This window comes from Streptomyces longwoodensis, from assembly GCF_001514125.1.
Taxonomy (GTDB): domain Bacteria; phylum Actinomycetota; class Actinomycetes; order Streptomycetales; family Streptomycetaceae; genus Streptomyces; species Streptomyces longwoodensis.
On sequence record NZ_KQ948561.1, the window covers coordinates 1 to 112716 of the forward strand.

Below are 112716 nucleotides of genomic sequence, written 5' to 3' on the forward strand. Positions count from 1 at the left end.
CACCCACCCACCACCACCTCGCCGCCGTGTAGCGAAACCGTGACAATCGCCCCCCACCTGCGGGGCCGCACCCCCCGCCACCACCTCTGCACGCGGCGTATACACCTCGCGTATACACCGCGTGTACAGTCATCGGCATGTCCATCGGTCACACCCTCCTAGGGCTCCTGGAGTCCGGGCCCCGCCACGGCTACGACCTCAAGCGGGCCTTCGACGAGAAGTTCGGTCACGACCGGCCGCTGCACTACGGCCAGGTCTACTCCACGATGTCCCGCCTGCTGAAGCACGGCTTCGTCGAGGTCGACGGCATCGAGGCGGGCGGCGGTCCCGAGCGCAAGCGGTACGCCATCACCGACGCCGGGATCACCGACGTCGAGCAGTGGCTCGCGACGCCGGAGAAGCCCGAGCCCTACCTCCAGTCGACGCTCTACACCAAGGTCGTCCTGGCGCTGCTCACCCACCGCGACGCGGCCGACGTCCTCGACACCCAGCGTGCCGAGCACCTGCGCAGCATGCGGATCCTCACCGACCGCAAGCGCAAGGGCGACCTCGCCGACCAGCTGATCTGCGACCACGCGCTGTTCCACCTGGAGGCCGACCTGCGCTGGCTGGAACTGACCGCCGCCCGGCTGGAGAAGCTGCGCGAGGCGGTGGTGGCCCCGTGATCGCCCCCGCCGGTTCCCTGCTGGCCGCCCACGACCTGCGCAAGGCCTACGGGCCGACCGTCGCGCTGGACGGCGCCGAGTTCTCCATCCACCCGGGCGAGGTCGTCGCCGTCATGGGGCCCTCCGGCTCCGGCAAGTCGACGCTGCTGCACTGCCTCGCCGGCATCGTGCCGCCCGACTCGGGCTCCATCACCTACGACGGACGGGAGATGGCGACGATGAGCGACGCCCAGCGCAGCGCGCTGCGGCGCAGCGAGTTCGGTTTCGTCTTCCAGTTCGGCCAGCTGGTGCCCGAGTTGACGTGCGTGGAGAACGTGGCGCTGCCGCTGCGGCTGAACGGCACCTCCCGCAAGGAGGCCGAGCGGGCCGCGCTCGACTGGATGCAGCGGCTGGAGGTCGACGACCTGCGCGGCAAGCGGCCCGGCGAGGTCTCCGGCGGCCAGGGGCAGCGGGTCGCGGTCGCGCGGGCGCTGGTCACCGGGCCCCGGGTGCTGTTCGCCGACGAGCCGACCGGCGCGCTCGACTCGCTCAACGGCGAGCGCGTGATGGAGCTGCTGACCGACGCCGCCCGCTCCACGAACGCGGCCGTCGTGCTGGTCACGCACGAGGCGCGGGTCGCCGCCTACTCGGATCGCGAGATCGTCGTGCGTGACGGCAGGTCACGGGACATGGAGCGGGCCGTATGAGCCCCGCCGGGTGGGGCCGCGACCTGCGGCTGGGTCTGCGGTTCGCCTTCTCCGGGGGGCGCGAGGGGTGGCTGCGGGTCACGCTGACGGCCGTCGGCGTGGGGCTCGGGGTGGCGCTGCTGCTGCTCTCGACCGCCCTGCCGAACGCCCTCTCGGTCCGCGACCACCGCGAGAGGGACCGCTCCGACTACACGTACTCCCAGACGCCCCCGCCCCGGGGTGACGACACGTTCGTGATCGCGGACACCAATACCACGTTCCACGACAAGGACGTGCGCGGACGGCTCGTGGAGCCGGAAGGGCCGAAGGCGCCGCCGCCGCCCGGCGTGGACACGTACCCGGCGCGCGGCGAGATGGTGGTCTCGCCGGCACTGGAGGAACTGCTCCGCTCCGACGACGCGGCCCTGCTGCGCCAGCGACTGCCGTACAAGGTGGTCGGGACCATCCACGAGAGCGGGCTGATCGGCTCGCACGAACTCGCCTACTACGCGGGGGCATCGGGGCTGGCGGACCGGATCGACGGCTCGCAGGTGGCGCGGCTGAAGGAGTACGGCAGCCCCAACCCGGTCGCCGAGCGGGCCGATCCGGTGCTGGTGCTGCTCAACCTGGTCGTGATCGTCGTGCTGTTGATGCCGGTCGCGGTGTTCATCGCTGCGGCGGTGCGCGTCGGCGGCGAGCGGCGCGACCGGCGGCTCGCGGCGCTGCGGCTGGTCGGTTCCGACAGCGCGATGACCCGGCGCATCGCGGCGGGCGAGGCGCTCGCCGGGGCGCTGCTCGGACTGGTGCTGGGAGCCGGGTTCTTCTGGGTCGGCCGGGAGGTGGCCGGCTCGGTGGAGGTCATGGGAGTGAGCGTGTTCCCCAGCTACCTCAACCCCTCCCCGCTGCTGGCCGCGCTGGTCGCGGTCGCCGTCCCGGCGGCCGCCGTGCTGGTCACGCTGCTCGCGCTGCGCGGGGTGGTCATCGAGCCGCTCGGCGTGGTCCGTACGGCGAAGCCCGCGCGGCGCCGGCTGTGGTGGCGGCTGCTGCTGCCGGTGGCGGGCCTCGGGATGCTCGCACCGATGATCGGCAAGGGCCGTGGCGACGGGGAGTTCAACCAGTACCTGGTGACCGCCGGCGTGCTGCTGCTCCTGGTGGGCGTGACCGCGCTGCTGCCGTGGCTGGTGGAGACGGTCGTCGCCCGGCTGGGCTCCGGCGGAGTGGCCTGGCAACTCGCCGTGCGCCGACTCCAGTTGAGCAGCGGTACGGCGGCCCGGATGGTCAACGGCATCGCGGTTGCGGTGGCCGGGGCGATCGCCCTGCAGATGCTGTTCGCGGGCGTCGACGCCGACTACACCAAGAGCACCGGCAAGGACGTCCAACGGGCGCAGATGCAGCTGTCCGTGCCGGACGGCCGGTCCCTGGCCACGGAGAGCGCGCGGTTCACCGCGACCAAGGGCGTACGGCGCGTGATCGCACTGTCCGAGGGCTCCCTCGGGGACGCCGCGTGGGGGACGGACAGCGGACCGGCGAAGTCCACCCAGGTCACCGTGGGCAGTTGCGCGGCCCTGCGCGAGGTGGCGGCCCTACCGACGTGCCGCGACGGCGACGCGTTCGCCCTGCACGGCGCCGAGTACGACACGGACACCGCGACACTGGCCACGCCCGGCCGCGTCCTGCACTTCTCGCCCCGCGGGGACGAGGGCCCGGACGTCACCTGGACGGTCCCGGCGGGCGTGCGGCGGGCGGAGACCGTGGTCGACCCGACGGGCATGCGGCGCGGCGGTTTCCTGCTGACCCCGTCCGCGCTGCCCGCGAAGGCCGCCGCGCAGGTCTCGGGTCAGCTGTACCTGTCGCTCGACCCGACGGTGCCGGAGGCGGCCGAGTACGTGCGCAACGTCGCGGTGTCGATGGACCCGCTGCAGAACCCGTCGGTGTGGTCGGCGACCGAGCGCTCCCGCGGCTACGACTCGATCCGCACCGGGCTGCTGGTCGGCGCGGTCTGCGTGCTGGCGCTGATCGGGGCCAGCCTGCTGGTGTCCCAGCTGGAGCAGTTGCGCGAGCGGCGCAAGCTGCTGTCGTCGCTGGTCGCCTTCGGCACCCGGCGGCGCACGCTGAGCCTGTCGGTGCTGTGGCAGACGGCGATCCCGGTCACGCTGGGGCTGCTGCTGTCGCTGGCGGTCGGGCTGGCGCTGGGCGCGGTGCTGCTGCGGATGACGGGCACCGGCGTCACGGTGGACTGGACGAGCGTGCTGTCGATGTCCGGGGCCGGCGCCGGGGTGGTCCTCGCGGTGACCCTGCTGAGCCTGCCCCCGCTGCTGCGCCTGATGCGGCCGGACGGCCTCCGCACGGAGTGACCGCCCACAGCGAAGGCCCCACCCCTCGACCGGGGGTGGGGCCCGCTGTGCGTGGCGGCCCGGCCGTGCGTGCTCCGGCCGGAGGGGACGGCGCGCGGTGGGGGCCCGGGCGCGGCCTCAGGCCTCCGCGGACAGCACCCGCACCGGCAGGGGGCGCAGGGCCCCGCGCAGGGCAGTGGCGAGTTCCTCGTACTCCGCGGAGCGGGCCGCGCCGGTGCGCATGGCGAGGGCGACCCGGCGGCTCGGGGCGGGGTCGGCGAAGGACGCGGTGAGCAGCCGGCTGGACCGGCCGGCCTCCAGGGCGAGCGCGGTGCGCGGCAGCAGCGTGCAGCCCAGGCCCCCGGCGACCAGCTGGACCAGGGTGGACAGCCCGGCGGCGGTGGTGGTGACCGGGGCGTCCTCGCGCCCGGCCTCGCGGCAGATGTCCAGGGCCTGGTCGCGCAGGCAGTGCCCCTCGTCCAGGAGCAGCAGGGTGAGCTCCTTCAACGCCTCGCGCGGGATGCCCTCCCGGCCGCCGAGCCGGTGCCCGGGCGGGGTGACGAGCACGAAGTCCTCGTCGTAGAGCGGGAGTTCCACGACGCCCGGGACGCCGAGCGGGACGGCGAGCAGCAGCAGGTCGAGGCGGCCGCTGTGCAGGCCGTCGACGAGCGTGGCGGTCTGCTCCTCGTGCACCTGGAGGTCGAGGTGCGGGTAGCGGTCGTGGACGAGGTGGAGGACGGTCGGCAGCAGGTACGGCGCGACGGTCGGGATCACCCCGAGGCGCAGCACCCCGGTGAACGGCGCCCGCACCGCCTCCGCCTCCTCCAGCAGCGCCCCGACCTCGTCGAGGACCGCCTTGGCCCGCACGGCCAGCCGCTCACCGGCGGGCGAGAGCAGCACCTTGCGCGTCGTACGCTCCAGGAGGGTCACCCCGAGCACCTCCTCCAGCGCGGAGACGGACCCGGACAGCGCGGGCTGGCTCATGCCGATGGCCGCGGCCGCGTCCCGGAAGTGGAGGTGCTCGGCGACGGCCGCGAACGCCCGCAGCTGGGCGAGACTGGGCTGCCGCCTCCGGGCACCCGCATTACCCACGGTCACTGATAGCTACCTCCGATCAACCCGCCCCAGTGTAGCTATTTCCCGAATCAATGCACCGTGTGCCACGATCGGGCACGTCCAACCCCTGGGACACGCCCGCGATCCGGGTGTCTCCCCGCTGCAAGGAGAGTTAGTGCTCACTGTCGGTGACAAGTTTCCCGAGTTCGAACTGACCGCCTGCGTCTCGCTCGAGAAGGGCAAGGAGTTCGAGGAGATCCACCACAAGTCCTACGAGGGCAAGTGGCTCGTGGTCTTCGCGTGGCCGAAGGACTTCACCTTCGTGTGCCCGACCGAGATCGCCGCGTTCGGGAAGCTGAACGACGAGTTCGCCGACCGCGACGCCCAGATCCTCGGCTTCTCCGGCGACTCCGAGTTCGTCCACCACGCCTGGCGCAAGGACCACCCGGACCTGACCGACCTGCCGTTCCCGATGATGGCGGACTCCAAGCACGAGCTGATGCGCGCCCTCGGCATCGAGGGTGAGGACGGCTTCGCCCAGCGCGCCGTCTTCGTCGTCGACCCGAACCGCGAGATCCAGTTCACGATGGTCACCGCGGGCTCCGTCGGCCGCAACCCCAAGGAGGTCCTGCGGGTCCTCGACGCCCTGCAGACCGACGAGCTCTGCCCCTGCAACTGGAGCAAGGGCGACGAGACCCTCGACCCGGTCGCGCTGCTGGCGGGTGAGTGAGGCATGTCCCTCGACTCCCTCAAGGCCCGGGTCCCGGACCACGCCAAGGACCTGAAGCTCAACCTGGGCTCGGTCATCGGCAACTCCGACCTGCCCGCGCAGCAGTTGTGGGGCACCGTGCTGGCGACCGCGATCGCCGCGCGCTCCCCCCTCGTCCTGCGTGAGCTGGCGCCGGAGGCGAAGGCCAACCTCTCGCCGGAGGCGTACACCGCGGCCAAGGCCGCCGCCGCCGTCATGTCGATGAACAACGTCTTCTACCGCACCCGGCACCTGCTGTCGGACCACGAGTACGGCACCCTGCGGGCCGGCCTGCGGATGAACGTCATCGGCAACCCGGGCGTCGACAAGGTCGACTTTGAGCTGTGGTCGTTCGCCGTGTCCGCGATCAACGGCTGCGGGATGTGCCTCGACTCGCACGAGCAGGTGCTGCGCAAGGCGGGCCTGGAGCGCGACGTGATCCAGGAAGCGTTCAAGATCGCCTCCGTGGTGCAGGCCGTCGCCGTCACGCTGGAGGCGGAGGCCGTCCTGGCCGACGTCGAGTAGACGCCGGCCCGCCGAGGACCACCCCCGGGACCCCGCTCACGCCTCGTGGGCGGGGTCCTTCGCGTCCGGGAGGTCCTTCACGTCCACCGCCGAGCCGCCGTCCCCGGCCGGGGTGGCGCCGGGCACCTCGCCGACCGGGACGACCGGCTCGGCCGGCTGGTGCGGCACCGGGGGCTCCTGCCCGCCGCCGGGGACCGCGCCGGGACCGCCGGCCACGGCCGGGACCGCCTCGGCCCCCACGTCCTGCGCGTCGTCCACCTCACCGCGCGCGTAGGCGTGCAGGTAGCTCACGACCGTGTTCGTCACCGCCACCAGCGGTACGGCCACCACGGCACCGCCGATGCCGGCGATCATGCCGCCCGCCGCCACCGTGAGCACCACCGCCAGCGGGTGCACCCGCACCGCGCGGCCGAGGATGAAGGGCTGCAGGATGTGGCCCTCGATCTGCTGGACCGCCAGGACGACCGCGAGGGTCATCACCGCGGTGAACACGCCCTGCGTCACCAGGGCCACGACCACGGCGAGCGCGCCGGAGGCGACCGCGCCGACGAGCGGGATGAACGAGAACAGGAAGATGAACACCGCGAGCGGCACGGCCATCGGCACGTCGAGGAAGTAGATGCCGATCCCGATGAAGATCGCGTCGATCAGGGCCACCAGGACCGTGCCCCGCACGTACGCGGTGAGCGTGGTCCAGGCCCGCGGGCCGGCGCCGGCCACGCCCGGACGGGCCGCGGCGGGGACCAGCTTGAGGGTCCACTCCCAGATGCGCTTGCCGTCGTAGAGCAGGAAGAGCGTCGAGAAGAAGGCCAGCAGTATGCCGGTCAGCGCCTCGACGACGACGGTGACGCCCTCCAGGCCGGCCGACGTTATCTCGTCGGTGTTGGCGCCGATCGCGTCGCGCAGGTTCTTGGCGATGCCGTTGATCTGCTTGTCGGTGACGTGGAACGGGCTGTTGAGCAGCCAGCGGCGCAGGTCGTCGATGCCGTCCTGGACCTGGTCGGAGAGGTTGTCGATGTTCTCCATGACCTGCCAGGTCACGAACCAGCCCATCAGCCCGATGACCACGAAGCCGAGTATGGCGGTGAGCGCGGTGGCCAGCCCCCGGGGCACGCCCTTGCGCCTCAGCCGGGCCACGGTCGGTTCGAGGAGCGCGGTCAGCAGCAGCGCCACCACGAAGGCCAGCACCACCAGTTGGACGGCGCTGATGACCCGCATGAGGATCCAGACGGTGCCGGCGAGCACCAGCAGCCGCCAGCCGGCCTCGGCGGCGACCCGTACGCCCCAGGGCACGGCCTGCGCCGGGTCGGGGCGGACGGCGGGCGGTGCGGGCGCGGCGGGCCTGCGGGCGGCCGCAGGGGGCGCCGCCGCGGGTTCGGGCTCGTCCCCGCTCTCGCGGCGGACCTCGGCGCGGCGCTCGTCGAGCCGCTCACCCATTTCGCTCAGACCCGCTCCCAGGCGGCCGAGCCACCCTGGTACTCGTGACATGATCCGTCCTCTTCCCCCGAGTCCCCGGGTCCAGTCCACCACTCCCCCCAGGAGTCGTTCCGGTGTACGACCGTACAGGGCGACAGCCCCTCCCCCTAGGACGGGGAGGGGCTGTCGGAGGTTGAGAACGGACCACCGGGTCGCGGGCGACCGACGGGCCGGGGGCCGGCGGGCCTAGTACCAGTGGTTGGCCTGCCAGAAGTTCCAGGCGTCGCACGGGCTGCCGTAGCGGCTGTCCATGTAGTTCAGGCCCCACTTGATCTGGGTGGCCGGGTTGGTCTGCCAGTCGGCGCCGACCGAGGACATCTTGGAGCCGGGCAGGGCCTGGAAGAGGCCGTAGGCGCCGGAGGAGGCGTTGACCGCGCGGTAGTTCCAGCTCGACTCGTGGTCCACGATGTTGCTGAAGCACTGGAACTGGCCGCTGGGCACCATCTGACGGGCCATGGCCTGGATCTGGGAGACCGAGTAGGAGCTCAGGACCGGGAAGTCACCCGCGCTGCGGCTGGCCTTGACCTTGGCCTCCGCGCGCTCCTTGGCGGCCTTCTCGGCCTGCTCGGCGGCTTCCTTCTTCGCGATGGCGGTCTCGGCGGCGGCCTTGCGGGCCGCTTCCTCGGCGTCCTTCTTGGCGGTCTCGTCGGCAGCGATGGCCTGGAAGGTGGCCTGCTGCGTCAGGGACGCGGTCTGCACCTGGGCCTGCTGGCCCGCGGGGATGTCCGCGAGCAGCGTCGCATCGCTTGCCGTCGCCTCTGCGTCGTTGGGCTGCGCGGTGCTGCCCGAGGCAACGCCGACGACGCTTCCGACGGCGGTGACCGCCGTGGCCGAGGCCACTGCGAATCCCCGGACCGAGATCCGGCTCACACGGTTTCCTTCCAGCATCGCCCGCTTCGGTGACCCTCGCGGACGCAATCGTGCCCCTGACACTGGCCTCCCAACTGCGGGTCACGGAGGCACGGGCCCGGTGGGCGACTCCTCCGGGGGAGCGCCGTGTGGTGCGCGGGCGGCATACGACATCGCTATGCAGTTGGAGGTACTGACGTGGTCCTGTACCGCTGGGGGTACAGCTGTGTCGTATGCGGGGCCTGACAGGAAGGAGACTCTGCCGTACCCCGACGCCGCGAGGCAATTCCGAGTTGCGTGTGAAAGCTCACATCCCGTTTGGCTCCGGGGATTTCACCGAACGCCCGCATGCGGAGGCGCCGCCCCGCTAGGCTTTCGGCCTTTGCGGGACGGCGCCAACACACCGCCCGGGCCCGGCAGTTGCCGGGTTCCTCCCGGATCGGTCAGATGTTCACGTCTTCGAGCATCTCCGTCACGAGCGCGGCGATCTGGGACCTCTCGGACCGGTTCAGGGTGACGTGGGCGAAGAGCGGATGTCCCTTCAGCTTCTCCACCACGGCGACCACGCCGTCGTAACGGCCCACCCGCAGGTTGTCCCGTTGCGCCACGTCATGGGTCAGCACGACCCGCGAATTGGCGCCGATCCGGGACAGAACGGTCAGCAGCACGTTCCGTTCGAGCGACTGCGCCTCGTCGACGATCACGAAGGCGTCGTGCAGGGAACGGCCGCGGATGTGCGTCAGCGGCAGCACCTCCAGCATGCCGCGGGCGGTGACCTCCTCGATGACCTCGCGGCTGGTGACCGCGGACAGCGTGTCGAAGACCGCCTGCGCCCAGGGGCTCATCTTCTCCGCCTCGGTGCCGGGCAGGTAGCCGAGCTCCTGCCCGCCCACCGCGTACAGCGGACGGAAGACCATCACCTTCTGGTGCTGGCGGCGCTCCAGCACCGCCTCCAGGCCGGCGCACAGCGCGAGCGCCGACTTGCCGGTGCCGGCCCGGCCACCCATCGACACGATCCCGACGTCCGGGTCGAGCAGCAGGTCGAGCGCGATGCGCTGCTCGGCGCTGCGGCCCTTGATGCCGAACGCCTCACGGTCGCCGCGGACCAGCCGGACGTTGCCCTCGGGGGTCACCCGGCCGAGTGCCTTGCCCCGCTCCGACTGGATGGTCAGACCGGTGTGCACGGGGAGTTCGGCGGCCTCCGGGGCGTAGACGTGCCCCTCCTCGAACAGGACGTCCACCTGCTCGCCGGGCAGCGTCAGCTCGGACATGCCGGTCCAGCCGGAGTTCTCCGTGATGGCGAGCTCGGCGCGGTACTCCTCGGCCAGCAGGCCGACGGAGGACGCCTTGATCCTGAGCGGCAGGTCCTTCGACACGACGGTGACGTCGAACCCCTCCGCCTGCAGGTTGCGGGCGACCGCGAGGATGCGGGAGTCGTTGTCCCCCAGGCGGTAGCCGCTGGGCAGCACGCTGGGGTCCGAGTGGTTGAGCTCGACACGCACGGTCCCGCCCAGCTCCCCGATGGGGATGGGGGCGTCGAGACGGCCGTACTTCACCCGGTAGTCGTCGAGCAGGCGCAGGGCCTGCCGGGCGAAGTACCCGAGTTCGGGATGGTGCCGCTTGGCCTCCAGCTCCGTCACCACGACGATGGGGAGCACGACCTCGTGCTCGTCGAAGCGGGTGAGGGCGTGCGGGTCGGCCAGCAGGACGCTGGTGTCGAGGACGTAGGTGCGCCGGTCTGGCTTGGGGCGCTTTGTGCTGGTCACCACGGAAGGACGTACCCCCTCGGATGAGGTCGGGGAGCGACGAGGTGGAAGCCGGGCCGGGAGGGTGGGGGCATCCAGGCCGGTCGGCGGCCCTCGCACACGGCGGGCCGAGAACCGGCCCTCCGCGGCTGCTTCCGTGCTGTGACCGCACGGTGGGGCTGGTGCAAAGGGCCTCCCGGGCGGACGGCCCCGAGCCGTCCGCTGAGATCCGACACCCGTGGTTCGGGTGTCGACCTGTCTGGGTTATGCCCTCGAACGAGCGCCGCCATGCAACGCCCCGGGGCGGCGCACCGGTGAACTCCTCGTGAAGGGAGCGGCACGAGGGGTGGACGGGGGCCTCGTGGGGGCGGTGTGGCGCGGTCGCGGTGGCGGGCGGGATGGCGAGTGCGAACGGGAGCGCCGGGTCCGGGGAGACTCGCCGCACCCGCCGTGGGTGCTTTTTGCGCCGCGCGGGCGGGCCGCTCCCCCGAGTGGTCCGTCAGCCGCCGAAGCGGCGGTGGCGGGCCGCGTAGTCGCGCAGGGCGCGCAGGAAGTCGACCTTGCGGAAGGCCGGCCAGAAGACCTCGCAGAAGTAGTACTCCGAGTGCGCGGTCTGCCACAGCATGAACCCGGACAGCCGCTGCTCGCCGCTGGTGCGGATCACCAGGTCGGGGTCGGGCTGGTCGCCCGTGTAGAGGTGGCGGCCGATCATGTCGATGTCGACGGACTCGGCGAGCCGCTCGATCGGGGTCCCCCGCTCGGCCGCGTCCAGCAGCATCGAGCGCACCGCGTCGGCGATCTCCTGCCGTCCGCCGTAGCCGATGGCGACGTTGACCAGTATCCCGTCGACGTCCGCGGTGGACTCCTCGGCCTCCTTCAGCGTGCGCTGCATGCCGGAGGGGAGCAGGTCGGGCGTGCCGACGTGGTGCACGCGCCAGCGCCCGTCGGCGGCGAGGGTGCGCACGACGTCCTCGATGATGCCGAGGAGGGGGACGAGCTCGTCCTCGGGCCGGTCGAAGTTGTCCGTGGAGAGCAGCCAGAGGGTGACGACCTCGACGTCCGTCTCCGAGCACCAGCCGAGGAACTCCTCGATCTTCTCCGCCCCGGCCCGGTGGCCGTGCATCGTGCTGGAACCGGAGGCCTTCGCCCAGCGGCGGTTGCCGTCCATGATGACGCCGATGTGCTGGGGCACCTGAGCGTGGTCCAGGTGGCCTTCCACCCGGCGTGCGTAGAGCCTGACCAGCAGGCCGCGCAGCTTGTCGCGCAGGTTCACGTGATTGTCTGCCCCTCCGTGCGGAAGTGGTTCCCCGCGGGCCGCAGCCTACCTCTGCCCGGCGGCGGGAGCCGGGAACGGGTCGAGGGGCCTGGCCAGCGGAAAGCCGGTGGTGCGGGAAGCGGAGGCCGCTGTCCCCGGACATGGGTACCGCCGGGGCGGACGAAAAAACGGGCCGGTCCGTGGGGGGGAGACGGACCGGCCCGAGGGGGGGGGTTCCACCATAACCCTTCGTAAGTGATGCTGCGCGCATCGGCGCCCCACAACTACTCTCCGCAGTCGAACGACGACGCGGAGAGGCCCGCGGAAGGGTGAGTTCAGGGGGTTCTGGTGGCCGGAAAAGGGCGGAATCCCAGGGCAATCGGGTGCAAGAGGGCGATTTTCGACAGACACGCCGACCGGCCCCCGGCCGTCCCCCCGACGGGCGACCCCGGCCGCGAACGCCCGCTTGACGGGCGCGCCACCGCGCAGCCCCCTCCACTGCGCGGTGACGCCCGCGCAGCTTTGCTTACGCGAATTGCCTTGGTCCGAACTTACGTGAGCCTGACATGTGACGCGAGGGGTTACTGATAACGATGTGGAAAACGTGTGGAGATGATGGGCGTATATGGGCCGCTTTGCACCGACTTGCCCTGTTCGAAAGGTGCGTTCCGGCCAACTTACGGCGCGGGCCTGCGCGCCTCAACGAGGTGGCGGGTGCTGTGCGCCACGAAGGGCCCCTCGGAGACGATGCGTTCGTGCAGCGCGCGCAGCCGGGGCTCGTACGCCTCCACGGTGAAGCCGGGCACCATCCACACGACCTTGCGCAGGAAGTGCACCACCGCGGCGATGTCGTGGAACTCCATGCGCAGGCGCTCCGCGCGCAGCTCGACGACCTCCAGCCCGGCCGCCTCCGCCTCTGCACGCTCCCGGTCGGGGTGCCGGGCGCCGCGAACCGCGTCCGGCTGCGGCCCGAGGAAGTACTCGACCAGCTCGAAGACGCTGCGCGGGCCGACGTGCTGGGCGAAGTACGTGCCGCCCGGTTCGAGGACGCGGGCGATCTCCGTCCAGCGGGGCCGCACGGGGTGCCGGCTGGAGACGAGGTCGAACGTGCCGTCCGCGAACGGCAGCGGCCGGTCCTCGGCGACGGCGACCACGGCGACGCCGCGCGGGCGCAGCAGGGCGGTGGCCTTCGCCACGTTCGGGGGCCAGCCCTCGGCGGCCACGGTCAGCACGGGACGTCGTACGGCACGCCCCAGGGCGAAGTCCAGGACCTCCCCTCCCCCGGTGTCCAGGTCCAGGGCGGCCCGGGCGCGGGCGAGCCGGCCGGCCAGGGAGACGGCGTACCCCCACGAGGGCCGCGCCTCGGTGGCCCGCCCCTCGAACCAGGAGAAGTCCCAGCCTTCGGTGGGCACGGAGGTGCCTTCGGCGAGGAGGGAGGCGTAGGTGGGGTGGGGGGCGTCGGGGTCGGGGGCGGGGTGGGCACGGGGGCCCTCGGGGGCGGGGTGGGGGTTGGTGGTCATGAGGCCTTCACCAGGGAGCGGACGTCGTTTCCGGCGAAGCGGAGGAACCCCTCGGGGTCGGGTTCGTCGGCCGTGGGCAGCAGGACGACCGTGTCGGCGCCGGCGTCGGCGAAGCGCTGGACGGCGTCGGCGACCTCGGCCGCGTCGCCGGCGGCACCGAGACCGGGGACGGAACCGAGCCCGAGGGAGGTGAGTTCGGCCCGGACCCGGGCCTCGGCACCGGGGCCGGTCGCGGTCATGAGGTAGACGACGACCTTGTGCGCGCCGCTCCGCCCGGCCGCGGCGCGCCCCTCGTCGATGAGCCGGCGGGCCTCGCGGACCCCGTCGGGCGAGGCCGCCTCGTTGAGGACGGTGCCGTCGCCGACCTCACCGGAGAGCCGTACGGTGCGGGGCCCGACGGCGCCGACGAGCACATCGACCGGCTCGGTGGGCGGCCAGTCGAGGGCGACGTCGTCGAGGCGGACGTAGCGGCCCTCGGTGCTGAGCCGTTCCCCGTTCAGCAGGGCGCGCAGCGCGACCGTGTGCTCGCGCAGGAGGGTGAGCGGCGACGCGGCCCGCGCGCCGACCTGCCCCATCCAGTCCTGGACACCGTGGCCGACGCCGACGACGACCCGGCCCGGGAACATCCGGTACAGGGTGGCCGCCTCCATGGCGGTGAGGGCGACGTTGCGCAACGGCACGGGCAGCAGCCCGACCCCCACCCGCACCCGCTCGGTCCAGGCGAGCACGGCGGCGGCGGAGGAGATCCCGCCCTCCCGGAAGCAGTCCTCCCACAGCCACAACTCGTCGAGCCCGCTGTCGTCGGCGATGCGCGCGGCGGCGCGGAACCGCTCGGGAGGCAGCTGGGGACGGAGAATGGCACCGACGTGGGTCATGGTCCCCTTCCTATCCGGGAGTTCGGGGAGGGACAACTCGTTTAGGTCGGGGGAGGGACGGGGTGGGCGTGGCACGGGGACGACGTATGCGGGCGCGGACACGGGCGCGGTGGCGGGACGGGCGGGGGTGGTTGGTGGTGTACGGGGCCGGGGAGCCGGTCAGGGTGCCGGTGGAGATCGCGGCGTCGTACCGGGCGCGGACGCGGGGGCTGCTGGGGCGGGACGGGGTGACGGGGGCGCTGCTGCTCACGCCGGCGAACAGCATCCACACGGTCGGCATGCGCATCCCGATCGATGTGGCTTACCTGGACCGGCACTTGAGGGTCCTGGCGGTCCGCACGATGCGCCCCGGCCGCCTGGGCCTGCCGCGCCTGAGGTCACGGCACGTGCTGGAGGCGGAGGCGGGGGCGATGCGGGGGTGGGGGGTGGAGACGGGAGCCCGGGTGGAGGTGGAGCCGGAGGAGGAGACGGGCCGTCGGGCCGGGGCCCGGTGACCTGATCCCGTTCACGGCCGTGACGGAGCGAAGGGAAATGTCACTGGCTGTGGATAGAGTTCCTGCTGCGGCTGCACGTGTCCGGCTGACTGGTCCGGCCGAACGGGGAGGATTGCTGTGTCGCCCAGCGAAGACGGTGCGGGTTCCGAGGGGTCGTCGTGGGCGTCGGCCGTGTTCGACATGGGCCGGGACGCGCTCGCCGCGCAGGCCGACGTCGCCGCGGAGTACGCGTCGTTCACGGCGTTCCGCAAGCGCGTGGACGACCTGATCCGGGACTTGAAGGGCTCGGCGGCGGGCCCGGACGAGGTGGTCCGGCAGCAGTTGGCCCGGCACGAGTTCGGGGGCGGGGACGGGGCGTGGGCGGAGGCGTCGGGCCTCCACGCGGCGTACGAGACGGTGATCACCGAGCTGGAGGGCCTGTCCAGGCTGCTGTCCGACTCGATGGAGGGCATGAGCATCGCCGTACTGGCTTCGCACAAGGGCTACGAGAACATCGACCTGGGCGTGCGGGACCGCATGGCGGCGATCAGCGCGGAGGCGACGAAGCAGTACGGGGGGACGTACAGGCCGGAGACGCCGGCGCCGGGGCCGGGCGGGGCTGCGGCCGGGGCCGGTGGGGATGCGGGCGGCGACGCGGGAGGCACGATCTGATGCCGGTGCGGGGACCCGGTGGCGGGACGTCCTTCGAGGACATGAGCCACGAGCAGATGCTGGCCTGGCTGGACCGGGCGGACGCGGGCCAGGTGCAGGCGGCGGCCGGGCGCCTGACGGCGGCGGCGAAGGCGATCCGGGAGATCGCGGAGGAACTGAAGGTGCGCCCGCAGTGGGTGGCGTGGAAGGGCGAGGGCGCGAACGCGTTCCGCACGTGGAGCGCGGACCTGGCCAACTCGACGCTGCGGCTGGGCGACTTCAGCGAGGACGCGGCGACGTGGCTGACGGAAGCGTCGGGGGCGATCGCGCGGGCCCAGGCGTCGATCCCGCGCGACGGTGCCCGGCCGTCGACGCCGAGCTCCCCGGACCCGTCCGGCACCTCCCCCGAACTGGCAGCGCAGGCCGCCCACGAGGAACGGGTCCGCCAGGAGGCGGCGGCCCAGATGCGGAAGCTGACGCAGACGTATGCGTGGTCGGCTACGCAGTTGAACGCGTTGGAGAGGCCTAAGCTGCCGCCTCCGCCGGATGCCTTCCTGCCGCCGGATCCCAGACGGGTGGGCGAGTCTGGCAATGTGACGCAACCGGGCGCCTCGCGCGGGGACACCGCTGCTCCTTCGATCGGAGGAGCCACGTCCGTCCACGCGGCGCCGGGAAGCAGTTCAGCTGCCGACGAGTGGACCTCGAAGCGGCCCGCCACAGCGTCGTCGCTCGAGCCGGATGTCTTAAGCATCGTGCGCTCGCCGCACATGGAGATGGACTCCGTGGCCACGTTGCCGTCCAACGTTTCCACGGATCTCGTGGGCGGCACGCCCGTGTCTGAGCTAGCGAGGCACGGAAATCCGCAGCCAGGTACGGTTCCACCCACCGTCGGCTACGCCCCAGGGTCGTCTCCTACGCGGGCGTGGGGTCGGGCGGTGGAGGGCTCCACCGAACAAGTCCGAAGCTTCACGGGGTCAGCACGCCAGAGCACGACCGCGACGGGCGGCACTGGCTCCGCACAGCCCTCGGTCTCCGGGCGGCCACCGGCCTCCGCCGGCCGGGCTGTCCCGGCGGTTTCACAAGGTCGTCCAACGACGGGCACAGGCAACGGCATCGTCGGCGGCCGCCCGGTTCCCCCCAGCCCCGGGCGCACGCCTGGCGCCATCCCCCGCGGGATCGTTGTCGGCGGCGAGAGCCCGCCAGCGCGGGGTGCCACCGGAACAGCGGGCCGAACCACGAACGCGCCGGGCCGCGTAGTCGGACAGTCCGATCAGAAACCTGGTCGTACACCCGCCGCTCCACGCTCCGGGGTACTTGGTGGTCGTCCGATGAAGAACGGCGTCGTCGGCGCCGATCGCCGGCCGGGCCAGACCGGAGAGCGCCCTACAGGCTTTGGGGCCACGGTCACGCCGGGAGCCGTCGGCGCAAGCAGGAACGGGGTCAGCGGCGGGACGCCACCCGCCATCCGCCCGGCCGGTACTCCTGGCATCGCCGCCAAGCGGACTGCTGGGACTACATCACCGCGACCCACTGGAAGCACGGGACTCCAGAGAGGGCCCCGACCGCAACGTGGGGCCAAGCAAGGGGAGGAAGAGCCCGGCCAGGACGACAGCGGTCGCTCGGCGCCGTCGACCGGTCATTGATCTGCGCGAACCAGGACTTCGAGAGAGCGGATTACATGCACAGCAGGACTCCCCACAGGGGCCGGGGCGCAGCGGTGACAGCGGTCCTCGCCCTGATGTTCATGGGCGCTGCTGAAGCACCTGCCCTCGCAGAGACAAGCCGCGAGCAGCAATGGTTCCTCGATGCCATGCATGCGGAAGAGATGTGGAAGGCGACCACCGGCAAAGGCATCACGGTGGCTGTCATCGACACCGGCGTCGACCCGACCAACCCCGATCTGAAGGGCCGCATTCTGCCGGGAAGGGACTTGGCCGAAGACCTGAGCGGAGATGCGCACACAGACTACGACGGCCACGGTACGGGCATGGCCGGTCTCATCGCCGGGACGGGTTCCTATGGGGGCGGCAAGGGCTCCTTCGGGCTCGCACCGGGATCGAAGATCCTCCCCGTTCGGATGCCGAATCCTCTTGAAGCGGGCAACGAAGCCGAGGCGAGCAAGCGGTTCAACGAGACTCTGCCTACGGCGATCAGGTACGCGGTCGACAACGGTGCACGGGTCATCAACATTTCCCTTGCGCAGCGGGAAGGCGACCCGCAGGTGACGGACGCGGTGAAGTACGCCCTCAACAAGGGGTCACTCGTGTTCGCTGGTGTTGGTAACGACGGAGACAAAGGCAACCCGGTCATGTACCCGGCAGCGACCCCCGGAGTCGTCGGCGTGGCGGCCGTGGGCCGGGATCTGCGGCGAACTTCCGAGTCCGAGTTCGGGCCGCAGGTCGACATGGCCGCCCCGGGCCAGGACATGATCCACGCCTGCGGTGGAAAGACAGGTCTCTGCAGGTCAAGCGGCACCAGCGACGCCACCGCCCTCGCCTCGGCCTCCGCCGCCCTCGTCTGGTCCGTCCACCCCGACTGGACCAACAACCAGGTCCTGCGCGTCATGCTCAACACCCTCGGCGCCCCCACGGACGGCGCCAAGCGCAACGACTCCATCGGGTACGGCATCGTCCGCCCTCGCGTCGCCCTGACCGACCCCGGTGACCCCGGTCCGGCGGACGTCTACCCGCTGCCCGACCTCGAGGCGGCGGCGTCCGCGTCGCCGAGCACCGCGCCGTCCGGGGCGGACAAGGGCGCGGACACGGCCCCTGCGGCGGCCCGGGACGAGGGCGGCGACTCGGTGCCGTGGGTCGCCGTGGTCGTCGGGGTAGCCGTGCTGCTGGCCGCGGCCCTCGCCGGCGTCATAGTCGTGGCCCGCCGCCGGAGGCGCGCCGCGGTCCCGCCCACCACGGCAGTTTCCGGCCAACTTCCCCACCCGGCTCCGGGCTACGGTCCTCCCCCGGGCACGTCCGACCCGGTTCACCGGCCGGGAAACGGGCCCGGAGGGTTCTAGGCGTCGAAGGGCGTCGGTCGCGTCGGGGCCTGACCGACGTGGCTTTCCGTCCCACAGGCGGTGAGGACCGCGTCCCGCCGCCGCAGAAGGAGGTCCCGCATGGCGTGGGAGGAGTGGGAGCAGCTGAAGGCCGAGGCCGTGCAGCGGGGCTCCACTCGGATGCAGTTGAACCAGAATCCGGCTGATCAGGGAGGCGACGGGACGCAGGGAGACCTCGTGGCCGGGCACGCCGACCTCGAGTCGGTCGGCAAGGCCGCGCACGACCTGTTCGAGGGCTTCACGGCCTACAGCGGTCATGCCCGCGTGGCCTCCGTCGCCGCCGCGGGCGGGCTCAAGGCCGAGGGATACGCCCTCGGCGCCGCGCTGGAGCACGTGGCCGAGCGCTGGAGCGAGCAGACCAAGACCCTCCTCGACGCCTGCGCCCACATCTCCAACCACCTGCGCTACACGAAGAACCAGCACACCGCCGACGACTCGTACATCGCCGGTACGGTCAGCAGCATCGCCACGTTGGACGAGGGCTTCGACGACCGGAAGGGCCACTGACACCGATGGACCTCGACGCCCTCCGCTTCGGCAACTTCTCCCAGCTCGGTGAGGCCGTCACCGACTGGGAGCAGATGACGCGGAAGCTCGCGGAGCTGATGAAGGCCGCGCAGGACGACCTCAAGGCCAAGGCCGACAAGGCCAGGTGGGCCGGCGTCAACGCCACGGTCAGCCGTGAGTTCGTGGACCGGACCGCCGCGGAGTTCACCGACGCGCACACCCAGGCCGGCTCCATCACGAAGATCCTGAGCGACACCCGCGTTGAACTCCTCGACTACCGCACGCAGGTCAACGACGCCATCGAGCGGGGCGCCAAGCGGAACCTGACGGTGGTCGACACGGGTGCCGGCACCTTCACCGTCAGCGGGAACACCCGCCCCGACTGGGCGTCGGATCCCGGCGGCGGGAGCGGAGCCACGGACCAGCAGGCCGTCGACGACCTGCGCGACGAGATCCAGCGGATCCTGAACAAGGCGGCCGAGAGCGACAACAGTGCCGCGAAGGTGCTCAACCTCCTGGTCGACCAGGCCAAGTACGGCTTCTCGGACGCCTCGTACGCGGACCGCGACTCCGCGGCCCGGGCCGTCGCGGCGGCGGAGAAGCTGGCGAAGGCGGCGAAGGACCCGGCGTCGATGACCCTCGACGACGTCGCCGCCTTCAACCGCACGATGAGCAAGTACCACGGCGACCCGCTGTTCGCGGAGCAGTTTGCGCGGGAGTTGGGGCCCAAGGGCACGCTGCAGTTCTGGACGGAGATGACGTACGCGCACGCCGGTGCGCGTGGCTCAGAGCTCGACACGATGAAGACCCTGCAGAAGAACCTGGGCCTGACCCTGGCCACGGCGTCCTTCTCGGACTCGGACGCGATGCGGGACTGGAAGCGGGACCTGATCGCCGAGCGGAACACGAACTTCCGTGCCGGTGGGGCGTTCAGTCCCATCGGGGCGCTCGGGTCTCAGGTCATCAGCAGCCTCATGCGGGAGGGGCATTACGACACCGAGTTCCTGGACGACTACCGGGAGAAGCTGTTCAAGGCGGACAAGGCGGCGGGGGACGCCGGCACGGACGATCTGTGGACCAAGGGGTACGACGCGCTGGACGTCGTCTTCGGGGACGGCAACGGCCGGGATCCGCTGGAGGGGTTGTTCGACGGGCTCTCCCACAATCCGGAGGCGGCGACGCACGCGTTCACGTCGAAGTCGGACTTGGACCACATGTTGGGGACCACGTCCTACACCCAGCGGGGAGAGCCGCTCGGGCGCGCACTGGAAGCTGCGGTCACCGGTGTCGCCATCGGGGACCATTCGTCCGCGGCGCCGCCGCACAGCTCGGCGCAGGTGCAGATCATGGCCAACGTCATGCGCGCCGTGGCCCAGCCCGGCGGCGGCGCCGGGCTGGTGGGCAACGGGCTGGGAGCGAGCTTCGGGAACATGGCGGCTTCCTACATGCCGGAGATCAGCCGGGCGTTCGGGAGTGCCAATGCGGAAGTGTTCCTCACCAGCAGCGACAACCCTGACGGGTTGGACACGGCGGACGTGACGAGATTCCTCTCCGCCGTGTCCCTCGATCCTGCGGGACGAGCGGGGGTGATCGTCGGAGAAAGCATCTACACGAGCGGACTTCTCGAGGCACACCTCTCGGATCCCGGCTTGTTCGACGGAACCCGGGATCAGGTCCTCCGGAACATCGGAAAGAACGCAGGAACGATCGAAGGAATCGTCGGCCACTCCCTGGCAGACGCGGCAGTCGGCTCCGCGGTCGACAACGAGAACACTTACAACGAAGCCCTGCAGAAAAAGGGCGATTTCGTCAAGACCTGGATCTCCACCGGTCTTGGTTACGGATCCGTCTCCCTCTTTCCCGAGAGCCGTACCGGGTCCGCCGTGGGAGCGGCCTTCGGCGGTTTCGCCGGGGGCGTCATCGGTCTGGCCGTTGACCGCCTCACCGACGGCCAGCAGCTCGAAGGAGCCAAGGACCAGGCCTTGTACGCGAGCGCGAAGGATCTGTACGACATGCGCGACTCAGTCAACCAGCAGACGCAGTGGTCGACGGCAGACGCCCTGGAACGCCATCACGTGGACCTCCCCAAGCAAGGCGCCGGCGATACCGTGCGCCTTGCTGTGAACGAAGGCTGGAACGACGCCAGCCGATTCCTGAGCGACGCCAAGGAGCGCCCCAGTGGCTGAGAGCACTCGCGAAACGGAACGGGCTGCTACCCGGTACGCCGTCAAGTGGATCGTCCTGTCTCTCGTGATACTCAGCCTTCTGGGCGGAGGTGCGTGGTTCGCACTCACCACGGGACTCGAGCGCCTGCCCAAGAAGATGTGCGACGGTGCCGTCGAACGGGATCTCGCCATTCGTGCGCTGCCCCGTACGCGCACGGCGGACGACAGCTACGACCAGCGCAGCGGAGGGACGGAGATCGAGTACGCGTGCCGGGTGTACACCAGCGCGGGTTCCATCCTGACTGGTCGCGCCGAAGTGAATGACGTCTCCCCCGCGACCTGGGTCGAGCACTTCGTCGGCGCGTCCCAGCACGACGCCGTCAAGGTCTCGGTCGGTGGAATCGAGGCGATGGCTCGGCTCGACCAGGAAAGCGGAATCTCGTACGTGTACGTTCCCTGTGTGCCCCGTGATTTTCGGGCCGAGGACGCGAGTGAGGCCTACGCCGTCACCGCCGAGGCGAGTGTGGTCGGGGACGGCAGGGTTTCCGGCGCGGCCCTGCGGCAGGTGGTGACCGACTTCGCTTATCAGGTGGCTGTGCACACCGTGGACCTGGCCCAGTGTCAGGGGCGGCCGTCGCTTCCCGGGAAGTTGCCCCGTTACGCGGCCCCGTGACGCCGGCCTCCGCCTCAGCTCGCCCCCCTCGGGAACGTCACCTCCACCCGGCGGTTCTTCTTGCGGCCCTCCTCCGTCGAGTTGTCGGCGATCGGGTACTGCTCGCCGTAACCGCGGACCTCGAAGACGACGTTCGGGTTGTTGAGGTCGCCGGACAGGGCCGTCTGGACCGCGTTCGCGCGTTGTTTGGACAGGACGTCGCCGTGGGCCGACGAGCCCAGGTTGTCGGTGAAGCCGAAGACGCGGATCCGGGTCGCGTTCTGCTTCTTGATCTCCTCCGCGATGCCCGCGATGCGGGCCTGCGCCTCCGCGCCCAGCTTCGCGCTGTCCTTGCCGAACAGCACCTCGGCCTGCAGCGCGAACGTCACGTCCGCGTTGGTGTCCTCGCGGCGTTCCTCCCCCGCCTCGTCCTCCACCACCTGCTTGATGTCCAGCACCTTCGGCTCCGCCAGGGTCGCGCCCTCCGGCAGCTTCAGGTCCGGGTCGTTGGGGTCCACCTGCACCGGCGCCGTCGCCGTCGGCTCCGTGCCCGGCGGGACGCTCGGGGAGTCGTCGGCGTGCGCCGTCGTACCGCCGAGGAGGTTGGCTGCCGCCAGCATCATGGCCACCGACGTGGCCAGGGTCAGGCGGGTCGGTGTCGTCGTCCGGGTGCGCGTCATCCTGGCCTCACCCAGAAATCTTGATGACCGCGCTGGGGAACAGCGGCAGTTGGAAGGTGACGTCCGCGCTGGTGGTGGGCGGCGACGGGAACTGCAGGAACACGTCGATCGATTCCCCCGCCTTCAGCGTCGAGAACCCCGTCGTCGTGAGCGGCCGGCCCTCCGTGTCCCGGAGGACGTAGTAGCGCTTCTTGCTCTGCGAGTCGACGAGGGTGGCTCCGCCGAGGGACCGCCCGTTGTTCATGATCTCGGTCTCGTTGCCGCTCAGCTCCAGGGGGATGACCGCCACCTGTCCGCTGTCGTTCTTCAGCACGCCGTTCACCGTCACGAAGCCGCCGGAGTCCCGTTGGGCGGAGGTGATCTGGAGCAGGAGGCCGTTCGGTCCCTTCATCTCGGCCAACGGTTCCTCCGACGTGCCCTCTTGAGGACCGGGCTGCGACCCGCTGGTCCTGGAGGCGGAGGACGAACTCTCGGGCTTCTTGTCGTCGCCCCCACCGCCGCCGCCACACGCCGTGGCGCCGAGCCCCAGGCCGACCACCGCTGTCAGTACGACCAACGCCCTGCGGGTTTTCCCCGTGAACCGCACACTCATCGCTCCGCTTCCTTCTCCACTCGTCGTTCGCGCGTCAGTCGTCTGCCAGGTGGACATCGAAGAGGTCCTCGGGCCCCGGTAGGTCGGTGAGGTTGTCCGGGTCCAAGGTCCAGTCGATGTCGTCCTCGCAGGTGAGCGTCGGCAGCGTGGGGTGCTCGGCGTCCCCCGGGTCCCCGGGCTCCGTCGGCTCCCCGGTCGGCTGCCCCGTCGGTTCACCCGAAGGCTCGGGTGTCGGCGTCGGCGAGGGGGGTTTGAAGCTGCACAGCGGATGGATCACCGCTCTGGCCGAGGCATGCGCTCTGGTCGTGCTCGTGACCGGGAGCACCGAGTCGCCCGCCGACTTGTTCGCCCGGACGGTGACCGTGTAGCCCAGGGGGCCGTCCGGGGAGCACTGGACCTCCCCGGCGTCGTTCATCGCCGCCAGCTGGTCCGCACGCCAGCAGGAGTCCGTCGCCCCGGCGCCCTGGAAGATGGCCTCCCACTTGTCGGGGTCGAGGACGTCCAGCACCCACTGGTCCGCCAACTGGTCCCTGGTCTCCTGGGCCGCCGCCAGTGCCGCCGCGTCCGCGGCCGTCTGAGCGCCGTTGCGGTTCACCGCCGCCTGGCCGACCGCGAAGTACGCGAACGCGAGAAAGAGCAGGCCCCCCACCACCGTCAGGTAGATGGGGAAGGCCTGCCCCGCATCACCGTGCCGACGCCGTCGCGTCAGGGAGCCACCTTGGCGATCTGGGCCGTCAGCTTGTTCACGATGGTCGCGCCCAGGTTCGTGTTCGCGATCAACACCACGATCGCCACCACCACCGCGATGATGCCCAGGTACTCCACCGCCGTCTGCCCCTTGTCGCCGCGGCGGCGGGTGGCCTTCGTCGTGGTGTTCTTCCAGCCGTTGACCCGTACCTTGGCCGCGACGGCCGTCTTCAGCAGCAGATCGCTCATGGGGGTCCCCTCCGTGGGTGGCGTGAGCAGGGGGACCGTACGGCGTCGGCGTCGGGTCCGCCGAGGGTCCCTGGGCCCACTTCCGGGCCCAAAGGGCCGTCCCCGAGCGTGCTCGCATCCCCTCAGCCCACCTCTCGGCTCGGCGGCGTCGTACCGGGTGCCGTGCCCAGCCACTTGGCCGTCGCCTCGGCGCGGGTCGTGCAGTGCAGCTTGGCGAAGATGCGGTTGATGTGGTTCTTGACCGTCTTCTCGCTGATGAAGCACGCGGCGGCGATCCGGTGGTTGTTCAGGCCCGTGGCGATGAGGTCCATGATCTCCGCCTCCCTCGCGCTGAGTAGGGACCCCAACTGTCCCACAGGGGATTGCACTTGCGAAAGCCGTTCGCTGGAATTGGCGGAGGCGTAAGCTTCTGGCGATCTTTTGGTGTGTGCTAGTGCACTCTCCCGCAACTCTCCCACCACCGCCGTCGCCGCCGTCGGCGTCAGGTGGGCCCGGCCCGCCACCACGTCACGGACCGCTGTCACCAACTGGTCCGCCGTGAACTCGCCGTGCACCAGGTAGCCGCCCGCCCCCCGCCGCAGCGCCTCGCGCACGACCTCCGACTCGCCGCTGTAGGTCAGCATCAGCACCGGGGCGAGCGGCACCAGGTCGGGCAGGGCCGTCAGGCCGTCCACGCCCGGCATGCGGACGTCGAGCAGGACCAGGTCGGGGCGGTGGCGCCGGGTCATCTCCACCGCCTCGTGGCCGTCGGACGCCTCGGCGACCACCCTGACCTCCTCGCGGCCGTCCAGCAGGGCGGTCAAGCCCGCCCGCACCACCGGGTTGTCGTCGGCCACCACCACCCGCAGCACCGGCAGTTCCGTCCGCTGCTCTCTCACCGGCCCACCGTCCCCTCCGCCGGCAGCGGCAGGTCCAGGCGTACCTCCGTGCCGCCGGGGTGCTCCGCCCGGCCGACGTGGAGGCGGGCGCCCAGCGCCGCCGCCCGTTCCGCCATGCCCAGCAGGCCGAAGTGGCCCGCGCGGCGCAGCTGTTCGAGCTCGTCGTCGGGCGGGAGGCCCCGGCCGTCGTCCCGTACGGTCACGTGCAGGTGGTCGTCGCGTACGGCGGCCCGTACGTCCACCCGGGTCGCGGCGGCATGGCGGTGGGCGTTCTCCATCGCCTCGCCGGTGATCGTGAGGAGGTGGCGGGCCACGGGGGCGGGGACCTGGACCTCCGTGCGGTCGCCCGTCGTGCGGTACGTCGTCGTCAGGCCCGTGCGGCGGCTGAAGTCGGCGGTGAGGGTCCTCAGTTCCTCCAGGGCGTTCCTGTGCTCCGTGCCCGGCGCCTCCGCGCGCAGGTCCGTCAGCAGGTCCCGTGACTCCGCCGCCGCCCGGCGCGCGGCCCGGGCCACCAGGTCGGCCTGTCTGCGGATGCGGTCCGGGTCGGCGGTCGGGGTGCCGGCCGTGTGGGCCAGGGCCTCGGCGGCGAGGGCGACGCCGTGCAGGGTCTTGGCCACCGAGTCGTGCATCTCCCGTGCCAGGCGGGCCCGTTCGGCGTCCGTCGCCTCCGCGGCCGCCAGGCGGGCCTGGGTCGTGGTGAGGGCCTGGGTGGCCTCCCCGAAGCGCAGCATCAGACCGCGCAGGGCCGAGCCCACCGCGCCGGTGATGACGCAGAAGCCGGGGAGCAGCAGCCGTTCGGCCGGGCCCGAGCCGGGGTGTTCCGTCAGGGTCGCGTAGACCAGCAGCAGGATCAGCGACTGGAGCGAGGCGAAGCAGGCGGCGCCGCGCCAGCCATAGACGATGCCCGCGAGCAGCGGGGTGCAGACGCTGACGTAGGCGAGCGTGGTGTCCGGGCCGGCCGAGATCAGCAGCAGGGTGCCGAAGAGGGTGTCCACGGCCAGCAGCGACGGGTGGCGCAGGAGGAGCGGTCCGAAGCGCTCCCAGTCGCGGAAGAGGACGTAGGAGCCCATGAAGGTGACCACGACGGCGGCTCCGACCAGGCGTACGCCCAGCCCGGGGGTGGCGTTGAGCAGCGCGGCGGGCGCGGCCACGGCGATCATCGCCAGGCGGAAGCCGAACACCTGGCGGCACATCGCCTGGAGGGCGTTCACCTCCAGGGCGACCGGTGCCGGCAGCGTCGCCGGGGCATCGGCCGCCGACAGGTGCCCGGGCCGTCGCGGCCGCCCCGGGTCCCGTAAGCGCCCCCCGCGCCACCACCGCCCCGCACGCCCCACAGGCCCCGCACGCCCTGCACGCCCTGCACGCCCTGCACGCCTCACGCCGGTACGTCCCACCCCCGCCAGACCCGTCGTCGCCATCTCCCCGCCCCCTACTTCCCCGTGATCGTGCTGAAGTCCGTGCCGGAGCCGAGCAGCATCCCCGCGCCGAGCAGCAGCATCGTGGCCGGGACCATGAACGTGGTGATCATCAGCGTGGCCTTGGGGACCGCGCGGGCCGCCTTGCGGCGGGCGTTCTGCGCGTCGGTGCGGCGCATGTCCTTGGCGATGGCCACCAGCGTGTCGACGATCGGCGCGCCGAGTTCCTCGCCCTGCTGGAGCGCGGTGACGAACATGGCGACCTGTTCGGAGTCGTTGCGGCGGCGCAGTTCCTCGAACGCCTCGCGGCGGCTGACGCCGAGGTCCATCTGGCGCAGGGTGATGCGGATCTCGTCGGCCCACGGGCCCTGGTAGCGGGTGGCGACCCGGTCGAGGGCCTGGCGGAAGCCGAGGCCGGCGCTCACCACGACCGCGAGGACGTCCAGGAAGTCGGGCAGGGTGCGTTCGATGGCGTCCTTGCGGACCCGGATCGCGGACCAGATGCCGACCTCGGACCAGAACGCCCCGAAAGCGAACAGGAGCAGGGCGAGGAAGAAGCTGCCCTGAAGGAGGGCGACGAGGCCGCCCAGGGCGCCGACGGCGCCGTAGACCGCGCGGCGGGCCGCGTAGCGGTCGAGGGTGAGGCCGCCGGGGTTGCCGGCGAGGTCGATGCGGCGGCGGTAGCGGGCGACCTGCTTGGGGCCCATCAGGCGCAGCACCGCGGGCGCGTAGCGCATGCCGAGGCGGTCGACGAGGGAGCCCACCGCGGTCGTGCGGGTGGAGCCGACCTCCAGGGCCAGGGCGAGGTCGGGGGGCAGCACGGTGTCCGCCCGGTACATGCGCAGGCCGGCGAACACGCCCCCCACGCTCAGGGCCGCCACGAGGGCGAGCAGCAGTCCCACGGTCACCTCCTGCTCAGACGTCGATGCGGGACAGACGGCGGATGAGCAGGAAGCCCACCGCGTACAGGCCGAAGGCGACGATCACGGCCGCCTGGCCGAAGGGCGATCCGGTCATGCGGTCCAGGGCGCCGTCGTTGACGCTGTTGATCAGGAACAACGAGCCGACGCCGAGGACGGGCACGGCGTACGACGTCATGTTGACCTGGGACAGCTGGGTGCGGACCTCGCGGCGGGTCTCCTTGCGTTCCTCCAGCGTCTCGGTGAGGTTGCGCAGCGCCCCGACCACCTGGCCGCCCGCCCGGTTGGACAGGACCAACGTGGTGACGAGGACGACCAGTTCGCGGGAGGGGAGGCGGTCGGCCAGTTCGCCGAGGGCGTCGTCCATGGAGTGGCCGACGGACAACTGGTCGGCGACCTTGCCCAGTTCCTCGCCCGCGGGGGCCTCCAGCTCCTCGGCCGCCATGCCGATCGCGGTGCGCAGGGCGAGGCCGGCGCTGGTGGCGTTGGCGAGGATGCGGGCGAGCTCGGGGAGTTGGTTGATGAAGCGTTCGATGCGTTTCTGGCGCTGCCAGCCGAGGAACTGCCACGCCGCCCAGATGCCGAGCAGGCCGGCGATGGGCCCGAAGAAGGGGGCCAGCGTGGCCTGGCCGACCAGCCACAGGCCCACGACCGCGGCCAGCACGTAGGCGAAGAACTCGCCCGGCGTCACGTCCAGGCCGGTCGCCGCCAGCTTGCGTTCCAGGGTGCGGCCGAGGCGCGTGGGCCGCAGCCGCCGGTCCAGGGCGCGGAAGCGGCGCCCGCGGCCCGGGCCGGGGAGGTTCCCGGTGTACGACAGGCGCTCCACCAGGGCGGCGCGCCGGGCCCGGCCGGCGGCGTAGGAGTGGACGCCGACGACGGCCAGGGTGCAGGCCAGGAGGGTCACTCCGATGGTGAGGGTGATCCGGGTCTGGAGGTCCATGGGTGGTGTGTCCGTCCTGTCTCCGTGCTACCGGGCCACGCGGGTGGCGAGGGCGTTCTCCGTCGGCGCCACCCCGAACGCCTGCGGGATCGGCTGGCTCGCCATGTAGAGGCGGTCGGCCGTGCGGCGCGGGAGGGGGAAGTGGCGGAAGGCGCCGTGGACGCGGCCGTCGGGGGTCATGGGCCGGGCCTCGAAGCGGGCGATGGTGGCCAGCCGGTAGGGCTCGCCGCCGTGGCTGTCGAGGAGGGCGATCTCGGTGACCCGGCGGGCGCCGTCCGCGAAGCGGGTGAGCTGGATGATGACGTCGACCGCGCTGTTGATCTGGTCGTGCAGCGCGATGAACGGGATCTCCACGTCGGACATCGAGGCGAGGGTCTGCAGCCGGGTCAGGGCGTCCTCCGCGCTGTTGGCGTGCACGGTGGCCAGCGAGCCGTCGTGGCCGGTCGACATCGCCTGGAGCATGTCGAGGGACTCGCCGCCGCGGACCTCGCCGACGACGATGCGGTCGGGGCGCATCCGCAGCGAGTTGCGGACCAGGTCGCGGATGGTGATGCGGCCCTTGCCCTCCACGTTCGGGGGGCGGGACTCCAGGCGGATGACGTGCGGCTGCTGGAGCTGGAGTTCGGCGGAGTCCTCGATGGTGATGATGCGCTCGCCCTCGGGAATCAGCCCGGACAGGGCGTTGAGGAGGGTGGTCTTGCCGGTGCCGGTGGCGCCCGAGACGATCACGTTGAACTTCGCCTGCACCAGCCCGGCCAGCAGGAACAGCATGTGTTCGTCGAGCGAGCCGAAGCCGATCAGTTCGTTGAGGGTGTAGGAGCGCGGGAAGCGGCGGATGGTGAGGATGGGGCCGGTCAGGGAGAGCGGCGGGATGATCACGTTGACGCGCTCGCCGGAGGGGAGGCGGGCGTCCACCATCGGGTTGGACTCGTCGACGCGGCGGTTGACCGTGGAGACGATCCGCTCGATGGTCTGCATCAGCTGGTCCACGGAGGCGAAGCGCAGCGGCAACTGCTCGACGCGGCCCGCGCGTTCGACGAAGATCGCGTCGGGTCCGTTCACCATGATCTCGGTGATCGACGCGTCCTCCAGGAGCGGTTCGAGGATGCCGAGGCCGAGGGCCTCGTCGACGACCCGGCGGATCAGCTGGGAGCGCTCCACCGTCGACAGGACCGGGCCCTCGCGGCTGATGATGTGGCCGAGGACGCGTTCCAGGCGGGCCCGGCGGTCGGCCGCCGTCAGCGCGCTCATCTCGGCGAGGTCGATTTCCTCCAGCAGCTTCGCCCGGTACGTGGCGACCAGGTGGCCGTCCTCGCCCCGGCCGCCGCTCTCCTCCGGGGAGGTGATGCGTGCCCGCAGGCTCATCGGTTCACCGCCTTCCTCGTCGTCGCCGACGCCGTCGCCGTCGTCGCGCCTGTCACCGTCGCCGCGCCTGTCACCGTCGTCGTCATGGGTCGCGGCCGCCTCAGTGGTCGACCGGCATGGTCGCCGTCTTGTGGGCCTGTCCGAAGTCCCCGATGCCGGGGATCACGGACGGGATGGTCACGGACGAGGTGACCCGCACCTCGTCGCCCAGGTCGGCGGTGCTGCAGCCGACCGTCCACCGGCTGCTCACCGCGCCCCGGCAGGCCGCCCCCGCGTCCCGGTCCAGGGCCGCCCCGCGCGCCCCGGCCCGGGCCGCGGTGCCGGCCTGCTGGGCGGCGTAGGCGATGAGGCCCAGCTGGACGGCGGCCAGCGCCACCAGGAGCAGGATCGGCAGGAACCCCAGGTACTCCAGGGCCACTTGGCCACGGTCGTCGCGTCGGTCGCGGTACGGCATGTCAGTGGTCCTCCTCCTCCACGGCCCCCGCGTGGCCGTGGACCGTGAAGGGGAAGTTCACCGCGCCGGGGAAGAGGACGGGGACCTCCAGGGAGACGTCCGCCGTCACGTAGTCCCCGGACGTCGCGCAGGACACGTTCGCGCCGGACGCCCACGCCCCGGAGAGCTTGTCCTTGCCGGCCTGGTCGCACACGGCCTGCCGCTCCCCCCGGTGCGCGGCCGTCCCGTGCCGTACGGCCTCGTCGGCAGCATTCCCCGCGAGGGTGAAGGTGTATCCCACGAGCACGCACTGCCACAGCACGACCAGGGTGACGATGATGAGCGGGGTCATGCCGAGGAACTCGACGGTGACCTGGCCCCGGTCGGTGTGGCCGCGTCCGCGGTCCGGTCCCATGGCTCACTCCCTCCGCCGTCGGAAGCCCACCGCGCCCCGGTCGCCGCCCCGGGCCCGCGTCCCCCGGCGCACCACGGCGGTCTCCGGTGCCTTGACCAGGCCCAGTTCGCCCGCGAGGGCCCACAGGGCCTGCCGTACGGTGCCCTTGGGGTCGAGGGCGTGGATCCGGCCGGCGTCGACGGCGGCCTGGAGTTCCTTGAAGTGCGCGGGGACCGTGGTCGCGGCGAGCGCGGTGCCGGTGATCTTCTGGATGAGCGCGGGCTGGATCTCGGTGCCGCGGCTGTGCCGGTTGACGACGAGCGTCGTCTCCTCGGCCTTGCGGATCTGCAGGCGGTCCCACATGCGGACGGCGCGCTTGGCGCCGCGCACGGCGACCACGTCGGGGGTGGTGACCAGCAGCGCGGTGTCGGCCATCTCGACGGCGGCCGCGCCGGCCCCGCCGAGCTGGGCGCCGCAGTCGACGACCACGACCTCGTAGCGGGAGCGCAGGGCGCTGAGGATCTGGCGGGCGGCGCGGTCGGTGACCTCCTCGCCGCGTTCGCCCTCGCCGGGGGCGAGGAGCAGGGCGAGGCCGGTGTCGTGGCGGAAGACGGCGTCGGCGAGGACGCGCGGGGAGATGTCGCTGATGGCGGCGAGGTCGACGACCGAGCGGCGGAACTGGACGTCGAGGTAGGAGGCGACGTCACCGGTCTGCAGGTCCATGTCGACGAGCGCGGTGGGCCGGCCGGACGCCTGGGCGGCCAGGGCGAGCTGGACGGCGGTGAGGGTGGTGCCGACGCCTCCCTTGGCGCCGCACACGGTGACCACGGTGCCGCCCGCGCCGGTGAACACGTCGCCGCCGTGGCCCAGGTGGCGCCGTACGCCCACCGACCACTGCGCCACCGCCTGGACGCGGTGGGCGAGGTCCTCGTAGCCGAGGGGGAGGGTGACCAGGCCGCGGGCGCCGGAGTCCATGGCGGCGGAGAACAGGCCGGGGCTCGCGTCGGTGGTGACGAGGATGACGCCGACGGCCGGGAAGCGCAGGGCGACCTCGCGGACCAGCTCCAGTGCGGGGACCGGGCCGATGCGCTCGTGGACGATCACCACCTCGGGCAGTTCGTCGACGGAGTCGGCGGCCAGCCGGGCGAGGGTGTCGACGAGCTGGGTGGAGTCGCCGAGCGGGGGCAGCGGTTCGGCGTCGGGGAGCTGGCTGAGCAGGGTGATGAGGGAACGGACCGCGTCCGCGTCGCCGACGGCCGGGAGGATCCTCGTGGGCATGACGGCCTCTCACTTGTCCTTGGCGAGCTGGTACGTGCGGTCCTGCTCGGGGACCGTGGTGCCGGTGCCCGGGGCGACCAGCGCGAGGCGTACCCGCTTGGCGAAGGACTCGGCGTACGTGATGCGCTGGGCGTCGAGGGTGGACAGGGCGAAGGTGATGGGCACGGCGTCGGTGGGCCGGCGGTCGCGGTCGCCCGCGTCGGGGTCGAGGGCCTTGATCTCGCCGACGTCCAGGACCCGGGCGCCCGTGACAATGATCTTGGAGACGTCGGGGTCGCTGTCCTTGGCGCCCTCGAAGGTGGCGTAGACGTTGACGGTCGAGCCGGGGGTGATCTTGCCCGCCACCCCGGTCGCGGCGTCGATCATGATGGCGACCTCCTGCTGCCCGGGCCGCAGGGCCGGCTGGTCCACGATCATGTCGCTCTGCAGCAGGGAGCCCTTGCGCAGGGTGGTCACGGCGATCTTGCCGCGGATCCGGTCGAGGTCGGTGACGGCGTTGCGGGAGAGCCAGCGCTCGGGCATCCCTATCTTCTCGAACTGGCCCGCGCTCAAAGCGGTGTAGGGGGCCACGTCGGACCTGACCCGGTACGCCGTGACCTCGGGGCCGACCTTGGACTGCGCGTCGTCCACGACGGACAGGACGCCGGCGAACGCGCCGAGGGCGCACAACACCGACAGGAGCAGGAGGATCACGCCGCGGCGCTGACGGGAGTTCATGGACCGTGCAACCTCGTTGGGGGTGGGAGCGTGGCCGGGGGACGTCTCGCGGGGTTCAGCCGCCGCCCGCGGTGAGTTCGCGGACGGGTCGTGCGGGTGGGACGGCTCGTGCGGGGCCCGCGGGGTGCGCGGGTGGGGCGGTCCCCTCGGGGGGCGGCGGGGTGGCGGAGCAGAAGACGCAGCGGTCGCCGATGACGTCCATCCCGCACCAGTGGCAGGTGCCCTGCCGGACCGAGGTGACCAGTTGGTACAGCACGGACAGGTCGGCCAGGTAGGCGCAGAACTCCACGAGCCGGGGCGTGCCCCACCAGACGGCGGACTCGGCGGGCGCGTCGGTCTCGCGCAGGCCCTGGGCGCGCCAGGAGGGGACGAGGGTGCCGGTGACCCAGTCGGCGGGCAGCTGGCCGCGGCCGACGAGCATCCAGGTGCCGAACTCGGGTCCGGGCAGGGTGACTCCGGGCGCGGCGCGCACGAGCTGCGGCTGCGGGTGGGCGAGGACGGCGAACTGGCTGCCGGGGACCCAGGAGCGGGCGTGCGAGGTGAGGGTGACCGGGACCCGGTCGAGGCGGGCGACGGAACCGAGCAGCGCTCCGGCGTGCAGGTAGTGGGTGAGCAGCCGGGCGGCGGAGGCGAGCACGCCGGGGCCGAGGTCGCAGGAGGCGAGCTGGCGTAATTGGCGGGCGAGGACGGCCACGGCGAGGGGCGGCAGGTCGGGGCGGAACAGGGCGATGCGGTCGCTCTCCAGGAGGGAGCGCACGGTGTGCAGCCGCTGTTCGACGGCGGGCGGCACGGCGGAGGAGTGCACCACGACGACGTGTCCGTGGGCGTCCAGGAGGGCCTGGAAGGCGGCCACGGACTCCTCGAGCGGCTGGCGGTGGAGGTCGGCGAGGACCGTCGCGGGCAGGGTGCGCTCGTCCTGCGGCGGCAGCGCGAGGTCGGCTCCGGTCACGGCAATGGCAGTTGGCACGCGCAGCTCCCCGATTCCCGCGGTCCGGTCCACCGGGGGGACTCCGGTGCACCGGGGTGACTTCATTGCGTGACTACCTCAGCACTGTAACCACGCCCCTGTGGCCGGAGAACAACTTTCGGTGACTGAACGGCATCTCTTCGCGCACAACTCGCTGCAAAACAACGCAAGGTACGCACCGGTGTTCCGCAACGCGACCCCTTGACAACGGAATTGGTCTGGACCAACTTGTACGTCCAGCGGTGGCCACCGTCTTTCGCGCTCCCCACTCCCCCTCCCGGAGGCCCCAGTGGACCCCGTACGCAGACGCCGACGCACGCGCTTGTGGTCGGGAGCGGTCACGGCCGCGCTCGCCCTGTCCCTCACGGCCGTCGGCCAGGCGTCCGCCGCCGACGTCAACAACGCGAAGAACGCCGGCTTCGAGTCCGGCCTGTCCGGCTGGACCTGTTCCGCGAACAGCGGGACGGCCGTCTCCTCCCCGGTGCACGCCGGCGCCGGCGCGCTCAAGGCCACCCCGGCCGGCCAGGACAACGCCCGCTGCTCCCAGACGGTCGCGGTCAAGCCCAACGCGACGTACACGCTGAGCGCCTGGGTCCAGGGCGGCTACGCCTACCTGGGCGCGAGCGGCACCGGCACCACGGACGTGTCCACCTGGACCCCCGACTCCGCGTCCTGGAAGCAGCTGACCACCACCTTCACCACGGGCGCGAGCACCACCTCGGTCAGCGTCTACCTGCACGGCTGGTACGGGCAGGCGGCCTACCTGGCCGACGACGTCTCGGTCTACGGCCCCGACGGCGGCGGGGGCGGCGACCCGGCCCCGACGGTGCCGGCCGCGCCGGGCGGGCTGGCGGTCTCGGGGACGACGTCCTCGTCGGTGTCGCTCGCGTGGAACGCGGTGTCGGGCGCGACCGGCTACAACGTGTACCGCAACGGCAGCAAGGTGACCGCGGTGAGCGGCACGTCGGCCACGGTGACCGGGCTCGCCGCGTCCACGGCGTACTCCTTCCAGGTCACGGCGACCAACGCGGCCGGTGAGTCGGCCAAGTCGGCGACCGTCACCGGCACCACGACGTCGTCCGGGAACCCCGGGGGCGGCGGCACGCTGCCCAAGCACGCGGTGACCGGCTACTGGCAGAACTTCAACAACGGGGCCACGGTCCAGAAGATCTCGGACGTGCCCGCCCAGTACGACATCATCGCGGTGGCCTTCGCCGACGCGACGACCACGCCGGGCGCGGTGAGCTTCACGCTCGACTCGGCCGGGCTCGGCGGCTACACCGTCGACCAGTTCAAGGCGGACGTCAAGGCCAAGCAGGCGGCCGGCAAGAAGGTGATCGTCTCGGTCGGCGGGCAGAACGGCACGGTGTCGGTCAGCGACCCGACGTCCGCGGCGAACTTCGCCAACTCGGTCTACTCCGTGATGCAGACGTACGGCTTCGACGGCGTCGACATCGACCTGGAGAACGGCATCAACCCGACCTACATGACGCAGGCGCTGCGCTCCCTGGCGGCGAAGGCGGGCCCCTCGCTGATCCTCACCATGGCGCCGCAGACGATCGACATGCAGTCGACGTCGGCCGGCTACTTCCAGACGGCCCTGAACGTCAAGGACATCCTCACGGTCGTCAACATGCAGTACTACAACAGCGGTTCGATGCTCGGCTGTGACGGCAAGGTCTACAGCCAGGGCACGGTGGACTTCCTCACCGCGCTCGCCTGCATCCAGCTCGAGGGCGGCCTCGCCCCGTCGCAGGTCGGCCTCGGCCTGCCCGCCTCCACCCGTGGCGCGGGCAGCGGCTACGTCTCGCCCACGGTCGTCAACAACGCCCTGGACTGCCTGACCAAGCTCACCAACTGCGGCTCCTTCAAACCGTCCAGGACCTACCCCGACCTGCGCGGTGCGATGACCTGGTCGACCAACTGGGACGCGACGGCGGGCAACGCCTGGTCCAACGCGGTGGGCCCGCACGTGCACGCGCTGCCGTAACGGCGGACCTCCCGCTTCCGAAGCCGGCCGCGGTGCCGCCCCGTCCCGGGGGCGGCACCGCGGCCGTGCGTCGTCGGTGGCGGGGGCCCGGCTCAGCCCGCCGGGCGGTAGTGGGACAGCACCCAGCCGAGCTGGGCGAACCACTGGCCCAGCCGGCCCTTGGGGCGGGCCTCCACCACGCTCTCGTAGAAGTGGCCGTCCAGGTGGACCACGCCGAGCATCAGCGCCTTGCCGTTCGGGCTCGCCTTGTAGTGGACGCTGCGGATCTCCGGCCAGGGGAAATCGGCCTGCACGCCGTTCAGGTCCAGGGTCACTCCGTCGGCGTCGACCACGATCGCGTTGTTCCGGTCCACGGCGACGAACTCGGGCGCCTGGGGCGCCGGTTGCGGCGGGCCGGGGGCGTACGCCGGAGGCGGCGGGCCGGCGCCGTACGGGGGCGGGGCGGGGAACTGCCCGGGCGGGGGCGGGCCGTACGACGGCGGGGGCGGGCCGAAGCCCGCCGGCGGGGTGCCGGAAGGGGGCGGTGGAGGGGGTGGCTGCTGCGTCATCCGGCGTCCTCGGGGCTCGTCCGTCGTCGCCCCGGGACGTGGTGCCCCGGGGCGTGAAACATTCTCCCCGGCCCACCGCATCAGTGGAGTGAGGACGTCGACCGACAGCCGGCGCACAGTGAGCAGGGGGACGTACATGGGACAGGCCCGCGCGGACGAGTACGCCGAGTTCGCGGCCGCGAGAGCCGGACACCTGTACCGCTCGGCCTGTCTGCTCACCGCCGGGGACACCCACCTCGCCGAGGACCTCGTGCAGGAGACCCTGGGCCGCATCTACGTCAGCTGGCGGCGCGTCGCCCGCGTCGGGAACCCCGCCGGGTACGCGCAGACCGTGCTCACCCGGGCGTTCCTCGCCCACCACCGGCGCCGCAGCAGCACCGAGCGGGTCACCGCCACGCTGCCCGACGTGGCCGCCGCGAGCGGCGACGCCACCCTGCGCGTCACCCTCCTGGACGCGCTCGGGCGGCTGCCCGCCAAGGACCGGGCCGTGGTCGTCCTGCGCTACTGGGAGGACCGCTCGATCCAGGAGACGGCCGACGCGATGAACACCAGCTCGGCGGCGGTGCGCACGCGGTGCGTGCGGGCGCTGGCCCGGCTGCGCGACCTCCTCGGGGAGGACGTCGGCGAGTACGCCCGCCCCTGACCGGGCGCACGCCCCCGGCCCTCCCCCTCACCCCTCCTCCACCGAAACGGTGATGCCCCATGCCCGTCGACCACGGCCCGCACCTGGACACGCCCCCCGACCCCTTCGAGGACCGGCTCTCGCGCGCCCTGCACCACACCGGCGGCGCGTTCGACGCCGACCGCCGCGCACTCGCCGCCGGCGGCGCGGCCCGCGGGCGGCGCAAGCGGCTGCTGCGGCGGACGGCCCTGGCGGGCGGGGCGGCCGGGGTGGCCGCCGCGTGCCTGGGCGGGACGCTGCTGCTGGCACCGGGCGACCGGGACGGCACTCCGCGCCCCGCCCCGGTCGCCGGGAGCCCCACCGCCTCCCCCACGGCCGCACCGGTCACCGCCGACCAAGTGATCGCCACGCTGAAGGGCCTGCTCCCCGAGGGCAAGGTGAGCGGCGCGCAGGGGCGTGGCTCCGACGGGCGGTCGGCCACGCCCTACGCGCAGCTCGTCTTCGACGACGGCAAGGGGGCGGCGGCCCTCTCCGTCGGCCTCGGCCGGGTCGCCCCGGGCGGGGACGACGTCCGCCAGCTCACCGAGTGCCCCGACAAGGTGCTCGCCGCCTACGACGCGTGCACCAGCGAGAGGCAGCCCGACGGGTCCGTGGTGCGCGTGCTGAAGGGCTACGAGTATCCCGACCGGCGCGTGGACACCAAGCTGTGGTCGGCCGACCTGGTGAGCGCGGACGGCGCCCACGTGAGCGTCAGCGAGTGGAACGCCGCCGCGGAGAAGGACGCGCCCGTCACCCGACCCGACCCACCGCTCTCGGCCGCTGAGTTGCGGGACCTCGCGGCCGCCCCGGCCTGGCGGGACGTCGTCGGGTCGCTGCCCGCCGCCGAGGAGGTGACGGCCGCGCCGGCCGCGCCCGGCGGCCGGCGCATCGCCGGGGTGCTCGCCGCGTTGATGCCCGACGGCGTGGAGGTGACCGCCCGGGGCAGCCAGGACGGCGAGTTCGCCTATGTCGTGGCCGACGACGGCAAGGGCGCGAGCTACGTCCAGGTCAACGTGCAGCCCGGCATGTCCGACGTGGCGGGCGAACTCTTCGGCTCGGGCGCCGAGACCCTCCCCGACGGCACGCTGGTCGCCGAGCACCAGGGGCCCGGCGACCGCGGCGACCTGGTCATGTGGACGGTCGACACCCTGCGCCCCGACGGCCGCCGGATCGTCGTGAGCGCCTTCAACGCCGCCTCGCAGACCACCGCCGCGACCCGGGCCACGCCCGCGCTCACGATGGGGCAACTGCGGGCGATCGCCCTGTCGTCGCGGTGGCTCGCGCTCGGCTGAGCGGTACGGGACCGGCCTAGAAGAACTCCGACCACGGCTGGTCCCAGACCTGCTTGACGCACAGGACCAGGAACAGCAGGGCGGCGAGGGCCAGCATGCCGTTGCTCAGCGGGCCGTTGCGCCACGGGCGCGGGGTGCGGTCGGAGTTGAGCAGCCACACCAGGGTCAGCGCCAGGAACGGCAGGAAGGCCGCGCCCAGCACGCCGTAGAGGATGACCAGGCGGAAGGGCTGGCCCTGGAAGAGCAGCACGATCGGCGGGAAGGTCAGCCACAGCAGGTAGGCGCGGAACGGCCACGACCGCTCCCGCTCGCCGGAGGCGACCTCCTCGCCGGTCGCACCCGACGCGGCACGCCGCCGGGCCACGAAGTCGGCGAACATCAGGCTCACCCCGTGCCAGACGCCGATCAGCGAGGTGAACGACGTGGCGAAGAAGCCGATCAGGAAGAACGTGGAGGTGGCGCCGCCGTACTCGGCCTCCAGGATGTCGCCGAGCTGGACGAGTCCCTGGTCGCCGCTCGCGATCGCGACGTGCGCGGAGTGCAGCAGTTCGGCGCCGACGAACAGCATGGCGACGACGAACACGCCGGTCGTGGCGTAGGCGACGCGGTTGTCCAGCCGCATGACCCGCATCCAGCCGGTGTCGGTCCAGCCCTTGGCGTTGACCCAGTAGCCGTAGGCGGCGAGCGTGATCGTGCCGCCGACGCCGCCGATCAGGCCCAGGGTGTTCAGGACGGAGTCCTTCTCGTCGGGCAGGACCGGGAGCAGGCCGGCCAGGGCGTCCGGCAGGTTCGGCGTGACCCGGACCGCCAGGTAGACGGTGACCACGAACATGACGCCCACCAGGACCGTCATGACCTTCTCGAAGACCGCGTACCGGTTGAACCACACGAAGACCAGGCCGACCAGGCCGCAGGCCACGCCCCACCACTGGAGGTCCATCACCTCCGGGAACATCGCCTGCAGGGGCAGGGCGCTCGACGACATCGCCGCCGCGCCGTACACGAAGCCCCAGACGACCGCGTAGACGGCGAAGAACCAGCCCGTCCACCGGCCGAGGCTCGCCCAGCCGTCGAACAGGGTCCGCCCGGTGGCCAGGTGCCACCGTCCGGCGGCCTCCGCCAGTGAGATCTTCACCAGGCAGCCGACGACCGCGGCCCACAGCAGCGTGTACCCGAAGTTGCTGCCGGCGATGAGGGTGGCGACCAGGTCGCCGGCGCCGACACCGGTGGCCGCGACGACGACGCCGGGCCCGATGTGCCGCCAGCTGGGCCTGCGCTGTGGGGGGTGGGGGTCGGAGGAGGCCTGGGTGTCCGTGGGGTGTCCCGTGGTGTCCGCCATGGGCACCAAGGAATCGCACGGCGCCGGGACCGGCAAGGGGGCGTGCACCGACCCGCCGGGGCGCGCCCCGCACGCCCCCGGCCGGTGCCCGGCACCCGCGGGTGCTACGGCTCGCAGCCGTCGCACCCGCAGGTGCCCAGTTCGAACCACACGGTCTTGCCCGGTCCCTCCCGGTGGCAGCCCCAGCGCCGGGCGAGCGCCTCCACCAGGAACATCCCCCGGCCGCCCTCCACGGTCGGCGGGCGCTCCGCACCCATGACCCGGGGGGCGAGGGGCCCGCCGTCGGTGACCTCGCAGCGCAGGACGCCGTGCGCCGCGGACACCGTCAGCCGGAACGGGGTCGCGGAGTGCAGCAGCGCGTTGGTGGCCAGCTCGCTCACCAGGAGTTCGGCCGTCTCCACCAGGTCGCCGCGCACCCCGAGACCCCACTCCTCCAGGCGTCGGCGGACCTCCCGGCGGGCCTGGCGCACGGAGGCGGGCCGGGGCTCGTACGCGGCGCTCGCGTGGCCCGCACCCAGGGGCGGCTGGGGATAGGCGCCGTAGCGGGGGTCGGGGTCCGGGCGGCGGTCCCCGGAGAGTTCCAGCATGCGCCCAGCTTGTCCTCCCCGCGGGCCGCGCACACGGGGAGGACTACCCGATTCGCTCCCCGTGCCGCGCCCCGGGGGGTACGCGGGTACGGCTACGCGTACTGGAGGCGTACGGCCGTTCCCCCGTCGTCGGCCGGACGCAGGTCGACGTAGGCGCACACCTGGCGGGCGTACCAGAGCCCCTGGCCGGGTTCCAGGTCGGTGCCCGCGGGCGGGACGAAGCCGGCCAGCGGGTCGTCGACGCGCTGGGCGAGGGACAGTTCGCACACGCAGCCCGGTGCCTCGCCCCACAGCAGGGCACCGGTGACCCGGCCCAGCGCGGCCGCCTCCCCGACGGCCGTGCCGAACAGCTCCGCGTCGGCCTCCGCCAGCCCCTGCCGCTCGGCCCAGGCGCGGACGGCGGGCACGTCCGGCCGGGCGAGCCGCTCGGCCCCGGGCGGGGGCGGCGGCAGGGGGACGGCGTCCAGTTCGGCGGCGAGGCGGGCCGGCTCGGTGTAGACGCCGGAGCCCGGGTGGGCGCGGCGGGCCGCCTCGACGACGGCGCGGCCCGCGGTGCGGGTGTCGTAGACGCACAGCGCGGTCGTGGACAGGGGGGCGAACAGGACGTTGGCCAGGGCCTCGTAGCGGATCCACTCGGCGCTCTCGCGCGGTGAGCGGCCGGCCCGGCCCTGCCACACGGGTTCCATCAGCAGGTGGAGCCGGCCGCCGGGGCCGGCGTGGGCGGCGAGGTGACCGGCGGCGCGGGCCACCGCGTTGGACGCGGAGCCGGTGTACCAGTCGGTGTGCGGGACCAGGCCGACCCGGGCGGCCGTGCCGCCGAGCGCGTCGCGCAGCAGGTCCAGCTTGTCGGGGGCGGCGATGGCGACGGGCGGGGGCTCGTCGGGGGCGGCGAGGCCCTCCTCCAGGAAGGGCAGGGCCGCGGCCAGGAAGGCCGGGTCGGTGGCGCACTCGGCCATGCGGTGGTCGAAGGTGTCCGGGGATCCCACCGGTCGGGTGGTCATGGGGTTCCTTTCCGGGCCGGGAGGTCACCTGCGGCCGGCGACCCAGGCCGCGATCTGGCTGCGGTTGCTGAAGCCGAGCTTGCCGAGGATGCGTTCCACGTGGCCCTCGGCGGTACGGCGGGCGATCACCAGGTGGTCGGCGATCTGCTGGTTGGCGAGCCCCTGGGCGACGAGTTCGGCGACCTGCGCCTCGCGGCGGGTGAGCCGGACGCCCTCGGGGGCACGCGCGCCGGACGGCCGGCCGGCGGAGGGGCGCGGGCCGGGCGGACGGGGGGTGGGGACGGGGTGCGCGGGGGTGAGCTCTGCCGAGTCGGGTTGCTCGGGGCCGAGTTGTGCCACGCCGGGGTGCACGGGGTCGAGGAGGGCGGGAGCGGTCAGGGCGGGTGCGGGCGCCGCATCGTGGGCGGCGGTGGCCGTCCGGGCGGCCGGGTCCGTCCCGGCGGGGCCGGTGTCCAGTGCCTGCTCGACCGCCGCCGCGAGGGGCAGGGCGGCCCCGCGCGCGTACGCCCGCCGGTACGCGGCCCGGCCCAGTGCCCCGGCCGCGTACCGCTCGCTGTCCCGGCGCGGGCCGGTCAGGTCGGCGGAGCCCCACCGGTCGGGGTCGACGTCCGCCCACACCCGGTCGGCGACGCCCAGCAGGACGGCGGCGCGCTCCGGTTCGGCGCGCCCGGCGGCGACGCGGGCGAGGAGGTCCAGGGTGAGGCCGATGCCGACCACGTCGTGCACGGCGTGCTTCAGGCGCAGTGCCTCGCGCCCGTGCCGCTCGGCCCGGGCCCAGTCCGCGCGGACGGTGTGGGCGAGGGCCAGCATCCGTTCGACGTAGGACAGCACCCACTGCTCGCCGTGCTCGGCGCACGTGCGGCGGGTCTCCTCGCAGACCGCGATGGCCTGGTCGGCCTCGCCGAGGAAGGCCAGCGCGCAGGCGAGTTCGACCCGGTCGAGCCCGGCCATGCTGAGGTGCTGGCCGGGGACGCGGCCGCGGGCCACGCCGGTGCGGAAGTGGTCGAGGGCGCCCCGGACGTCCCCGGCGAACAGCCGGGTGACGCCGACGACGTACTCGGCGTGCGCGGCCTCGGCCTCGTCGCCGAGGGCGCGGGCCAGGTCCCGGGCCTCCTCGGCGCGGCGGCGGCCCCGGGTGAGGTCCTCGGGGCAGCCGGCGAGCAGGCCGGAGGCCCACAGGGCGCGGGCGCGCTCGGGGGTGGGCTCGGGGTTGGCGTCCAGCGCGCGGTCGAGCCAGTAGCGGCCCTCGCGGGGGGCGCCGCAGGCGTGCCAGTGGAACCACAGGGTGCCCGCGAGGCGCAGCGCGGCCGGTTCCTCGCCGGGGGTGCCGAGGCTGTGGTCGAGGGCGGCCCGCAGGTTGTCGCGGTCGGCGCGCAGCCGGGCGACGACGGCGCTCTGGCCGGGTCCGAACCAGGCGCGCTCGCAGGCGTCGGCGCGCCGCTGCATCCAGTCCCGCTGCCGGTCGCGGGCGGCGCGCTCCTCGCCGGGGCGGGCCCGCAGCCGTTCCAGGCCGTAGTCGCGCAGGGTGTCCAGGAGCCGGTAGCGCGCCCCGTCGGGTCCGCCCTCGCGGCACAGCACGGACTTGTCGACGAGTCCGGCGACGGCCTCCAGGACGTCCCCGGGGGGTGCCTCGCCGTCGCCGCCCACCGCTTCGGCGGTCTCCAGGTCGAAGGAACCGGCCAGCACGGACAGCCGGGCCCACACGGTCTGCTCCTGGGGGGTGCACAGGTCGTGGCTCCAGTCGACGGCGGCCCGCAGGGTCCGGTGCCGGGGCAGGACGGCGGGGCTGCCGGCGGACAGCAGCCGGTAGCGGTCGTCGAGGCGGTCCAGGAGCTGCTCGACGCCGAGGACGCGCAGGCGGACGGCGGCCAGTTCGATGGCGAGGGGCAGTCCGTCCAGGCGCCGGCACAGCCGGGCCACGGACGCCCGGTTGGCGGGGGTCAGCCGGAAGCCGGGGACGACGGCGGCCGCGCGGTCGGCGAACAGGGCGAGCGCCGGGTGTCCCGCGGCGTCGCCGAGGTCGCCGTCGGGATCGGGCACGGCCAACGGCCGCACGTCCATGAGGTGTTCCTCGGTCAGCCCGAGCCGGTGCCGGCTGGTGGCGAGGACGCGCACGCCGGTGGTGCCGCGCAGCAGGGCGCCGGCGAGGTCGGCGCAGGCGGCCGGCAGGTGCTCGCAGTTGTCGACGACGAGGAGCAGCCGGCGGTCCCGTACGCGCTCCACCAGGGCGTCCAGCGCGGGCCGTTCGGAGCGGTCGTGCAGACCGAGGGCGTCGGCGGCGGCGAGCGGGACGAGGGCGGGGTCGTGCAGGCCGGAGAGGTGGACGAAGCGCACGCCGTCGGGGAAGGCGCGGGCGACGCGGGCGGCGATCCGACCGGCCAGGCGGGTCTTGCCGACGCCGCCGGGCCCGGTGAGGGTGACCAGCCGGGCCCGGGCCAGCAGCTCGCGGGCCTCGGCGAGTTCGGCCCGCCGGTCGACGAAGCTGGTGGTCTCCACCGGCAGGTGCGCGTCACGACGTGGCGCTGATCCGCCCATGCTCAGCCCGTCCTCGGGGGTGGGGTGGGGGTGGGTGCGGTGTGGGGGGCTTCACCCTCTCCCGGACGGTGCGGGGATGCACGTCCGGCTCACACCCCCGGGTGTTCTTCGGCCGGGAACCGTCCGGGGGTCCCGGGTCCCCGTACACTGCCCCGCCCGGTGCGGCTCCTTCCAGCCGATGACCCACCCGCGCTTGACCTGACCATGACATGGCCGGACGATGAGCGGGACCCGCACGAGGACCCGCACAAGGGACCCGCACACCCCGCACCCCCCTGCACGTCGCACGAACAACCCCACCTCCCACAAGGAGACTTCATGCGACTCCGGCTCCGCGGCAGACGCACTGCCGCCCTCGCGGCGCTCATGTCCCTCGCCCTCGCGGCCCCGGTCTCGGCGACCGTGTCGGCGACGGCGGCCTCGGGACGCGCACCCGCGCCCACCGCCGACGACGTACGGCAGTACGAGATCCACGTCGGCCACAACACCCCCGTCACCCGGACCGCGATCGCCGCGGCCGGGGTGAGCGTCGACGAGGCCGACGAGGAGACCGTGGTGGTCTCCGGACGCGCCGACCAGGCCCGGGCGCTGCGCCGGCTCGGCTACGACGTGACCCCCGTGACACCCGTGGGCTCCGCGCCCGACCGGACGGACGCGGGCGGGACGCGGCTGTACGACTTCCCGTCGGCCGACTCCCGGTACCACAACTACGCCGAGATGACCGCGCAGATCGAGCAGGCGGTCGCCGCCCACCCCGGCATCATGAGCAAGCGCGTGATCGGCCGCTCCTACCAGGGCCGTGACATCGTCGCCGTCAAGATCAGCGACAACGTGGCGACGGACGAGGCCGAGCCCGAGGTGCTGTTCACCCACCACCAGCACGCCCGTGAACACCTGACGGTGGAGATGGCGCTGTACCTGATCCGCGAGTTCGGCACCGGCTACGGCACCGATCCGCGCATCACCGCCATGGTCGACGGCCGCGAGATCTGGATCGTCCCCGACCTCAACCCGGACGGCGGCGAGTACGACATCGCGACCGGCTCCTACCGCTCCTGGCGCAAGAACCGGCAGCCCAACTCGGGCTCCTCGTACGTCGGCACGGACCTCAACCGCAACTGGAACCACCGCTGGGGCTGCTGCGGCGGCTCCTCCGGCTCCACCTCGTCCGAGACCTACCGCGGCGCGTCCGCCGAGTCGGCGCCCGAGGTGAAGGTGGTCGCCGACTTCGTGCGCAGCCGGATCGTCGGGGGCAAGCAGCAGATCACGGCCGGGATCGACTTCCACACCTACAGCGAACTGGTGCTGTGGCCCTTCGGGTACACCTACTCCGACACCACGACCGGGATGACGGCCGACGACAACGCGGCGTTCAAGGCCGTCGGGCAGAAGATGGCCGCGAGCAACGGCTACACCCCGGAGCAGTCGAGCGACCTGTACATCACCGACGGGTCCATCGACGACTACCTCTGGGGCACGCAGAAGATCTTCTCGTACACCTTCGAGATGTACCCGACGTCGAGTTCCGGCGGCGGCTTCTACCCGCCCGACGAGGTGATCGAGCGGGAGACGGCGCGCAACCGGGACGCGGTGCTGCAACTGCTGGAGAACGCCGACTGCATGTACCGGTCCATCGGCAAGGCCCAGCAGTACTGCGGCCGGTAGGGCTCCCGGCCGCGGGCTACTCGGCCTCGAAGTAGGCGTCGAGGACCGCGTCCAGCTGCTCTTCCCACTGCTTGAAGTCCGACCTGGCCTTCGCCTCGATCTCGATCGGGTACCAGCGGCTGTCGGGCGTGTGGACCGTGACGGTGAACCGCTTGCCGAAGCGGGCGGTCTCCGTCTCCACGGCGCCGATCTCGTCCCAGCGGAACTCGCAGCCCTGGTCGTCGAGGGCCAGCCGGACGCCCCGGCGGTCGGCGACGATCCGGGCGCGCCGGTCGGCGGCCTCGAACACCGGGCCGTCGGCGGCGGGTTCGGCATCGTCGTCGGCCACCTCGGCGTCGTCGGCCGCGGCGGTCACGCCGGACTCCGTCCCGTCGGGGCCGCCGGTCGCGACGGCCGCGCCGGTGGCCCCGGACCCGGCCGTCCCCGCGGCGCCCGGGGCCTTCCCGCTCGCCCCGGCGTCGACGGGGGCCGCGGCCGACGCCTCGGCCGTGCCGTCGGGCCCGGCCTCCTCCGGGCGGGCGTCCTCCGGCTGTTCACCGGCCGGGGCGGTGAGCCCGGGGATGAAGGCCGGGTCGAAACCGGCGCCCGTCACGGGCTCGGCCTTCAGGGGCTGGCTGCTCGAACCTCTGCGCTGCTCCACAGCGGGCAGTATGGTCGACATTCCTGTGCCGTACACAGCCAGCCCCGACTTCGTTATCAGACTCCTACACGAAGCGCCCGGTCACACCACGAGGCTGACGGCCGCGGCCACCACGAACCCGGCGACCGACAGCACGCTCTCCAGCACCGTCCAGGTCTTGAGGGTGTCCCGCTCGCTGATGCCGAAGTACTTGGCCACCATCCAGAACCCGCCGTCGTTGACGTGCGAGGCGAAGATGGAGCCCGCGGAGATGGCCATGATGACCAGGGCCGTGAAGGCCTGCGAGTGGTGGCCCTCCGCCAGCAGCGGCGCCACGATGCCGGCCGTGGTGACGATCGCGACCGTCGCCGAGCCCTGGGCGACCCGCAGCACCAGGGAGATCAGGTAGGACAGGACGATCACCGGCAGGCCGACGTCGTGGAAGGTGTCGGACAGGGCCTGCGCCACCCCGCTCGCCTTCAGCACGGCGCCGAAGACGCCGCCCGCGCCGACGACCAGCAGGATGTTGCCGATCGGCTTCAACGACGCCGTGGACACCGTCTCCAGGGACTTGCGGGACCAGCCGCGCCGGATGCCCAGCAGGTAGTAGGCCAGCAGCAGGGCGAGGGTCAGGGCGACGAAGGGGTGCCCGAAGAACTCGATCACCGAGCGGCCCGTGGAGGGGTCGAGCGCGATCGAGGAGAACGTCGCGGCGAGGATGAGCACCAGCGGCGTACCGATGATGGCGAGGACCGTGCCGAGGGGCACCGGCGCCTCGCGGGGCTCCACCCCGGAGGCCCGCTGCTCGTCCAGGACGGCCTGCTTGGCGTCCGCCGCGGCCTCCACCATGTCCTGCGGTACGGCGACGAAGATGCGGCGCCCGATCCAGGCGGACCAGGCCCAGGCGGCCAGCACGGCGGGGATGCCGCAGACGACGCCCATCAGGATGACCCAGCCGAGGTCGACGTGCAGCAGTCCGGCGGCGGCCACGGGGCCGGGGTGCGGGGGCAGGAAGGCGTGGGTCATCGACAGGCCCGCGAGCAGCGGCAGGCAGTACAGCAGGATCGACTTGCCGCCGCGCTTGGCGGCCGCGTAGACGATCGGCGCGAGGACGAAGATGCCGACGTCGAAGAAGACCGGGATGCCGAAGATGAGGCCGGTCAGGCCCATGGCGAGCGGGGCGCGCCGTTCGCCGAACAGGGCGAGCAGCCGGGAGGCCAGCACCTCGGCGCCGCCGCTGACTTCGAGGACCGCGCCGAGCATGGTGCCCAGTCCGATGATGACGGCGACGTGGCCCAGGATGCCGCCCATGCCGGACTCGATGGTGGAGACGGCGTCCGAGCGCTGCACGGTGCCGAAGAGCTCGGTCACCGACAGGCCGGCCAGCAGGCCGACGGCTATGGAGACGGCGAGCAGCGCGACGAACGGCTGGAGCCTGACCTTGATGATCAGGAACAGCAGCAGCGCGATGCCGAGGGCGGCGACGGTGAGCAGTCCGGGGGTGCCGTCGAGGAGCAGGAGCAGGCCACCGGTGTGCGGTGGCGTCGCGGCGGGGGCGGGCGAGGCGAGCGGGAGGGACATACGGGGGTCCTCTGCGTGACTGGGGTAAGTGCATGGAGCTTTCGGGCAGGGGGCATCGCGGCGCGGCGCCCCGGGCGGGGGCACCGCGCCGTCGTACAGCGGGGAAGGGGGGTGGGGAAGGCGGACCGGTGGCTCAGCCGAGGACGGCGAGCGCGTCGATCTCGATGAGGAGGCCGGCGGGCAGACCGACGTAGACGGTCGTGCGGGCGGCGGGCGGCTGGGTGAGGCCCTGCTCCTCGAAGTAGGCGTTGTAGAGCGCGTTCATCTCGGCGAAGTGGTCCACGTCGGTCAGGTAGACGCGGATCATCATCACGTCGTCCCAGCTCGCGCCGCCCTCCTCGAGGATCGCCTTGACGTTGGCGAGGGTCTGGAGGGTCTGCTCGCGCAGGGTGGGGCCGGCCGGGGTCGGGGCCTTGCCCTCCTCGGCCGGCAGGAAGCCGACCTGGCCGGCGACCTGGAGGATGTTGCCCTTGCGCACCCCGTGCGAGAACTTCGCCGGCGGGGTGGTGTGGGTCGCGGGGGTCAGCGCGGTCTTCTCGGTCATGCGGGGTCCTTTACTGGCGTTCTTCCGGAGTACTCGCCGCTGATGGCGTCCGCGGTGCGGCGGACCAGCGGCAGCAGGGCGAGAAGTTCGTCGGAGGTGACGACGACGTTCGGCGCGGAGACCGACATCGCGGCGACCACCCGGCCGTCCGCGCCGCGGACGGGGGCGGCGACGCAGTTGATGGACTCCTCATGGCCGCCGAGGTCGGTGGCCCAGCCCTGTTCGCGCACCTTGGCGAGCTCCCGGAGGAACGCGTCGGCGTTCGGCGTCGAACGGGCCGTGTAGAGGGGGTAGTCGAGCTTCTCGGCGACCGCGCGCCGCTCGGGCTCGGGCAGGTCGGCGAGGAGCAGCTTGGCGACGGCGGCGACCGTGATGGCGACGGGCTTGCCGATCCGGGAGTACATGCGCACCGGGTAGCGGCTGTCGACCTTGTCGATGTAGAGCACCTCGCCCTCCTCGTGCACGGCGAGGTGGACGGTGTGCCCGCAGGTCTCGTTCAGGCGGACCAGGTGCGGGTGGGCGATCTCGCGGATGTCGAGGTTCTCCATCGCCTCCTGGGCGAGGGCGAAGAGACGGGCGCCCAGGCGGTAGCGCTGGTCGGACTGGCGGTAGACGAAGCCGTGTTCGTGCAGGGTGCGCAGCAGGCGCAGCGCCGTGGACTTGTGGACGCCGAGGCGGTCGGCGACCTGTCCGAGGTCGGCGGGGCCCTCGGCGAGCAGCGGCAGGATGCTCAGTGCGCGGTCGACGGTCTGGCTCATGGGGTGGCTCCCTCCTCCTCGGCCTGCTCGGCGTGCGTCCAGCCGGGGCCGAGTCGAAGTGTCCCCCATGCCGCGTCGTCGACGGCGGCGAGCCGGTCGGCGTGGGCGCGGGAGGGCGGCGCGGCGAGGTCGCCGGGGGTGGTGAGGGCGGCGGCGGCCCAGAGGTGGCCGTGGCGCAGGCGGGCGTGCGGGGGCAGGCCCCGCAAGGTCGCGTGCAGGAAGCCGGCGGCGAAGGCGTCGCCGGCGCCGGTGGTGGCCGTGACATCGACGTGGAGGGCCGGGACGCTGGTGGCCGGCGCGGCGTCCGGCAGGACCGTGGCGCCCCGCTCGCCGTGCTTCACCACGAGGGTGGCCGGTTCCGGCAGCAGGGCGCGGATCGCCCGCGGGCCGCCGGTGACGCCCCAGGCCTGCTCGGCCTCGTCCTCGCCCACGAAGACGAGGTCCGCGGCCCGGGCCAGCTCCAGCAGGACGCCTGGCCCCGCGGGCGACCGCCACAGCCCCGGCCGGTGGTTGACGTCGAACGACACCAGCGGCCGCCCCGGTCCGGGCGCCGTCAGCGCGTGCAGCAGCTCCCGGCAGCCGTCGGACAGCGCAGCGGTGATCCCCGACAGGTGCAGGACCCGGCCGGCGCGGGCGGCCGCGAGGTCCACCGTGGCCGGGGACATCGCGGAGGCCGCCGAGCCGGCCCGGTAGTAGGCCACCTCGTGGGCGTCGGTGCCGCGCTCCCCGGCGGTGCGGAAATAGACGCCGGTCGGGCGGTCCGGGTCCCGCTGGACGCGGGTGACGTCGACGCCGTGGGCGCCGATCGTCTCCACCAGGTGGTCGCCGAAGCCGTCGGTGCCGACCCGGCTGACCCAGCGCACGCGGTGCCCGGCGGCGGCCAGCATGCAGGCGACGTTGGACTCGGCACCGCCGATGGCCCGGTCGAAGGAGGGGACGTCGGCGAGGCGGCCGGGCCGGGTGGGCAGGAACGTGACCATGGACTCGCCGAGCGCCACCACGTCGAGGGCGCGGGCGCCGTCGTCGCCGGGTGCGTGACGGGGGGCCGGGGTGGTCACGATGGTCGTGGCTCCTTCGGTGGGCGGCGGCCGGTTCGTTGACCCGGCGTTGGCCGAGATGTTAGACAGCGGTGAGCGACATACGCAATGAACGTTGCACCTTGCGCAACGCAACTGATCAGGGAGGCTCTATGAGCAGCGACGCCGTCGCCCGCCTGGCCGACGAACGGGTCGACCACCGCTTCAAGGGCCTCCCGCCGGACGCCGACGGACTCACCGTGGGCGAGCTGGCGGGCCGGCGCCGCAACCTCTTCACCGACGGCTTCGCCACGCCCGTGCTCGCGCTGTCCGCGGAGCGCCTGGAGCACAACCTCGCGCTGATGGAGACCTACGCGGCCCGGCACGGCCTCGCCTTCGCCCCGCACGGCAAGACCACCATGGCCCCCCAGCTGTTCCGGCGGCAGCTCGAGCGCGGCGCGTGGGGCATCACGCTGGCCGTGCCCCACCAGGTGCGGGTGGCACGGGCGTTCGGCGTCCGCCGGGTGTTCCTCGCCAACGAACTGGTCGACCCGGCGGCCCTGCGCTGGATCGCCGCCGAGCTCGCCGCCGACCCGGACTTCCGGTTCGTCTGCTACGTCGACTCGGTGCGCGGCGTCGCGCTGATGGACGCGGCGCTGACCGGCGCGGCCCGCCCGGTGGACGTCGTGGTGGAGCTGGCCGCCGGCGAGGGCGCTCGCACAGGTGTGCGCACCGAGGCCGAGTGCGTGGCCGTCGCCGACGCGGTGGCCGCCGCGCCGACGCTGCGGCTGGTGGGCGTCGCGGGCTACGAGGGCGAGGTCCCGCGGGCCACGCCGGAGCGGGTGCACGCCTGGCTGCGGCAACTGGTCGGTTTGGCCGTCGACTTCGACGCGGCCGGTCGGTTCGCGGGCCTGGACGAGATCGTCGTCAGCGCGGGCGGCAGCGCCTGGTTCGACGCGGTCGCCGACGTGTTCGCCTCGCTCCCCGGCCTGTCCGCGCCGGTGCTGAAGCTGCTGCGCTCGGGCGCGTACGTCTCGCACGACGACGGCCACTACCGGCGGCTGACCCCGTTCAACCGGGTGCCCGAGGAGGGCGCGCTGGAGCCCGCGTTCCGCCTGTGGGCGCAGGTCGTCTCCCGGCCGTCGCCGGAGCAGGCGTTCCTCAACGCGGGCAAGCGCGACGCCGCGTACGACCTGGACCTGCCGGTCGCCCAGGTGGTGCGCCGGGACGGCACCGAGCGCCCGGCCACCGGCGTCGAGGTCACCGCCCTGTCCGACCAGCACACCTGGCTGCGCACCGGCCCGGAGGCGGACCTGGAGGTCGGCGACTGGGTCGGGCTCGGGCTGTCCCACCCGTGCACGTCGTTCGACAAGTGGCCGCTGATCCCCCTCGCCGAGGCGGACGGCACCGTGGTCGACTACATCCGCACCTTCTTCTGAGGAGCCCGCCATGGAGGACCTGGTCATCCGGGACGCCGACGTCGTCGACGGCACCGGCGCGGACTCCTACCGCGCCGACGTGGTGGTCGACGGCGGCCGGATCGTCGCGATCGTCAAGGAGGCGGCCGCCGCCGGCTGCCAGCGCCCGGACGCGGTGCGCGAGCTGGACGCGGAGGGCCTGGTCCTCTCCCCCGGCTTCATCGACATGCACGCGCACAGCGACCTGGCCCTGCTGCGCGACCCCGACCACAGCGCGAAGGCGGCCCAGGGCGTCACCCTGGAGGTCCTCGGCCAGGACGGACTGTCGTACGCGCCCGTGGACGACCGCACGCTCGCCGGGGTGCGCCGGGCGATCGCCGGCTGGAACGGGCCCGGCGACGACGTCGACTTCGACTGGCGGTCGGTCGGCGAGTACCTCGACCGGCTCGACCGCGGCATCGCGGTGAACGCCGCGTACCTGGTCCCGCAGGGCACCGTGCGCGCGCTCGTCGTCGGCTGGGAGGACCGCGCGGCGACGCCCGCGGAGCTGGACCGGATGCGCGCGCTGGTCGCCCAGGGCCTGGAGGAGGGCGCCGTGGGCCTGTCGTCGGGGCTGACGTACACGCCCGGGATGTACGCCCGCGACGCCGAACTCACCGAGCTGTGCCGGGTGGTGGCGCGCTACGGCGGCTACTACTGCCCGCACCACCGCTCCTACGGGGCGGGCGCCCTGGAGGCGTACGAGGAGATGGTGGCCCTCACCCGGGAGGCGGGGTGCGCGCTGCACCTCGCCCACGCCACGATGAACTTCGGCGTGAACGAGGGCCGGGCGCCCGAGCTGCTCGCCCTGCTCGACCGGGCGCTGGCCGACGGGGCCGACATCAGCCTGGACACCTACCCGTACACCCCGGGCTGCACCACGCTGGCCGCGCTGCTGCCGAGCTGGGCGAGCGAGGGCGGCCCGCAGGAGGTGCTGCGGCGGCTGGCCGACGAGGCGACGGCGGAGCGCATCCGGTACGACCTGGAGGTCGTCGGCTCGGACGGCTGTCACGGCGTGCCGGTCGACTGGGACACCGTGGAGATCTCCGGCGTGACCGACCCGGCCCTCGCGCCGTACGTCGGCCGTACGGTCCTCGGGGCGGCGCGCGAGCGCGGCGAGGAGCCCTGGGTGACGGCGCGGCGGCTGCTGCGGGAGGACCGGCTGGCGCCGACGATCCTGCAGCACGTGGGCCACGAGGAGAACGTCCGCGCGATCATGCGCCACCGGGTGCACACCGGCGGCTCGGACGGCATCCTGCGGGGCGCCAAGCCGCACCCGCGGGCGTACGGCACGTTCCCGCGCTACCTGGGCCACTACGTGCGGGAGCTGGGGGTGCTGTCGCTGGAGGAGTGCGTGGCGCACCTGACCGGGCGTCCGGCGGCCCGGCTGCGCCTGCCGGACCGCGGGCTGGTGCGCGAGGGGTACCGGGCCGACCTGGTGCTGTTCGACCCGGCGACGGTGGCGGCGGGCGCCACCTACGACGATCCCCGGGCGCTGCCCGTGGGCATCCCGCACGTCCTGGTGGACGGGCGCTTCGTGATCGAGGACGGGCGGCGCACGGACGTCCTGGCCGGGCGGGCGGTGCGGCGGACCGCCCACCCCTAGCCGTCGGCGTCCTACGGCTTGGGCAGGGTGCAGCCGCTCGCGCTCAGGTTGAGCCGGTTGCCCGTGGTGAAGCAGGCCGGGATCTGGTAGGTCTCCTCGGCGTAGTTGATGCCCTGACGGACCGTCACCGTGCCGTTCTGGTCGACCTCGCACGGGTTGTTGACCGTGCAGCGCTCGCCGTCCTCGTTGCCGGTGTTGTTGACGGCGACGACCTTGCCGGTGGACTGGTCGATCACCGGCGAGCCGGAGGTGCCGCCGATGGTGTTGCAGGCGGAGGTGTAGCGGACCGAGTCCTTCCAGGTCCAGTCGCCCTCCTTGAGGCGGTAGACGAAGCCGTCGATGTTGCAGTTGTACAGCCGCTTCCAGTAACCGGACGCCACGGTGATCGCGGTGCCGGCGACGGGGTGGGTGTCCTGCACGGTGAGGGCGTTGATGCCGTAGGTGCTGCGGATCGACGCGTACGTGGTGGTGGTCCGGTAGATCGTCACGTCGGTGTCGGTCATGGTCGAGTAGACGACCTGGTTGGCGCGCAGGGTGCCGACCCGGGTGCCGGCGGAGTTCAGCAGCCCGAAGCTGCGGGTGGAGGACTGGCCGGTGATGACCTGGCCGGGCGACGGGAAGCCGGTCTCCAGGCAGTGGCCGTTGGTCAGCACCAGCGCGGGGTCGGTGTCCACGGAGGCGGGGAAGCGGATCACCGAGCCGGAACAGTTGCTGAGCGAGACGGTCCCTGCGAAGTTCACCGCCTGCAGGGTGGGCGACGCGGCCTGGGCGCGCTGGGCACCGGCCGCGTCCGCGGGCGCTCCCGTGGGAGCGGCGACCGCGGGTGCCGCACCCGCCCCGGCGATGGCCAGGGCGAAGAACGCGGCGACGAGAGGCTTTCTCATGTGGGGTCCCCTCTAGCGACGGGGCGACCGGAGGTCGTCGGGCCGCCCACGGAGTTGTCATGCGCATTGTTAGCGCCGACAGGACCCACGACAAGGAGCGCTTTTCGGCCGGGAGAGGTCCCCGGCTACCGCCGCTTCCACCCCTTGCCCCGGGCGCTTCCCCGGCCCGACGTCCAGGACGGGGACGGGGAGTCGGACGTCGGGGCGGACGTCGACGGAGAGGCCGGCGAGGAGGGGGACGCGGTGGCCGGCGGCTGCTCCGGGGCGGAGGTGCCCGGGGACGGTGAGGGCGGGGTGTCGCCCGAGCCGGAGGATCCCGGGTCACTCGATCGGGTGGTCGTCGGGGTGCCGGTCCCGGACGGCGGGCCGGACGGGGTCGCGCCCTCGGACGCCGACAGGGTCCCGGCGGTCGGCCCGCTCCCACTGCCGCCGCCGGACGGGGAGCCCCCCGAGGAGAGGCCCGCCACCAGTGCGGCGACCGACACCGCGCCCACGGCGCCCGCCGCCACGACGCCCCGGCGCGAGCGCCACCCGGTGGCCCGGCGCCGGGCCCGCCGCCGGTCCGCCCGGCCGCCCGCCTCGGGCTCCCGAGCGAGGCGGGGCAGCTCGCGCGTCTCGTCGTAGGCCGAGACCTGCCAGCCGTGGGCCGCCGCCGGATCGGCGTACTCCTCGTACGAGGGGGTCTCGGCGCTGTGCGGGAGGTAGACGTTCGGACCGGTCGGGCCGGAGGGGACGTCGGACGGGCTTGGCATGAACGCGCATTCTAGAGACGGGAGGGGTTCCTGGGACAGTCGCGGGACATACCCGCCCGAACCGCCGCGTCTCACGTGGCGGAAAACACGCCGCGGGACGCGGGGGCGGGCCGTAAGCTCCCAGACATGCAGGTGATCCAGTCCACGAAGCTCGCCAACGTCTGTTACGAGATCCGGGGTCCGGTGCTCGAGGAGGCGATGCGGCTGGAAGCGGCAGGTCACCGCATCCTCAAGCTGAACACCGGCAACCCGGCCGCGTTCGGCTTCGACTGCCCGCCGGAGATCCTGGAGGACATCCTCCGCAACGTCTCCACGGCCCACGGCTACGGCGACGCCAAGGGCCTGCTCGCCGCCCGCCGCGCGGTCGTCATGCACAACCAGACCCTCGGCATAGAGACGGACGTCGAGCACGTCTTCATCGGCAACGGCGTCTCCGAGCTGATCGTGATGGCGATGCAGGGCCTGCTGGACGACGGCGACGAGGTGCTGGTCCCCGCCCCGGACTACCCCCTGTGGACGGCGGCCGTCTCGCTGTCCGGCGGCACGGCGGTGCACTACCGCTGCGACGAGCAGTCCGACTGGATGCCGGACCTCGCGGACGTCGAGCGCAAGGTCACCGACCGCACCAAGGCCATCGTCATCATCAACCCCAACAACCCCACGGGCGCGGTGTACGACGAGGCGGTCGTCAAGGGCCTGACCGACATCGCCCGCCGCCACAACCTGCTGGTCTGCTCCGACGAGATCTACGACAAGATCCTGTACGACGGCGCGCGGCACACGCCCACCGCCGCGGTCGCCCCCGACCTGCTCACCCTCACCTTCAACGGCATGTCGAAGGCGTACCGGGTGGCCGGCTACCGGGTCGGCTGGATGGCGATCTCCGGCCCGCGCGCGCACGCCGACTCCTACATCGAGGGCCTGACCATCCTGGCGAACATGCGGCTGTGCGCGAACATGCCGGGCCAGCACGGGGTGGTCGCCGCGCTCAGCGGACGGCAGACCATCAACGACCTGGTCCTGCCGGGCGGGCGCCTGAAGGAACAGATGGACACGGCCTACGAGCTGCTGACCCAGATCCCCGGGGTGACCTGCGTGCGGCCCAAGGGCGCGCTCTATCTCTTCCCGCGCCTCGACCCCACGGTGTTCAAGATCAAGGACGACCGGCAGATGGTCCTGGACCTGCTGCGCAGCGAGAAGATCATGGTCGTGCAGGGCACCGGGTTCAACTGGCCCGAGCCGGACCACTTCCGGGTGGTGACCCTGCCGACGGCCACGGACCTGCGGGACGCGGTGGGACGCATCGGACGCTTCCTGGACGGTTACGGCCAGACCTGACGTGCGCGGCGCGGTCCGCGTCGAGCGGAGCGGGCGGGACGGTTCCGCTTTTGTGGACAGCTCAACTTTAGACAGAATCCAAGCTAGGATGTCTTCCTGAAGCATTGGGAGGCCATCCATGTACGAACCGATCCGGACCAAGTCGGTGCACAGCACGGTGGCTGGCACGCCCTCCGACTTCCCCCACCGCTCCCGCGAGGAGGAACTGGACATCCAGCTCTCGGGGCACCTCGCCGCGCTGCTCGCCGTCACCGACGAGCTGCGGGCGCTGGCACCGTCGACCGACCTGGACGCCGCCGGTGAGCGGCTCGCCGGGCAGGTGGCACGGTTGCGGGGAGGCCGCCCGCCGGTGCGCGCGACGGGCTCCGGCCGCACGGCCGACGCCCCGTCCCTGCACCGCCGCGCCCACGCGCTGGCGGGGCGCGCCCTGGTCGTCGCCGCGTCCCGGGCGGACACGGCGGCGGCGATCCTGGCGGCGGAGCGGATGGACGCGCACGGCGCTGCGCTGGCCGGGCCGCGGTCGTTGAGTGCGGCCGGCTGATCCTGGGCACCCGGGATCCCCTTGACGGCCCCGGTCCGCGTGCACCCGCAGCGTCGCGCGGACCGGGCGCCATGCACTGCGTGCGCTTGAGCGGGCGGTCCCTCTGTGGTGCCGGTGGAGTTGTCGTGCTGGTGGTCGGTGCTTAAGGGGTGTGCGCCGTGGAGGGTTCTGTCGGGGGGTGGCTTCGGGTTCGTCGTGGCTTGTCGCGCAGTTCCCCGCGCCCCTGAGGGGGTGGTCGTGAGCCTTGTTCACAGGGCGGGCGTTCCGCGGCCCTGAGGGTGGTGCGGTGAGCGTCCGTTTCGTCGTTCCGGTCGCCGTGTCGTAACGGGACCGGTGTGTCACCCCCCGTTCATCCCGCGCCGTGGGGAATGTTGGGTTCCGCGTGGAGTGTGCGGGGTGTGAGACGTATCGCAGGGATCGTCCTCGCGGTTCTGCTGGTCGGTGGCGTGGTGGCCGCCGTCGTCGCGGGCCGCAGCGATGGGGACACGGGCACGGCAACGAAGACCGTGCGCATGGTGATCGGGTCCGAGAAGGCCGAGTACTTCGCGGACCCCGACGTGGTGGAGGCCCTCGCCGCCAAGGGCTACACCGTCAAGGCCGAGACCTCCGGGTCGTGGGCCATGGAGGGGCTGGACCTGAAGGGGTACGACCTCGCGTTCCCCTCCAGCCAGGCACCCGCCGCCGAACTCGCCGGGCGCCACGGGGTGCGCGGGACGCTCCCCCGGCCCTTCTACTCGCCGCTCGTCGTCGTGGCCCACCGCGACGCCGCCCAGGTGCTGGCCGCGAACGGCCTCGCCACGCTCGCCACCGGGCACCGCGGCACCCTCAGGATGGCCGCCTACCTCGACGCGGCCCGCCACGACCGCACCTGGCAGCAGCTCAAGGGAGCGGCGAAGTACGGGGAGTTGAGCGGCACGCTGTTCGTGTCCTCCACCGACCCGGAGTCGTCCAACTCGGGGGCCCTCTACCTCGCCGCCGCCTCCTACGTCGACAACGGCGGCCGGGTGGTCGCCGACGCCGCCGGACTCGCCCGCACCGCGCCCCTGATGAAGAAGCTCGTCACCGTCCAGGGCGCCCAGCAGAGCAGTTCCGACGCGGTCTTCCGGGACTTCGTCAGCAGCGCGGGCAACCCGCTCGTCCTGGTCTACGAGTCCCAGGTCGCCTCCCTGCTCGCCGGCGGACAGCAGCCCGGCGACCTGGTCGTGCTCTACCCGGACACCACGGTCAACAGCGACCACACCGTCGTACCGCTCACCGACGACGGCCGGACGTTCGCCGAACTCCTGGGCATCGACCCCGCGTTGCGCCGGCTGGCGGTGCGGCACGGCTTCCGCCCGCAGGGCACCGCCACCGGGTTCGCCCCGGCCGGCACCTATCTCCAGCAGGAACTGACCGGCGTCAAGCAGGCCCCCGTGCCCACCTCCGCGGTGCTGCACGAGATGGCCCGCCGGGCGCGCGGATGACGGGGGACCAGCACACATGACAGACATGGCAGACATGACAGGTACGGCCGGCGGGGCGGGCGCCGCCGGACTCGACGGAGGGTTCACGCTCACCCCGCCCGAGCCCGTGGCGTCCGTGCCGCGGGAGAAGGCCGGCGGGCTGGTCCCGGTCGCCGACGGGGTGCGCACCGAGATGGCCCGCAAGGCCGCCGAGTACGTCGAGGGCCTCGCCGCCCTCGACGCCCGCTCCCCCGAGTTCGCCGGCCGCGTCGGCGAGATCACCGCGCTCGGCGCGGGTGAGATGCGGGCCGCCGCCGCCCAGTCCAACCGCATGCTGGAGCGCGCCGTGCGCTCCCTGCCCGACCAGGGCGGCGACGCCCAGGCCAAGGTGGCCGGCTCGCTCGTCGAACTGCGCCGGGTGGTGGAGGACCTGGACCCGCGGGACGTGCCCGCGGGCCGGGGCCGCCGGCTGCTGTCCCGGCTGCCCGGCGGCAACAGGCTGCGCGACCACGTCGCCAAGTACGCCTCCGCACAGGACACGTTGAACCGGATCGTCGGCGCGCTGCGCGGCGGCCAGGACGAACTGCGCCGGGACAACGCCGCGTTGCAGACCGAGCGGACCCGCCTGTGGGAGACCATGGGCAAGCTCCAGGAGTACGTCGTCCTCACCGAGGCCCTCGACTCCGCCGTCGAGCGGCACATCGACGGCGTGGCGGCGGCCGACCCGGAGCAGGCCGACGGCCTGCGGGCCGACGTGCTGTTCCCGGTCCGTCAGAAGCACCAGGACCTGCTCACCCAGCTCGCCGTGTGCGCCCAGGGCTACCTCGCCATGGACGTCGTGCGCCGCACCAACGAGGAGCTGGTCAAGGGCGTCGACCGGGCGGCCACCACCACCGTCTCCGCCCTGCGCATCTCGGTGATGCTGGCCTCCGCCCTGGACCACCAGAAGAAGGTGGTCCAGCAGGTCGACGCGTTGCGCGGCACCACCGAGGACCTCATCCGGGGCAACGCCGAGATGCTGGCGGGCCAGAGCGGGGACGTCCAGCGCATCGCCGCCGACCCGGCGGTCGGCGCGGAGACCCTGCGCACGGCGTTCCAGCAGATCTGCTCCACGCTCGACGCGATCGACACCTACAAGGTGCGGGCGACCGAGGCGATGGCGACGACCGTGGAGAACCTCACCGCCGAGCTCCAGGCGGCGAGCGGCCGCCTGGAGCGCAGCCGCTCCCAGGGCGCACTGGAGGGCGGGCTGTGACGACACGACCGGCACGCCTCCTCGCGGCCGCGCTCGCCGCGGCGGCCCTCCTCACCGGCTGCACCGCTTCCGGGGAGCAGGCGGACACCGATCCGGACGCCGCCCGGCCCGGCACCCTGCGCGTGCTCGCCTCCAGCGAGCTCAGCGACATGACCACGGTCCTCGCCCAGGTCGCCCGCAGCACCGGTGTCACCGTGCGCCCCACCTACCTGGGCACCCTCGACGCCGTCGACCTGCTCGCCCGGGGCCGGGCCGACGGCCGGTACGACGCCCTGTGGCTGTCCTCCGACGACTACCTGCGGCTGCACCCGGACGCGGCGCGCAAGGTCGTCTCCGAGACGCCGGTGATGTCCAGCCCGGTCGCCGTCGGCGTCCGCCCGGCCACCGTGCGGGCCCTCGGCTGGAACCCCGCGGACGTCACCTGGAGCGACGTCGAAGAGGCCGTACGGGCCGGGCGGCTGACGTACGGCATGACGGACCCGGCGCGCTCCAACTCGGGTTTCTCCACGCTCGTGTCGGTGGCCTCGGCGCTGTCCGGGGCGCAGTCCGCGCTCACCGACGCCGACGTGCGCGAGGCCACCCCACGGCTGAAGGAGTTCTTCCGGGGCCAGAAGCTCACGTCGGGTTCCTCGGGCTGGCTGGCGAGCGCCTACCGGCGGCGCGGCGACGTGGACGCGCTGCTCAACTACGAGTCGGTCCTCAAGGGCGTCCCGGGCCTGACCGTGATCCGCCCGGCCGACGGCGTGGTCACCGCCGACTACCCGCTGGCCTCGCTCGCCTCCACCAGCGCCGCGACCCGCGAGGACGTCCGCCGGGTCACCGAGGCGCTGCGCTCGGCTCCGCTGCAGAAGCTCATCACCGACACCACGCACCGCCGCCCGGTCGTCCCCTCGGTGCCGCCGGGCGCCGGACTGGACACCGCCCGGCGCCGCGAACTGCCCTTCCCGGGCACCCGGTCGGTCGCCGACGGGCTGCTGGACGCCTACGAGAACGACCTGCGCCGCCCCTCGCGGACGGTGTACGTCCTGGACACCTCCGGCTCGATGGAGGGCGGCCGCCTGGCCCGGCTGAAGACGGCGCTGACCGGCCTCACCGGCGACTTCCGCGACCGGGAGGAGGTCACGCTGATGCCGTTCGGGTCGGACGTGAAGGACGTGCGCACCCACGTCGTCGACCCGGCCGATCCGGGCCGGGGCCTGAAGGCGATCCGCGCGGACACCGACGCCCTCAGCGCGGACGGCAAGACCGCGCTGTACACGTCTCTGGAGAAGGCGTACGACCACCTCGGCGCGGACCGGGACGCGTTCACCTCGATCGTGCTGATGACCGACGGCGAGAACACGACCGGCGCCAAGGCGGGCGACTTCGACGCCTTCTACCGGGGACTGACCGCGGACCGCCGGCGCATCCCCGTCTTCACCGTCCTGTTCGGCGACTCCGACCGCGAGGAGCTGGAGCACATCGCCGACCTGACCGGCGGCCGCCTGTTCGACGCCCGCGACGGCTCGCTGGACGGCGCCTTCGAGGAGATCCGTGGCTACCAGTGACCGCGTCCTCGGCTACCTTGAGTCCCGCAAGAACCTCACCGGTGGCGCCTGCGGACTGCTGGGCCTGGTCCTGACGTTCACCGGGGTGGCCGGCCCCTACTGGCCCGTGGTGGTGGCCGGGCTCTACGGCGCGGGCGCGCTGGTCGCCCCGCCGGAGCGGCCCCCGGTGCCGGACTTCCCGACCCCGTCGGACCGGCTGGAGGAGCTGCGCGCCGACTTCGCCCGCCTGGACGGCTACCTGGGCGAGGTGGGCCTGCCCGCGTCGGCGTCGCCCCGGGTCACCGAACTGACCGGGGTGCTGGGGGCGTTGCTGGAGCGCGGCTGGGGTGCCGACGCGCTGGCCCAGGACCCCGAGGGCCTGCACACCGTGGCGCGGATCGTGCGCCAGGACCTGCCCGAGGCGGTCGACAGCTTCGTACGGGCCCGCTGGTGGAGCCGTCTCGCACCGGGTCAGGAGTCGCCTGAGCGGCACCTGGAGCGCCAACTGGCGCTGCTGGCGCGGGAGGCGGTCGATCTGGCGGCGGTGCTGAAGGAGGCGGACGCACGGCGTCAGGAGACCCACACCCGCTACCTGGAGGACCGCTGAGGGTCCCCGGGAACGGGCGGGGGCCCGTCGCCGTGCTCCCGTCGGGGCGGACGGGGGCGCGGCGGCGGGCCCATGGCCCCGCACGCCGTTGTGCGGGACCTCGCCGGTCTGCACCGCGGCCGGCCCGTGACGATGTTGCTGGTCAGGGCACACTCGGAAGACCGGCCGCGGAGTTCTGGGAGGAGCGGCGGCTCAGCCGAGGCGCTCCACCAGTGCGTGGTACTGGTCCCACAGCTCCTTCGGGGTGTGGTCGCCGAAGGTGTTGAGGTGCTCGGGCACCAGCGCGGCCTCCTCGCGCCACACGTCCTTGTCGACGGTGAGCAGGAAGTCGAGGTCGGACTCGGACAGGTCCAGGCCCTCGGTGTCGAGGGCGCCCTTGGCCGGCAGGACGCCGATCGGCGTCTCGACGCCCTCGGCCCGGCCGTCCAGGCGCTCCACGATCCACTTCAGGACGCGGGAGTTCTCGCCGAAGCCGGGCCAGACGAACCGGCCCGCGTCGTCCTTGCGGAACCAGTTGACGTAGTAGATCTTCGGCAGCTCGGACTGGTCCTTGCCCTTGGCGACGTCGATCCAGTGGGCCATGTAGTCGCCCATGTTGTAGCCGCAGAACGGCAGCATCGCGAACGGGTCGCGGCGCAGCTCGCCGACCTTGCCCTCGGCGGCGGCGGTCTTCTCGGAGGCCACGTTGGCGCCGAGGAACACGCCGTGATTCCAGTCGAAGGACTCCGTGACCAGCGGTACGGCGCTGGCGCGGCGGCCGCCGAAGAGGATCGCGGAGATCGGCACGCCCTTGGGGTCCTCCCACTCGGGCGCGATGATCGGGCACTGCGCGGCCGGCACGGTGAAGCGGGCGTTGGGGTGCGCGGCCGGGGTCCCCGACTCCGGGGTCCAGTCGTTGCCCTTCCAGTCCGTGAGGTGGGCCGGGAGCTCCTCGGTCATGCCCTCCCACCACACGTCGTTGTCGTCGGTGAGGGCGACGTTGGTGAAGACGGCGTTGCCCCACAGGGTCTTCATCGCGTTGGCGTTGGTGTGCTCACCGGTGCCGGGCGCGACGCCGAAGAAACCCGCCTCGGGGTTGATGGCGTACAGGCGGCCGTCCTCGCCGAAGCGCATCCACGCGATGTCGTCGCCGATGGTCTCCACCGTCCAGCCGGAGACGGTGGGCTCCAGCATGGCGAGGTTGGTCTTGCCGCAGGCGCTGGGGAAGGCGGCGGCCACGTACTTCGACTCGCCCTGCGGCGGGGTGAGCTTGAGGATCAGCATGTGCTCGGCGAGCCAGCCCTCGTCGCGGGCCATGACGGAGGCGATGCGCAGGGCGTAGCACTTCTTGCCCAGCAGGGCGTTGCCGCCGTAGCCGGAGCCGTAGGACCAGATCTCGCGGGACTCGGGGAAGTGCGAGATGTACTTGGTGGAGTTGCAGGGCCACGGCACGTCCTCCTGGCCCTCCTCCAGCGGGGCGCCCAGGGTGTGCACGGCCTTGACGAAGAAGCCCTCGGAGCCGAGCTCGTCCAGGACGGGCTGTCCCATGCGGGTCATCGTGCGCATGGACACGGCGACGTAGGCGGAGTCGGTGATCTCTACGCCGATCGCGGACAGCGGGGAGCCGAGCGGGCCCATGCAGAAGGGCACGACGTACATGGTGCGGCCGCGCATGGAGCCGCGGAACAGGCCCTGCTCACCGGTGAAGACCTCCCGCATCTCGGCGGGGTCCTTCCAGTGGTTGGTGGGGCCGGCGTCCTGCTCCTTCTCGGAGCAGATGAAGGTCCGGTCCTCGACGCGCGCGACGTCGGTCGGGTCGGAGGCGGCGTAGTAGGAGTTCGGGCGCTTGATCGGGTCCAGCTTGCGGAAGGTGCCCTTGGCCACGAGCTCGTCGCACAGCCGGTCGTACTCGGCCTCGGACCCGTCGCACCAGACCACGGCGTCCGGCTGGGTGAGTTCCGCGATCTCGTCGACCCACGAGATCAGTTCCTGGTGAGTGGTCGGGGTGACGGGGGGAGCCGCGATGTCGCGCGCCACGATCGCTCCTAGGTGAGGGATTTTGTCCTTGTCTGCCCCGTGGGGGCCGCGACCCGGATGCCGCGCCGCCTCCCTGGCTGCGCTCATCCGGTGCCGACCGCACTCATTTGATCCTCCGACGACCGGGCCCATCTGTCCAGAGGACGTCACAGATGAGCGGAGTGAGGCTCGCCACGTGCACGGCGCCCCTTTGCGTCCACTTGGCGTTCAGGGGGGTGTTCTTTGGGCGAACCACGGGTTTCACCAAAGAAAGGAGGGTGAACGGCCCCCGTAGGAGCACGAGGTGACGGCCGTTCGCCGCAGTCGGCGCGGGGCTGATTCATGACTTACGGCTCCGTAAGTAAAATTCGGCGTATGACTGCGCCCGTCCCCGACGTGCCCTCGGACTCGCCGGCCGCCGGCCGCCGTTCCGGCGCGCGCTCCTCCTCCGCCACGCCCTCGACGGCCCACCAGTTCGCCCAGCAGGTCAAGCAGCAGGTGACCGAGCACCTCACCGAGCCGATCAAGCCGAAGCTGCGCGGCTGGCTGCACCTCGGCATGTTCCCGGCCGCGCTGATCGCCGGCCTGGTGCTCACCGCACTGGCGGACTCCACCCGCGGCCGCATCGCCTGCGGGATCTACGCCCTGACGGCCTGCCTGCTGTTCGGCGTGAGCGCCCTGTACCACCGGGGCGACTGGAGCCCGCGCATGGACGGCGTCCTGCGCCGGCTGGACCACGCCAACATCTTCCTGATCATCGCCGGCACCTACACGCCGCTGACCCTGCTGCTCCTGCCGGGCGTCAAAGGCCGCTGGTTGCTGTGGGGCATCTGGGCCGCCGCGGGCGCCGGCATCGTGTTCCGGGTGTTCTGGGTCGGCGCCCCGCGCTGGCTCTACACGCCCTGCTACATCGCCATGGGCTGGGCGGCCGTGTTCTTCCTGCCCGACTTCCTGCACACCGGCGGCCCAGCCGTGCTGGTCCTGGTGATCGTCGGCGGCCTGCTCTACAGCGCGGGCGGCATCGTCTACGGCATCAAGCGCCCGAACCCCTCACCGCGCTGGTTCGGCTTCCACGAGGTGTTCCATTCCCTGACACTGGCCGCGTTCGCGGTGCACTACGTCGGCATCTCCCTGGTGGCCTACCAGCACGCGTAACGCGCGCGGTGCGGCGCACCGCACCGGACCGAAAGGGCCACGGCTCCCCGCCGTGGCCCTTTTTGCATGGCCGAACGCGACTGACCGACCCTTCCGATTGACAGAGCATATCTTTTGACAGCTACTCTCACTTCATGGACACCTTCACTCCGGACCCCCGTCGCTGGTGGGCCCTCGCCGCCCTGGTCGCCAGCATGCTGACCCTGGGCTTCGACACGACGATCCTCAACGTGGCCCTGCCGACCATGGCCGCCGACCTCGGCGCCACCACCGGCGAGCAGCAGTGGATGGCCGACGCCTACGTGGTCGTCTTCGCCGCGCTGATGCTCCCGGCCGGTCTCCTCGGCGACCGCTTCGGACGGCGCCTGATGCTCGTCGTCGGACTCGGGATCTTCCTGGCCGGCTCCCTGGTCGGCGCGCTGGCCGACGGGGTGGGGGCGGTGATCGCCGCCCGCGCCGTGATGGGCGTCGGCGCGGCCCTGGTCACCCCGCTCGCGCTCTCCGTGCTGCCGTCGCTCTTCGCCCCCGAGGAGCGGGCCAAGGCCGTCGGCATCACCTCCGCCGCCTCCGCGCTGGGCCTGCCGCTCGGCCCGATCGTGGGCGGCTGGCTGCTGAACCACTTCTGGTGGGGCTCGGTGTTCCTGGTCAACGTGCCCATGGCCGCCCTCGGCATCGCCGCCTGCGTCCTCCTGCTCCCGGAGACCCGGGACCCCGCCTCCCCCACCGTCGACGTGGTGTCCACCGCGCTCACCGCTACCGGCCTCGGCGCCCTCGTCTACGGGATCATCGAGGCGCCCGGCCGCGGCTGGGGCGACCCGCTGGTGCTGGGCGCCCTCACGGGGGCCGTCGTCCTGCTCACCGCGCTCGTCCTGCGCGAACGCCGCGTCGAACGGCCCATGCTCGACATGACCCTGCTCGCCCACCGCGGCTTCCTGCTCAACACGGTCGCCGCGACCCTGGTGATGTTCGTCCTGTCCGGCCTGCTGTTCGTGCTGCCGCCCTATCTCCAGGCCGTGCTCGGCCACGACGCACTGGGCACCGGGCTGCGGCTGCTGCCGATGATGGGCGGCCTGCTCGTCGCCTCGCGCACCGCCCCGCAGCTCACCGCGCGCTTCGGCGCCCGCGCCGCGGTGACCGCCGGCCTGGTGGTCCTGGCGTTCGCCGCGTTCCTCGGCAGCCGGACGACGACGGACTCCGGCTACGGCTTCACCGCGCTGTGGCTGTCCGTCACCGGGCTCGGCTTCGGCTTCGCGCTCATCCCCGCCATGAACAGCGCCCTGGACGCCCTGCCCCGCGACCGGGCCGGCAGTGGCTCCGGCCTGCTGATGACCCTGCGCCAGGTGGGCGGCGCCATCGGCATTGCCCTGCTCGGCAGCCTGCTCGCCGGCACCTTCCGCGACCGCCTCCACACCGGCGGGCTGCCCCCGCGGGCCGCCGACACCGCCGGGGACTCCGTGGTCGCCGCGCACCTCGTCGCCGAGCGGGTGGGCTCCGCCGACCTGGCCGCCTCCGCCAACAGTGCCTACGTCCACGGCATGGGCGTCGTGCTCCTGGTGTGCGGCGTCGCCGCCCTGGTCTCGGCGCTGCCCGCGGCGGCCTTCCTGCCGGGCGCGGCCCGGCCGGACCGGGCGCCCGCCGCCCCCGTCATGGCTGACGGGGAGGCCGATGCCCGACAATGACGCCATGACGCCCGTACACACCTCCCCCGCGCCGGACGGTCCCCGGCCGGGCCTCCGGGAACGGAAGAAGATCAAGACCAGGACGGCGATCCGCGAGGCGACCTATGCGCTGATCGCGGAGCAGGGGTACGAGGCCACCACGATCGAGCAGATCGCGGAGCGGGCCGAGGTGTCGCCGTCCACGGTGTTCCGGTACTTCCCGACCAAGGAGGACATCGTCCTCACGGACGAGTACGACCCGCTGATGCTGGAGGAGCTGCGCTCGCGTCCCGCCGACGAGCCGTGGACGGACTCCGTCCGGTACGTCGTGGGCCGGGCCGTCCAGCTGTCCGACCAGGACCTCGCGATCACCCGGCTGCGGGCCCGCCTGATGACGCAGGTGCCGGCGGTGCGCGCCCGGATGCTGGAGACCATGTCCGTCACCGGCCGGATGCTCGCCCAGGCCGTCGCCGAGCGCGCCGGCCTCGGCACGGACGACCTGGAGGTACGGGTCTACACGATGTCCCTGATCGGGGGCCTCGCGGAGGTGTACCAGTGGTGGGCGGAGAACGACATGCGGGAGGACCTGTACGGCCTCCTCGACCGCGCCCTGACCGTGCTGGAGCAGGGGTTCCCCGGGAAGAAGCCCTGAGGCCGGCCCACCCCCGCGTGTCATCCTGACCCCGTGACCCCACCCGAGATCCACGTCGACGTCGCCCCCGAGCTGGCCCTGTTCGTCCCGCACGCCCGACGCCGGGGCAGCACGGCGCTCGCCGTCGACGGCGTCTCCACGCTGGGCCACGTCGTCGAGTCGCTCGGCGTCCCGCTCACCGAGGTCGGCGCGCTGGTCGTCGACGGCCGCCGGGTGCCGGTCGGGCACGTCCCGGCGGACGGCGAGTCGGTGAGCGTCCGGCCCGTCACGCGCCCCCAGCGGGTGCCCGGGGCGCCCCTGCGCTTCCTGCTCGACGTGCACCTGGGCACCCTGGCCCGCCGGCTGCGGCTGCTGGGCGTGGACACGGCGTACGAGTCGACCGACATCGGCGACCCGGCGCTGGCCGCACGGTCGGCCGCCGAGCAGCGGGTGCTGCTCAGCCGCGACCGGGGCCTGCTGCGCCGGCGCGAGCTGTGGGCGGGCGCGTTCGTCTACAGCACCCGCCCCGACGACCAGCTCGACGACGTCCTCGACCGCTTCCGCCCCGAGCTGCGCCCCTGGACCCGCTGCACCGCCTGCAACGGCCTGCTGCACGAGGCCACCAAGGACGAGGTCGCCGACCAGCTCGCCCAGGGCACGCACCGCACATACGACGTGTTCGCCCGGTGCGACTCCTGCGGCCGCGCGTACTGGAAGGGCGCCCACCACGACCAACTGGAGGCCATCGTGGAACGCGCGGTGACGGAGCACGGGGGGCGGGACACCCCCTAGATGTGCTGTCCGGGACGGGCCCCGGGTGGCGTCAGCCGCGCAGGGTCCTGCTCAGGTGCTCCGGGTCCGTCGTCGGGGCGTCGCAGGTGAAGTTGCGGCAGACGTAGGCCGTTGCCGTGCCGCCGGCCAGGGGGCGGTCGGCGAGGAGCGGGAACTCGTCGCTGTCCGGGGTGCCCCAGGCCAGGACCGCGCCCGGTGCGGTGCCGAGCAGGGCCGTGCGCTGCAGGAGCCGGGTGGCGGGGTCGTCCAGGGCGGGGCCCACCACCGCGACCTCCTTCGGCCCGTCGAGCAGCGCCTCCGCCACCGCGAGCCCCCAGCCGATGAACCGCGGCACGCGCGGCCCGAGCGCCTTGACGACCCCGAGGGCCCGCTCGGCGGCGGTCCGGTGCGGCTCGGAACCGGTGTGCGCGGCGTACGACAGCAGCGCGCCGGCGGCGGCCGTCCAGCCGGAGGGCGCGGCGTTGTCCGTCGGGTCCTGCGGGCGCCGGATCAGCCGCTCGGCGTCCGCGGCCGTGTCGAAGAGGGTGCCGTCCTCGCCGAGGAACCGGGTCAGGACGTGGTCGAGCAGCAGCCCGGCGAAGTCCAGCCAGACACCTTCCCCGGTCACCGACGCCAGCGCGAGGAAGCCCTCGGCGACGTCGGCGTAGTCCTCCAGCACCCCGGCGTTCGCGCCGGCCCGGCCGTCCTTGCTGGTGCGGGCGAGCCGCCCGTGCTCGTCCAGGTGCACCCGGACCAGCAGGTCGGCGGCGGCGAGGGCGGCCTCGACCAGGTCGGGCCGCTCGAAGCAGGCGCCGGTCTCGGCGAGCGCGGCGACGGCCAGCCCGTTCCAGGCGGCGACGACCTTGTCGTCCCGGCCGGGCGCCGGGCGCGTGGCCCGCGCGGCGAGCAGCCGCACCCGTGCCGACTCCACCCGCGCCGCGTCGAACACGCTGTCCTGCTGCGGGAGTTGCAGCACGGAGGCGCCCTCCTCGAAGGTGCCCTCCTCGGTCACGCCGAAGTACTGGGCGGCGAGTTCGGCGTCGTCGTGCAGCACCTCGCGCAACTGCTCCGGCGTCCACACGTAGTAGGCGCCTTCGACGTGCCGGCCGGTCCCGTCGTCGCTGTCGGCGTCCAGCGCGGAGGCGAACCCGCCCTGCTCGGTACGGAGTTCGCGCACCATGAAGTCGGCGGTCTCCAGGGCCACCCGGCGGGCGAGCTCCGACCCGGTGCTGCGCCACAGGTGCGTGTACACCCGGCACAGCAGCGCGTTGTCGTAGAGCATCTTCTCGAAGTGCGGGACCACCCAGTCCCGGTCGACGGAGTAGCGGGCGAAGCCCCCGCCGAGCTGGTCGTAGATGCCGCCGCGCGCCATGCGCTCACAGGTGTCCCGCGCCATCTGCAGCGCGCCCTCGGCGCCGGTGCGGGCGTGGTGGCGCAGCAGGAACTCGACCACCATGGACGGCGGGAACTTGGGCGCCGCGCCGAACCCACCGCGCTGCGCGTCGTACTCCCGGGTGAGCGCCAGCAGCGCCTGCGCGAGCTCCTGCTCGCCGGGGGCGTCGGTGCCGCCGAAGGCGATCTCCCGCTGGGTGAGGTCCCGGACGATCTTCCCGGCGACCTCGGTGACCTCGTCGTGCCGCTCGTTCCACGCCTGGGTCACACCGGCGAGGACCTGCCGGAAGGACGGCATGCCGTGCCGGGGCACGGGCGGGAAGTAGGTGCCGAAGTAGAACGGCTCGGCGTCGGGCGTGAGGAACACGGTCATCGGCCAGCCCCCGTGCCCGGTGGCGGCCTGCACGGCCTCCATGTAGACGGCGTCCACGTCGGGCCGTTCCTCGCGGTCGACCTTGACGTTGACGAAGTGCTCGTTGAGGTAGTCGGCGGTCGTCCGGTCCTCGAACGACTCGTGCGCCATCACGTGGCACCAGTGGCAACTGCTGTACCCGACGCTCAGCAGCACCGGCAGGTTGCGCCTGCGGGCCTCGTCGAACGCCTCGTCCGACCAGGGCCACCAGTCGACCGGGTTGTCGGCGTGCTGGAGCAGGTACGGGGACGTCTCTAGGGCCAGTCGGTTCGCCATGTCTCCCATCCTGCCGCAGTACCCCGCACGACACCGCTCAGGCACCCCGCACGGCACCGGCCCCGGTCCGGCCCCGTCACGCACCCTCGCCCCGGCGCGCCCGCGGCACCACACTTGACCGTGGGACACCGTCGGCGCGGAGGGGGACGCGGGACATGCGGGACGCTCATCGGAGCGAGGTGGAACGGCTGTTGGAGCGGGCCGTGCGGGAGGAGGTACGGCGCGCGGGCGGGCGTACGGACGGCGCGGCGCTGCTCGCCCGGGGGCGCGCGGCGCTGGACGAGCTCGCGCGGCCGGCCGCCGAGGAGTACGAGGCGTACGTGCGGGCGCTGGACGAGGCGGAGGCCGGCCGGGTCGGCTTCGCGCAGCGGTACGCCGCGCAGGGCGGCCGGACCCCTCTGGTCGTCGCGTCGGTCGCCGCGGTCACCGCGGTCGTCGCCGACCTGGTGCTGGGCACCGGGCCGGGCACCGCGCTCGGCACGGGTGCGACCGTGGGCGTCGTCGGCGCGGCGGCGACCGTGGTGAAGGCCGCCGGGGCCCACCTGCCCGCCGCGCACCACCGGGCGGGCGCGGCGGGCCGGCCGGGCGGCCCCGAGCAGCTGCGCCTGCAGTGGCTGAGCGCGCTGGAGGTACGCGGGATCCGCCCGTTCCTGGACCAGCAGCGGGTGCTGGGCGCCACCACCGGTCCGCGGCGGACGGGACCGCGGCTGCGCGGCGCCGACAAGAGCGCGGCGGCCCGCGGCCGGACGCTCCTGGAGCAGTCGTACGGCCAACTCCCCGAGGTGGGCGGTGCGTTCGCGGGGCGGCGCGCGGAGCTGGAGCGGATCCGGCAGTGGGCACGGGCGGGCCGGGCGAGCACCACCACCCGGCCGACGGTCGTGGTGCTGCACGGGGAGCCGGGCAGCGGCCGGACGGCGCTGGCGGTCCGGGCCGCGCACGACCTGCGCGACGAGTTCCGCGGGGCGTGCGTGGTGGACCTGCGCGGCGCCAGCGCCGAGGAACCGCCGCTGCCCACCCGGGACGCCCTGCTGCACCTGCTGAACCGGCTCGGCGCACCGCGCGAGCAACTGCTCTTCCGGGAGCGCTCGTCGCCCGACCAGCAGGTCAAACGGCTCGGTGAGCTGTACCACCAGCACCTGGCCGGGGTGCCCGTCATCGTGGTCCTGGACGACGCCTCGGACGCCGCGCAGGTCCTCGCCCTGGTGCCGGAGCGCTCCGACAGCCTGGTCCTGGTCACCGCGCGCACCCCGCTGGACCTGCCGGACGACGGGCCGGCGCGGGTGCACGAGCTGCCGGTCGCACCGCTGGAGCCGGCCGGCGCGGAGGAACTGCTGGGCGCCGCCGCGCAGGACCGCACCGGCCCGTACGACGCGGAGGCCACCGAGCGGATCGTCGGCCTGTGCGGCGGGCTGCCGCTGGCACTGCGGGTCGCCGGGTCCTCGCTGGGGCCGCGCTCACCGCGCCGGCTGGCCGCGGACCTGGCGGCGTACGGTCCGGTCGGGCCGGTGGAGCGGGCGCTGTGGCTGCGCTACACCGACCAGCCGGAGCCGGCCCGGCGGCTGCTGCGGCGGCTGGCGCTGTCCGGCCGGGCCTCGCTGGGCGTGGCCGCGGCGACCGCGCTGCTCGGCACGGACCGCACCGAGGCGGCCCGGCACCTGACGGACCTCGCCCGGGCCGGTCTGGTCGACACCGTCCGCGGCGACCGGTACCGGCTGCACGACCTGGTGCGGGCCTTCGCGCAGGCCCGGCTGCTGGAGGAGGAGGACCCGGCCGAGCGCGCCGCCGCCCAGCAACGCCTGATCGTCAGCTGCGCCGAGCTCGCCGACTCGGTGCTGCGCCTGGTCGACGGCAACATGTCGACCCGCTCGGACCGCTTCACCCCGCACGGCTTCACCTCCCTGGAGGAGGCGCTGCGCTGGCTGGACGACGAGTCGAGCTTCATCACGGCGACGCTGCGGCACGCGGAGGGCGTGGACCGGGCGGCGGTGCTCAGCCTGCTGGGCGCGCTGTGCGACTACTGCCTGCTGCGCGGCGACCTGTACCGGCTGGGCGAGATCAGCGAGCTGGCCCAGTCCGTCGACGAGGACCTGCTGGTGCGCTCGGTGCAGTGGCGCACCGGCATCGCGGCCCGCCAGCTCGGCGAGCTGGACAAGGCCCGCACGACGCTGGCCTCGGTGGTCGACCTGTACCTGCGGGCCGACCACGACGCCGGAGCGGCCCGCGCCCTGGGCTCGCTGGGCATCACCCTGCACCACCAGGGCCGGCTGACCGAGGCGGCGGCCAAGCTGCGCGAGGCGCTCGACCTGCAGACGGCCCCGGAACTGGCCACCGACCGGGCGTGGACGCTGCACGCGCTGGCCGCCGTGGAACGCGACCGGGCCCGGCCCGCCGAGGCGCTGGACCTGCTGCGCCGGTCCCTGGAGCTGCACCGGGAGGGCGGCTCGGTGCACGGCGAGGCGTGGGCGCACTTCCAGCGGGGCCAGCTGTACCTGCGCCTCGACGACGTCCCGCGGGCCGAGGCCGACCTGCGCACCGCGCTGGAGCTGTACGGCCGTACCCGCGACGCCCGCGGTGAGGCGTGGGCGCTGACCCAGCTGGCCAGGGCCCGGCTGGTCGCGGGCGACGCGGCGCCGGCCGCGGAGGGACTGCGGGGGGCGGCGGCCCGGCACCGGGACAACGAGGACGCGCGCGGCGAGGCGTGGACGGTGCACTACCTGGGGCTGGCGCTGGAGGAGGGCGGCGACCTGGACCAGGCGGTGCGGGAGCTGGAGCGGGCCCGGTCGATGTTCTCGCGGATGCGGGACGTGTACGGCCTGGCGTGCGCCCGCCACCACTCGGCGCGGGTGACCCGCGACCAGCGGGCGGCCCGGACGGGCTCGCTGCGCAACTCCGGCTTCGCCCGCCAGCTGCTGGTGGACGCCCGTGCCGACTTCCAGCGCATCGGCGTCCCGCACGGTGAGGCGTGGACCTGTCTGGAGCTGGCGATCGTGGACGCGGGCAACGCGCGCACCCCGCAGGCGCTGGCGCTGTGCGACGAGGCGGCGGGCCTGTTCGCCTCCTACGGCGACCGCCGCGGCGAGGACTGGGCCCGGTTCCTGCGCTGCACCCTGCTGCCGTACGCCTCCCCCGGCGGTGTGGAGGTCGGCACGGCGGTCGCCGAGGAGGAACTGACCCGCCTCGCGGGGGCCGACCATCCGCTGCGCGACAGCAAGCTCACCGACTGCGTCGAGGCGCACCGGCTCCTGCTGGAGCGCGGGGTGATCCTGGAGAAGGGCTGGCAGGCGTGGCACCTGGGCACGGTGCCGGACCGCCACGCCCGGGAGGTGATGGGGGTGGCGGTGGACCTGGCGGACTGACCGGCGCGGCCGGGCGGGCGGCACCCGCCACCGTCGGCCGGGCCGCCGGCCGGCCGCTCAGCCCCGCTGCGGCCCGGCCTCGGACGAGCCGGTGGTGCGGGCCGCCGTGCCCGCCTCCCGGTCCGCGGTGTCCTCGGCGCCGGGGGGCTCCTTGAAGTCGACCTTGCCCATGTGGCGGTTCATCGACTTCATCAGCGCCCACACCGCCACCGCCATCGCCGCGAAGACGATGAAGCCGAGGACACCGGGGGTGACCTTGTTCTCGTCGACCTCGGCGAGGGGGACGAGGTGTGCCATTGCCACGCTCACGCTTGCGCTCATGTCAGGCATTGTCGCGGATGCCCGCGAAGAGGTCGTCCTCGGGGAGGGAGGTGTCCACGAGCGACTTCGCCAGCTCGTACTCCTCCGTCGGCCAGACCTCCTTCTGCAGGTCCAGCGGCACCCGGAACCAGCCCCCGTCGGGGTCGATCTGCGTGGCGTGGGCGATCAGCGCCTTGTCGCGGATCTCGAAGAACTCCGCGCACGGCACGTGCGTGGTGAGCGTGCGGTCCTTGTGACCGGAGTCGTCCCAGCGCTTGAGCCAGTCCCCGTAGGGCGACTCCAGGCCGCGGTCGAGCATCGCCTGGTGCAGGGCCTCGGTGCGGGGGCGGTTGAAGCCCTGGTTGTAGTAGAGCTTCAGCGGCCGGTACGCCGGGCCGTACTCGGCCTCGGGGTACTTCTCGGTGTCCGCCGCGCCCTCGAACGCCACCATCGAGATCTTGTGGGTCATGATGTGGTCGGGGTGCGGGTAACCGCCGTTCTCGTCGTAGGTGGTGATCACCTGCGGGCGGAACGCGCGGATCTGCTTCACCAGCTCGCCGGCCGCGTGGTCGACGTCCTCCAGCGCGAAGCAGCCCTCGGGCAGCGGCGGCAGCGGGTCGCCCTCGGGCAGCCCGGAGTCGACGAAGCCCAGCCACTCCTGCTTGACGCCCAGGATCTCGCGGGCCTCGTCCATCTCCTTCTTGCGCACCTCGTGGATGTGCTCCTCGATGTACGCGTCGCCCTGGAGCTTGGGGTTGAGGATGGAGCCGCGCTCCCCGCCCGTGCAGGTCACGACCAGCACGTCCACCCCCTCGGACACGTACTTCGCCATGGTGGCCGCGCCCTTGCTCGACTCGTCGTCGGGGTGGGCGTGCACGGCCATCAGTCGCAGCTGGTCAGTCAAGACTCAATCCTCGTAAGTCGGCGCCCCGCGTCTGGGGGTGCGTTCGGCGGCTTCTATAGTGACCGAATCGGGGGTCCAATAATTCCGGGGCCCTGCTCCGGGGACGGTTTTCGGAACACCGCCCGCCACCGACCAGGACCCGGCGAGAGGACGATCATGAGTACGACGCCGAGCACCCGGGTGCCCGAGCGGCGCTACGGGCCTTCCTCGGACCGGAACGCCGACCGCACGCTCAAAATCGTCGGTGCCGTGCTCGGCGCGCTGCTGCTGCTCCTGGTCGGCTACTTCGCCTACCACTACGTCGGGCAGAACAAGATCAGCGCCCAGGTGATCGCCTTCCAGGCTCAGGACGACGCGGTGTCGGTGCACCTGGAGGTCCACAAGGACGCCGGCACCAGCGGCTACTGCACGGTCCGCTCGCAGGCGGCCGACGGCTCCGAGGTGGGGCGTGCGGACTTCCGCTTCACCGGCTCGGCCACCCGCGTCGACAAGGTCGTCACGCTCCGTACGACCGCGCGCGGCACGACCGCCGAGCTGCTCGGCTGCCACGCCGACTGACCTGCGTTGACGACAATCTGGTCGGTTATGTCCTCCCCCTTTCGCCGGTGAATTGTTAGGCTCGTGGTTTCGCCCTCCCCTGGAGGAACATGCTTCTGGGTGGGGCGACGTTTTGTATTCCCAGTACCTACGAGGAGCACCTGTGACCCAGACCAGCGAGAACGTCACCTGGCTGACCCAGGAGGCGTACAACAAGCTCAAGGACGAGCTTGAGTACCTTACTGGTCCTGCGCGCACGGAGATCGCCGCCAAGATCGCCGCCGCGCGCGAGGAGGGCGACCTGCGCGAGAACGGCGGGTACCACGCGGCCAAGGAGGAGCAGGGCAAGCAGGAGCTCCGCGTGCGCCAGCTGACCCAGCTCCTCGAGAACGCCAAGGTCGGCGAGGCCCCGGCGACGACGGACGGCACGGTCGCGCCCGGCATGGTCGTGACGATCGCGTTCGACGGCGACGAGGACGACACGCTGACCTTCCTGCTGGCCTCCCGCGAGTACGCCAGCTCCGACATCGAGACCTACTCGCCGCAGTCGCCGCTGGGCTCCGGCGTCACCGGCCACAAGGTGGGCGAGGACGCGGAGTACGAGCTGCCCAACGGCAAGAAGGCCTCCGTCCGCATCCTCAAGGCCGAGCCCTACAGCGGCTGAGCCGCTCACCCGCACCACCCCGCGGCCCCCGGCGTCCTGACGGTGCCGGGGGCCGCGTCATGCCGCGGCCGGTGGAGGGGTCAGCCGTCCGCCGCCCGGTACTTGCGCACGGCCAGGGTGCGGAAGACCCCGACGATCAGCACGGACCAGATCAGGGAGGCCCACACCGGGTGCTGCATGGGCCAGGCGTCGGACTGGACGACGCCGGGGTTGCCGAACAGCTCGCGGCACGCCTGCACCGTGGCACTGAAGGGGTTCCACTCGGCGATGTGCCGCAGCCAGGGCGTCATCTGGCTGGCGTCGACGAAGGCGTTGGAGATGAACGTCACCGGGAAGAGCCAGATGATCCCGCCCGACGTGGCGGCCTCCGGGGTGCGGACCGAGAGCCCGATCAGGGCACCGATCCAGGTGAAGGCGTAGCCGAGCAGGAGCAGCAGGCCGAAGGCGCCCAGGACGCGGCCCGCGTTGGTGGGTTCGGCCGAGCCGGTGCGCCACCCGACGATCAGGGCCACGATCGCCAGGACGGTCAGCGTGATGCACGTCTGCACGAGGTCCGCGACGGTCCGGCCCGTCAGCACCGCGCCGCGGGCCATCGGCAGGGAGCGGAACCGGTCGACGAGCCCCTTCTGCATGTCGTCCGCGATGCCGGCGGCCGAGCCGGCGGTCGCGAAGGTCACCGTCTGGGCGAAGATGCCGGCCATCAGGAAGTTCTTGTAGACGTCCGGGTCGGTGGAGCCCCCGACGCTCATCGAGCCGCCGAAGACGTAGGTGAACAGCACCACGAACATCACCGGCTGGATGACGCCGAACAGGACCATCTCGGGGATCCGGGTCATCCGGATCAGGTTCCTGCGGGCGATCACCAGCGAGTCGGACACCATGCTCATGCCGCTCATGACGCGGTCTCCTTGTCGCTCTCGTCGTCTGCGGTCTCGGCGGCGTGTCCGGTCAGGGACAGGAAGACGTCGTCGAGGGTGGGCCGGCGCAGCCCGATGTCGTCGATCTCGATGCCGCGGCCGTCCAGTTCCCGGATCACCTCGGCGAGCAGCTTGGCGCCGCCGGTGACCGGGACGGTCAGCTTGCGGGTGTGGTCCTCGACCGTGGTGTCGCCCTTGCCGAAGCCGCGCAGCACCTCGGCGGCGGTCGCCATCGCGTCGCGCTCGTGCACCACGACCTCGACGCGCTCGCCGCCGGTGCGGGCCTTGAGCTGGTCGGAGGTGCCCCGGGCGATCACCCGGCCGTGGTCGACGACGGCGATGTCGTGGGCCAAGTGGTCGGCCTCCTCCAGGTACTGCGTGGTCAGCAGCAGGGTGGTGCCGCCGGAGACGAGCTGCTTGATGACCTCCCACAGCAGCTGGCGGTTGCGGGGGTCGAGCCCGGTGGTCGGCTCGTCCATGAACATCACGGGCGGCGAGACCACCAGCGCGGCGGCCAGGTCGAGGCGGCGGCGCATGCCGCCGGAGTAGGTCTTGGTGGGCCGGTCGGCGGCCTCGGCGAGGTCGAACCGCTCCAGCAGCTCGGCGGCCCGGGCCTTCGCGGGCCCGGCCTTCATCTGGTAGAGCCGGCCGACCATCTGCAGGTTCTCCCGGCCGGTCAGGTACTCGTCGACCGCGGCGAACTGGCCGGACAGGCCGATCGAGCGGCGGACCCGGACCGGGTCCTTGAGCACGTCGATGCCGGCCACCAGGGCACGGCCGCGGTCGGGGCGCAGCAGGGTGGTCAGGCAGCGGACCGTGGTGGTCTTGCCCGCGCCGTTGGGCCCCAGCAGGCCCAGGACCGTGCCCTCGGGGACGTCGAGGTCGACGCCGTCCAGAGCCTTTACGTCACCGAAGGTCTTCACCAGGCCTTCGGCGTAGATGGCGCCCGGCATAACAGTTCTCCACGTCGTCGGGGTCGTCGGGGATCCGTCGATGAGTTCGGATGGCGAGTCAAGTCTCAGTGGGCGTGGGTGCGGCGCGCCCCTGGTTTTCGGGGACGCCCGGACCGTGACCCGGCACACACCATAACGCGATGTATCGCGAGTCACAACGGGTTTCGGGCAGATGACCCGAAGGAGTGAGCGACCGGCCGACGGGGGGACCAGGCGGGAGGACCAGGGGGCCCGAGGGGGCCCCTCCCCGGCTCAGTCGATGACGGTGTACCCCGCCGCCCGCAGCGCGCGGCCGACCTCGGTGCAGTGCTCCGGGCCCATCGTCTCCAGCTGGAGCTCCACCTCCGCCTCGGTCAGACCGAGCCGCGGGTCGGTGCGGATGTGACTGACGTCCAGGACGTTGGCCTCGACCCCCGACAGCACGCCCAGCAGCGTGGCGAGCGCCCCGGGCCGGTCCGTCAGCCGCAGCCGCACGGCCAGGTAGCGGCCCTGCGCCGCCATGCCGTGCCGCAGCACCCGCTGCATCAGCACCGGGTCGACGTTGCCGCCCGACAGCACCGCCACCACCGGCCCCTCGAACGCGCCGGGCCGGCTCAGCAGCGCCGCCACCGGGCTCGCCCCGGCCGGCTCCACGACCAGCTTGGCCCGCTCCAGGCACAGCAGCAGCGCCGCGGACAGCTCGTCCTCCGACACCGTGCGCACCTCGTCGACCAGCGCCCCGACCAGCGCGAACGGCACGTCGCCCGGCCGCCCCACCCTGATCCCGTCGGCCATCGTCGCCGGGTTCTCCAGCGCGACCGGGCGCCCGGCCGCCAGCGACGGCGGGTACGCGGCCGCGCCCGCCGCCTGCACGCCGACGATCCGCACGTCGGGCCGCACCGCCTTCACGGCGACCGCGATGCCCGCCGCGAGACCGCCGCCGCCGATGCCGACGACGACCGTGCGCACCTCCGGGCACTGCTCCAGGATCTCCAGGCCCACCGTGCCCTGACCGGCGATGACGTCCGGGTGGTCGAAGGGGTGGATGAACACCGCGCCCGTGCGGGCCGCGTACTGCTGCGCGGCGGCCAGCGTCTCGTCGACCACCTGCCCGTGCAGGCGCACCTCGGCGCCGTACTCGCGGGTCGCGCTGATCTTCGGCAGCGGGGCGCCCTTCGGCATGAACACCGTCGAGCGCACCCCGAGCAGCGACGACGCCAGCGCGACGCCCTGCGCGTGGTTGCCGGCGCTCGCCGCGACCACCCCGGCGGCCCGTTCCTCGGGCAGCAGGCCGGCGATCCGCACGTAGGCGCCGCGCAGCTTGAACGACCCGGTCCGCTGGAGGTTCTCGCACTTGAGGTGCACCGGCTGCCCCACGAGCCGGGACAGGTACCTGCTGCCCTCCATCGCGGTCGTGCGGGCCACGCCCGACAGCATCTTCTGCGCGCCCCGGACGTCGTCCGCGGTCACGGTCCGCAAGGAGTCAGCCGTGCTGTAGCTCATGACCCCAGCATCGCAGTTCACAGGCGTCGCGACCCGGTGTGACCAACCCGCGGAACGGGATTGCGCAGCGCCGGTACGACCGCCGTCCGGGCCGCGTACCCTGTCCCCCAGCCCAGCACCCTCATGAAGCGAGCCCCCGGCCATGCCCACAACACCTGGAATGTCGATGGACATGACGACCGTCGGTGACACCGGTCTTCTCGACACGCTGCAGCACGAGGTCGCGCTCTTCGCGCGCCGTGCCGAACAGACCCGGCTCGGCGGGGTCGGCCAGGTGCGCAACTCCATGGACCGTGCCGCGTACCTGCTGCTCAACCGCCTCGACAAGGAAGGGCCGATGGGCGTCAAGGCCCTCGCGGCCAGCATGGGCATCGACTCCTCGACGGTCACCCGGCAGGTGGCGCCGCTCGTCGACACCGGCCTGGTCAAGCGGACCTCGCACCCCGAGGACGGGCGCGCGGTGGTGCTGCAGCTGTCCCCGCGCGGCCAGTCGCGGCTGGAGGAGGTGCGCTCCTCGCGGCGTCAGCTGATGGCCGAGCTGACCCACGACTGGGCGCCGGAGGAGCGCGAGACGTTCTGCGCGCTCCTCACGCGCTTCAACGGCGCCCTGTCGGCGCGCATGTCCGCCCCGGGCGTCTCCGGAGCGGACCAGTCCCCGGCCTCCTGACCCGGGCGGCGCCGCGCGGCACGCACCCGCGCGTGCGCGGCTCTTGACCGGAGGGCTCCCCCTGGCCTCAGATGAGACCGGATCCCGAGGATCCACGGATCGGCGTCGGGGGGAGGCGCGGTGCGACGAAGGCGACAGGCCCAGGACACCCTCCGGGCCCGCGAGTTCGAGGCGTTCGTCGCGGGAGCGGCGGGCCGGCTGCTGCACACGGCCGCCCTGCTCACCGGTGAGGCACCCGACGACACCCCCCGCGCGCGGCGGCTGCTGACGCTGGCGCTGGCGCACACGTACGCGTGCTGGGACCGGCTGCGCGGCGACGACCCGTACGACCACGCCCGCCAGCACCTGGCCACCCGGTTCGCGCACGGCGCCTGGTACCGGTACGGCGTCCCGGGCCGGCGGCGCGCCCATCCCGACAACCCCCTCGCCGTCCTGGGCCCGCAGGAGCGGCTGATCCTGGTGCTGCGCCTGTACGAGGGGGTCGCCGAGGAGCAGGTCGCGGCACTGCTGGGGCTGCCCCGCGAGCGGGTGGCCACGGTCTGCGACCGGGCGACGGCCACCGTGCTGCACCCGCCGCGGACGTCCGCCCCGACGGTGGGCCGGCCGAAGGTGGCGCCGTCGTGAACCGGGTGGAGCGGGAGGCCGCCGTACGGCGGATCATGGACCGCGCGACCCCGCGCGTGCCGCCGGACCTGTACGCCGACGCCGTCCGGCGCGGTACGCGCGCGGTGCACCGCCGCCGGCTCGCCCGGCGCCTGATGTGGCTGGCGCTGTGGGCGGCGGCCGTGGCGCTGCTGGTCTGGGCGCTGACCGCCCGGCCGTGGGTGGAGCCGCCGTCGCAGACGACCCCACCGCTGACCGACTGGTGAACCGCGCGGGGGCGGGCCCCGCCGGTGGGCCTACTTGCCCAGGGCCTGCTGCAGGTCCTCCAGCAGGTCGTCGACGTTCTCGATGCCGACGGAGAGGCGGACCAAGTCGGCCGGGACCTCCAGGGCGGACCCGGCGACGGACGCGTGCGTCATGCGGCCCGGGTGCTCGATCAGCGACTCGACACCGCCGAGGGACTCGCCGAGGGTGAACACCTGGGCGCGGTTGCAGACCTCGACGGCCGCCTCCTCGCCGCCCTCCACGCGGAACGACACCATGCCGCCGAAGGCGCGCATCTGCTTGGCGGCGACCTCGTGGCCCGGGTGCTCGGGCAGGCCCGGGTAGAGCACCTGCGTCACGCGCGGGTGGCGGCCGAGCATCTCGGCGACCTTGGTGGCGTTCTCGCTGTGCCGGTCCATGCGCACCGACAGGGTCTTGGTGCCGCGCAGCACCAGCCACGAGTCGAAGGGCCCGGCGACCGCGCCCATCGCGTTCTGGTGGTACGCCAGCTCCTCGCCGAGCGTCTCGTCCGCCGTGATCAGCGCACCGCCGACGACGTCGGAGTGGCCGCCCATGTACTTGGTGAGCGAGTGGACCACGACGTCCGCGCCGAGCGACAGCGGCTGCTGGAGGTAGGGCGTGGCGAAGGTGTTGTCGACGACGAGCCGGGCGCCGGCGTCCCGGGCGACCTGGGCGACGGCGGCGATGTCGGTGATGCCGAGCAGCGGGTTGGAGGGCGTCTCGACCCAGACGGCCTTGGTCTTCGGGGTGATCGCGGCCCGCACGGCGGCCGGGTCGCTGGTGTCCGCCACCGACCACTCGACGCCCCAGCGGGCGACGACCTTCGCGAACAGGCGGAACGTGCCGCCGTACGCGTCGTTGGGGATCACCACGTGGTCACCGGGGCTGAGCAGCGTACGCAACAGGCAGTCCTCGGCCGCCAGTCCGGACGCGAACGCGAGGCCCCGGCGACCGCCCTCCAGGGCGGCGAGGTTCTCCTCCAGGGCCGTCCTCGTCGGGTTGGCGCTGCGGCTGTACTCGTAGCCGCCGCGCAGGCCGCCGACGCCGTCCTGCTTGTAGGTCGAGACCTGGTAGATCGGCGGGACGACCGCGCCGGTCAAGGGATCGGCGGTGTTGCCCGCGTGGATCGCGAGGGTCTCGAAGTGCTGACTGATGTGCCTGTCGCTCATGTGCACCGAGGGTAGTGCGCCCGGGGGGCGGATGCCGATCGGCGGCGGCGTGGCCCCCGGCACAACCTCCCGCGCACCCTCCCCGCGCCGCGCCCCGGCGGCCCGCTCGTCCGGGGTTTTCCACAGGCGGCGGGAGGGGGTTGGCCAATTGTCGGCGCGGTCTGGTTCGCTTGAGGCATGGAGATTCTCTGGGTCCTGATGGCGCTGGTCATGATGGGCGTCGTGCTGAGCCCGTTCCTGCTGCGCAGGCGGGGGCGGATCGAGCAGGTCGCGCCGGGCCACCCGGACGCCGCGGACCCGGCGGACTACGGCTTCGTGCGCGAGGAGGAGCTGGACGTCCGCCTGCCCGGACCCGACCAGGACCTGCTGGACGTCCTCGACGTCGTCCAGCGCGGCCAGGACCACCGCGCGGCCCAGCAGTTGCTCGCGGGCACGGAGACACAGGGCGAGCTGCGCTGGCAGCGCGTGCAGGCCTTCGCCGGCGCGGCGGCGCTGGAGCTCCAGCAGCGGCCGGGCGGCGTCAGCGAGACGCCGGGCGGGCAGTGGCTGCGGGTGTGGCGGCTCCAGGCGCCCGAGGACCCGGGCGGCGCGGCGGTGCACGCCGAGTTCCTGGTGCAGCAGGCGTGGCGCACGGCGGCGCCGGGCACGGACGACTTCCGGATCATCATGGAGGAGGCCCGGGACGCCTGCGGCCAGGCGGCCCTGCTGGCCCCGGGCGACCCCGTGCCGCACATCACGGAGCTGTCGGTGGCCCGCGGCCTGGGCTACTCCCGGCCCGAGTTCGAGCAGCTCTGGCTGAAGGTCCTGGACCGGGCGCCGCACCACATGGGGGCCCACCTGGCGGCGCTGCACTACTGGTGCGAGAAGTGGCACGGCTCGCGGGAGCTGGCGTACCAGTTCGCGGAGGCCGCGGCGGCGCGCGCCCCGCGCGGCTCCCTGCTCGCCGCGATGCCGCTGTTCGCGGTCTTCGAGCACCTGCCGGAGGTCAACCTGGTCGCGAGCTTCTACCAGTCGGAGACGGTGACCAAGGCGATCCACGGCGCGCTGCACGCGGTGCACTCGGCGCGCCCGGACGACCCGATGCTGGCCCACGTCCGCCACCTGCTGGTGTTCTTCCTGGTCCGCGCCGAGCGCTGGTCGGAGGCCATGAACCAGCTGGTGCACGTCGACGGCCACGTCGGCGCGCTGCCCTGGACCCTCTCCCCGGACCCGGCGGCGGAGTTCGCGGTGTACCGCGCGCTGGCGGTGGCGGGCTACGAGGCCAACGGCGGCAGCCCGGCCACGCTGCCGCACTGACCCCGCGCCCGCACCGCCCGCGTCACACCTGGGCGCGGCGCGGCAGGCGCCAGTTCGGACGGGGGAAGTGGCAGGTGTAGCCGTCCGGGTAGCGCTGGAGGTAGTCCTGGTGCTCCGGCTCCGCCTCCCAGAAGGGGCCGACCGGCTCGACCTCGGTGACGACCTTGCCGGGCCACAGCCCGGAGGCGTCCACGTCCGCGATGGTGTCCTCGGCGATCCGCTTCTGCTCGTCGTCCACGTAGTAGATCGCCGAGCGGTAGCTCATGCCGATGTCGTTGCCCTGGCGGTTCTTGGTGCTCGGGTCGTGGATCTGGAAGAAGAACTCCAGCAGGGCCCGGTAGTCGGTCTGCTCCGGGTCGAAGAGGACCTCGATGGCCTCCGCGTGCGTGCCGTGGTTGCGGTACGTCGCGTTCGGCACGTCTCCCCCGGTGTAGCCGACCCGGGTCGCGGTCACGCCCGGGAGCCGGCGGATCAGCTCCTCCATCCCCCAGAAGCATCCGCCCGCCAGCACGGCCCTCTGCGTCTGCGCACCCATTGCGGCCTCCACACTCGTCGACTCGATCACTGGTCACCCGGACGAACCCCGCGCACCGGGCGCGCGTGTCCTGGGCCCGATGTCGTCAACACGGGAGGGTGCCCGGCGATTCCGTAGGGTGGGCTCCTCGATCCCGTACGCCCCGACCCGCCACGCCGGCGGGCGGCTGCGGCGTACGGCCAGGACTGAGGGGGAAGCGACCGTGAGCGGGAGAGGGGGGCGCGTGGGCTGGTCCACGTTCCTGATCGGCGGTGGGTGGGACGGGACGGCTGTCGCCGCCGTGTACGGGCCGTTCGTCCGGGCGGCCGCCGCGCGGGCCGCGGGCCGCGTGCCCCGGATCGGGTGCGTCGTGCTCGACGAGGGCGACGGGCCCGCGCAGTTCGCCCGGTACGAGCCGGTGCTGCGCGCGGCCGGTGACTGCGCGCCGGTACCGGTGCTGGTGCCGCTCGGGGGGCGGTTCGCACCGGCCGCCGTGCTGGACGGGGTGGACGGCGTGGACGGGCTGCTGGTGTGCGGCGGGCTGACGCCCGCCTACCAGGAGGCGTTCGCCGCGGACGCCGCCTCGACGGCCGCGCTGCTGGCGGAGCGGGGCATCCCCTACGCCGGGTTCTCCGCCGGGGCCGCGCTGGCCGCCCGGGACGCCGTGGTCGGCGGGTGGCGGGCGGACGGGGTCGCGGTGTGCCCCGAGGACGCCGGGGAGGACCTCGACGAGGTCGCGGTGCGGCCGGGGCTCGGACTCGTGCCGTTCGCGGTGGACGTGCACGCCGCGCAGTGGGGGACGCTGCCCCGGCTCGCCGCCGCCGTGGCCGCCGGGCGGGTGGAGCGGGGGGTCGCGCTCGACGAGGACACGGCGGTCGAGGTGACCGCCGGCGCGGGTGAGGACGGCGGTGCCGTCGTGCGCGTCGCCGGGCTCGGCCGCGCCCACACCGTGCACCGGGCGGCCGACGGGGCCGGGGTGCTGGTCCGGTCGTACGGGGCCGGCGCGTCGTTCACCGTGAGCGGCTGACGTACGGACCGCGTGCGTGCCGGGACGCGACGGGCCCCGGTGCGCACGTGGCGCACCGGGGCCCGTCATCGGACCGCCGGCCGGCGGACGTCAGCCGTCAGCCGTCAGCCGTCAGCCGTCAGATCGTCGCCGTGTCGATCACGAACCGGTACCGCACGTCGCTGTTCAGCACCCGCTCGTACGCCTCGTTGATCTCCTCCGCGGCGATCAGCTCGATCTCCGCGCCGAAGCCGTGCGCCGCGCAGAAGTCGAGCATCTCCTGGGTCTCGGCGATACCGCCGATCATGGAGCCCGCGAGGGTCTTGCGGTTGTTGATCACCGAGAAGAGGTTGAGCGAGATCGGCTCCTCGGGGGCGCCGACGTTGACCAGCGCGCCGTCGGTCTTCAGCAGCGACAGGAACGCGCCGAAGTCCAGCGGGGCGGAGACGGTCGACAGGATCAGGTCGAAGCTGCCCGCCAGCTCCTCGAAGGTCTTGGGGTCGCTGGTGGCGTAGTAGTGGTCGGCGCCCAGCTTCAGCCCGTCGTCCTTCTTGCGCAGGGACTGGGACAGCACGGTCACCTCGGCGCCCAGCGCGTGCGCGATCTTGACGGCCATGTGGCCGAGGCCGCCCATGCCGAGGACCGCGACCTTCTTGCCGGGGCCGGCGTTCCAGTGCTTGAGCGGGGAGTACGTGGTGATGCCGGCGCACAGCAGCGGGGCGGCCACGTCCAGGGACAGGCCGTCGGGGATGCGCACGACGTAGTTCTCGTCGACGACGATCGCCCGGGCGTAGCCGCCGTAGGTGGGCTCGCCGTTCTTGTCGAGGGCGTTGTACGTGCCGACCATGCCGCCGCCGGTGCAGTACTGCTCCTGCCCGGTCTTGCAGTTGTCGCACTCGCGGCAGGAGTCGACCATGCAGCCGACGCCCACGCGGTCGCCGACGGCGTACTTCGTCACGCCGGGGCCGACCTCGGTGACGACACCGGCGATCTCGTGGCCGGGGACCATCGGGAACATGGCCTCGCCCCAGCCCTCGCGGGCCTGGTGGATGTCCGAGTGGCAGATGCCGGCGAACTTGATGTCGATCAGGACGTCGAACTCGCCGACCGGTCGCCGCTCGATCGTCGTGCGCTCCAGCGGAGCCTTGGGGGCGGGGACGGCGTACGCAGCAACAGTGGTCATGCCGAGGGGTCTCCTAGCAGGGTCGCGTCACGGGGGTTTCCGTACCGCCCGGCCTGCCGTGCGGCGGCCGGGCACGGCTTCCAGCGTGCCCGGGATCCGTGCGTCCACCCAGGTCACGCCTTTGCGTACGTCCGGCGTGCGTACCACTGACGGGGTCAGGCTCCTGGTGGTAGGACCAGGAATACTGGACACATGGACGAACGCCCCGATTCCGCCCCCCGCGCCGCCGGGGCCGGCACCGAAGCCGCCGTCGGCCGCCCGCTGGACCGGCGGGCCGAGCTGAGCGAGTTCCTGCGCACGCGCCGGGCCCGGCTGAAGCCGGAGGACGTGGGGCTGCCCGACTTCGGACGGCACCGCCGGGTGCCGGGGCTGCGGCGCGAGGAGCTGGCGCAGCTGGCCGGGGTGTCGGTGGCGTACTACACGCGGCTGGAGCAGGGCAACGGGCGCAACGTGTCGGCGGAGGTGCTGGACGCCATCGCGCGGGCGCTGCGGCTGAGCGACGCCGAGCACGCGCACCTGACGCACCTGGCCAAGCCCAAGCACAAGAAGAGGCAGGCCGCCCGCCCCCAGCAGGTCAGGGCCTCGCTGCGGCAGCTGCTCGACACGATGGACGCGGTGCCCGCCTACATCGTGGGGCGGCGCTCGGAGATCCTCGCCTGGAACCGGATGGCGGCGGCCCTCTTCGGCGACTGGTCGGAGCTGCCGGCGGCCGAACGCAACTGGGCGCGGATGGTGTTCCTGCGGCCGGAGTACCGGGACCTGTTCGTCGAGTGGGAGCAGAAGGCGATCGACATCGTGTGCGCCCTGCGCATGGACGCCGGCTGCTACCCGGACGACCCGCGGCTGTCGGCCCTGGTGGGCGAACTCTCCGTCAAGAGCGAGGAGTTCCGCCGACTGTGGGCGACCCACGACGTCAAGGAGAAGAACCACGGCGTGAAGCGCCTGAGGCATCCCCTGGTCGGGGAACTGGCCCTGAACTTCGAGGGGTTCCGCCTGGCCGGCGACACCGACCAGTCCCTGGTCGTGTACCACGCGGAACCGGGCACCCCGTCGGCCGAGGCCCTGCGCCTGCTGGCGAGTTGGGGCACGGACGCGTCCCGCGCGGGCGCGCAGGACCGGTCGCCGTCCGTCTGACCGGGGCCGCCGCCCCGCATCCGGCAGCGGGCTGTGCGCCGTGCGGGTGACTGGTTAGAGTCGGGGGGTTACCGCTGGTCGTGGGGACGGCCGGCGCGGCACCGGTGGTGCCGGTGTCCGGGGAGGGGGCCGCGCGGAGATGAGCCGTCGCGCAACGGGTGTGGTCGGTACGTGGGCCGAGATGCAGCGGCAGCAGCAGCGCCTGCTGGAGGCCGAGGCGCGGCGCCGGCGGGCGGAGGCCCGGGAGGCCGCCGCGTACCAGCGCTACGCCGCGCAGGCCCAGCGGGAGCACCGGCAGGCCGAGGCACGTCGGCGCACCCAGGAGCTGGAAGCCCAGGTGGAGGCGCTGCGGGGGCTGTTGGCGAGCGGCACCCGGGCGCCGGCGTTCCGGGCGGACGCGTTGCTGCGGACCGAGGAGGTGGCGCCGTTCGCCCCGGGAGCGCTGGCGCACCCGCTGCCCCTGCCGCACCCCGACGCCTACCCGCCGCGGGCCGCCTGGACCGCGCACCAGCGCGCACAGGCCCAGGCGGAGGCGCGCGCCCGCTTCGAGCAGGACTGGTACGCCGCGCAGGCCGCGGAGACCCGGCGCCAGCAGCAACTGGCCGCGTACCAGCGGGAGTACGAGCGTCAGACGGAGGCCCACCGGGCCGAGGTGCGGCGCCACAACGCCGGCGTCACCGAGGTGACCGACGGGGTGCGCCGCGGCGAGCCCGGCGCGGTGGTCGAGTTCTTCTCGGCCGCCCTGTACGCCGCGACGGCCTGGCCCGAGGGCTTCCCCCGCCAGGTCGGCGCCGCCTACGACCCGGCGGCCCGCCACCTGGTGGTGGACTGGGAGCTGCCCGGCTTCGGCGTCGTGCCCGAGGCGAAGGCGGTGCGGTGGTCCGCCGCGGACGGCGACTTCCGCGAGACGGCCCGTCCGGTGACGCAGCGGCGGGCCCTGTACCGCGAGGTGCTCGCCCAGTCGGTGCTGCTCGTGCTGCACCAGCTGTTCGCGGCCGACCCGTTCGGCGCGCTGGCCTGCGTCACCCTCAACGGCTTCGTGGACGAGCCCGACCCGGCGACCGGGCAGCGCGGCCGGATCGTGCTCGCCACCGTCATGGCGGAGCGGTCCGTCTTCGGCGGCCTGCGCCTGGAGGTGGTCGACCCCGTCAGCTGCGTCACGGACGGGCTGCGCGGGCAGCTGTCGGCCCGCCCCGACCAGCTCACCGCCGTACGGCCCGCCCTGCGCCCCGCGGACCTCGGCGACCGCGTCGTCACGCACGACGACGGGGCCGAGGAGCCCGACCTGTCCGCCATGGACCCGATCGCCTTCGAGGCCCTGGTCGCCGAGCTGTTCCGGGCCATGGGCATGCAGGCGGTCATGACGCAGCGCTCCAACGACGGCGGCGTGGACGTCGACGCGCTCGACCCCGCCCCGATCCGCGGCGGCAAGATCGTCGTCCAGGTCAAGCGTTACCGCAACACCGTGCCGCCCAGCGCCGTCCGCGACCTGTACGGCACCGTCCAGGACCGGGGCGCCAACAAGGGCGTGCTGGTGACGACGTCCGGCTTCGGGCCGAGCTCGTACACGTTCGTCCGGGGCAAGCCGCTGGAGCTGATCACGGGCCCGCAGCTGGTCGACCTGCTGCACCGGCACGGCCTGCGGGGGCGGCTCGGCGACGGCGCGCCCGCGGCGCCCGCGGCCGGTGCCCCCGCCCGGCCCGCCCCGCCGGCCGGCGACCACAACGTCCTCGGCATGTCGTGGTCCGGCGGGGTCGCGCTGGACGTGTGCGCGCTGGTCTGCCGGGGCGACCGGGTCCTCGGCGACGACTGGTTCGTCTTCTACAACAACCCCCGTACGCCCGACGGTTCGGTGCACGCCGTGCCGCCCGCCCCGCCGGACCGGGCGGCGGTCCGGGTGGCGTTCGACGCGCTGCCCGCCGGGGCGGACCGGCTGGTGCTCGTCGCCGCCGTGGACCCCGAGGCCGACCCGGGCGCCGACCTGTCGGGCTTCACCGACGCGCACATCCGGCTGCTGGACCCCGCCCTCGCCGAACTCGGCGTCCTGGGCGTCTCCGACGGCCGCACCGGGGAGACGGCGCTGGTCCTCGGCTCCTTCCGGCGCCGGTCCTCCGGCGACTGGGACTTCGTCCTGGGCGGCAAGGGCTACCGGGGCGGACTGGAGGAACTGCTGGGAGACTTCGGGATCGAGGTCGGCTGACGGACGGCGGGGGGCGGCGGAACCTCGGACGGCGTACGGCGGACGCCGGCGCCGGCGCCCCCTCAGGCGAGCCACGCCCCTCAGGGCGCCGCCTTCTCCGTCAGGGTCAGCCTGCCCTTGCGGATCGTGGCCAGGCGCGGTGCCTTGCGCGCGATCGCGGAGTCGTGGGTGACCATGATGAAGGTCAGGCCGCGCTCCTTCCACAGGGTGTCCAGGACGTCCATGATCTCGTCGCGCATGCCCTCGTCGAGGTTGCCCGTGGGCTCGTCGGCGAGGAGCACCTTGGGCTGCTTGACCAGCGCGCGGGCGATGGCGACGCGCTGCTGCTGGCCGCCGGACATCTCCGAGGGCAGGTGGCCGAGGCGTTCGCCGAGGCCGACCGAGCGCAGGGCCTCCGCGGCCCGCTCGCGGCGCTCCCTCACCTTCACGCCGAGCGGGACGAGCGCCGTCTCGACGTTCTCCTGGGCCGTGAGGGTGGGGATGAGGTTGAAGGACTGGAAGACGAAGCCGATGTTCTCGCTGCGCACCGTGGTCAGCCGGGTCTCCGACAGCCGGGCCAGGTCGGTGCCGTCGAGGACCACCTCGCCGGAGGTGGGGCGGTCCAGGCCGCCCAGCATCTGCAGCAGCGTGGACTTGCCGCCGCCGGTGGGTCCCTGGATGACCAGGCGGTCGCCGTCGGCGATCGTGAGGTCCACGCCGTCCAGCGCGTGGACGGTCTCCTTGCCGCGGGTGTAGCGCTTGGTGACGCCTCTGAGTTCGTACATGGTGGGTGCAACTCCTGGGAGGGGAAGGGGGGTCGGCGCGGGACGGCGCTACTCGACGCGGCGCAGCGCGTCCGCGGGGCGCAGGCGTGAGGCGCGCCAGCCGCCGAACGCCCCCGCGATCAGGCCGCCGGCCACCGCGAGACCGACCGCGACCGCCACCGTGGTGACGCTCACCGGCGCGGTCAGGGCGACGTCCAGGGTCTTGGCCGCCGCCTGCCGGCCGGGGCCGGCGAAGCCGCCGCCCGGACCGCCGCCCGGGCCGCCGTCCCCCCCGCTCCCGCCGCCCAGCTGGGCCTGGAGGGTCGGGCTGACGGCCGTCACCGCGTAGGCGCCGGCGAGGCCGAGGGCGATGCCGAGGGCGCCGCCGAGCAGGCCGTTGACCATGGCCTCGCCGACCACCTGGCGGGTGACCCGGCCGGACTTCCAGCCGAGGGCCTTGAGCGTGCCGAACTCCCGGACGCGGCGGGAGACCGCGGCGGAGGTGAGCAGCCCGGCCACCAGGAACGCGGCGACCAGCACGGCGATGGACAGCCACCTGCCGACACTGGTGGCGAGGGAGGACGCGGTGGACAGCGAGCCGGAGACGGTGTCCGCGAGGTCGGCGGAGGTCGTCACCGTGGTGCCCGAGACGTTCTTCTGGATCGCGGACTTGACGGTGTCGATCTTCTTCGAGTCGGTCGCCTGGACGTAGATCGTGGTGACCTTGTCGGCCGCGTCGGCGAGCGTCTGGGCCTGCTTCAGCGGGAGGTAGAGGTTGGCCGCCGCGTCGCCGCTGTCGGCCGTGGCCACGCCGATGACCGTGTACTTCACGCCTTTGACGGTGACGGTGGACCCGACCTTGAGCTTCTTCTCCTTGGCGTAGGCCGAGTCGGCCACGGCCACCCGGGCGGCGGTCTCGGTCGTCCTGAACGTCCGACCGCTGGTGATCTTCGAGGAGGTCAGCGGGCCGAGGGCCGGCTCGGTGACGTCGGTGCCGTAGACGGAGTAGCTGTTGACGTCGAAGTTCGCGCCGCCGCCCTGCACCTCGCCCTGGGGGGCGCCGCTGCCGCCGTTGCCGCCGGGTCCGCCCTGCTGCCCGCCGGTGCCGTCCTGCTGGAACTGGCCGCGGGTGAACTGGCCGCTGACCTTGAGGACCTGCAGGCTCAGTCCGCCGACCGCGCCCTGGACGCCCTTCTGTGCGCTCACCTTCGCGACGGTGGAGGCGGCCAGGGTCTGGAAGCCCTGGACCATCACGCGGTCGCTGCTCTGCTCGGAGTCGTCGCCGTCCTCCCGCGCGTCGAACTGGAAGCGGGGCCGCTCGGACGAACTGGCCGCGGGCGCGGCGGCCTTGGTCACCGTCATGTCCGTCCCGAGGCCGTAGAGCGACTGGAGGACCTTGTCCTGGGCCTTCCCCATGCCCGAGGACACGGAGGTGACCACGATGACCAGGGCGATGCCCAGCGCGAGGCCGGAGGCGACGACGAGGGCCGCCTTTCTGCGGCGGCGCAGTTCGCGCCTCAGGTAGGTGAAGAACATGCGCCGAAAGCTAGGGACGGCGCGTGATGACTCGATAAGGCCCGCATAAGAGCGGGATGAGAAGGCCGTGCGCGGGCCCCGGACGCAGCGGCGCCGCCCCCTCGGCGAAGGGGGCGGCACCTGGGCGTGTGTGCGTCCGGCCGCGTGGCGGGCGGGCCGTCAGGGCGTCAGACGGCCGAACCGGCCTTCCAGGTCGCCCAGTCGAGGTTCCAGCCGTTGAGGCCGTTGTCCGGGGCGACGGTCTTGTCGCCGGTGTTCTTCACGACGACGACGTCACCGACGATCGAGTGGGTGAAGAACCAGTAGCCCGGCGTGCCGGTGTCATTGGCGCCCTTGGTGTCGGACAGGCCCACGCAGCCGTGGCTGGTGTTGACGCTGCCGAAGATGGACTTGGCGCCCCAGTAGTTGCCGTGCACGAAGGTGCCGGAGTTGGTCAGCCGGATGGCGTGCGGCACGTCCTTGATGTCGTACTCGCCCTTGCCGTCGTCGTCGGTGAAGCCCACGGTCGCGCCGTTCATGCGCGTCTCCTTGAACTTCTCGGACATGACCATGATGCCTTCGTACGTCTTGTTGTCGGGCGAGCCGGCCGAGATCGGGATGGTCTTGACGACTGCGCCGTTGTGCGTGACCTTCATCTGCTTGGTCTTCGCGTCGACGTAGCTGACCTGGTTGCGGCCGATGTGGAAGGTGACCGTCTTCTGCTGCACGCCGTAGACGCCGCTCGCGCCCTCGACGCCGTCGAGCGCCAGCTTCAGCGTGACGGTGGAGTTCTCCTGCCAGTAGTCCTGGGGGCGGCAGTCCATGCGCTGGGCGCTGAACCAGTGGCAGGCGACCTCCTGGCCGCTGCTGGAGGTGACCGTGACGCCCTTCTGGACGGCGGCCTTGTTGGTGATCTGCTTGTTGAAGTTGATCGACACCGGCATGCCGACGCCCACCGTGGAGCCGTTCTCCGGCGTGAAGCTTCCTATGAAGCTGTTGGCCGGGGAGACGGTGGTGAACGAGGCGTTCTCGTGGGCGACGCGGCCGTCGGAGTCCTTGGCGCTGACCGCCAGCTTGTAGGTGGTCGAGCGCTCCAGCTGGCCGCTGGGCTTCCAGCTGGTGCGGTCGGCCGACATCGCGCCCTGCACGGCGCCGCCGTCCGCGGTGGTCATGGTGACCTCGGTGAGCGTGCCCTTGCTCACCGTGACGGAGGCGGAGTTGTTGATGGAGGCGTTGTTCGTGCCGTCCCCGGGTGTGATCTTGATCTGCGCCTCGGACGTCTTCTGGGCCGCCGCCTCGTCGACGTTCGCCGACGAGGTGTCCTTGCCGCTGTCGCCGGAGGCGCTCGCGTCGCCGTCCGAACATCCAGAGAGCACCAGGATGCCGCCGAGCAGTGCGGACGCGGCCATCAGACCCTTGCGCCGCTTACTGTTCGCAATCACACGCTTCTCCATCGTTGCCGATAACCGAAAAACCCCGAGGGTCCCCGTAACTGAGTTCAACGCCGCGACCGGTTCGTCCCGTTCCACATCCACCGTATGTGTGGGGCACACCACGTCCGGGCGGTGGTGGTCCACCGCGTGGCCCGTGGTGCGGGGGTCGGCCCGTGCGCCCCTTGAGACGACGAAACCCCGGACGGTGGTTGCCGCCCGGGGTCACGATTTCCCCGGAACGCTCAGCCGATGCCGGCGCTGCCGTGCTCGTCCTCATCTTCCTGGACATCATCGTCGTCGAGGTCCCAGTCGGGCGAGTCCGGGTCGTAGTCGATCCGCTCACTCGACCAGGACGCCTGCTGGAGCTCGACCCCGGGTACCTCGCTGACCAGCGCGAACGGGTCGACGAGGTACGCGAGCGCCTCCGCGGTGTCTTCCGTCACAGCGCTCTGGGCCTGGGTGCGCTCCTCGTCGGGCACCTCCGGGTCGTCGGCGAGGTGCCGCAGGGCCGCCCCGGTCACGGCGTCCCCGTCCGCCACCTCCAGCACCAGCTCCACCCGAAGCCGTACAAAACGTGATGTCTCTTCAGTGCTCATGGTCCGGAGCGTACGGCTCCCGCCGCCCGTGACTTTCCCGTGACCCGCGGCTTTCACTAACATCGCCCCACACGGCCAATTCGCCAGCGCCACAAGGGGATCGATATTCCGTGTCATCCGCTCGCCGTCCTTTGCTGACCGCCGCCGCCGCGGGGACGCTGCTGTGCGCCCTCTGGTTCGTCCCGACCGCCAACGCCACCCAGGAGACGGCGGACACCACGGGGGCGACCACGAGCGCGTCGACGCAGGTCAGCACGCATGCCCGGGCCACCACGGCGCACGCCGCGGGCACGGCCACGGGCACCTCCACCGCCGCCCGCACGGCCTCGGACACCACCACCGGCACCACCACGGACACCGCCGCGGGCAGCACCGCCGCCGACGGGCCGTCCGACACCGGGACCCGGCTCGCCGACACCGGAAGCTTCGACACCACGCCCTACGTGGTGGGCGGGACGACCCTGCTCGCGCTGGGCGCCGGCTTCGTGGTGTATTCCGTCCGCCGCGAACGCCTGGGCTTTTGACAGAACTTGACGAACCTTTGACAGGACGTTCATAGTCCGCCCATGAAGAGATCATCGGGGGCGCGGCTGTACGCCGCGACAGCTGTGGGCGTCCTGTCACTCGCCCTGATCACGGGGTGCTCCGACGCCTCGGACGACGCCGGGGACTCCGGCAAGGACGCGGGCGGGGCGAGCGCGTCGGCCGCGTCACCCACGCCGGCCGCCGAGGCCCTCACGTCGGCCGCGCTGGAGAAGCTGCTCCTCGCCCAGGGCGACGTCCCGGGCTACAAGGTCGACTCGGGCGACGACACCCTGCCGAAGTCCAAGTCCGCGGTGAAGACCGACAAGGCCGCCTGCGACCCGCTCGCCTGGGCCACCGCCGGCCTCGCCCCGGGTGACACGCCCGCGAACGCCAGCAACTCCGTCACCGAGGCCAAGACCCCGGGCACCGCGGCCCCGTCGGACCCCGCGGCCGGCCTCGAGGACGCCTTCAACGTGAACCTGACGTTCGTGGGCCTGTCCTCGTACGAGGGCGACGGCGCCCAGAAGGCCCTGAAGGCGGTCTCCGACGGCGTGAGCGCCTGCGCCGGCGGGTTCGGCCTGGCCGCCGACGGCGAGAAGTCCAAGGTCACCAAGGTGACCGCGGAGAAGGGCTCGGGCCTGGGCGACGAGTCGGTCGCGTTCGCCGAGTCCGTCGACATGGACGGCGAGGGCACGGCCACCTTCCACACCGAGGTGGTCCGCAAGGGCAGCACCGTCGCCTCGTTCTACACGGTCAACTTCGCCGCCCTCGCCAGCGGGAAGGCGACGGCCATCCCGCCGGCCGTGACCCGGGCGCAGATCGCCAAGCTCACGTAGCGGGACGCACAACGCCGTGGGGCACGGCGTCCGGGGCCCCCGCGCCGGGTCGGCGCGGGGGCCCCGCGCGTTCACCGCAGCGGGCCGGTGACCTTCTCCGCCGCCGCGACCAGCAGGCCGTCACGCACGAAGGCGTCGGCCGCGGCCAGGTCGGGCGCGAGGAAGCGGTCCGGCCCGGGACCCTCGACCCCCGCCTGGCGTACGGCGTCGATGACGGCCCGGGTGGCCGGCGCCGGGGTCAGGCCCTCACGCAGCTCCACCGCGCGCGTGGCGGCGTACAGCTCGATCGCGAGGACGCGGGTGAGGTTGTCGACGGCCGTGCGCAGCTTGCGCGCCGCCGACCAGCCCATCGAGACGTGGTCCTCCTGCATCGCGGAGGACGGGATGGAGTCCGCCGACGCGGGGACGGCGAGCCGCTTCATCTCACTGACCAGGGCGGCCTGGGTGTACTGGGCGATCATCAGGCCGGAGTCGACGCCCGGGTCGTCCGCGAGGAACGGCGGCAGGCCGTGGCTGCGGTTCTTGTCCAGCAGCCGGTCGGTGCGGCGCTCGGCGATCGAGGCGAGGTCGGCGGCCGCGATGGCGAGGAAGTCCAGCACGTAGGCGACCGGGGCGCCGTGGAAGTTGCCGTTGGACTCCACACGCCCGTCGGGCAGCACCACCGGGTTGTCGACGGCGGCGGCCAGCTCGCGCTCGGCGACCAGGCGGGCGTGGGCGAGGGTGTCCCGGCCGGCGCCGGCGACCTGCGGGGCGCAGCGCACGGAGTAGGCGTCCTGGACGCGCGGGGCGTCGTCCTGGTGGTGCCCGGTGAGCTGCGAGTCCTTCAGGACGGCGAGCATGTTGGCGGCCGAGGCGCCCTGTCCCGGGTGCGGCCGGATGGCGTGCAGCTCCGGGGCCAGCACCTTGTCGGTGCCGAGCAGCGCCTCCAGGCTCAGGGCCGCGGTGATGTCGGCGGACGTGTAGAGGGTGTCCAGGTCGGCGAGGGCCATGACCAGCATGCCGAGCATGCCGTCGGTGCCGTTGAGCAGGGCCAGGCCCTCCTTCTCGCGCAGCTCGACGGGGGCGATGCCGTGCTCGGCGAGCAGCTCGGCGGCCGGCCGTACGGCGCCGTCCGGGCCCTCGGCGTCCCCCTCGCCCATCAGCGTGAGGGCGCAGTGGGAGAGCGGGGCGAGGTCGCCGGAGCAGCCGAGCGAGCCGTACTCGTGGACGACCGGGGTGATGCCGGCGTTGAGCAGGTCCGCCATGGTCTGCGCGACCTCGGGCCGTACGCCGGTGTGGCCGGAGCAGACCGTCTTCAGCCGCAGGAACATCAGGGCGCGGACGACCTCGCGCTCGACCCGCGGCCCCATGCCGGCGGCGTGCGAGCGGACGATGTTGCGCTGGAGCTGGGTGCGCAGCTCCTGGCTGATGTGCCGGGTGGCCAGGGCGCCGAACCCGGTGGAGACGCCGTAGACGGGCTCCGGCTTGGCCGCCAGCGCGTCCACGATCTCGCGGGCCGCGGCGAGGGCCGCCACCGCCTCGTCGGAGAGCTCGACCCGGGCGCCGCCGCGTGCCACGGCGAGGACGTCGGACGCGGTGACGCCGGACGTCCCCACCACCACAGTGTGCATATCCATATTCAGGAGCGTACGCAGTGAATTCCTGGATGTCACCAGTGGGGGTGGGGTTCACCCCTTACCGATTGCGTCACACCGCACGCCGGTCCGGGGGACGGCCCTGCCGGGACGGCCGCGGGCCGGGTCAGGGCCGCCCCCGGAAGCGGCGGCGCTCGGCGACGGTCCGGCCGTCGGGGGTGTCCGGCGCGTCCGCGAGGCGGACCACCGGGTCGTCGGGGCCCTCGCGGCCGGCGACCACGGGCCGCGCCGCGTGCTCGGCCTTGGCCCGGTACTGCGCGGCGTCCGCCAGCCGGAACAGCCGGCGGGCGGAGCGCACGGGGCCGACCGCGTCCCCGGTGGAGGCGACCCCGCAGGCCACGCCGTCGCCCAGTTCCAGCTCGCCGGCCCGGCGGCACAGCTCGTCGGCGACCTTCACCACGTCGTCGGCGGGCGGGCCGACGGCCAGCAGGCAGAACTCGTCGCCGCCGAGCCGGGCCGCGAGCGCGCCGGGCAGCATCGCCCCGCACAGCGACAGCACCGACCCGAACCGCTCCAGCAGCCGGTCGCCGACGGCGTGCCCGAGGGTGTCGTTGACCCGCTTGAGCCCGTTGAGGTCGCACACGACCAGGCTGACGACGGTCCCCTCCCGCCGGTAGCGCTCCACCGCCTCCTCCAGGCCCACGTCGACCGCGCGCCGGTTGGCGAGGCCGGTCAGGGCGTCGGTGAAGGCCAGCCGCCGCGCCTCCTCCAGGCGCTCGGTCTGGGCGAGGCCGGCGGAGACCACGGAGGCGAGCACGGTGGCGAAGTCGGCGTCGGCGCGGTCGAAGACCGGGGTGCCCATGGAGCGGGCGACGTACAGCTCGCCCCAGGCGCGGCCGTGCAGGACGATCGGGGCGACCACGCAGGACCCCCGGCCCCGGCGCCGCAGCGCCGCCACGCGCTGGTGGCAGTAGCCGGGCTCGCCCGCGGCCCCGCCGTCCGCGGTCTCCACCCAGGCGTTGGGCTCACCGCCGGTGATCCAGCGCTCGTGCAGGAACTCGGTGATCTCCGGGAAGCGGTGGACGGGGTACGCCTCGTCCTCCGGGAACTCCTCCTCGTCGGCGGCGCGGTCACCGACGTTCACCAGGACGCGCAGGAGGCCGAGCTCGCGCTCCCACACCGAGAGCGCGGCGAACGTCCCGGCCAGCGCGCGGCACGCGCCGAGGGCGGCCGCGCGCCAGGAGTCCCGGGGCGTGTGCGCCGCGGCCATCCCCTGCGCCAACGCCACCACGGCGGCGAGCCGTCTGTCGTCACCCATCCACCCAGGCTAGGGACAATCAGGCGGAAAGGTACGGAAAACGGTCGCGGACGTGGCGCATGGACCAACCGCGGGACCCCTCACCCTCGCGGGCGTTCCGGAGCGGTCTCCCTACTCCCCCGGCCACTGGGGCCTGCGCTTCTCGTTGAACGCCGCGACGCCCTCCGCGCGGTCGCCCGAGAACGCCACCGTGCGCCAGGCCGCGTCCTCCACCTCCAGGCCGGCCCGCAGGTCGAGGCCCTGGCCCAGGCGCAGGGCACGCTTGGCCGCGCGCACGCCGACGGGCGAGTTCCCCGCGATGCGGGCGGCCATCGCCAGCGCCTCCTCCCGGTCCCGGCCCTCGTCCACCAGCACGTCCACCAGCCCCAGCTCCCGCGCCTCCGCCGCCTCCACCCGGCGCGCGGTGAACACCAGCTCGGCCGCCCGGGCCGCGCCGACCCGCCGCGGCAGCAGCTGGGTCCCGCCGCCGCCGGGGAGCACGCCCACGGACACCTCCGGCAGGCCCACCACGGCCGTACGGTCGGCCACGATGACGTCGCACGACAGGGCCAGCTCGAACCCGCCGCCGAGCGCGTACCCGTGCACCGCCGCGATGACCGGTACCGGCAGCTCCAGCACCCCGGTGTACGCCGCGCGCGACACCGGCCGCTGCCGCAGCAGCTCCGCGTCGCTGAGGGAGTTGCGCTCCTTCAGGTCGGCGCCCACGCAGAACGCCCGCTCGTGCGTCGACGTCAGCACCACCACCCGTACGTCCCGGTCCTCGCCCAGCGCCGTGCACGCGCCGGCGATCGCGCGGGCCATCCCGGACGAGACGGCGTTCATGGCCTTCGGCCGATCCAGGGCCAGCTCCGCCACGTGCCCGTCCTCGTGCCGCCGCACCAGGACGAACTCCCCGAACCGCTCCTCGCTCATGACACCCTCCTGGTTAACGCCGGTTAACTGATCCGCTCGCCCGATCATCGCAGCCCGGCCCGCCGGGGGAAAGAGCAGACCGACACGCCGGGCGGCCCCGGAACCCGGGACCGACTACCCGTTCGAGTGACAAATCCCCCGGAGACCCACCCTTCACCCACACGAGCGCATAGCGTGCGTCCGCCACGGCGCACAGGTCCCGTGGAGGGGCGCGGGGGCGCGAACGCATCGGGGAGGGAACACGATGACGAACACGCCGGCACACACGACGGCCACGACATCGACCACGACGACGCGGCCCGCCGAGCCGCCCACGGACCCACCCGCACCGGCTCAGCCGACCGGGGCCGGGGGTGCGGGGCAGGCGGCGTCCGCGATAGCCAGGGCCGTCCAGGCCCGGCGGAATGCGGTGGCGCCGCCCCCGACGCCCGGGGACACGGCGCCGGCGGGTACCCCGGCCGAAACGGCGGCGACGGACCCGCGGCCCACCGCCGAGAGCCCGGCCCCGGAGCCGGTCCCGACAGCCACCGGCACCAGGTCGGCGGACACCGCCCAAACGGAAGCGGAGAAGCTCGCGCAGGACGCCGAGCCGACAGCCCACGCCCCGACCGAACCCCCGGCACCGGTGCCGCACCCGATGGCCATGGCCAGGGGCACGACCCGGTCGATGACGGCTCCCCGAGGAGCGGTGACCCCTCACCCGAAGCCCAAGAACACCGCTTCGGCGGGCAACCGCGCCGCGGCCGAGCCCACGACCCCGGCGCCGCTCCCGACGGCTCCCGCCAAGGGCACGGCCCCGGCGGCCACGGCCTCAGGGAAGACAGCGGCCCGGCGCCCGGCCGCCCCGTCGGAGGGCGGCACCCCGGCCCAGCCGAAGGCACCCCCGGCAGACGGCCCTAGGCCGTGTCCGCAAAGTCCCTCCCCCAGAGGGGGGACCCCCAGCCCCCCGACGCCCGGCACGCACTCTCGCCGCACCGGGCGAACACCCGAGTACGGCCAGTACGCGGGTGTCCGCCCGGCACGCCGAGAGCACGCACCGGACGCCGCAGGGCCCGCCCTCCGGGCGGACGACGGGACTTTGCGGACACGACCTGGAGGCGGCACGGCGACGCTCCCCGCCCAGGGAACCCCCCGAGCGGCAACAACGCCCCGCGCCCGCGCCGGCACCCCCGCTCCCCCCGCCCCCACGGACCCGTCCGTCGGCCGGGGTCGGCACCGGCGCCCCCGGCACCGGAAGGCCCTGCTCGCGGTCGGTGGGCTGCTCGTGGCCGTCGGTGTGCTGAGCCTCGTGCGGCTCGCCCCGGAGTCCGGGGTGGGGGGAGTCGGCACGGCGGAGGCCGAACCCCGTACCGACCACCGCTCGGCCACCCCCGCCGCCCCCGACCGCACCGGCGAGGCCACCGTCGCCGCCCGGCCCACCGCCTCCCCCACGGCCACCACACCGCTGGGCGGGCCCACCCCGGGCGCGGCGGCCGCAGCCGGCGGCAGGACGGCCCCCGTCACCGTGGTCCCGAGAAGCAGCGCGGCCGTGCACACCGGGGCTCCCGCCCCGCACCGGACACCCCCCGCGCCCGGCATCCCGCCGGCCGGTCCCGCCCCGACCAGCCACGCCCCCGCACCGCCGGCCACCACACCCCCGGCACCCCCGCCCGGCACCGCACCGCCCGCTCCCGCGCCCACCACACGGCAGCCCGGCCTCTGCGTGCCGCTGCTCGGGCTGTGCGTGGACCTGCTGGACGCGCCGCTGCTCCCGGGTACGACTACTCCGGGTCCGCTTCCCGTCGGCTGAGCAGCCACGGCTCGACCACGCCCAGGCCTCGTACCGGGCGCTGCCACATCGGGCGGAGCGCGAAGCGGTACGTCGGTGGCTCCTCGCCCTCCTTCTCGGCGGCCGCCGCCTCCTCGGCCGCCTCGGCCTCCGAGGTGGGCGCCTCCCCGGTGCGGATCAGCTCCTCCGCGAAGGCGCTGTCCACCAGCACCGCGTCCCGGGGCGCTATGGAGGTGAGCCGGGAGGCGAGGTTCACGGTGGTCCCGAAGACGTCGCCCATCCGCGTGGTGACGGTGCCGAACGCCATCCCGACGCGCAGCTCGGGCATCGTCTCGTCGTTCGCCATCGTCTCGATGAGCCGCAGGCCGATCTCGGCGGCCGTGCCGGCGTCGTCGGCGGCGTAGAGCACCTCGTCGCCGAGGGTCTTGATCAGGCGCCCGCCCCGCGCGGCGACGAGGTCGGCGGCCGTGGTCTCGAACGCCTCGACCAGCTCGCCCAGTTCCTCCTCCTCCATCCGGCGGGTCAGCCGGGTGAACCCGACGAGGTCGGCGAAGCCGACGGCCAGGCGCCGGTCGACCATCTCCTCGTCGTCGCCGGTCTGCACGACCCGGCCGGCCGAGGCGGCGAGCTGGCGGCGCCAGACGTAGACCAGGAACTCCTCCAGTTCGGGCAGGAGCAGCTCGACGATCGGGTACGTCACCTCGGTGCGGGTCATGCCCGGCTCGGGGGGCTCGGTCAGGCCCTCCAGGAAGGAATCGATCTGCCATTCCGCCAACCGGGCGGTGGTCTGCCCCGTGGACCGCGCCACCTGCACCGCCATGGCCTCGCTGAGCAGTCCCGCCTCGACGAGGCCGGCGAGCCGGCGCAGGGCCAGGACGTCGGCCTCGGTGAGGGCCCGGGCCTGGCCGATGTCGGCGAAGCCCATGGCCCGCCAGAAGCGGGACGCCAGTTCCATGGAGACGCCGGCGCTGCGCGCGGCCTGGAACGGGGTGTAGCGGCGCTCGGCGCCCAGGATGAGCTGTTCGAGGCGCAGTGCGAGCGGGTCCTCGCCCGCGTCGCCGGGCTGCGCGTCCGCGCCCGAGCCCGTGTCGTCGACGGTCACGCCTGCTGCCCTTCCGATCTACCGCGGTCAGGTATCGACCGGCCTCAACTCTACGGCAGGTGTGCGCCAGCTCACTCCGAGAGCCGGAGCGGGGGCCGTGGCCCGCTGTCGGGTACGGAACGGGCGGCGATCGCGTTCAGGGCCGCCCTCGTCCCACTGTCCCCGCTCCCCAGGGGGGTGTCTCGTCGATCAGGCCGGCCGCAGGTGGACGATGTCGCCCGCGCCCACCGGCTCCCGCAGGCCGTCCGGCGTCGCCAGGACCAGGCGGCCGTCGCCGTCGACCGCGATCGCCTCGCCGACCACCGACCGGTCCCCGGGCAGCTCCGCCCGCACCGTGCGGCCCAGCGTCGCGCAGCCCGCCGCGTACGTCTCCTGCACGCCGCTGGGGCCGGGGTCGCCGTCGGCCGCGCGCCAGCGCCCGTACCAGTCCTCCAGGGACCGCAGGACGGCCCGCAGCAGCGGGTCCCGGTCCGTGGTGACCGCTCCGGCCAGCGCGAGGGAGCCGGCCTGCGGCACGGGCAGTTCCCCGGCGCGCAGGGAGACGTTCACGCCGACGCCGACGACCACCCCGTCGGGGCCGGCCCGCTCCGCGAGAATGCCGCCGGCCTTGCGCTCCTCGCCGCCGACGGTCACCAGCAGGTCGTTGGGCCACTTCAGGGCCGTGTCGACGCCGGCCGCCCGGGACAGGCCCGTCGCCACGGCGACCCCGGTCAGCAGCGGCAGCCAGCCCCAGCGGGCCACCGGCACCTCGGCCGGGCGCAGGTACACGGAGAAGAACAGCCCCGAGCGGGCCGGCGCCGACCAGCGGCGGTCCAGACGGCCCCGGCCCGCCGTCTGCTCCTCGGCGACCAGGACCGCGCCCTCGGCCGCCGTCCCGGCCGCGACCCGCGCCACCAGGTCGCTGTTGGTGGAGCCGGTGCGCTGGACCACCTCGATCCCGGACCACAGCCCGCCCTCGCGGACGAGGCCCCGGCGCAGGGCCGTCACGCCGAGGGGCGGGCGTTCGAGGTCGGACCACCGGCTGCTGTTCGCGTCTGCTGCATCTCGCGGCGTCATGCAAGCCACCCTAGGTGTGGTAAACGCCGCACTGCCGATCCGGAGGGCCACCACTACGCTACGGATGAGTAACCGTCCCCCCTTTTGAGCAGGCAGGGAGCCGCATCCCGATGTCCGAGCCGGAAGAGCGTCACGAGATCCAAGGGATCGACATCCACACGACCGCGGGCAAGCTCGCGGACCTCCAGCGCCGGATCGAGGAGGCGACGCACGCCGGCTCCGCACGCGCCGTCGAGAAGCAGCACGCCAAGGGCAAACTGACGGCCCGTGAGCGCATCGAACTCCTCCTGGACGAGGATTCGTTCGTGGAGCTGGACGAGTTCGCCCAGCACCGCTCCACCCACTTCGGCCTGGAGCGCAACCGGCCCTACGGCGACGGCGTGGTCACCGGCTACGGCACCGTCGACGGCCGTCCCGTCGCCGTGTTCTCGCAGGACTTCACCGTCTTCGGCGGCGCGCTGGGCGAGGTCTACGGCCAGAAGATCGTCAAGGTCATGGACTTCGCGCTGAAGACCGGCTGCCCGGTCATCGGCATCAACGACTCCGGCGGCGCCCGCATCCAGGAGGGCGTGGCCTCGCTGGGCGCGTACGGCGAGATCTTCCGCCGCAACACCCACGCCTCGGGCGTGATCCCGCAGATCAGCCTGGTCGTCGGCCCGTGCGCGGGCGGTGCGGTGTACTCCCCCGCGATCACCGACTTCACGGTCATGGTCGACCAGACGTCCCACATGTTCATCACCGGCCCCGACGTCATCAAGACCGTCACCGGCGAGGACGTCGGCTTCGAGGAGCTGGGCGGCGCCCGCACCCACAACGCGGTCTCCGGCGTGGCCCACCACATGGCGGGCGACGAGAAGGACGCCATCGAGTACGTCAAGCAGCTGCTGAGCTACCTGCCGTCCAACAACCTCTCCGAGGCGCCGGTCTTCCCGGAGGAGGCCGACCTCTCGGTCACCGACGAGGACCGCGAGCTGGACACCCTCGTGCCGGACAGCGCGAACCAGCCGTACGACATGCACACGGTGATCGAACACGTCCTGGACGACGCCGAGTTCTTCGAGACCCAGCCGCTGTTCGCGCCGAACATCCTGACCGGCTTCGGCCGGGTGGAGGGCCAGCCGGTCGGCGTGGTCGCCAACCAGCCGATGCAGTTCGCCGGCTGCCTGGACATCACCGCGTCGGAGAAGGCCGCCCGGTTCGTGCGCACCTGCGACGCGTTCAACATCCCCGTGCTGACCTTCGTCGACGTGCCCGGCTTCCTGCCCGGCGTCGGCCAGGAGCACGACGGCATCATCCGCCGCGGCGCCAAGCTGATCTACGCCTACGCCGAGGCCACCGTCCCGCTGATCACCGTGATCACCCGCAAGGCCTTCGGCGGGGCCTACGACGTGATGGGCTCCAAGCACCTGGGCGCCGACCTCAACCTGGCCTGGCCGACCGCCCAGATCGCCGTCATGGGCGCCCAGGGCGCCGTCAACATCCTGCACCGGCGCACCCTCGCCGAGGCCGAGGCGAACGGCGAGGACGTCGAGGCGGTGCGGGCCCGGCTGATCCAGGAGTACGAGGACACCCTCCTCAACCCCTACGTCGCGGCCGAGCGCGGCTACGTCGACGCCGTGATCATGCCGTCCGACACGCGCCGCCAGGTCGTCCGCGGCCTGCGCCAGCTGCGCACCAAGCGCGCGTCCCTGCCCCCCAAGAAGCACGGCAACATCCCCCTTTAAGGAGTCGCTGTGACCATCAAGGTCGTCCGGGGCAACCCGACCCCCGAGGAGCTCGCCGCCGCCCTGGCGGTGGTCCGGGCCCGCGCCGCCGCGGCAGCGGCACAGCCGAGCGGCGCGGAACCCCCGAGGGCCGCGTGGTCCGACCCGTCCCGCATCGCCCACCGCCGCGTCCCCCGCCCCGGCCCCACGTCCTGGAGCCGCACGTACTGGCCGGGCTAGGCCTGCCCCCCCCCCGGCCCCCCGGCTCCCCGGCGAGTTGAGTACGCGTACTCAGGCGCGAGCCCGCCCGGAGGGCGCACGCTGGGGGAATGCTGTGGCAAGACCGCGACGACGAGCCGCCGAAGGAACTGCGCGACACGCAGGACATGCTTCGGCGGCTCGGCTTCCTCATGGCCCTGGCCATGTTCCTGATCATGATCGTGATCGGTCTCAGGTGAGCCGGACGGCCGACGCTGACTAACCTGATCGCATGACCGAGATGCACCGCAGGCGACTCGTGCTCGCCTCCCAGTCCCCCGCCCGGCTGGGCCTGCTGCGCCAGGCCGGTTTCGCTCCCGAGGTGATCGTCAGCGGGGTCGACGAGGACGCCGTCAGCGCCCCGAGCCCCGCCGAGCTGGCCCTGGCCCTGGCCGAGGCGAAGGCGTCCGTCGTGGCCGCCCGCCCGGACGTGAAGGGCGCCCTGGTGATCGGCTGCGACTCGGTGCTGGACCTGGACGGCCAGGCGCTCGGCAAGCCCGCCGACGCCGAGGAGGCGACCGCCCGCTGGAAGGCGATGCGCGGCCGCGCGGGCACCCTGCAGACCGGGCACTGCGTCTACGACACGACGAGCGGACGGTACGCCTCCGCCACCGCGTCCACGGTCGTGCACTTCGGCGACCCCACGGACGAGGAGATCGCCGCCTACGTCGCCTCGGGCGAACCCCTCCACGTCGCCGGGGCGTTCACCCTCGACGGCCGTTCGGCGCCGTTCGTGGACCGCATCGACGGCGACCACGGCAACGTGATCGGGCTGAGCCTGCCCCTGCTGCGCCGGCTGCTCGCGCAGCTCGGCGTGGGCATCACGGAGTTGTGGGCGCCGGCGGAGGACTGACCGGGGAGCCGCCGTCGCCCCGGGGGTCCCCGGGGCCCGCGGGCGCGTCCTGGGGCCCCGCGGGGCCACCCGGGGCCGCTCCGGCCGCGGGACGGTCGTACGTCATCAGGAGCAGCACGATGAGGGCGAGGACGACGACCATGTACAGGAACGCCGGCCAGCCCATCAGGCTCCAGGCGAAGGCGCCCAGCAGGGCGTGCACCACGGCGGCGCTGACGAGCAGGACCCGCCCGAGGCCGGCCGGCGGGCGGTCGCGGACCGCGACGAGCAGGGCGACCAGCCCGCAGGCGGCGAAGTAGAGGCCGAAGACCACGCCGCCGATCTTGGACGACGTCGACATGGTGTCCGGGTCGAGGCCGGCCAGGGACATGTCCTGGCGGTCGACGACCACCCCGAGGAACCAGTTCACCGCGGCGATGCCGAGCGCCTCCAGCAGGAGGACGACCGCCACGATCCACGCCACCGGCCTGCGCACCACCGGTCCCCACCCACTTCCGAGCCGTCCGCGCCCTCCGGCGCCCTTCGAGCAGAACTCCTGTTACCCCAAGTACGTTCGAGACAGCGTGAACGCTACTAACGGGTAAACCGGGGGACAAGACTTGCGGCGCGGGCAAAGAATCATTGGGCCATTCGTAGGGACTCCACAAAGAAACAGAGTGGGCCGCAGCACGCTCTCACAGAGACCTTGGCCACACGGGGAGGCTAGGGTTTGCCCGAGGAGTCCTGCGTATCGCCGTACTACAAGGGATTTCGGGGGTCGAGCGAGCCTCGCATCACGCTCCGTGTGGGCAAGCTCACCTTTGGGGACGACTCGTAGTGCCGTGTCGGCAGTCCCTAAACTCGGCTTGTTTCAAGGAGGGAGCCTCAATCGTGCGCAAGGTGCTCATCGCCAACCGTGGCGAAATCGCAGTCCGCGTGGCCCGGGCCTGCCGGGATGCCGGTATCGCGAGCGTGGCCGTCTACGCCGACCCGGACCGGGACGCTCTGCATGTCCGCGCCGCGGATGAGGCGTTCGCCCTGGGCGGTGACACTCCGGCGACCAGTTATCTGGTGATCGACAAGATCCTGGACGCCGCCCGGGAATCCGGCGCGGACGCCATCCATCCGGGCTACGGCTTCCTCTCGGAGAACGCCGAGTTCGCCCAGGCGGTCCTCGACGCGGGCCTGATCTGGATCGGCCCGCCCCCGCAGGCCATCCGCGACCTCGGCGACAAGGTCGCCGCCCGGCACATCGCCCAGCGCGCCGGCGCGCCGCTGGTCGCCGGCACCCCCGACCCGGTCTCCGGCGCGGAGGAGGTCGTCGCCTTCGCCAAGGAGCACGGCCTGCCCATCGCGATCAAGGCCGCCTTCGGCGGCGGCGGCCGCGGCCTGAAGGTCGCCCGCACCCTGGAGGAGGTCCCGGAGCTGTACGACTCCGCGGTGCGCGAGGCGGTGGCCGCGTTCGGCCGCGGCGAGTGCTTCGTGGAGCGCTACCTGGACCGCCCCCGGCACGTGGAGACCCAGTGCCTCGCCGACAAGCACGGCAACGTGGTCGTCGTCTCCACCCGTGACTGCTCGCTGCAGCGCCGCCACCAGAAGCTCGTCGAGGAGGCGCCCGCGCCGTTCCTGAGCGAGGAGCAGGTCGCGGAGCTGTACCGCGCCTCCAAGGCGATCCTGAAGGAGGCCCACTACGAGGGCGCGGGGACCTGCGAGTTCCTCGTCGGCCAGGACGGCACGATCTCCTTCCTGGAGGTCAACACCCGTCTGCAGGTCGAGCACCCGGTGACCGAGGAGGTCGCCGGCATCGACCTGGTGCGCGAGATGTTCCGCATCGCCGACGGCGAGGAGCTCGGCTACGGCGACCCCGAACTGCGCGGCCACTCCTTCGAGTTCCGCATCAACGGCGAGGACCCGGGCCGCAACTTCCTGCCGGCCCCCGGCACGGTCACCCGGTTCGAGGCCCCGTCCGGCCCGGGCGTGCGCCTGGACGCGGGCGTGGAGTCCGGCTCCGTGATCGGCCCCGCCTGGGACTCCCTGCTGGCCAAGCTGATCGTCAGCGGCCGCACCCGCAAGGAGGCCCTGGAGCGGGCGGCCCGCGCGCTGGACGAGTTCCAGGTCGAGGGCATGGCCACCGCCATCCCGTTCCACCGCACGGTGGTCCGCGACCCGGCGTTCGCCCCGGAACTGACCGGTTCCCAGGATCCGTTCACGGTGCACACCCGGTGGATCGAGACCGAGTTCGTCAACGACATCAAGCCCTTCACCGCGCCGGCCGACGCCGAGGCGGACGAGGAGGCGGCCGGGCGCGAGACGGTCGTCGTCGAGGTCGGCGGCAAGCGCCTGGAGGTCTCCCTCCCGTCGTCCCTGGGCATGAGCCTGGCCCGCACCGGTCTGGCGGCCGGCGCCAAGCCCAAGCGCCGCGCGGCCAAGAAGTCCGGCCCCGTCGCCTCCGGCGACACCCTCGCCTCCCCCATGCAGGGCACCATCGTCAAGGTGGCCGTGGAGGAGGGCCAGGAGGTCAAGGAGGGCGACCTGGTGGTCGTCCTGGAGGCCATGAAGATGGAGCAGCCCCTCAACGCCCACAAGAGCGGCACCATCAAGGGCCTCAGCGCCGAGATCGGCGCCTCGGTGACGTCGGGCGCGGCGATCTGCGAGATCGCCGACTGATCCGCCCGCACCCCGCTCACGGTTCCCCGCGTCCTCCCCAGGGCGCGGGGAACCGCGCGTTCGGGGTGAGGCGCCGTCCGGACGTCCGGCGCCCTCCCGGCGGGTCAGCGGCGGCGCATGTCCGCGACGCGGGCCCGTTCCTGGGGGGCCGGCTGGTCGCGGTCCCGCTCGCCCAGGGCGGTGGCGGCGCGGAGTCCCGGGCCGCGGCGCGGCGCGGGCAGGGGCACGTCCTGGCGGTGCCGGCGGGTCGCCGGGCCGCCGTCACCGCCCTGGCTGCCGTTTCCCGACGGGGTGGCCCCCGCCACGGCGATCTGGACGCCCTGGTCGGCCAGGGCCTGGAGCTCGGTCTGGGCCCGGTCGTCGTGCGCCGGGGGCTCGTCCGTCACCAGGCGGGTGATGAGGTCCGTCGGCACGGTCTGGAACATGGTGTCGGTGCCCAGCTTGGTGTGGTCGGCGAGGACCACGACCTCCGCGGCGGCCTGCACGAGCGCGCGGTCCACCGAGGCGGAGAGCATGTTGGACGTGGACAGGCCGCGCTCGGCGGTCAGACCGCTGCCCGACAGGAAGGCCCGGGACACCCGCAGTCCCTGCAGGGACTGTTCGGCCCCGCTGCCGACGAGGGCGTAGTTGGAGCCGCGCAGGGTGCCGCCGGTCATCACGACCTCGACGCGGTTGGCGTGGGCCAGGGCCTGGGCCACCAGCAGGGAGTTGGTGACGACGGTCAGCCCGGGGACGCGGGCCAGCCGGCGCGCGAGCTCCTGGGTGGTGGTCCCCGCCCCGACCACGATGGCCTCGCCCTCTTCGACGAAGGTGGCGGCGAGGTCGGCGATGGCCGTCTTCTCGGCGGTCGCGAGATGGGACTTCTGCGGAAAGCCGGACTCCCGCGTGAACCCGCCCGGCAGTACCGCACCGCCGTGCCGGCGGTCGAGGAGTCCTTCTGCCTCCAGTGCGCGCACGTCCCGCCGTACGGTCACTTCGGAGGTCTGGACGACGCGGGCGAGCTCCCGGAGCGATACGGCCCCGTTCGCGCGCACCATTTCGAGGATCAATTGACGACGTTCTGCAGCGAACACGAAACTGACAGTAACGCGGGCGACCGTCTGCTTTCAGCTCTTTGCGCCGAATAACAGAAGTTGTCCGCACGGTGGGGCGGGAAGTGGTATAGGGGTCGAATTACCCCTGTCGTACCCCCGTCGCCGCCCGCCCGGGCCCCGTGCGCCCCGCCCGGCCCCCGCCGACCTGCGGGGGAGCCGGTGTCGCGGTCAGACCTCGCCGGCCGTCTTCCGGGTGTGCAACTGCCGTGCCACTTCCGCGATCGAGCCCGAAAGGGACGGGTACACGGTGAAGGCGTTCGCGATCTGTTCGACCGTCAGGTTGTTGTCGACGGCGATCGAGATGGGGTGGATCAGTTCCGAGGCGCGGGGCGCCACGACCACGCCGCCGACCACGATGCCGGTGCCCGGGCGGCAGAAGATCTTGACGAAGCCGTCGCGGATGCCCTGCATCTTGGCGCGCGGGTTGCGCAGCAGCGGCAGCTTGACCACGCGGGCGTCGATCTTGCCGCCGTCCACGTCCGCCTGGGTGTAGCCCACGGTGGCGATCTCGGGGTCGGTGAAGACGTTCGAGGAGACCGTCTTGAGGTTGAGCGGGGCCACCGCGTCGCCCAGGAAGTGGTACATGGCGATGCGGCCCTGCATGGCGGCGACGGACGCGAGGGCGAAGACCCCGGTCACGTCACCGGCGGCGTACACGCCCGGAGCGGTCGTGCGGGAGACCTTGTCGGTCCAGATGTGGCCCGACTCGCGCACCTTGACGCCGGCCTCCTCCAGGCCGAGCCCCTCGCTGTTGGGGATGGCGCCGACGGCCATGAGGCAGTGGCTGCCGGTGATGACCCGGCCGTCGGCGAGGGTGACCTCCACCCGGTCCCCGACGCGCTTGGCGGACTGCGCGCGGGAGCGGGCCATGACGTTCATCCCGCGGCGGCGGAAGACGTCCTCCAGGACGGCGGCGGCGTCCGGGTCCTCGCCGGGCAGCACGCGGTCGCGGGAGGAGACCAGGGTGACCTTGGAGCCGAGGGCCTGGTAGGCGCCGGCGAACTCGGCGCCGGTCACGCCGGAGCCGACCACGATCAGCTCGTCGGGCAGCTCGGTGAGGTCGTAGACCTGGGTCCAGTTGAGGATGCGCTCGCCGTCCGGCTGGGCGTCGGGCAGTTCGCGCGGGTGACCGCCGGTGGCGAGCAGCACGGCGTCGGCGGTGAGGGTCTCCTCGGTGCCGTCGGCGGCGGTGACGACGACCTTGCGGGAGCCGTCGAGGGACTGCATGCCCTCCAGCCGGCCGCGGCCGCGCAGCACCCGGGCGCCGGCCCGGGTGACGGAGGCGGTGATGTCGTGCGACTGGGCGAGCGCGAGGCGCTTCACCCGGCGGTTGACCTTGCCCAGGTCCACGCCGACCACCCGGGCCGCCTGCTCCAGCGGCGGGGTGTCGTCGGCGACGATGATGCCCAGCTCCTCGTAGGAGGAGTCGAAGGTGGTCATCACCTCGGCCGTGGCGATCAGGGTCTTCGACGGCACGCAGTCGGTCAGCACCGACGCCCCGCCCAGACCGTCGCAGTCCACGACGGTCACCTCCGCGCCGAGCTGCGCGGCCACCAGCGCCGCTTCGTAGCCGCCGGGTCCGCCACCGATGATCACGATCCGAGTCACGTACCCCATTGTCCCGCACGCTTCAACGTGCTTCCGCACGGGGGCGCCGGGAGGGGTACCGGGTGCCCCTGGGGCACGGGTGGCGCGCGGGCCGCTGCCGTACCCTCGTCGCATGTCGCTCTACGCCGCGTACGCCGGCAATCTCGACGCCCGGCTGATGACGCGCCGCGCCCCGCACTCGCCGCTGCGCGCCACCGGCTGGCTGAACGGCTGGCGGCTCACCTTCGGCGGCGAGCACATGGGCTGGGAGGGCGCGCTGGCGACGCTGGTCGAGGACCCGGTGTCCCAGGTCTTCGTGGCGTTGTACGACATCGCCCCGATGGACGAGGACTCGCTGGACCGCTGGGAGGGCGTCGGTCTCGGCATATACCGCCGGGTCCGGGTGCGGGCGCACACCCTGGACGGCGAGGAGAACGCGTGGGCGTACGTCCTCGACGGCTACGAGGGCGGCCTGCCGTCGGCCCGCTACCTCGGGGAGCTCGCCGACGCGGCGGAGTCGGCCGGAGCGCCGTACGACTACGTGATGGAGCTGCGCAAGCGCCCCTGCTGACGTCCGGGCGGGCCGGCCCGCGGGGCGTGCCGCGGCTCGTTGGAAACGACAAGACAACGATCGCCTTCCCGTGCGCTCTGTCATCTACGCGCGTAGGCCGGGACCGGCTACCCTCATCGGCGTGAACGCATCTCTTCTCCCGGACGACATCCAGGGCGACCCCCTCGCGGCCGCCGACGCCGCCGCCGCGCGCCTGCGCGCACTGACGGGCGCCGAGACCCACGACGTCGCCCTCGTGATGGGCTCCGGCTGGGCCCCGGCGGTGGACGCCCTGGGCGCCCCCGACGCCGAGCTCCAGGTCACCGAGCTGCCCGCCTTCCCGCCGCCGGCGGTGGAGGGCCACGGGGGCAAGATCCGCTCGTACCGCATCGGCGACAAGCGGGCGCTGGTCTTCCTCGGCCGTACGCACTTCTACGAGGGCCGGGGCGTCGCGGCGGTCGCGCACGGGGTGCGCACCGCGGTGTCCGCCGGCTGCAAGACGATCGTGCTGACCAACGGCTGCGGCGGTCTGCGCGAGGGCATGCGTCCCGGGCAGCCCGTCCTGATCAGCGACCACATCAACCTGACGGCGACCTCGCCGATCGTCGGGGCGAACTTCGTGGACCTGACCGACCTGTACTCGCCGCGGCTGCGCGCCCTGTGCAAGGAGATCGACCCGACGCTGGAGGAGGGCGTGTACGCCCAGTTCCCCGGCCCGCACTACGAGACGCCGGCGGAGATCCGGATGGCGCGGGTCATCGGGGCCGACCTGGTGGGCATGTCGACGGTGCTCGAGGCCATCGCGGCGCGCGAGGCCGGGGCCGAGGTGCTGGGGATCTCGCTGGTCACCAACCTCGCCGCCGGGATGACCGGGGAGCCGCTGAACCACGAGGAGGTCCTCCAGGCGGGCCGCGACAGCGCCACCCGCATGGGCTCCCTGCTGGCCCAGCTGCTCGGCCGCCTGTAGCCCCGGCGCCAGGGGGCCCGGTCGGCCCCCTGGTCCCCGGACGGTCCGAACGACGGGCCCCGACGGCCCACCGCACCCACACGAGAGGCTGACCCCGACGTGCACGACGACCTGATGGCCCGGGCCCGGGCGTGGCTCGCCGAGGACCCGGACCCCGAGACCCGCGACGAGCTGGCCGCCCTCCTCGCGTCCGGTGACACCGCCGGACTCGCCGCCCGCTTCGCCGGCACCCTGCAGTTCGGCACCGCCGGGCTGCGCGGCGAGCTGGGCGCCGGCCCGATGCGCATGAACCGCTCGGTCGTCATCCGCGCCGCCGCCGGCCTGGCCGCGTACCTGAAGGCGAACGGCACCCCCCACGGCGGCGCCGACGCCGGCCTGGTCGTCATCGGCTACGACGCCCGCCACAAGTCCGCGGACTTCGCCCGCGACACCGCCGCCGTGATGACCGGCGCAGGCCTGCGCGCGGCCGTCCTGCCCCGCCCGCTGCCGACCCCGGTGCTCGCGTTCGCCATACGGCACCTCGGCGCGGTCGCCGGCGTGGAGGTCACCGCCAGCCACAACCCGCCGCGCGACAACGGCTACAAGGTCTACCTGGGCGACGGCTCCCAGATCGTCCCGCCCGCCGACGCCGGCATCGCCGCGGAGATCGACGCGATCGCCGCCCTCGCCGACGTGCCGCGCCCCGACGGGGGCTGGCTGACGCTGGACGACTCCGTGCTGGAGGCGTACCTCGCGCGCACCGACGCCGTGCTGTCGCCGGGTTCGCCGCGCACCGCCCGCACCGTGTACACGGCGATGCACGGCGTCGGCAAGGACGTCCTGCTCGCCGCGTTCGCCCGGGCCGGGTTCCCCGCGCCCGTGCTGGTCGCCGAGCAGGCCGAGCCCGACCCGCTGTTCCCGACCGTGGCCTTCCCCAACCCGGAGGAGCCCGGCGCGATGGACCTCGCCTTCGCCACGGCGCGGGAGGCCGACCCCGACCTGGTGATCGCCAACGACCCGGACGCCGACCGCTGCGCGGTGGCCGTCAAGGACGGCGGCGCCTGGCGCATGCTGCGCGGCGACGAGGTGGGCGCGCTGCTCGGCGCGCACCTGGTGGCCCGCGGCGCGCGCGGCACCTTCGCCGAGTCGATCGTCTCCTCCTCCCTGCTCGGCCGGATCGCCGAGAAGGCGGGCCTGCCCTTCGAGGAGACCCTGACGGGCTTCAAGTGGATCGCCCGCGTCGACGGCCTGCGCTACGGCTACGAGGAGGCCCTCGGCTACTGCGTGGACCCCGAGGGGGTGCGCGACAAGGACGGCATCACCGCCGCCCTGCTCGTCACCGAGCTCGCCTCCGCCCTCAAGGCCGAGGGCCGCACCCTGGTGGACCTGCTGGACGACCTCGCCGTGGAGCACGGGCTGCACGCGACCGACCAGCTGTCGGTCCGGGTGGAGGACCTGTCGGTGATCGCCGACGCCATGCGCCGGCTGCGCGAGCACCCGCCGACGGAGCTGGCGGGCCTTCCCGTCACCCGCGCGGAGGACCTCGAGCGGGGCACGGAGGCCCTGCCGCCGACCGACGGCCTGCGCTACACGCTCGACGGCGCCCGGGTCGTGGTCCGCCCCAGCGGCACCGAGCCCAAGCTGAAGTGCTACCTGGAGGTGGTCGTCCCGGTCGACGGCCACGCGGCGCTCCCGGCGGCCCGCACCAGGGCCACGGAACTCCTCACGGCGATCAAGCGGGACCTGTCGGCAGCCGCCGGCATCTGAGCCCCGGGGGGCGCCATGGAGTAGTTCCCGCACCCGTGCCGCGCGGCCCACGTCGTGGCACTCCATCGGGTGAATCCCCCACGCCAGCCGACGCACGCTGCGCGCGGGGCCGCTCCGGGCGGGCAACGGTGGACCGGTACGTCCGTCCACCGAGTCCGTGCCCGGAGCCGCCGCCGTGACCCCCACCGCCCCCGACACCGCCC

The 112716-nt window shown here is 73.2% G+C and carries 104 protein-coding genes (1 of these 104 only partly in view); 49 read left to right on the top strand and 55 right to left on the bottom strand.

What is annotated here, in order from left to right; genetic code table 11:
* Window positions 1-137: 137 nt before the first annotated feature.
* Genes AQJ30_RS28870 through AQJ30_RS28880 form a run of 3 tightly spaced genes read left to right on the top strand, consistent with a single transcriptional unit; the run spans window position 138 to window position 3684 of the window.
* Window positions 138-665: a PadR family transcriptional regulator gene (locus tag AQJ30_RS28870; RefSeq protein ID WP_067239806.1), complete on the top strand. Its 528-nt coding sequence runs from the start codon at window positions 138-140 to the stop codon at window positions 663-665.
* Entirely contained in the window at window positions 662-1351 is a 690-nt protein-coding gene (locus AQJ30_RS28875; protein WP_107119725.1) for an ABC transporter ATP-binding protein, read from the top strand. Before AQJ30_RS28870 ends, AQJ30_RS28875 begins: the two co-directional genes overlap by 4 nt.
* A complete protein-coding gene (locus AQJ30_RS28880) occupies window positions 1348-3684 on the top strand; it encodes an ABC transporter permease (protein ID WP_067239808.1) in 2337 nt (778 codons plus the stop codon). Before AQJ30_RS28875 ends, AQJ30_RS28880 begins: the two co-directional genes overlap by 4 nt.
* Before the next feature lie 117 nt (window positions 3685-3801).
* Here the strand turns inward: AQJ30_RS28880 and AQJ30_RS28885 are convergent, their stop codons facing one another.
* A complete protein-coding gene (locus AQJ30_RS28885) occupies window positions 3802-4761 on the bottom strand; it encodes a LysR substrate-binding domain-containing protein (RefSeq protein WP_079084370.1) in 960 nt (319 codons plus the stop codon).
* Window positions 4762-4894: 133 nt separating this feature from the next.
* Between AQJ30_RS28885 and AQJ30_RS28890 the strand changes: the two genes are divergently transcribed.
* Complete coding sequence (locus AQJ30_RS28890) at window positions 4895-5449, top strand: peroxiredoxin (RefSeq protein WP_067239809.1); 555 nt, start codon at window positions 4895-4897, stop codon at window positions 5447-5449.
* A 3-nt stretch (window positions 5450-5452) separates the two neighbouring features.
* Complete coding sequence (locus AQJ30_RS28895) at window positions 5453-5992, top strand: alkyl hydroperoxide reductase (protein ID WP_067239811.1); 540 nt, start codon at window positions 5453-5455, stop codon at window positions 5990-5992.
* 36 nt (window positions 5993-6028) lie between these two features.
* On the opposite strand, the gene AQJ30_RS28900 is transcribed toward AQJ30_RS28895, so the two are convergent.
* The 6 genes from AQJ30_RS28900 to AQJ30_RS28925 all read right to left on the bottom strand — a co-directional run bounded on the left by AQJ30_RS28900 (window position 6029) and on the right by AQJ30_RS28925 (window position 13712).
* Window positions 6029-7480, bottom strand: a complete 1452-nt coding sequence (locus AQJ30_RS28900) for an AI-2E family transporter (RefSeq protein ID WP_079084371.1) — start codon at window positions 7478-7480, stop codon at window positions 6029-6031.
* Between the two features lie 174 nt (window positions 7481-7654).
* Window positions 7655-8338, bottom strand: a complete 684-nt coding sequence (locus AQJ30_RS28905; RefSeq protein WP_067239814.1) for an aggregation-promoting factor C-terminal-like domain-containing protein — start codon at window positions 8336-8338, stop codon at window positions 7655-7657.
* A 422-nt stretch (window positions 8339-8760) separates the two neighbouring features.
* Window positions 8761-10086 carry an RNA 5'-3' helicase PhoH2 gene (phoH2, locus tag AQJ30_RS28910; protein ID WP_067239816.1) on the bottom strand — a complete coding sequence of 442 codons (1326 nt, stop codon included), beginning with the start codon at window positions 10084-10086 and terminating at the stop codon, window positions 8761-8763.
* A gap of 475 nt (window positions 10087-10561) precedes the next feature.
* On the bottom strand, window positions 10562-11335 hold the full coding sequence (locus tag AQJ30_RS28915; RefSeq protein WP_067239817.1) for an isoprenyl transferase: 774 nt from the start codon (window positions 11333-11335) through the stop codon (window positions 10562-10564).
* A 659-nt stretch (window positions 11336-11994) separates the two neighbouring features.
* A complete protein-coding gene (locus AQJ30_RS28920; RefSeq protein WP_079084373.1) occupies window positions 11995-12837 on the bottom strand; it encodes a methyltransferase domain-containing protein in 843 nt (280 codons plus the stop codon).
* Window positions 12834-13712, bottom strand: a complete 879-nt coding sequence (locus tag AQJ30_RS28925; protein WP_067239819.1) for an LLM class flavin-dependent oxidoreductase — start codon at window positions 13710-13712, stop codon at window positions 12834-12836. Before AQJ30_RS28925 ends, AQJ30_RS28920 begins: the two co-directional genes overlap by 4 nt.
* An 86-nt stretch (window positions 13713-13798) precedes the next feature.
* On the opposite strand from AQJ30_RS28925, the gene AQJ30_RS28930 reads away from it, so the two are divergent.
* The 6 genes from AQJ30_RS28930 (at window position 13799) to AQJ30_RS28955 (ending at window position 21233) form a co-directional block, all read left to right on the top strand.
* Window positions 13799-14206, top strand: a complete 408-nt coding sequence (locus AQJ30_RS28930; RefSeq protein WP_067239821.1) for a DUF192 domain-containing protein — start codon at window positions 13799-13801, stop codon at window positions 14204-14206.
* 117 nt (window positions 14207-14323) lie between these two features.
* Complete coding sequence (locus AQJ30_RS28935; RefSeq protein WP_245727177.1) at window positions 14324-14857, top strand: hypothetical protein; 534 nt, start codon at window positions 14324-14326, stop codon at window positions 14855-14857.
* A 1657-nt stretch (window positions 14858-16514) separates the two neighbouring features.
* Entirely contained in the window at window positions 16515-17849 is a 1335-nt protein-coding gene (gene mycP, locus AQJ30_RS28940) for a type VII secretion-associated serine protease mycosin (protein ID WP_067240197.1), read from the top strand.
* A gap of 99 nt (window positions 17850-17948) precedes the next feature.
* Window positions 17949-18395 carry a hypothetical protein gene (locus AQJ30_RS28945; RefSeq protein WP_067239822.1) on the top strand — a complete coding sequence of 149 codons (447 nt, stop codon included), beginning with the start codon at window positions 17949-17951 and terminating at the stop codon, window positions 18393-18395.
* Between the two features lie 5 nt (window positions 18396-18400).
* Entirely contained in the window at window positions 18401-20581 is a 2181-nt protein-coding gene (locus AQJ30_RS28950; protein ID WP_067239824.1) for a hypothetical protein, read from the top strand.
* On the top strand, window positions 20574-21233 hold the full coding sequence (locus AQJ30_RS28955; RefSeq protein WP_067239826.1) for a hypothetical protein: 660 nt from the start codon (window positions 20574-20576) through the stop codon (window positions 21231-21233). The genes AQJ30_RS28950 and AQJ30_RS28955 overlap by 8 nt, the downstream gene beginning before the upstream one ends.
* A 14-nt stretch (window positions 21234-21247) precedes the next feature.
* Here AQJ30_RS28955 and AQJ30_RS28960 read toward each other — a convergent pair whose 3' ends face one another.
* The 14 genes from AQJ30_RS28960 to AQJ30_RS29025 form a co-directional block, all read right to left on the bottom strand.
* Complete coding sequence (locus AQJ30_RS28960) at window positions 21248-21892, bottom strand: OmpA family protein (protein WP_067239827.1); 645 nt, start codon at window positions 21890-21892, stop codon at window positions 21248-21250.
* 7 nt (window positions 21893-21899) lie between these two features.
* Entirely contained in the window at window positions 21900-22484 is a 585-nt protein-coding gene (locus AQJ30_RS28965) for a hypothetical protein (RefSeq protein ID WP_067239829.1), read from the bottom strand.
* A 34-nt stretch (window positions 22485-22518) separates the two neighbouring features.
* Complete coding sequence (locus AQJ30_RS28970) at window positions 22519-23193, bottom strand: pilus assembly protein TadG-related protein (RefSeq protein WP_067240199.1); 675 nt, start codon at window positions 23191-23193, stop codon at window positions 22519-22521.
* Window positions 23190-23420 (bottom strand): Flp family type IVb pilin, encoded by a 231-nt coding sequence (locus tag AQJ30_RS28975; protein ID WP_067239831.1) that lies wholly within the window; start codon window positions 23418-23420, stop codon window positions 23190-23192. The genes AQJ30_RS28970 and AQJ30_RS28975 overlap by 4 nt, the downstream gene beginning before the upstream one ends.
* 122 nt (window positions 23421-23542) lie before the next feature.
* Entirely contained in the window at window positions 23543-24298 is a 756-nt protein-coding gene (locus AQJ30_RS28980) for a response regulator (protein WP_067239833.1), read from the bottom strand.
* Entirely contained in the window at window positions 24295-25716 is a 1422-nt protein-coding gene (locus AQJ30_RS28985) for a sensor histidine kinase (protein WP_079084374.1), read from the bottom strand. Before AQJ30_RS28985 ends, AQJ30_RS28980 begins: the two co-directional genes overlap by 4 nt.
* 11 nt (window positions 25717-25727) lie before the next feature.
* Window positions 25728-26615, bottom strand: coding sequence for a DUF5936 domain-containing protein (locus AQJ30_RS28990; protein ID WP_067239834.1), 888 nt, complete (start codon window positions 26613-26615; stop codon window positions 25728-25730).
* 13 nt (window positions 26616-26628) lie between these two features.
* On the bottom strand, window positions 26629-27573 hold the full coding sequence (locus tag AQJ30_RS28995; protein WP_067239836.1) for a type II secretion system F family protein: 945 nt from the start codon (window positions 27571-27573) through the stop codon (window positions 26629-26631).
* 27 nt (window positions 27574-27600) lie between these two features.
* Window positions 27601-28938: a TadA family conjugal transfer-associated ATPase gene (locus AQJ30_RS29000; protein ID WP_067239838.1), complete on the bottom strand. Its 1338-nt coding sequence runs from the start codon at window positions 28936-28938 to the stop codon at window positions 27601-27603.
* Between the two features lie 100 nt (window positions 28939-29038).
* Window positions 29039-29392: a TadE/TadG family type IV pilus assembly protein gene (locus AQJ30_RS29005; protein WP_067239839.1), complete on the bottom strand. Its 354-nt coding sequence runs from the start codon at window positions 29390-29392 to the stop codon at window positions 29039-29041.
* Between the two features lies 1 nt (window position 29393).
* Window positions 29394-29786, bottom strand: coding sequence for a TadE family protein (locus AQJ30_RS29010; RefSeq protein ID WP_067239841.1), 393 nt, complete (start codon window positions 29784-29786; stop codon window positions 29394-29396).
* Window positions 29787-29789: 3 nt separating this feature from the next.
* Window positions 29790-31043 carry a CpaE/TadZ family protein gene (locus AQJ30_RS29015; RefSeq protein WP_067239842.1) on the bottom strand — a complete coding sequence of 418 codons (1254 nt, stop codon included), beginning with the start codon at window positions 31041-31043 and terminating at the stop codon, window positions 29790-29792.
* A 9-nt stretch (window positions 31044-31052) separates the two neighbouring features.
* Window positions 31053-31760: a Flp pilus assembly protein CpaB gene (cpaB, locus tag AQJ30_RS29020; RefSeq protein WP_067239844.1), complete on the bottom strand. Its 708-nt coding sequence runs from the start codon at window positions 31758-31760 to the stop codon at window positions 31053-31055.
* A 55-nt stretch (window positions 31761-31815) separates the two neighbouring features.
* Window positions 31816-32727: a hypothetical protein gene (locus AQJ30_RS29025; RefSeq protein WP_079084399.1), complete on the bottom strand. Its 912-nt coding sequence runs from the start codon at window positions 32725-32727 to the stop codon at window positions 31816-31818.
* A 289-nt stretch (window positions 32728-33016) separates the two neighbouring features.
* On the opposite strand from AQJ30_RS29025, the gene AQJ30_RS29030 reads away from it, so the two are divergent.
* Window positions 33017-34717 carry a chitinase gene (locus AQJ30_RS29030; RefSeq protein ID WP_067239845.1) on the top strand — a complete coding sequence of 567 codons (1701 nt, stop codon included), beginning with the start codon at window positions 33017-33019 and terminating at the stop codon, window positions 34715-34717.
* Window positions 34718-34809: 92 nt separating this feature from the next.
* On the opposite strand, the gene AQJ30_RS29035 is transcribed toward AQJ30_RS29030, so the two are convergent.
* A complete protein-coding gene (locus AQJ30_RS29035; RefSeq protein WP_067239847.1) occupies window positions 34810-35265 on the bottom strand; it encodes a hypothetical protein in 456 nt (151 codons plus the stop codon).
* Window positions 35266-35401: 136 nt separating this feature from the next.
* Here AQJ30_RS29035 and AQJ30_RS29040 point away from each other — a divergent pair, with 136 nt between their 5' ends.
* Entirely contained in the window at window positions 35402-35908 is a 507-nt protein-coding gene (locus AQJ30_RS29040; protein ID WP_067239849.1) for a SigE family RNA polymerase sigma factor, read from the top strand.
* Between the two features lie 59 nt (window positions 35909-35967).
* Entirely contained in the window at window positions 35968-37218 is a 1251-nt protein-coding gene (locus AQJ30_RS29045) for a hypothetical protein (protein ID WP_067239851.1), read from the top strand.
* 16 nt (window positions 37219-37234) lie between these two features.
* Here the strand turns inward: AQJ30_RS29045 and AQJ30_RS29050 are convergent, their stop codons facing one another.
* The 4 genes from AQJ30_RS29050 to AQJ30_RS29065 all read right to left on the bottom strand — a co-directional run bounded on the left by AQJ30_RS29050 (window position 37235) and on the right by AQJ30_RS29065 (window position 42680).
* Window positions 37235-38557: an Nramp family divalent metal transporter gene (locus AQJ30_RS29050; protein ID WP_067239852.1), complete on the bottom strand. Its 1323-nt coding sequence runs from the start codon at window positions 38555-38557 to the stop codon at window positions 37235-37237.
* Between the two features lie 104 nt (window positions 38558-38661).
* A complete protein-coding gene (locus AQJ30_RS29055) occupies window positions 38662-39144 on the bottom strand; it encodes an ATP-binding protein (protein WP_079084375.1) in 483 nt (160 codons plus the stop codon).
* 92 nt (window positions 39145-39236) lie between these two features.
* Entirely contained in the window at window positions 39237-40145 is a 909-nt protein-coding gene (locus AQJ30_RS29060; RefSeq protein ID WP_067239854.1) for an MEDS domain-containing protein, read from the bottom strand.
* Window positions 40146-40169: 24 nt separating this feature from the next.
* A complete protein-coding gene (locus AQJ30_RS29065) occupies window positions 40170-42680 on the bottom strand; it encodes a LuxR C-terminal-related transcriptional regulator (RefSeq protein ID WP_067239856.1) in 2511 nt (836 codons plus the stop codon).
* A 318-nt stretch (window positions 42681-42998) separates the two neighbouring features.
* On the opposite strand from AQJ30_RS29065, the gene AQJ30_RS29070 reads away from it, so the two are divergent.
* Entirely contained in the window at window positions 42999-44345 is a 1347-nt protein-coding gene (locus tag AQJ30_RS29070; protein ID WP_067239857.1) for a M14 family metallopeptidase, read from the top strand.
* 16 nt (window positions 44346-44361) lie between these two features.
* Here the strand turns inward: AQJ30_RS29070 and AQJ30_RS29075 are convergent, their stop codons facing one another.
* From AQJ30_RS29075 to AQJ30_RS29095, 5 genes are all read right to left on the bottom strand, one after another.
* Window positions 44362-44985 (bottom strand): hypothetical protein, encoded by a 624-nt coding sequence (locus tag AQJ30_RS29075; protein ID WP_245727191.1) that lies wholly within the window; start codon window positions 44983-44985, stop codon window positions 44362-44364.
* 81 nt (window positions 44986-45066) lie between these two features.
* Window positions 45067-46545, bottom strand: coding sequence for a GntP family permease (locus tag AQJ30_RS29080; RefSeq protein WP_067239860.1), 1479 nt, complete (start codon window positions 46543-46545; stop codon window positions 45067-45069).
* A 133-nt stretch (window positions 46546-46678) separates the two neighbouring features.
* Window positions 46679-47089, bottom strand: coding sequence for a RidA family protein (locus AQJ30_RS29085; RefSeq protein ID WP_067239862.1), 411 nt, complete (start codon window positions 47087-47089; stop codon window positions 46679-46681).
* Window positions 47086-47847 (bottom strand): IclR family transcriptional regulator, encoded by a 762-nt coding sequence (locus tag AQJ30_RS29090; RefSeq protein ID WP_067239864.1) that lies wholly within the window; start codon window positions 47845-47847, stop codon window positions 47086-47088. The genes AQJ30_RS29085 and AQJ30_RS29090 overlap by 4 nt, the downstream gene beginning before the upstream one ends.
* A complete protein-coding gene (locus tag AQJ30_RS29095) occupies window positions 47844-48905 on the bottom strand; it encodes a sugar kinase (protein ID WP_067239866.1) in 1062 nt (353 codons plus the stop codon). Before AQJ30_RS29095 ends, AQJ30_RS29090 begins: the two co-directional genes overlap by 4 nt.
* Window positions 48906-49036: 131 nt before the next feature.
* Here AQJ30_RS29095 and AQJ30_RS29100 point away from each other — a divergent pair, with 131 nt between their 5' ends.
* Together AQJ30_RS29100 and AQJ30_RS29105 are read left to right on the top strand one after the other, a co-directional pair.
* A complete protein-coding gene (locus tag AQJ30_RS29100; protein ID WP_067239868.1) occupies window positions 49037-50302 on the top strand; it encodes an amino acid deaminase in 1266 nt (421 codons plus the stop codon).
* A gap of 10 nt (window positions 50303-50312) precedes the next feature.
* Entirely contained in the window at window positions 50313-51926 is a 1614-nt protein-coding gene (locus AQJ30_RS29105; protein ID WP_067239870.1) for an N-acyl-D-amino-acid deacylase family protein, read from the top strand.
* Between the two features lie 11 nt (window positions 51927-51937).
* Here AQJ30_RS29105 and AQJ30_RS29110 read toward each other — a convergent pair whose 3' ends face one another.
* Window positions 51938-52810: a trypsin-like serine peptidase gene (locus AQJ30_RS29110; RefSeq protein WP_067239871.1), complete on the bottom strand. Its 873-nt coding sequence runs from the start codon at window positions 52808-52810 to the stop codon at window positions 51938-51940.
* A gap of 125 nt (window positions 52811-52935) precedes the next feature.
* On the bottom strand, window positions 52936-53562 hold the full coding sequence (locus AQJ30_RS29115) for a hypothetical protein (RefSeq protein ID WP_067239873.1): 627 nt from the start codon (window positions 53560-53562) through the stop codon (window positions 52936-52938).
* 126 nt (window positions 53563-53688) lie between these two features.
* Here AQJ30_RS29115 and AQJ30_RS29120 point away from each other — a divergent pair, with 126 nt between their 5' ends.
* The 6 genes from AQJ30_RS29120 to AQJ30_RS29145 all read left to right on the top strand — a co-directional run bounded on the left by AQJ30_RS29120 (window position 53689) and on the right by AQJ30_RS29145 (window position 60271).
* Window positions 53689-54900 (top strand): pyridoxal phosphate-dependent aminotransferase, encoded by a 1212-nt coding sequence (locus AQJ30_RS29120; RefSeq protein ID WP_067239876.1) that lies wholly within the window; start codon window positions 53689-53691, stop codon window positions 54898-54900.
* A gap of 118 nt (window positions 54901-55018) precedes the next feature.
* Window positions 55019-55441: an SCO4983 family protein gene (locus tag AQJ30_RS29125; RefSeq protein ID WP_067239877.1), complete on the top strand. Its 423-nt coding sequence runs from the start codon at window positions 55019-55021 to the stop codon at window positions 55439-55441.
* Between the two features lie 398 nt (window positions 55442-55839).
* Window positions 55840-56904 carry a hypothetical protein gene (locus AQJ30_RS29130; RefSeq protein ID WP_067239879.1) on the top strand — a complete coding sequence of 355 codons (1065 nt, stop codon included), beginning with the start codon at window positions 55840-55842 and terminating at the stop codon, window positions 56902-56904.
* A gap of 25 nt (window positions 56905-56929) precedes the next feature.
* On the top strand, window positions 56930-58138 hold the full coding sequence (locus tag AQJ30_RS29135; RefSeq protein WP_067239880.1) for a toxic anion resistance protein: 1209 nt from the start codon (window positions 56930-56932) through the stop codon (window positions 58136-58138).
* A complete protein-coding gene (locus AQJ30_RS29140) occupies window positions 58135-59685 on the top strand; it encodes a substrate-binding and vWA domain-containing protein (protein WP_067239882.1) in 1551 nt (516 codons plus the stop codon). The genes AQJ30_RS29135 and AQJ30_RS29140 overlap by 4 nt, the downstream gene beginning before the upstream one ends.
* The gene (locus AQJ30_RS29145) at window positions 59672-60271 is read left to right on the top strand and encodes a hypothetical protein (protein WP_067239884.1); all 600 of its coding nucleotides are present in this window, start codon (window positions 59672-59674) and stop codon (window positions 60269-60271) included. Before AQJ30_RS29140 ends, AQJ30_RS29145 begins: the two co-directional genes overlap by 14 nt.
* Window positions 60272-60463: 192 nt before the next feature.
* Here AQJ30_RS29145 and AQJ30_RS29150 read toward each other — a convergent pair whose 3' ends face one another.
* Complete coding sequence (locus AQJ30_RS29150) at window positions 60464-62287, bottom strand: phosphoenolpyruvate carboxykinase (GTP) (RefSeq protein WP_067239885.1); 1824 nt, start codon at window positions 62285-62287, stop codon at window positions 60464-60466.
* Window positions 62288-62641: 354 nt separating this feature from the next.
* On the opposite strand from AQJ30_RS29150, the gene trhA reads away from it, so the two are divergent.
* The 4 genes from trhA (at window position 62642) to AQJ30_RS29170 (ending at window position 66502) form a co-directional block, all read left to right on the top strand.
* On the top strand, window positions 62642-63421 hold the full coding sequence (trhA, locus tag AQJ30_RS29155) for a PAQR family membrane homeostasis protein TrhA (protein WP_079084376.1): 780 nt from the start codon (window positions 62642-62644) through the stop codon (window positions 63419-63421).
* Window positions 63422-63555: 134 nt separating this feature from the next.
* Window positions 63556-65100 (top strand): DHA2 family efflux MFS transporter permease subunit, encoded by a 1545-nt coding sequence (locus AQJ30_RS29160; RefSeq protein WP_067239887.1) that lies wholly within the window; start codon window positions 63556-63558, stop codon window positions 65098-65100.
* A gap of 4 nt (window positions 65101-65104) precedes the next feature.
* Window positions 65105-65731, top strand: a complete 627-nt coding sequence (locus AQJ30_RS29165; RefSeq protein WP_067239888.1) for a TetR/AcrR family transcriptional regulator — start codon at window positions 65105-65107, stop codon at window positions 65729-65731.
* 33 nt (window positions 65732-65764) lie between these two features.
* Window positions 65765-66502: a Mut7-C RNAse domain-containing protein gene (locus AQJ30_RS29170; RefSeq protein ID WP_067239890.1), complete on the top strand. Its 738-nt coding sequence runs from the start codon at window positions 65765-65767 to the stop codon at window positions 66500-66502.
* A 31-nt stretch (window positions 66503-66533) separates the two neighbouring features.
* Here AQJ30_RS29170 and AQJ30_RS29175 read toward each other — a convergent pair whose 3' ends face one another.
* A complete protein-coding gene (locus tag AQJ30_RS29175; RefSeq protein ID WP_067239892.1) occupies window positions 66534-68561 on the bottom strand; it encodes a thioredoxin domain-containing protein in 2028 nt (675 codons plus the stop codon).
* A 155-nt stretch (window positions 68562-68716) separates the two neighbouring features.
* Between AQJ30_RS29175 and AQJ30_RS29180 the strand changes: the two genes are divergently transcribed.
* The gene (locus AQJ30_RS29180; RefSeq protein ID WP_067239893.1) at window positions 68717-71917 is read left to right on the top strand and encodes a tetratricopeptide repeat protein; all 3201 of its coding nucleotides are present in this window, start codon (window positions 68717-68719) and stop codon (window positions 71915-71917) included.
* A gap of 57 nt (window positions 71918-71974) precedes the next feature.
* On the opposite strand, the gene AQJ30_RS29185 is transcribed toward AQJ30_RS29180, so the two are convergent.
* Both AQJ30_RS29185 and mca read right to left on the bottom strand, forming a co-directional pair.
* The gene (locus AQJ30_RS29185; RefSeq protein WP_079084377.1) at window positions 71975-72247 is read right to left on the bottom strand and encodes a hypothetical protein; all 273 of its coding nucleotides are present in this window, start codon (window positions 72245-72247) and stop codon (window positions 71975-71977) included.
* Entirely contained in the window at window positions 72240-73100 is an 861-nt protein-coding gene (gene mca / locus AQJ30_RS29190) for a mycothiol conjugate amidase Mca (protein ID WP_067239896.1), read from the bottom strand. The genes AQJ30_RS29185 and mca overlap by 8 nt, the downstream gene beginning before the upstream one ends.
* A gap of 177 nt (window positions 73101-73277) precedes the next feature.
* On the opposite strand from mca, the gene AQJ30_RS29195 reads away from it, so the two are divergent.
* Both AQJ30_RS29195 and greA read left to right on the top strand, forming a co-directional pair.
* Window positions 73278-73679 (top strand): DUF4307 domain-containing protein, encoded by a 402-nt coding sequence (locus AQJ30_RS29195; protein WP_067239898.1) that lies wholly within the window; start codon window positions 73278-73280, stop codon window positions 73677-73679.
* Window positions 73680-73821: 142 nt separating this feature from the next.
* Window positions 73822-74322 (top strand): transcription elongation factor GreA, encoded by a 501-nt coding sequence (greA, locus tag AQJ30_RS29200; RefSeq protein WP_067239900.1) that lies wholly within the window; start codon window positions 73822-73824, stop codon window positions 74320-74322.
* Between the two features lie 80 nt (window positions 74323-74402).
* Here greA and AQJ30_RS29205 read toward each other — a convergent pair whose 3' ends face one another.
* The 3 genes from AQJ30_RS29205 to ilvA all read right to left on the bottom strand — a co-directional run bounded on the left by AQJ30_RS29205 (window position 74403) and on the right by ilvA (window position 77674).
* Window positions 74403-75209, bottom strand: coding sequence for an ABC transporter permease (locus tag AQJ30_RS29205; protein ID WP_067240215.1), 807 nt, complete (start codon window positions 75207-75209; stop codon window positions 74403-74405).
* Window positions 75210-75214: 5 nt separating this feature from the next.
* Complete coding sequence (locus AQJ30_RS29210) at window positions 75215-76192, bottom strand: ATP-binding cassette domain-containing protein (RefSeq protein ID WP_067239902.1); 978 nt, start codon at window positions 76190-76192, stop codon at window positions 75215-75217.
* 252 nt (window positions 76193-76444) lie between these two features.
* Entirely contained in the window at window positions 76445-77674 is a 1230-nt protein-coding gene (gene ilvA / locus AQJ30_RS29215) for a threonine ammonia-lyase (RefSeq protein WP_067239907.1), read from the bottom strand.
* 160 nt (window positions 77675-77834) lie between these two features.
* On the opposite strand from ilvA, the gene AQJ30_RS29220 reads away from it, so the two are divergent.
* The 3 genes from AQJ30_RS29220 to AQJ30_RS39600 all read left to right on the top strand — a co-directional run bounded on the left by AQJ30_RS29220 (window position 77835) and on the right by AQJ30_RS39600 (window position 79210).
* Window positions 77835-78341: a MarR family winged helix-turn-helix transcriptional regulator gene (locus AQJ30_RS29220; protein ID WP_211279128.1), complete on the top strand. Its 507-nt coding sequence runs from the start codon at window positions 77835-77837 to the stop codon at window positions 78339-78341.
* 120 nt (window positions 78342-78461) lie between these two features.
* Window positions 78462-78965 (top strand): sigma factor-like helix-turn-helix DNA-binding protein, encoded by a 504-nt coding sequence (locus AQJ30_RS39595; RefSeq protein WP_067239910.1) that lies wholly within the window; start codon window positions 78462-78464, stop codon window positions 78963-78965.
* A complete protein-coding gene (locus AQJ30_RS39600) occupies window positions 78962-79210 on the top strand; it encodes a hypothetical protein (protein ID WP_067239912.1) in 249 nt (82 codons plus the stop codon). The genes AQJ30_RS39595 and AQJ30_RS39600 overlap by 4 nt, the downstream gene beginning before the upstream one ends.
* A gap of 30 nt (window positions 79211-79240) precedes the next feature.
* Here AQJ30_RS39600 and AQJ30_RS29235 read toward each other — a convergent pair whose 3' ends face one another.
* Window positions 79241-80398: a cystathionine gamma-synthase gene (locus AQJ30_RS29235; RefSeq protein WP_067240219.1), complete on the bottom strand. Its 1158-nt coding sequence runs from the start codon at window positions 80396-80398 to the stop codon at window positions 79241-79243.
* A 177-nt stretch (window positions 80399-80575) separates the two neighbouring features.
* On the opposite strand from AQJ30_RS29235, the gene AQJ30_RS29240 reads away from it, so the two are divergent.
* Window positions 80576-81694 (top strand): hypothetical protein, encoded by a 1119-nt coding sequence (locus AQJ30_RS29240; RefSeq protein ID WP_067239914.1) that lies wholly within the window; start codon window positions 80576-80578, stop codon window positions 81692-81694.
* 22 nt (window positions 81695-81716) lie between these two features.
* Here AQJ30_RS29240 and msrA read toward each other — a convergent pair whose 3' ends face one another.
* Window positions 81717-82229 (bottom strand): peptide-methionine (S)-S-oxide reductase MsrA, encoded by a 513-nt coding sequence (gene msrA / locus AQJ30_RS29245; RefSeq protein WP_067239915.1) that lies wholly within the window; start codon window positions 82227-82229, stop codon window positions 81717-81719.
* A gap of 223 nt (window positions 82230-82452) precedes the next feature.
* Between msrA and AQJ30_RS29250 the strand changes: the two genes are divergently transcribed.
* On the top strand, window positions 82453-83235 hold the full coding sequence (locus AQJ30_RS29250) for a type 1 glutamine amidotransferase family protein (protein ID WP_067239917.1): 783 nt from the start codon (window positions 82453-82455) through the stop codon (window positions 83233-83235).
* Window positions 83236-83353: 118 nt separating this feature from the next.
* Here AQJ30_RS29250 and AQJ30_RS29255 read toward each other — a convergent pair whose 3' ends face one another.
* Window positions 83354-84397 carry an NAD(P)-dependent alcohol dehydrogenase gene (locus tag AQJ30_RS29255; RefSeq protein WP_067239919.1) on the bottom strand — a complete coding sequence of 348 codons (1044 nt, stop codon included), beginning with the start codon at window positions 84395-84397 and terminating at the stop codon, window positions 83354-83356.
* A gap of 192 nt (window positions 84398-84589) precedes the next feature.
* Here AQJ30_RS29255 and AQJ30_RS29260 point away from each other — a divergent pair, with 192 nt between their 5' ends.
* Together AQJ30_RS29260 and AQJ30_RS29265 are read left to right on the top strand one after the other, a co-directional pair.
* On the top strand, window positions 84590-85531 hold the full coding sequence (locus AQJ30_RS29260; RefSeq protein WP_067239921.1) for a helix-turn-helix domain-containing protein: 942 nt from the start codon (window positions 84590-84592) through the stop codon (window positions 85529-85531).
* A 139-nt stretch (window positions 85532-85670) separates the two neighbouring features.
* A complete protein-coding gene (locus AQJ30_RS29265; RefSeq protein ID WP_211279129.1) occupies window positions 85671-87731 on the top strand; it encodes a restriction endonuclease in 2061 nt (686 codons plus the stop codon).
* Between the two features lie 80 nt (window positions 87732-87811).
* On the opposite strand, the gene AQJ30_RS29270 is transcribed toward AQJ30_RS29265, so the two are convergent.
* From AQJ30_RS29270 to AQJ30_RS29285, 4 genes are all read right to left on the bottom strand, one after another.
* Window positions 87812-88495, bottom strand: coding sequence for an ABC transporter ATP-binding protein (locus AQJ30_RS29270; protein ID WP_067239923.1), 684 nt, complete (start codon window positions 88493-88495; stop codon window positions 87812-87814).
* Between the two features lie 48 nt (window positions 88496-88543).
* Window positions 88544-90010: an ABC transporter permease gene (locus AQJ30_RS29275; protein WP_067239926.1), complete on the bottom strand. Its 1467-nt coding sequence runs from the start codon at window positions 90008-90010 to the stop codon at window positions 88544-88546.
* A gap of 167 nt (window positions 90011-90177) precedes the next feature.
* Complete coding sequence (locus AQJ30_RS29280) at window positions 90178-91443, bottom strand: L,D-transpeptidase (protein WP_211279130.1); 1266 nt, start codon at window positions 91441-91443, stop codon at window positions 90178-90180.
* Window positions 91444-91664: 221 nt separating this feature from the next.
* Window positions 91665-92018 carry a hypothetical protein gene (locus AQJ30_RS29285; RefSeq protein ID WP_067239930.1) on the bottom strand — a complete coding sequence of 118 codons (354 nt, stop codon included), beginning with the start codon at window positions 92016-92018 and terminating at the stop codon, window positions 91665-91667.
* Window positions 92019-92128: 110 nt separating this feature from the next.
* On the opposite strand from AQJ30_RS29285, the gene AQJ30_RS29290 reads away from it, so the two are divergent.
* Window positions 92129-92542 carry an LPXTG cell wall anchor domain-containing protein gene (locus AQJ30_RS29290; RefSeq protein WP_067239931.1) on the top strand — a complete coding sequence of 138 codons (414 nt, stop codon included), beginning with the start codon at window positions 92129-92131 and terminating at the stop codon, window positions 92540-92542.
* Window positions 92543-92584: 42 nt separating this feature from the next.
* The gene (locus AQJ30_RS29295) at window positions 92585-93379 is read left to right on the top strand and encodes a hypothetical protein (protein WP_067239933.1); all 795 of its coding nucleotides are present in this window, start codon (window positions 92585-92587) and stop codon (window positions 93377-93379) included.
* Window positions 93380-93450: 71 nt separating this feature from the next.
* Here the strand turns inward: AQJ30_RS29295 and hutH are convergent, their stop codons facing one another.
* From hutH to AQJ30_RS29310, 3 genes are all read right to left on the bottom strand, one after another.
* On the bottom strand, window positions 93451-94989 hold the full coding sequence (gene hutH / locus AQJ30_RS29300) for a histidine ammonia-lyase (RefSeq protein WP_067239934.1): 1539 nt from the start codon (window positions 94987-94989) through the stop codon (window positions 93451-93453).
* 130 nt (window positions 94990-95119) lie between these two features.
* Window positions 95120-96271, bottom strand: coding sequence for a GGDEF domain-containing protein (locus AQJ30_RS29305; RefSeq protein WP_067239936.1), 1152 nt, complete (start codon window positions 96269-96271; stop codon window positions 95120-95122).
* A gap of 111 nt (window positions 96272-96382) precedes the next feature.
* Complete coding sequence (locus AQJ30_RS29310) at window positions 96383-97183, bottom strand: enoyl-CoA hydratase/isomerase family protein (protein WP_067239937.1); 801 nt, start codon at window positions 97181-97183, stop codon at window positions 96383-96385.
* A gap of 1264 nt (window positions 97184-98447) precedes the next feature.
* Here AQJ30_RS29310 and AQJ30_RS29320 point away from each other — a divergent pair.
* Window positions 98448-98972, top strand: a complete 525-nt coding sequence (locus tag AQJ30_RS29320; protein WP_245727180.1) for a hypothetical protein — start codon at window positions 98448-98450, stop codon at window positions 98970-98972.
* Here AQJ30_RS29320 and AQJ30_RS29325 read toward each other — a convergent pair.
* Together AQJ30_RS29325 and AQJ30_RS29330 are read right to left on the bottom strand one after the other, a co-directional pair.
* Window positions 98944-100053 (bottom strand): adenylate/guanylate cyclase domain-containing protein, encoded by a 1110-nt coding sequence (locus AQJ30_RS29325; RefSeq protein WP_067239942.1) that lies wholly within the window; start codon window positions 100051-100053, stop codon window positions 98944-98946. The two genes, AQJ30_RS29320 and AQJ30_RS29325, sit on opposite strands and share 29 nt — an antisense overlap.
* Window positions 100054-100242: 189 nt before the next feature.
* Window positions 100243-101109, bottom strand: coding sequence for a biotin--[acetyl-CoA-carboxylase] ligase (locus AQJ30_RS29330; RefSeq protein WP_067239943.1), 867 nt, complete (start codon window positions 101107-101109; stop codon window positions 100243-100245).
* A gap of 110 nt (window positions 101110-101219) precedes the next feature.
* Here AQJ30_RS29330 and AQJ30_RS29335 point away from each other — a divergent pair, with 110 nt between their 5' ends.
* The 4 genes from AQJ30_RS29335 to AQJ30_RS29345 all read left to right on the top strand — a co-directional run bounded on the left by AQJ30_RS29335 (window position 101220) and on the right by AQJ30_RS29345 (window position 103923).
* Complete coding sequence (locus AQJ30_RS29335) at window positions 101220-102833, top strand: acyl-CoA carboxylase subunit beta (RefSeq protein ID WP_067239945.1); 1614 nt, start codon at window positions 101220-101222, stop codon at window positions 102831-102833.
* Between the two features lie 9 nt (window positions 102834-102842).
* Entirely contained in the window at window positions 102843-103052 is a 210-nt protein-coding gene (locus AQJ30_RS29340; RefSeq protein ID WP_067239946.1) for an acyl-CoA carboxylase subunit epsilon, read from the top strand.
* A gap of 89 nt (window positions 103053-103141) precedes the next feature.
* Window positions 103142-103270 carry a morphogenic membrane protein MmpB gene (gene mmpB / locus AQJ30_RS39875; protein WP_281200972.1) on the top strand — a complete coding sequence of 43 codons (129 nt, stop codon included), beginning with the start codon at window positions 103142-103144 and terminating at the stop codon, window positions 103268-103270.
* A 32-nt stretch (window positions 103271-103302) separates the two neighbouring features.
* Window positions 103303-103923, top strand: a complete 621-nt coding sequence (locus tag AQJ30_RS29345) for a nucleoside triphosphate pyrophosphatase (protein ID WP_067239948.1) — start codon at window positions 103303-103305, stop codon at window positions 103921-103923.
* On the opposite strand, the gene AQJ30_RS29350 is transcribed toward AQJ30_RS29345, so the two are convergent.
* Window positions 103892-104401, bottom strand: a complete 510-nt coding sequence (locus tag AQJ30_RS29350) for a hypothetical protein (RefSeq protein ID WP_067239949.1) — start codon at window positions 104399-104401, stop codon at window positions 103892-103894. The genes AQJ30_RS29345 and AQJ30_RS29350 overlap by 32 nt on opposite strands.
* Window positions 104402-104793: 392 nt before the next feature.
* On the opposite strand from AQJ30_RS29350, the gene AQJ30_RS29355 reads away from it, so the two are divergent.
* Window positions 104794-106569: an acetyl/propionyl/methylcrotonyl-CoA carboxylase subunit alpha gene (locus tag AQJ30_RS29355; protein WP_067239951.1), complete on the top strand. Its 1776-nt coding sequence runs from the start codon at window positions 104794-104796 to the stop codon at window positions 106567-106569.
* A 104-nt stretch (window positions 106570-106673) separates the two neighbouring features.
* Here the strand turns inward: AQJ30_RS29355 and AQJ30_RS29360 are convergent, their stop codons facing one another.
* Together AQJ30_RS29360 and AQJ30_RS29365 are read right to left on the bottom strand one after the other, a co-directional pair.
* The gene (locus AQJ30_RS29360; RefSeq protein ID WP_281200973.1) at window positions 106674-107618 is read right to left on the bottom strand and encodes a DeoR/GlpR family DNA-binding transcription regulator; all 945 of its coding nucleotides are present in this window, start codon (window positions 107616-107618) and stop codon (window positions 106674-106676) included.
* Window positions 107619-107831: 213 nt separating this feature from the next.
* Window positions 107832-109280 carry an NAD(P)H-quinone dehydrogenase gene (locus AQJ30_RS29365; RefSeq protein ID WP_067239958.1) on the bottom strand — a complete coding sequence of 483 codons (1449 nt, stop codon included), beginning with the start codon at window positions 109278-109280 and terminating at the stop codon, window positions 107832-107834.
* A 103-nt stretch (window positions 109281-109383) separates the two neighbouring features.
* On the opposite strand from AQJ30_RS29365, the gene AQJ30_RS29370 reads away from it, so the two are divergent.
* The 4 genes from AQJ30_RS29370 to AQJ30_RS29385 form a co-directional block, all read left to right on the top strand.
* On the top strand, window positions 109384-109821 hold the full coding sequence (locus AQJ30_RS29370; protein WP_067239960.1) for a gamma-glutamylcyclotransferase family protein: 438 nt from the start codon (window positions 109384-109386) through the stop codon (window positions 109819-109821).
* Between the two features lie 121 nt (window positions 109822-109942).
* Window positions 109943-110767, top strand: a complete 825-nt coding sequence (locus AQJ30_RS29375) for a purine-nucleoside phosphorylase (protein WP_067239962.1) — start codon at window positions 109943-109945, stop codon at window positions 110765-110767.
* Between the two features lie 99 nt (window positions 110768-110866).
* Window positions 110867-112513 carry a phospho-sugar mutase gene (locus tag AQJ30_RS29380; RefSeq protein ID WP_067239964.1) on the top strand — a complete coding sequence of 549 codons (1647 nt, stop codon included), beginning with the start codon at window positions 110867-110869 and terminating at the stop codon, window positions 112511-112513.
* A 175-nt stretch (window positions 112514-112688) separates the two neighbouring features.
* Window positions 112689-112716 carry the start of a glycosyltransferase family 39 protein gene (locus AQJ30_RS29385; protein WP_067239966.1) on the top strand. It continues 1166 nt past the right edge of the window, so the window shows 28 of its 1194 coding nt (coding positions 1-28); the start codon lies at window positions 112689-112691; its stop codon lies off the right edge, out of view.

Bases quoted from the DNA above. Each gene is read 5' to 3' on its own strand.
- AQJ30_RS28870 (WP_067239806.1), top strand. From the start codon at position 138: ATGTCCATCGGTCACACCCTCCTAGGGCTCCTGGAGTCCGGGCCCCGC.
- AQJ30_RS28880 (WP_067239808.1), top strand. From the start codon at position 1,348: ATGAGCCCCGCCGGGTGGGGCCGCGACCTGCGGCTGGGTCTGCGGTTC.
- AQJ30_RS28895 (WP_067239811.1), top strand. From the start codon at position 5,453: ATGTCCCTCGACTCCCTCAAGGCCCGGGTCCCGGACCACGCCAAGGAC.
- AQJ30_RS28900 (WP_079084371.1), bottom strand. From the start codon at position 7,480: ATGTCACGAGTACCAGGGTGGCTCGGCCGCCTGGGAGCGGGTCTGAGC.
- AQJ30_RS28920 (WP_079084373.1), bottom strand. From the start codon at position 12,837: ATGACCACCAACCCCCACCCCGCCCCCGAGGGCCCCCGTGCCCACCCC.
- AQJ30_RS28925 (WP_067239819.1), bottom strand. From the start codon at position 13,712: ATGACCCACGTCGGTGCCATTCTCCGTCCCCAGCTGCCTCCCGAGCGG.
- AQJ30_RS28930 (WP_067239821.1), top strand. From the start codon at position 13,799: ATGCGGGCGCGGACACGGGCGCGGTGGCGGGACGGGCGGGGGTGGTTG.
- mycP (WP_067240197.1), top strand. From the start codon at position 16,515: ATGCACAGCAGGACTCCCCACAGGGGCCGGGGCGCAGCGGTGACAGCG.
- AQJ30_RS28945 (WP_067239822.1), top strand. From the start codon at position 17,949: ATGGCGTGGGAGGAGTGGGAGCAGCTGAAGGCCGAGGCCGTGCAGCGG.
- AQJ30_RS28950 (WP_067239824.1), top strand. From the start codon at position 18,401: ATGGACCTCGACGCCCTCCGCTTCGGCAACTTCTCCCAGCTCGGTGAG.
- AQJ30_RS28960 (WP_067239827.1), bottom strand. From the start codon at position 21,892: ATGACGCGCACCCGGACGACGACACCGACCCGCCTGACCCTGGCCACG.
- AQJ30_RS28965 (WP_067239829.1), bottom strand. From the start codon at position 22,484: ATGAGTGTGCGGTTCACGGGGAAAACCCGCAGGGCGTTGGTCGTACTG.
- AQJ30_RS28975 (WP_067239831.1), bottom strand. From the start codon at position 23,420: ATGAGCGATCTGCTGCTGAAGACGGCCGTCGCGGCCAAGGTACGGGTC.
- AQJ30_RS28985 (WP_079084374.1), bottom strand. From the start codon at position 25,716: ATGGCGACGACGGGTCTGGCGGGGGTGGGACGTACCGGCGTGAGGCGT.
- AQJ30_RS28995 (WP_067239836.1), bottom strand. From the start codon at position 27,573: ATGGACCTCCAGACCCGGATCACCCTCACCATCGGAGTGACCCTCCTG.
- AQJ30_RS29000 (WP_067239838.1), bottom strand. From the start codon at position 28,938: ATGAGCCTGCGGGCACGCATCACCTCCCCGGAGGAGAGCGGCGGCCGG.
- AQJ30_RS29005 (WP_067239839.1), bottom strand. From the start codon at position 29,392: ATGCCGTACCGCGACCGACGCGACGACCGTGGCCAAGTGGCCCTGGAG.
- AQJ30_RS29010 (WP_067239841.1), bottom strand. From the start codon at position 29,786: ATGGGACCGGACCGCGGACGCGGCCACACCGACCGGGGCCAGGTCACC.
- AQJ30_RS29015 (WP_067239842.1), bottom strand. From the start codon at position 31,043: ATGCCCACGAGGATCCTCCCGGCCGTCGGCGACGCGGACGCGGTCCGT.
- cpaB (WP_067239844.1), bottom strand. From the start codon at position 31,760: ATGAACTCCCGTCAGCGCCGCGGCGTGATCCTCCTGCTCCTGTCGGTG.
- AQJ30_RS29035 (WP_067239847.1), bottom strand. From the start codon at position 35,265: ATGACGCAGCAGCCACCCCCTCCACCGCCCCCTTCCGGCACCCCGCCG.
- AQJ30_RS29040 (WP_067239849.1), top strand. From the start codon at position 35,402: ATGGGACAGGCCCGCGCGGACGAGTACGCCGAGTTCGCGGCCGCGAGA.
- AQJ30_RS29045 (WP_067239851.1), top strand. From the start codon at position 35,968: ATGCCCGTCGACCACGGCCCGCACCTGGACACGCCCCCCGACCCCTTC.
- AQJ30_RS29050 (WP_067239852.1), bottom strand. From the start codon at position 38,557: ATGGCGGACACCACGGGACACCCCACGGACACCCAGGCCTCCTCCGAC.
- AQJ30_RS29055 (WP_079084375.1), bottom strand. From the start codon at position 39,144: ATGCTGGAACTCTCCGGGGACCGCCGCCCGGACCCCGACCCCCGCTAC.
- AQJ30_RS29060 (WP_067239854.1), bottom strand. From the start codon at position 40,145: ATGACCACCCGACCGGTGGGATCCCCGGACACCTTCGACCACCGCATG.
- AQJ30_RS29065 (WP_067239856.1), bottom strand. From the start codon at position 42,680: ATGGGCGGATCAGCGCCACGTCGTGACGCGCACCTGCCGGTGGAGACC.
- AQJ30_RS29070 (WP_067239857.1), top strand. From the start codon at position 42,999: ATGCGACTCCGGCTCCGCGGCAGACGCACTGCCGCCCTCGCGGCGCTC.
- AQJ30_RS29080 (WP_067239860.1), bottom strand. From the start codon at position 46,545: ATGTCCCTCCCGCTCGCCTCGCCCGCCCCCGCCGCGACGCCACCGCAC.
- AQJ30_RS29085 (WP_067239862.1), bottom strand. From the start codon at position 47,089: ATGACCGAGAAGACCGCGCTGACCCCCGCGACCCACACCACCCCGCCG.
- AQJ30_RS29090 (WP_067239864.1), bottom strand. From the start codon at position 47,847: ATGAGCCAGACCGTCGACCGCGCACTGAGCATCCTGCCGCTGCTCGCC.
- AQJ30_RS29100 (WP_067239868.1), top strand. From the start codon at position 49,037: ATGAGCAGCGACGCCGTCGCCCGCCTGGCCGACGAACGGGTCGACCAC.
- AQJ30_RS29105 (WP_067239870.1), top strand. From the start codon at position 50,313: ATGGAGGACCTGGTCATCCGGGACGCCGACGTCGTCGACGGCACCGGC.
- AQJ30_RS29110 (WP_067239871.1), bottom strand. From the start codon at position 52,810: ATGAGAAAGCCTCTCGTCGCCGCGTTCTTCGCCCTGGCCATCGCCGGG.
- AQJ30_RS29115 (WP_067239873.1), bottom strand. From the start codon at position 53,562: ATGCCAAGCCCGTCCGACGTCCCCTCCGGCCCGACCGGTCCGAACGTC.
- AQJ30_RS29120 (WP_067239876.1), top strand. From the start codon at position 53,689: ATGCAGGTGATCCAGTCCACGAAGCTCGCCAACGTCTGTTACGAGATC.
- AQJ30_RS29125 (WP_067239877.1), top strand. From the start codon at position 55,019: ATGTACGAACCGATCCGGACCAAGTCGGTGCACAGCACGGTGGCTGGC.
- AQJ30_RS29135 (WP_067239880.1), top strand. From the start codon at position 56,930: ATGGCAGACATGACAGGTACGGCCGGCGGGGCGGGCGCCGCCGGACTC.
- trhA (WP_079084376.1), top strand. From the start codon at position 62,642: ATGACTGCGCCCGTCCCCGACGTGCCCTCGGACTCGCCGGCCGCCGGC.
- AQJ30_RS29160 (WP_067239887.1), top strand. From the start codon at position 63,556: ATGGACACCTTCACTCCGGACCCCCGTCGCTGGTGGGCCCTCGCCGCC.
- AQJ30_RS29165 (WP_067239888.1), top strand. From the start codon at position 65,105: ATGACGCCCGTACACACCTCCCCCGCGCCGGACGGTCCCCGGCCGGGC.
- AQJ30_RS29175 (WP_067239892.1), bottom strand. From the start codon at position 68,561: ATGGCGAACCGACTGGCCCTAGAGACGTCCCCGTACCTGCTCCAGCAC.
- AQJ30_RS29180 (WP_067239893.1), top strand. From the start codon at position 68,717: ATGCGGGACGCTCATCGGAGCGAGGTGGAACGGCTGTTGGAGCGGGCC.
- AQJ30_RS29185 (WP_079084377.1), bottom strand. From the start codon at position 72,247: ATGCCTGACATGAGCGCAAGCGTGAGCGTGGCAATGGCACACCTCGTC.
- mca (WP_067239896.1), bottom strand. From the start codon at position 73,100: ATGGCCGTGCACGCCCACCCCGACGACGAGTCGAGCAAGGGCGCGGCC.
- AQJ30_RS29195 (WP_067239898.1), top strand. From the start codon at position 73,278: ATGAGTACGACGCCGAGCACCCGGGTGCCCGAGCGGCGCTACGGGCCT.
- AQJ30_RS29205 (WP_067240215.1), bottom strand. From the start codon at position 75,209: ATGAGCATGGTGTCCGACTCGCTGGTGATCGCCCGCAGGAACCTGATC.
- AQJ30_RS29210 (WP_067239902.1), bottom strand. From the start codon at position 76,192: ATGCCGGGCGCCATCTACGCCGAAGGCCTGGTGAAGACCTTCGGTGAC.
- ilvA (WP_067239907.1), bottom strand. From the start codon at position 77,674: ATGAGCTACAGCACGGCTGACTCCTTGCGGACCGTGACCGCGGACGAC.
- AQJ30_RS29220 (WP_211279128.1), top strand. From the start codon at position 77,835: ATGTCGATGGACATGACGACCGTCGGTGACACCGGTCTTCTCGACACG.
- AQJ30_RS29235 (WP_067240219.1), bottom strand. From the start codon at position 80,398: ATGAGCGACAGGCACATCAGTCAGCACTTCGAGACCCTCGCGATCCAC.
- AQJ30_RS29240 (WP_067239914.1), top strand. From the start codon at position 80,576: ATGGAGATTCTCTGGGTCCTGATGGCGCTGGTCATGATGGGCGTCGTG.
- msrA (WP_067239915.1), bottom strand. From the start codon at position 82,229: ATGGGTGCGCAGACGCAGAGGGCCGTGCTGGCGGGCGGATGCTTCTGG.
- AQJ30_RS29255 (WP_067239919.1), bottom strand. From the start codon at position 84,397: ATGACCACTGTTGCTGCGTACGCCGTCCCCGCCCCCAAGGCTCCGCTG.
- AQJ30_RS29260 (WP_067239921.1), top strand. From the start codon at position 84,590: ATGGACGAACGCCCCGATTCCGCCCCCCGCGCCGCCGGGGCCGGCACC.
- AQJ30_RS29265 (WP_211279129.1), top strand. From the start codon at position 85,671: ATGAGCCGTCGCGCAACGGGTGTGGTCGGTACGTGGGCCGAGATGCAG.
- AQJ30_RS29270 (WP_067239923.1), bottom strand. From the start codon at position 88,495: ATGTACGAACTCAGAGGCGTCACCAAGCGCTACACCCGCGGCAAGGAG.
- AQJ30_RS29275 (WP_067239926.1), bottom strand. From the start codon at position 90,010: ATGTTCTTCACCTACCTGAGGCGCGAACTGCGCCGCCGCAGAAAGGCG.
- AQJ30_RS29280 (WP_211279130.1), bottom strand. From the start codon at position 91,443: ATGGAGAAGCGTGTGATTGCGAACAGTAAGCGGCGCAAGGGTCTGATG.
- AQJ30_RS29285 (WP_067239930.1), bottom strand. From the start codon at position 92,018: ATGAGCACTGAAGAGACATCACGTTTTGTACGGCTTCGGGTGGAGCTG.
- AQJ30_RS29295 (WP_067239933.1), top strand. From the start codon at position 92,585: ATGAAGAGATCATCGGGGGCGCGGCTGTACGCCGCGACAGCTGTGGGC.
- hutH (WP_067239934.1), bottom strand. From the start codon at position 94,989: ATGCACACTGTGGTGGTGGGGACGTCCGGCGTCACCGCGTCCGACGTC.
- AQJ30_RS29305 (WP_067239936.1), bottom strand. From the start codon at position 96,271: ATGGGTGACGACAGACGGCTCGCCGCCGTGGTGGCGTTGGCGCAGGGG.
- AQJ30_RS29310 (WP_067239937.1), bottom strand. From the start codon at position 97,183: ATGAGCGAGGAGCGGTTCGGGGAGTTCGTCCTGGTGCGGCGGCACGAG.
- AQJ30_RS29330 (WP_067239943.1), bottom strand. From the start codon at position 101,109: ATGACGCCGCGAGATGCAGCAGACGCGAACAGCAGCCGGTGGTCCGAC.
- AQJ30_RS29335 (WP_067239945.1), top strand. From the start codon at position 101,220: ATGTCCGAGCCGGAAGAGCGTCACGAGATCCAAGGGATCGACATCCAC.
- mmpB (WP_281200972.1), top strand. From the start codon at position 103,142: ATGCTGTGGCAAGACCGCGACGACGAGCCGCCGAAGGAACTGCGCGAC.
- AQJ30_RS29345 (WP_067239948.1), top strand. From the start codon at position 103,303: ATGACCGAGATGCACCGCAGGCGACTCGTGCTCGCCTCCCAGTCCCCC.
- AQJ30_RS29365 (WP_067239958.1), bottom strand. From the start codon at position 109,280: ATGGGGTACGTGACTCGGATCGTGATCATCGGTGGCGGACCCGGCGGC.
- AQJ30_RS29370 (WP_067239960.1), top strand. From the start codon at position 109,384: ATGTCGCTCTACGCCGCGTACGCCGGCAATCTCGACGCCCGGCTGATG.